Annotated in this window: 102 protein-coding genes (1 of these 102 running past the window's edge); 58 read left to right on the top strand and 44 right to left on the bottom strand. The window is 72.8% G+C overall.

Annotated elements, in window-relative coordinates:
• The 3 genes in view from hpaE to AB0I67_RS29395 are tightly spaced (each overlapping or abutting the next) and all read right to left on the bottom strand, a layout consistent with a single transcriptional unit that may run on beyond the window.
• Positions 1 to 467, bottom strand: the 5' end (the start) of a protein-coding gene (gene hpaE, locus AB0I67_RS29405) for a 5-carboxymethyl-2-hydroxymuconate semialdehyde dehydrogenase (RefSeq protein WP_357929745.1). It extends 997 nt beyond the left edge of the window; only the first 467 of its 1,464 coding nucleotides appear in the window; its start codon is at positions 465 to 467; the stop codon falls past the left edge of the window.
• Positions 464 to 1,378 carry a 4-hydroxy-tetrahydrodipicolinate synthase gene (dapA, locus tag AB0I67_RS29400; RefSeq protein ID WP_357929742.1) on the bottom strand — a complete coding sequence of 305 codons (915 nt, stop codon included), beginning with the start codon at positions 1,376 to 1,378 and terminating at the stop codon, positions 464 to 466. The genes hpaE and dapA overlap by 4 nt, the downstream gene beginning before the upstream one ends.
• Entirely contained in the window at positions 1,375 to 2,778 is a 1,404-nt protein-coding gene (locus tag AB0I67_RS29395) for a fumarylacetoacetate hydrolase family protein (protein WP_357929739.1), read from the bottom strand. The genes dapA and AB0I67_RS29395 overlap by 4 nt, the downstream gene beginning before the upstream one ends.
• A 149-nt stretch (positions 2,779 to 2,927) precedes the next feature.
• On the opposite strand from AB0I67_RS29395, the gene hpaD reads away from it, so the two are divergent.
• Genes hpaD through AB0I67_RS29380 form a run of 3 tightly spaced genes read left to right on the top strand, consistent with a single transcriptional unit; the run spans position 2,928 to position 5,122 of the window.
• The gene (gene hpaD / locus AB0I67_RS29390; RefSeq protein ID WP_357929737.1) at positions 2,928 to 3,776 is read left to right on the top strand and encodes a 3,4-dihydroxyphenylacetate 2,3-dioxygenase; all 849 of its coding nucleotides are present in this window, start codon (positions 2,928 to 2,930) and stop codon (positions 3,774 to 3,776) included.
• Between the two features lie 18 nt (positions 3,777 to 3,794).
• Positions 3,795 to 4,454, top strand: coding sequence for an alpha/beta fold hydrolase (locus tag AB0I67_RS29385; protein ID WP_357929734.1), 660 nt, complete (start codon positions 3,795 to 3,797; stop codon positions 4,452 to 4,454).
• Positions 4,455 to 4,456: 2 nt separating this feature from the next.
• Positions 4,457 to 5,122 carry a GntR family transcriptional regulator gene (locus AB0I67_RS29380; protein WP_357929732.1) on the top strand — a complete coding sequence of 222 codons (666 nt, stop codon included), beginning with the start codon at positions 4,457 to 4,459 and terminating at the stop codon, positions 5,120 to 5,122.
• Between the two features lie 74 nt (positions 5,123 to 5,196).
• Here AB0I67_RS29380 and AB0I67_RS29375 read toward each other — a convergent pair whose 3' ends face one another.
• The 3 genes from AB0I67_RS29375 to AB0I67_RS29365 are packed head-to-tail and all read right to left on the bottom strand — an operon-like array spanning position 5,197 to position 8,407.
• Positions 5,197 to 5,880 (bottom strand): SDR family NAD(P)-dependent oxidoreductase, encoded by a 684-nt coding sequence (locus tag AB0I67_RS29375; RefSeq protein WP_357929729.1) that lies wholly within the window; start codon positions 5,878 to 5,880, stop codon positions 5,197 to 5,199.
• On the bottom strand, positions 5,877 to 6,833 hold the full coding sequence (locus AB0I67_RS29370; RefSeq protein ID WP_357929726.1) for a methyltransferase: 957 nt from the start codon (positions 6,831 to 6,833) through the stop codon (positions 5,877 to 5,879). The genes AB0I67_RS29375 and AB0I67_RS29370 overlap by 4 nt, the downstream gene beginning before the upstream one ends.
• A 59-nt stretch (positions 6,834 to 6,892) precedes the next feature.
• The gene (locus AB0I67_RS29365) at positions 6,893 to 8,407 is read right to left on the bottom strand and encodes an amidohydrolase family protein (RefSeq protein WP_357929724.1); all 1,515 of its coding nucleotides are present in this window, start codon (positions 8,405 to 8,407) and stop codon (positions 6,893 to 6,895) included.
• Positions 8,408 to 8,496: 89 nt separating this feature from the next.
• Here AB0I67_RS29365 and AB0I67_RS29360 point away from each other — a divergent pair, with 89 nt between their 5' ends.
• The 9 genes from AB0I67_RS29360 to AB0I67_RS29320 all read left to right on the top strand — a co-directional run bounded on the left by AB0I67_RS29360 (position 8,497) and on the right by AB0I67_RS29320 (position 18,778).
• A complete protein-coding gene (locus tag AB0I67_RS29360) occupies positions 8,497 to 9,432 on the top strand; it encodes an alpha/beta hydrolase (RefSeq protein WP_357929721.1) in 936 nt (311 codons plus the stop codon).
• A complete protein-coding gene (locus tag AB0I67_RS29355) occupies positions 9,432 to 10,139 on the top strand; it encodes an ABC transporter ATP-binding protein (protein WP_357929719.1) in 708 nt (235 codons plus the stop codon). Before AB0I67_RS29360 ends, AB0I67_RS29355 begins: the two co-directional genes overlap by 1 nt.
• On the top strand, positions 10,136 to 11,962 hold the full coding sequence (locus AB0I67_RS29350) for an ATP-binding cassette domain-containing protein (RefSeq protein ID WP_357929717.1): 1,827 nt from the start codon (positions 10,136 to 10,138) through the stop codon (positions 11,960 to 11,962). The genes AB0I67_RS29355 and AB0I67_RS29350 overlap by 4 nt, the downstream gene beginning before the upstream one ends.
• The gene (locus tag AB0I67_RS29345; protein ID WP_357929716.1) at positions 11,959 to 13,098 is read left to right on the top strand and encodes an ABC transporter substrate-binding protein; all 1,140 of its coding nucleotides are present in this window, start codon (positions 11,959 to 11,961) and stop codon (positions 13,096 to 13,098) included. The genes AB0I67_RS29350 and AB0I67_RS29345 overlap by 4 nt, the downstream gene beginning before the upstream one ends.
• A gap of 1 nt (position 13,099) precedes the next feature.
• The gene (locus AB0I67_RS29340) at positions 13,100 to 13,963 is read left to right on the top strand and encodes a branched-chain amino acid ABC transporter permease (protein ID WP_357929713.1); all 864 of its coding nucleotides are present in this window, start codon (positions 13,100 to 13,102) and stop codon (positions 13,961 to 13,963) included.
• Positions 13,960 to 15,153 carry a zinc-binding dehydrogenase gene (locus AB0I67_RS29335; RefSeq protein ID WP_357929710.1) on the top strand — a complete coding sequence of 398 codons (1,194 nt, stop codon included), beginning with the start codon at positions 13,960 to 13,962 and terminating at the stop codon, positions 15,151 to 15,153. The genes AB0I67_RS29340 and AB0I67_RS29335 overlap by 4 nt, the downstream gene beginning before the upstream one ends.
• 11 nt (positions 15,154 to 15,164) lie before the next feature.
• Positions 15,165 to 16,124, top strand: coding sequence for an aldo/keto reductase (locus AB0I67_RS29330; protein WP_357929707.1), 960 nt, complete (start codon positions 15,165 to 15,167; stop codon positions 16,122 to 16,124).
• A gap of 114 nt (positions 16,125 to 16,238) precedes the next feature.
• On the top strand, positions 16,239 to 17,117 hold the full coding sequence (locus AB0I67_RS29325; RefSeq protein WP_357929705.1) for a sulfotransferase: 879 nt from the start codon (positions 16,239 to 16,241) through the stop codon (positions 17,115 to 17,117).
• Between the two features lie 2 nt (positions 17,118 to 17,119).
• Complete coding sequence (locus AB0I67_RS29320; RefSeq protein ID WP_357929702.1) at positions 17,120 to 18,778, top strand: arylsulfatase; 1,659 nt, start codon at positions 17,120 to 17,122, stop codon at positions 18,776 to 18,778.
• A 42-nt stretch (positions 18,779 to 18,820) separates the two neighbouring features.
• On the opposite strand, the gene AB0I67_RS29315 is transcribed toward AB0I67_RS29320, so the two are convergent.
• The 5 genes from AB0I67_RS29315 to AB0I67_RS29295 all read right to left on the bottom strand — a co-directional run bounded on the left by AB0I67_RS29315 (position 18,821) and on the right by AB0I67_RS29295 (position 25,936).
• On the bottom strand, positions 18,821 to 19,444 hold the full coding sequence (locus AB0I67_RS29315) for a hypothetical protein (RefSeq protein ID WP_357929700.1): 624 nt from the start codon (positions 19,442 to 19,444) through the stop codon (positions 18,821 to 18,823).
• A gap of 79 nt (positions 19,445 to 19,523) precedes the next feature.
• Positions 19,524 to 21,212: an aspartate-alanine antiporter gene (gene aspT / locus AB0I67_RS29310; RefSeq protein WP_357929697.1), complete on the bottom strand. Its 1,689-nt coding sequence runs from the start codon at positions 21,210 to 21,212 to the stop codon at positions 19,524 to 19,526.
• Complete coding sequence (locus tag AB0I67_RS29305) at positions 21,209 to 22,816, bottom strand: bifunctional aspartate transaminase/aspartate 4-decarboxylase (RefSeq protein WP_357929695.1); 1,608 nt, start codon at positions 22,814 to 22,816, stop codon at positions 21,209 to 21,211. The genes aspT and AB0I67_RS29305 overlap by 4 nt, the downstream gene beginning before the upstream one ends.
• 11 nt (positions 22,817 to 22,827) lie before the next feature.
• Positions 22,828 to 24,510, bottom strand: a complete 1,683-nt coding sequence (locus AB0I67_RS29300) for a hypothetical protein (protein WP_357929692.1) — start codon at positions 24,508 to 24,510, stop codon at positions 22,828 to 22,830.
• Between the two features lie 37 nt (positions 24,511 to 24,547).
• On the bottom strand, positions 24,548 to 25,936 hold the full coding sequence (locus tag AB0I67_RS29295; RefSeq protein WP_357929690.1) for a threonine/serine exporter family protein: 1,389 nt from the start codon (positions 25,934 to 25,936) through the stop codon (positions 24,548 to 24,550).
• A gap of 133 nt (positions 25,937 to 26,069) precedes the next feature.
• Here AB0I67_RS29295 and AB0I67_RS29290 point away from each other — a divergent pair, with 133 nt between their 5' ends.
• Together AB0I67_RS29290 and AB0I67_RS29285 are read left to right on the top strand one after the other, a co-directional pair.
• Positions 26,070 to 28,565: an ATP-dependent Clp protease ATP-binding subunit gene (locus AB0I67_RS29290; RefSeq protein WP_357929688.1), complete on the top strand. Its 2,496-nt coding sequence runs from the start codon at positions 26,070 to 26,072 to the stop codon at positions 28,563 to 28,565.
• Complete coding sequence (locus tag AB0I67_RS29285; protein WP_357929685.1) at positions 28,562 to 29,521, top strand: magnesium and cobalt transport protein CorA; 960 nt, start codon at positions 28,562 to 28,564, stop codon at positions 29,519 to 29,521. Before AB0I67_RS29290 ends, AB0I67_RS29285 begins: the two co-directional genes overlap by 4 nt.
• 71 nt (positions 29,522 to 29,592) lie before the next feature.
• Here the strand turns inward: AB0I67_RS29285 and AB0I67_RS29280 are convergent, their stop codons facing one another.
• A complete protein-coding gene (locus AB0I67_RS29280; protein WP_357929682.1) occupies positions 29,593 to 30,324 on the bottom strand; it encodes a ZIP family metal transporter in 732 nt (243 codons plus the stop codon).
• Positions 30,325 to 30,414: 90 nt separating this feature from the next.
• Here AB0I67_RS29280 and AB0I67_RS29275 point away from each other — a divergent pair, with 90 nt between their 5' ends.
• From AB0I67_RS29275 to AB0I67_RS29260, 4 genes are all read left to right on the top strand, one after another.
• Positions 30,415 to 31,287: a 3-methyladenine DNA glycosylase gene (locus AB0I67_RS29275; protein ID WP_357929679.1), complete on the top strand. Its 873-nt coding sequence runs from the start codon at positions 30,415 to 30,417 to the stop codon at positions 31,285 to 31,287.
• Positions 31,288 to 31,487: 200 nt separating this feature from the next.
• Entirely contained in the window at positions 31,488 to 32,120 is a 633-nt protein-coding gene (locus AB0I67_RS29270; protein WP_357929676.1) for a GPP34 family phosphoprotein, read from the top strand.
• Between the two features lie 77 nt (positions 32,121 to 32,197).
• Positions 32,198 to 33,673 (top strand): APC family permease, encoded by a 1,476-nt coding sequence (locus tag AB0I67_RS29265; RefSeq protein WP_357929673.1) that lies wholly within the window; start codon positions 32,198 to 32,200, stop codon positions 33,671 to 33,673.
• Complete coding sequence (locus tag AB0I67_RS29260) at positions 33,670 to 34,242, top strand: GNAT family N-acetyltransferase (RefSeq protein ID WP_357929670.1); 573 nt, start codon at positions 33,670 to 33,672, stop codon at positions 34,240 to 34,242. Before AB0I67_RS29265 ends, AB0I67_RS29260 begins: the two co-directional genes overlap by 4 nt.
• Here AB0I67_RS29260 and AB0I67_RS29255 read toward each other — a convergent pair.
• Positions 34,239 to 35,891 carry a cation acetate symporter gene (locus AB0I67_RS29255; protein WP_357929667.1) on the bottom strand — a complete coding sequence of 551 codons (1,653 nt, stop codon included), beginning with the start codon at positions 35,889 to 35,891 and terminating at the stop codon, positions 34,239 to 34,241. The two genes, AB0I67_RS29260 and AB0I67_RS29255, sit on opposite strands and share 4 nt — an antisense overlap.
• Positions 35,888 to 36,325: a DUF485 domain-containing protein gene (locus tag AB0I67_RS29250; RefSeq protein WP_357929664.1), complete on the bottom strand. Its 438-nt coding sequence runs from the start codon at positions 36,323 to 36,325 to the stop codon at positions 35,888 to 35,890. Before AB0I67_RS29250 ends, AB0I67_RS29255 begins: the two co-directional genes overlap by 4 nt.
• Positions 36,326 to 36,460: 135 nt before the next feature.
• Here AB0I67_RS29250 and AB0I67_RS29245 point away from each other — a divergent pair, with 135 nt between their 5' ends.
• Positions 36,461 to 36,667, top strand: coding sequence for a copper ion binding protein (locus AB0I67_RS29245; RefSeq protein WP_357929661.1), 207 nt, complete (start codon positions 36,461 to 36,463; stop codon positions 36,665 to 36,667).
• On the opposite strand, the gene AB0I67_RS29240 is transcribed toward AB0I67_RS29245, so the two are convergent.
• From AB0I67_RS29240 to AB0I67_RS29225, 4 genes are all read right to left on the bottom strand, one after another.
• Positions 36,649 to 37,572 (bottom strand): DUF1838 family protein, encoded by a 924-nt coding sequence (locus AB0I67_RS29240; RefSeq protein WP_357929658.1) that lies wholly within the window; start codon positions 37,570 to 37,572, stop codon positions 36,649 to 36,651. The genes AB0I67_RS29245 and AB0I67_RS29240 overlap by 19 nt on opposite strands.
• A 112-nt stretch (positions 37,573 to 37,684) precedes the next feature.
• Positions 37,685 to 38,206, bottom strand: a complete 522-nt coding sequence (locus AB0I67_RS29235; RefSeq protein WP_357929655.1) for a GNAT family N-acetyltransferase — start codon at positions 38,204 to 38,206, stop codon at positions 37,685 to 37,687.
• A 60-nt stretch (positions 38,207 to 38,266) separates the two neighbouring features.
• Complete coding sequence (locus AB0I67_RS29230; RefSeq protein ID WP_357929652.1) at positions 38,267 to 39,496, bottom strand: hypothetical protein; 1,230 nt, start codon at positions 39,494 to 39,496, stop codon at positions 38,267 to 38,269.
• A complete protein-coding gene (locus AB0I67_RS29225; protein WP_357929649.1) occupies positions 39,481 to 40,542 on the bottom strand; it encodes a hypothetical protein in 1,062 nt (353 codons plus the stop codon). Before AB0I67_RS29225 ends, AB0I67_RS29230 begins: the two co-directional genes overlap by 16 nt.
• Before the next feature lie 480 nt (positions 40,543 to 41,022).
• Between AB0I67_RS29225 and AB0I67_RS29220 the strand changes: the two genes are divergently transcribed.
• Entirely contained in the window at positions 41,023 to 41,160 is a 138-nt protein-coding gene (locus AB0I67_RS29220) for a hypothetical protein (protein WP_357929646.1), read from the top strand.
• A 54-nt stretch (positions 41,161 to 41,214) separates the two neighbouring features.
• On the opposite strand, the gene AB0I67_RS29215 is transcribed toward AB0I67_RS29220, so the two are convergent.
• Positions 41,215 to 42,180, bottom strand: coding sequence for a hypothetical protein (locus AB0I67_RS29215; RefSeq protein ID WP_357929644.1), 966 nt, complete (start codon positions 42,178 to 42,180; stop codon positions 41,215 to 41,217).
• Positions 42,181 to 42,459: 279 nt separating this feature from the next.
• Between AB0I67_RS29215 and AB0I67_RS29210 the strand changes: the two genes are divergently transcribed.
• Positions 42,460 to 42,978, top strand: a complete 519-nt coding sequence (locus AB0I67_RS29210) for a methyltransferase domain-containing protein (protein WP_357929642.1) — start codon at positions 42,460 to 42,462, stop codon at positions 42,976 to 42,978.
• 68 nt (positions 42,979 to 43,046) lie between these two features.
• Here AB0I67_RS29210 and AB0I67_RS29205 read toward each other — a convergent pair whose 3' ends face one another.
• The 4 genes from AB0I67_RS29205 to AB0I67_RS29190 form a co-directional block, all read right to left on the bottom strand.
• Positions 43,047 to 44,807 (bottom strand): DUF885 domain-containing protein, encoded by a 1,761-nt coding sequence (locus AB0I67_RS29205; RefSeq protein WP_357929639.1) that lies wholly within the window; start codon positions 44,805 to 44,807, stop codon positions 43,047 to 43,049.
• 42 nt (positions 44,808 to 44,849) lie between these two features.
• Positions 44,850 to 45,800, bottom strand: coding sequence for an adenylate/guanylate cyclase domain-containing protein (locus AB0I67_RS29200; protein WP_357929636.1), 951 nt, complete (start codon positions 45,798 to 45,800; stop codon positions 44,850 to 44,852).
• Positions 45,801 to 45,874: 74 nt separating this feature from the next.
• Entirely contained in the window at positions 45,875 to 46,417 is a 543-nt protein-coding gene (locus AB0I67_RS29195; RefSeq protein ID WP_357929634.1) for a GNAT family N-acetyltransferase, read from the bottom strand.
• 9 nt (positions 46,418 to 46,426) lie between these two features.
• Positions 46,427 to 46,798, bottom strand: a complete 372-nt coding sequence (locus AB0I67_RS29190) for an STAS domain-containing protein (protein WP_357929631.1) — start codon at positions 46,796 to 46,798, stop codon at positions 46,427 to 46,429.
• A 177-nt stretch (positions 46,799 to 46,975) separates the two neighbouring features.
• Between AB0I67_RS29190 and AB0I67_RS29185 the strand changes: the two genes are divergently transcribed.
• On the top strand, positions 46,976 to 47,728 hold the full coding sequence (locus tag AB0I67_RS29185; protein ID WP_357929929.1) for a GAF and ANTAR domain-containing protein: 753 nt from the start codon (positions 46,976 to 46,978) through the stop codon (positions 47,726 to 47,728).
• Between the two features lie 61 nt (positions 47,729 to 47,789).
• Here the strand turns inward: AB0I67_RS29185 and AB0I67_RS29180 are convergent, their stop codons facing one another.
• The gene (locus AB0I67_RS29180) at positions 47,790 to 49,322 is read right to left on the bottom strand and encodes a D-aminoacylase (RefSeq protein WP_357929628.1); all 1,533 of its coding nucleotides are present in this window, start codon (positions 49,320 to 49,322) and stop codon (positions 47,790 to 47,792) included.
• Positions 49,323 to 49,439: 117 nt separating this feature from the next.
• On the opposite strand from AB0I67_RS29180, the gene AB0I67_RS29175 reads away from it, so the two are divergent.
• The 8 genes from AB0I67_RS29175 (at position 49,440) to AB0I67_RS29140 (ending at position 57,169) form a co-directional block, all read left to right on the top strand.
• On the top strand, positions 49,440 to 50,720 hold the full coding sequence (locus AB0I67_RS29175) for a serine hydrolase domain-containing protein (protein ID WP_357929625.1): 1,281 nt from the start codon (positions 49,440 to 49,442) through the stop codon (positions 50,718 to 50,720).
• Positions 50,717 to 51,478 carry a GNAT family N-acetyltransferase gene (locus AB0I67_RS29170; protein WP_357929622.1) on the top strand — a complete coding sequence of 254 codons (762 nt, stop codon included), beginning with the start codon at positions 50,717 to 50,719 and terminating at the stop codon, positions 51,476 to 51,478. The genes AB0I67_RS29175 and AB0I67_RS29170 overlap by 4 nt, the downstream gene beginning before the upstream one ends.
• Before the next feature lie 288 nt (positions 51,479 to 51,766).
• Positions 51,767 to 51,829 (top strand): hypothetical protein, encoded by a 63-nt coding sequence (locus AB0I67_RS29165; RefSeq protein ID WP_357929926.1) that lies wholly within the window; start codon positions 51,767 to 51,769, stop codon positions 51,827 to 51,829.
• An 86-nt stretch (positions 51,830 to 51,915) separates the two neighbouring features.
• Positions 51,916 to 52,206: an ABC transporter ATP-binding protein gene (locus tag AB0I67_RS29160; RefSeq protein ID WP_357929619.1), complete on the top strand. Its 291-nt coding sequence runs from the start codon at positions 51,916 to 51,918 to the stop codon at positions 52,204 to 52,206.
• 157 nt (positions 52,207 to 52,363) lie between these two features.
• Positions 52,364 to 53,608 (top strand): sugar ABC transporter substrate-binding protein, encoded by a 1,245-nt coding sequence (locus AB0I67_RS29155; RefSeq protein ID WP_357929617.1) that lies wholly within the window; start codon positions 52,364 to 52,366, stop codon positions 53,606 to 53,608.
• Positions 53,609 to 53,612: 4 nt separating this feature from the next.
• A complete protein-coding gene (locus AB0I67_RS29150; RefSeq protein ID WP_357929615.1) occupies positions 53,613 to 54,566 on the top strand; it encodes a sugar ABC transporter permease in 954 nt (317 codons plus the stop codon).
• Complete coding sequence (locus AB0I67_RS29145; RefSeq protein ID WP_357929613.1) at positions 54,559 to 55,377, top strand: carbohydrate ABC transporter permease; 819 nt, start codon at positions 54,559 to 54,561, stop codon at positions 55,375 to 55,377. The genes AB0I67_RS29150 and AB0I67_RS29145 overlap by 8 nt, the downstream gene beginning before the upstream one ends.
• Positions 55,378 to 55,408: 31 nt before the next feature.
• Positions 55,409 to 57,169: a bifunctional metallophosphatase/5'-nucleotidase gene (locus AB0I67_RS29140; RefSeq protein WP_357929610.1), complete on the top strand. Its 1,761-nt coding sequence runs from the start codon at positions 55,409 to 55,411 to the stop codon at positions 57,167 to 57,169.
• A gap of 27 nt (positions 57,170 to 57,196) precedes the next feature.
• Here AB0I67_RS29140 and AB0I67_RS29135 read toward each other — a convergent pair whose 3' ends face one another.
• Positions 57,197 to 57,562, bottom strand: a complete 366-nt coding sequence (locus AB0I67_RS29135; protein ID WP_357929608.1) for a nuclear transport factor 2 family protein — start codon at positions 57,560 to 57,562, stop codon at positions 57,197 to 57,199.
• A 47-nt stretch (positions 57,563 to 57,609) separates the two neighbouring features.
• Here AB0I67_RS29135 and AB0I67_RS29130 point away from each other — a divergent pair, with 47 nt between their 5' ends.
• Positions 57,610 to 58,302, top strand: coding sequence for a sugar phosphate isomerase/epimerase (locus AB0I67_RS29130; RefSeq protein ID WP_357929605.1), 693 nt, complete (start codon positions 57,610 to 57,612; stop codon positions 58,300 to 58,302).
• Positions 58,299 to 59,396: a Gfo/Idh/MocA family oxidoreductase gene (locus AB0I67_RS29125; protein ID WP_357929602.1), complete on the top strand. Its 1,098-nt coding sequence runs from the start codon at positions 58,299 to 58,301 to the stop codon at positions 59,394 to 59,396. The genes AB0I67_RS29130 and AB0I67_RS29125 overlap by 4 nt, the downstream gene beginning before the upstream one ends.
• A 3-nt stretch (positions 59,397 to 59,399) precedes the next feature.
• Here the strand turns inward: AB0I67_RS29125 and AB0I67_RS29120 are convergent, their stop codons facing one another.
• Complete coding sequence (locus tag AB0I67_RS29120) at positions 59,400 to 60,509, bottom strand: alpha/beta fold hydrolase (protein WP_357929600.1); 1,110 nt, start codon at positions 60,507 to 60,509, stop codon at positions 59,400 to 59,402.
• Between the two features lie 118 nt (positions 60,510 to 60,627).
• Between AB0I67_RS29120 and AB0I67_RS29115 the strand changes: the two genes are divergently transcribed.
• The gene (locus AB0I67_RS29115; protein WP_357929597.1) at positions 60,628 to 61,596 is read left to right on the top strand and encodes an acetylxylan esterase; all 969 of its coding nucleotides are present in this window, start codon (positions 60,628 to 60,630) and stop codon (positions 61,594 to 61,596) included.
• A 59-nt stretch (positions 61,597 to 61,655) separates the two neighbouring features.
• Here the strand turns inward: AB0I67_RS29115 and AB0I67_RS29110 are convergent, their stop codons facing one another.
• Positions 61,656 to 61,937, bottom strand: coding sequence for a Fe-S cluster assembly protein HesB (locus tag AB0I67_RS29110; RefSeq protein ID WP_357929596.1), 282 nt, complete (start codon positions 61,935 to 61,937; stop codon positions 61,656 to 61,658).
• A gap of 152 nt (positions 61,938 to 62,089) precedes the next feature.
• Positions 62,090 to 62,752 carry an AIM24 family protein gene (locus tag AB0I67_RS29105; protein WP_357929593.1) on the bottom strand — a complete coding sequence of 221 codons (663 nt, stop codon included), beginning with the start codon at positions 62,750 to 62,752 and terminating at the stop codon, positions 62,090 to 62,092.
• Positions 62,753 to 62,947: 195 nt separating this feature from the next.
• Between AB0I67_RS29105 and pgi the strand changes: the two genes are divergently transcribed.
• Positions 62,948 to 64,576, top strand: coding sequence for a glucose-6-phosphate isomerase (pgi, locus tag AB0I67_RS29100; RefSeq protein WP_357929590.1), 1,629 nt, complete (start codon positions 62,948 to 62,950; stop codon positions 64,574 to 64,576).
• A 52-nt stretch (positions 64,577 to 64,628) separates the two neighbouring features.
• Positions 64,629 to 66,716: an alpha-galactosidase gene (locus tag AB0I67_RS29095; protein ID WP_357929587.1), complete on the top strand. Its 2,088-nt coding sequence runs from the start codon at positions 64,629 to 64,631 to the stop codon at positions 66,714 to 66,716.
• Here the strand turns inward: AB0I67_RS29095 and AB0I67_RS29090 are convergent.
• Positions 66,713 to 67,258: a helix-turn-helix domain-containing protein gene (locus AB0I67_RS29090; protein WP_357929584.1), complete on the bottom strand. Its 546-nt coding sequence runs from the start codon at positions 67,256 to 67,258 to the stop codon at positions 66,713 to 66,715. The two genes, AB0I67_RS29095 and AB0I67_RS29090, sit on opposite strands and share 4 nt — an antisense overlap.
• Positions 67,259 to 67,347: 89 nt before the next feature.
• Between AB0I67_RS29090 and AB0I67_RS29085 the strand changes: the two genes are divergently transcribed.
• Complete coding sequence (locus AB0I67_RS29085) at positions 67,348 to 68,148, top strand: NAD(P)H-binding protein (protein ID WP_357929581.1); 801 nt, start codon at positions 67,348 to 67,350, stop codon at positions 68,146 to 68,148.
• A 48-nt stretch (positions 68,149 to 68,196) separates the two neighbouring features.
• Complete coding sequence (locus AB0I67_RS29080) at positions 68,197 to 68,532, top strand: spore germination protein GerW family protein (RefSeq protein WP_357929578.1); 336 nt, start codon at positions 68,197 to 68,199, stop codon at positions 68,530 to 68,532.
• A 96-nt stretch (positions 68,533 to 68,628) separates the two neighbouring features.
• Here AB0I67_RS29080 and AB0I67_RS29075 read toward each other — a convergent pair whose 3' ends face one another.
• Positions 68,629 to 69,321, bottom strand: a complete 693-nt coding sequence (locus AB0I67_RS29075; protein ID WP_357929576.1) for a hypothetical protein — start codon at positions 69,319 to 69,321, stop codon at positions 68,629 to 68,631.
• 220 nt (positions 69,322 to 69,541) lie between these two features.
• Between AB0I67_RS29075 and AB0I67_RS29070 the strand changes: the two genes are divergently transcribed.
• The 12 genes from AB0I67_RS29070 (at position 69,542) to AB0I67_RS29015 (ending at position 90,611) form a co-directional block, all read left to right on the top strand.
• The gene (locus tag AB0I67_RS29070; RefSeq protein WP_357929573.1) at positions 69,542 to 71,983 is read left to right on the top strand and encodes a hypothetical protein; all 2,442 of its coding nucleotides are present in this window, start codon (positions 69,542 to 69,544) and stop codon (positions 71,981 to 71,983) included.
• 455 nt (positions 71,984 to 72,438) lie between these two features.
• The gene (locus tag AB0I67_RS29065; RefSeq protein WP_357929571.1) at positions 72,439 to 75,975 is read left to right on the top strand and encodes a phosphodiester glycosidase family protein; all 3,537 of its coding nucleotides are present in this window, start codon (positions 72,439 to 72,441) and stop codon (positions 75,973 to 75,975) included.
• 194 nt (positions 75,976 to 76,169) lie between these two features.
• A complete protein-coding gene (locus AB0I67_RS29060; protein WP_357929569.1) occupies positions 76,170 to 78,614 on the top strand; it encodes a protein kinase in 2,445 nt (814 codons plus the stop codon).
• A gap of 85 nt (positions 78,615 to 78,699) precedes the next feature.
• The gene (locus AB0I67_RS29055; RefSeq protein WP_357929568.1) at positions 78,700 to 80,580 is read left to right on the top strand and encodes a S9 family peptidase; all 1,881 of its coding nucleotides are present in this window, start codon (positions 78,700 to 78,702) and stop codon (positions 80,578 to 80,580) included.
• Positions 80,556 to 81,863, top strand: a complete 1,308-nt coding sequence (locus AB0I67_RS29050; protein ID WP_357929565.1) for a serine hydrolase domain-containing protein — start codon at positions 80,556 to 80,558, stop codon at positions 81,861 to 81,863. The genes AB0I67_RS29055 and AB0I67_RS29050 overlap by 25 nt, the downstream gene beginning before the upstream one ends.
• A complete protein-coding gene (locus AB0I67_RS29045) occupies positions 81,860 to 83,176 on the top strand; it encodes a serine hydrolase domain-containing protein (RefSeq protein ID WP_357929562.1) in 1,317 nt (438 codons plus the stop codon). Before AB0I67_RS29050 ends, AB0I67_RS29045 begins: the two co-directional genes overlap by 4 nt.
• A complete protein-coding gene (locus AB0I67_RS29040) occupies positions 83,169 to 83,972 on the top strand; it encodes a serine hydrolase (protein ID WP_357929560.1) in 804 nt (267 codons plus the stop codon). The genes AB0I67_RS29045 and AB0I67_RS29040 overlap by 8 nt, the downstream gene beginning before the upstream one ends.
• 4 nt (positions 83,973 to 83,976) lie before the next feature.
• Positions 83,977 to 85,536 (top strand): helix-turn-helix domain-containing protein, encoded by a 1,560-nt coding sequence (locus AB0I67_RS29035; RefSeq protein WP_357929557.1) that lies wholly within the window; start codon positions 83,977 to 83,979, stop codon positions 85,534 to 85,536.
• A gap of 118 nt (positions 85,537 to 85,654) precedes the next feature.
• Positions 85,655 to 87,181, top strand: a complete 1,527-nt coding sequence (locus tag AB0I67_RS29030; protein ID WP_357929554.1) for an ABC transporter substrate-binding protein — start codon at positions 85,655 to 85,657, stop codon at positions 87,179 to 87,181.
• Positions 87,182 to 88,195 carry an ABC transporter permease gene (locus AB0I67_RS29025; RefSeq protein ID WP_357929551.1) on the top strand — a complete coding sequence of 338 codons (1,014 nt, stop codon included), beginning with the start codon at positions 87,182 to 87,184 and terminating at the stop codon, positions 88,193 to 88,195. It abuts the gene before it with no gap.
• Positions 88,195 to 89,925 (top strand): dipeptide/oligopeptide/nickel ABC transporter permease/ATP-binding protein, encoded by a 1,731-nt coding sequence (locus AB0I67_RS29020; protein ID WP_357929549.1) that lies wholly within the window; start codon positions 88,195 to 88,197, stop codon positions 89,923 to 89,925. The genes AB0I67_RS29025 and AB0I67_RS29020 overlap by 1 nt, the downstream gene beginning before the upstream one ends.
• Positions 89,925 to 90,611 carry an ATP-binding cassette domain-containing protein gene (locus AB0I67_RS29015; protein WP_357929546.1) on the top strand — a complete coding sequence of 229 codons (687 nt, stop codon included), beginning with the start codon at positions 89,925 to 89,927 and terminating at the stop codon, positions 90,609 to 90,611. Before AB0I67_RS29020 ends, AB0I67_RS29015 begins: the two co-directional genes overlap by 1 nt.
• Here the strand turns inward: AB0I67_RS29015 and AB0I67_RS29010 are convergent.
• Positions 90,566 to 91,315 (bottom strand): GNAT family N-acetyltransferase, encoded by a 750-nt coding sequence (locus AB0I67_RS29010; protein ID WP_357929543.1) that lies wholly within the window; start codon positions 91,313 to 91,315, stop codon positions 90,566 to 90,568. The two genes, AB0I67_RS29015 and AB0I67_RS29010, sit on opposite strands and share 46 nt — an antisense overlap.
• Before the next feature lie 156 nt (positions 91,316 to 91,471).
• Entirely contained in the window at positions 91,472 to 92,572 is a 1,101-nt protein-coding gene (gene menC / locus AB0I67_RS29005; protein ID WP_357929540.1) for an o-succinylbenzoate synthase, read from the bottom strand.
• 163 nt (positions 92,573 to 92,735) lie between these two features.
• Between menC and AB0I67_RS29000 the strand changes: the two genes are divergently transcribed.
• Positions 92,736 to 93,755, top strand: coding sequence for an endonuclease/exonuclease/phosphatase family protein (locus AB0I67_RS29000; protein WP_357929537.1), 1,020 nt, complete (start codon positions 92,736 to 92,738; stop codon positions 93,753 to 93,755).
• 58 nt (positions 93,756 to 93,813) lie between these two features.
• Positions 93,814 to 94,869, top strand: a complete 1,056-nt coding sequence (locus AB0I67_RS28995) for an FAD-dependent oxidoreductase (protein WP_357929534.1) — start codon at positions 93,814 to 93,816, stop codon at positions 94,867 to 94,869.
• 19 nt (positions 94,870 to 94,888) lie between these two features.
• Here AB0I67_RS28995 and AB0I67_RS28990 read toward each other — a convergent pair whose 3' ends face one another.
• A complete protein-coding gene (locus AB0I67_RS28990) occupies positions 94,889 to 95,437 on the bottom strand; it encodes a DUF4396 domain-containing protein (RefSeq protein WP_357929532.1) in 549 nt (182 codons plus the stop codon).
• A gap of 184 nt (positions 95,438 to 95,621) precedes the next feature.
• Here AB0I67_RS28990 and AB0I67_RS28985 point away from each other — a divergent pair, with 184 nt between their 5' ends.
• From AB0I67_RS28985 to AB0I67_RS28975, 3 genes are all read left to right on the top strand, one after another.
• A complete protein-coding gene (locus AB0I67_RS28985; RefSeq protein ID WP_357929529.1) occupies positions 95,622 to 96,593 on the top strand; it encodes a hypothetical protein in 972 nt (323 codons plus the stop codon).
• Positions 96,594 to 96,667: 74 nt separating this feature from the next.
• Positions 96,668 to 98,929 (top strand): serine/threonine-protein kinase, encoded by a 2,262-nt coding sequence (locus AB0I67_RS28980; RefSeq protein ID WP_357929526.1) that lies wholly within the window; start codon positions 96,668 to 96,670, stop codon positions 98,927 to 98,929.
• Between the two features lie 34 nt (positions 98,930 to 98,963).
• A complete protein-coding gene (locus AB0I67_RS28975; protein WP_357929523.1) occupies positions 98,964 to 99,857 on the top strand; it encodes a pirin family protein in 894 nt (297 codons plus the stop codon).
• Positions 99,858 to 99,912: 55 nt separating this feature from the next.
• Here AB0I67_RS28975 and AB0I67_RS28970 read toward each other — a convergent pair whose 3' ends face one another.
• The 9 genes from AB0I67_RS28970 to AB0I67_RS28930 all read right to left on the bottom strand — a co-directional run bounded on the left by AB0I67_RS28970 (position 99,913) and on the right by AB0I67_RS28930 (position 108,244).
• Positions 99,913 to 101,034, bottom strand: coding sequence for an MBL fold metallo-hydrolase (locus AB0I67_RS28970; protein WP_357929521.1), 1,122 nt, complete (start codon positions 101,032 to 101,034; stop codon positions 99,913 to 99,915).
• Between the two features lie 118 nt (positions 101,035 to 101,152).
• Entirely contained in the window at positions 101,153 to 101,905 is a 753-nt protein-coding gene (locus tag AB0I67_RS28965) for a DUF3152 domain-containing protein (protein WP_357929518.1), read from the bottom strand.
• A gap of 54 nt (positions 101,906 to 101,959) precedes the next feature.
• Entirely contained in the window at positions 101,960 to 103,387 is a 1,428-nt protein-coding gene (locus tag AB0I67_RS28960; protein ID WP_357929516.1) for an MFS transporter, read from the bottom strand.
• Positions 103,384 to 104,184, bottom strand: coding sequence for a glycerophosphodiester phosphodiesterase (locus AB0I67_RS28955; protein ID WP_357929514.1), 801 nt, complete (start codon positions 104,182 to 104,184; stop codon positions 103,384 to 103,386). Before AB0I67_RS28955 ends, AB0I67_RS28960 begins: the two co-directional genes overlap by 4 nt.
• 35 nt (positions 104,185 to 104,219) lie before the next feature.
• Positions 104,220 to 104,759: a TrmH family RNA methyltransferase gene (locus AB0I67_RS28950; RefSeq protein ID WP_357929511.1), complete on the bottom strand. Its 540-nt coding sequence runs from the start codon at positions 104,757 to 104,759 to the stop codon at positions 104,220 to 104,222.
• On the bottom strand, positions 104,756 to 105,361 hold the full coding sequence (locus AB0I67_RS28945) for a methyltransferase (protein ID WP_357929508.1): 606 nt from the start codon (positions 105,359 to 105,361) through the stop codon (positions 104,756 to 104,758). Before AB0I67_RS28945 ends, AB0I67_RS28950 begins: the two co-directional genes overlap by 4 nt.
• 11 nt (positions 105,362 to 105,372) lie before the next feature.
• A complete protein-coding gene (locus AB0I67_RS28940; protein ID WP_357929505.1) occupies positions 105,373 to 106,320 on the bottom strand; it encodes a VWA domain-containing protein in 948 nt (315 codons plus the stop codon).
• A complete protein-coding gene (locus tag AB0I67_RS28935; protein WP_357929502.1) occupies positions 106,317 to 107,258 on the bottom strand; it encodes a DUF58 domain-containing protein in 942 nt (313 codons plus the stop codon). Before AB0I67_RS28935 ends, AB0I67_RS28940 begins: the two co-directional genes overlap by 4 nt.
• On the bottom strand, positions 107,255 to 108,244 hold the full coding sequence (locus AB0I67_RS28930) for an AAA family ATPase (protein WP_357929499.1): 990 nt from the start codon (positions 108,242 to 108,244) through the stop codon (positions 107,255 to 107,257). Before AB0I67_RS28930 ends, AB0I67_RS28935 begins: the two co-directional genes overlap by 4 nt.
• Positions 108,245 to 108,302: 58 nt before the next feature.
• On the opposite strand from AB0I67_RS28930, the gene AB0I67_RS28925 reads away from it, so the two are divergent.
• Positions 108,303 to 109,052, top strand: coding sequence for a hypothetical protein (locus tag AB0I67_RS28925; RefSeq protein WP_357929496.1), 750 nt, complete (start codon positions 108,303 to 108,305; stop codon positions 109,050 to 109,052).
• Between the two features lie 61 nt (positions 109,053 to 109,113).
• A complete protein-coding gene (locus tag AB0I67_RS28920; RefSeq protein ID WP_357929494.1) occupies positions 109,114 to 109,986 on the top strand; it encodes a DUF2268 domain-containing putative Zn-dependent protease in 873 nt (290 codons plus the stop codon).
• 5 nt (positions 109,987 to 109,991) lie between these two features.
• Here AB0I67_RS28920 and AB0I67_RS28915 read toward each other — a convergent pair whose 3' ends face one another.
• Together AB0I67_RS28915 and AB0I67_RS28910 are read right to left on the bottom strand one after the other, a co-directional pair.
• Positions 109,992 to 110,627 carry a response regulator transcription factor gene (locus AB0I67_RS28915; RefSeq protein WP_357929491.1) on the bottom strand — a complete coding sequence of 212 codons (636 nt, stop codon included), beginning with the start codon at positions 110,625 to 110,627 and terminating at the stop codon, positions 109,992 to 109,994.
• On the bottom strand, positions 110,624 to 111,847 hold the full coding sequence (locus AB0I67_RS28910; RefSeq protein WP_357929488.1) for a histidine kinase: 1,224 nt from the start codon (positions 111,845 to 111,847) through the stop codon (positions 110,624 to 110,626). The genes AB0I67_RS28915 and AB0I67_RS28910 overlap by 4 nt, the downstream gene beginning before the upstream one ends.
• A 134-nt stretch (positions 111,848 to 111,981) precedes the next feature.
• Here AB0I67_RS28910 and AB0I67_RS28905 point away from each other — a divergent pair, with 134 nt between their 5' ends.
• Positions 111,982 to 112,569: an ATP-dependent Clp protease proteolytic subunit gene (locus tag AB0I67_RS28905; protein WP_357929485.1), complete on the top strand. Its 588-nt coding sequence runs from the start codon at positions 111,982 to 111,984 to the stop codon at positions 112,567 to 112,569.
• Entirely contained in the window at positions 112,566 to 113,189 is a 624-nt protein-coding gene (locus tag AB0I67_RS28900; protein WP_357929482.1) for an ATP-dependent Clp protease proteolytic subunit, read from the top strand. The genes AB0I67_RS28905 and AB0I67_RS28900 overlap by 4 nt, the downstream gene beginning before the upstream one ends.
• Positions 113,190 to 113,249 lie beyond the last annotated feature (60 nt).

The raw sequence follows: 113,249 nt of genomic DNA, 5'->3' as shown, positions 1-113,249 counted from the left end.
GTGGCGAGCATGAACGGGGTGTTCCAGGGCGTGATCAGCCCGGCGACGCCGATCGGCTTGCGGATGACGTAGTTGAGCTGGTTCGAGGTCTGGTAGGTGGCGTCGCCCAGGGTGGTGATCAGGTCGGCGAAGTAGCGGAAGTTGTGCGCGGCGCGGCGGGCCTGGCCGCGCGCCTGGGTGATGGGCAGGCCGGTGTCGGCGCACTCCACCGCGGCGATCTCCTCGTCGCGCGCCTCGATCACCGCGGCGATCGAGCGCAGCACCTCGGCCCGCTGCTCGTGGCCGGTGCGGGGCCACGGGCCGTGGGTGAAGGCCTTCAGCGCGGCGGCGACCGCGGCGTCCACGTCGTCGCGGTCGCCCGCGCAGACGGTGTGGCCGGGCCGGTTGGTGGTCGGGCTGAGCGTGGTGAAGGTGGCGCCGGACACGCTCGGCACGTGCCTGCCGTCGATGTAGTGCTCCAGATTCACCGGATGATCTCCTTGCCCTGGGCCAGCAGAACGTCGATCCTCGCCATGCCCGCCTCGGTGGGGGTGATCAGCGGGGGCCGTACGCACCCCGAGGCGATCCGGCCCCACCGCGCCAGCACGTGCTTGGCGGGGGCCGGGTTGGTCTCCACGAACAGCAGGTCGGCGATCGGGTGCAGCGCGTAGTGCAGCTCCAGTGCCCGCTCGCGGTCGCCCTGCACGTAGGCGGTGTACATCTCCGCCACCGCCGCGGGCGCCAGGTTGGCCGCCGCGCTCACGAACCCCACCCCGCCGATCGCCAGCAGCGGCAGGCACAGCAGCTCGATCCCCGACCACATCAGGAAGTCGCGCCCGCACTCGTGCAGGACCCGGGAGAAGTGCTCGAAGTCCTTGGTCGTCTCCTTGATGCCCACGATGTTCGGGTGCGTACGGCGCAGCCGCCCGACCGTCTCCGGCGCGATGTCCACCGCGGTGCGCGAGGGCACGTTGTAGACCACGATCGGCAGCCCGGGGAACTCCCCGGCGACCGCCGAGTACCACCGGAACAGCGCCTCCTGCGACGGCCGCGCGTAGTAGGGCGTGATGACCAGGACCGCGTCGGCGCCCAGCCGTTCGGCCGCCTCGGTCAGCGCCAGCGTCTCGTCCAGGCGGGCCGAGCCCGTGCCCGGCACGAACGGCACGCGGCCGGCCACCTCGGCGGCCACCACCCGCATCGCCGCCACCCGCTCCTCGGTGCTCTGCGCGCCCGGCTCCCCGGTCGAGCCGCCGGTGGAGATGCCGTGCGAGCCCTGCTCGATCTGCCAGCCGACCAGGGCGCGCAGGGACTCCTCGTCCAGGGCGCCGTCGGCGGTGAAGGGCGTCACCAGGGGGGCGATGGAGCCCCTGATCGCCGCGGGATCGGATCGGAACCTCACCGCTCGCCTCCTTCGTCGCTCCTGCTTCGTTCGTACTCCTGCCGCCAGCGCGGCCCCAGCGGGTAGAGGCCCTCGATCGAGGCGCCCTCGGCCACCCGGTCGAGGATGAACCGCTCCTCGCGCTCCTGCTCCACCGCCGCGGCGGCGACCCGCTCGGCCAGGGCGCGCGGGATCACCACCACGCCCTCGGCGTCGCCGGCCAGCACGTCGCCCGGCAGCACCAGCACGCCGCCGCAGGTCACCGGGAGCTGCGAGTCCATGGGCACGTGCCGCCTGCCCAGCACGGCCGCGTGCGGGGCGCCGTAGTAGACCGGCAGGTCGAGCGTCGCGAACGACGGGCTGTCGCGCAGCCCGCCGTCCGTGACCACCCCGGCCGCGCCCCTGCGCAGCGCGCGCAGGGCCAGGATGTCCCCCAGCGTCCCGGCGCCCAGGTCACCGCGCGCCTCGATGACCAGGATCTCGCCGGGACGCAGCTCTTCGACGGTGCGTTTCTGCGCGTTCATGCCGCCGCCGCGCTCGGCCGCCACGTCCTCGCGCAGCGCGACGTAGCGCAGGGTCCTGGCCACGCCGGCCATGCGCAGGCCGGGCCGCGCCGGGCGGACGCCCTCGACGAAGTGGTGCTCGACGCCGTGCTTGCGGAGCTGCGCGGAGAGCGTGGCGGTGGAGACGGAGGTCAGGGCCTTCGCCAGCGCCTCGGGCAGGACCGGGCCGGGCGGGCGCGAGCCGTACGCGGCGGATCTGACCGTCTCGTCCACCCGGGGCTGCACCCCCAGATCCGGTACGGCAGGCCCCTCGGTCACCGGCGTGCGCAGCCGCCCGGAGGAGTCGAGCTCCACCTCCACCACGTCCCCCGGCGCGGCCACCGAGGCTCCGGCGGGGGTGCCGGCGAGGATGATGTCGCCGGGTTCGAGGGTCATGAAGCGCGACAGGTCGGCGATGAGCAGGTCGACCGGGAAGAGCAGCTCGTCGATCGAGGCCTCCTGCACCAGCTCGCCGTTGAGGTAGGTGCGCAGCCACCGCACCGACGGCACCAGGGCGGGCCCGATCGGGGTGAACCCGTCGTGGCCCTTGGCCCGCAGGTTGGAGCCCTGGTCGGCGTGGCGGAAGTCGTAGAGGCCGAAGTCGTTGGCGGCGGCGTAGCCCGCGACGCAGTCCAAGGCCTCGGCCCGGGAGACACGGTGGGCGCGGCGGCCGAGGACGACGGCGATCTCGCCCTCGAACCCGAGCAGGCTGGTGCCGGCCGGCCGCACGACGGGCCTTCCCGACCACGACAGCGAGGAGGGAGGCTTCAGGAAGTAGGAGGGGTGTTCGGGCCGGCGGCCCCGCTCCAGGGCCCTGCTCCGGAAGTTGAGGTGCGTCGCGATGATCTTCCCGGGGGACAGTCCCAGCGGGTGGTCCATGCCGCCTCCGTCGATGGTACACGGGAAAGTATGGACGACAATATCGCAAATCGTACATGATTTGTCCAAGAGGCGGACTCCGCAGCAGAGAGGAGCTGGTGCACGATGACCGGCTTAACCACATATGACCTGGGCCAAGGGGGCGCGTGATGGGAGAGCTCGTCCTCGCCGCCAAGATCACCCACGTGCCGTCCATCTGGCTGTCCATCCAGCCAGGCAAGCACTTCGGCATCCGCCGCCCGGCGGAACTGGCGCTCGCCGAGGTGGGCCACCGCGCCCGCGAACGCGGCGCCGACACCTTCCTGATCGCCGACACGCACTGGATGAACAGCATCGGCTTCCACCTCAACGGCAAGGCCCGCCACCGCGACTCCTACGCCAGCCACGAGCTGCCGCACTTCATCCACGACCTGGCCTACGACTACCCCGGCGACCCCGAGCTCGCCGAGCTGATCCGCCAGGAGATCTCCGCCGGCGGCCAGAAGGCCATGGTCCACACCTACGCCGACCTCGGCCTGGAGTACGCCACGCTGGTGCCGATGCACTTCATGAACGAGGACTCGGCGCTGCGGGTGCTGCCGATCGGCTGCAACATCTACTCCTCCATCGAGGAGAACCGCCGGGTCGGCGAGGCGCTGGCGCGGGCGGTCAAGCGCTCCGACCGCCGGGTCGCCTTCCTGGCCAGCGGCTCGCTCTCGCACGCCTTCCCGGCCAACGAGGTGGCCGAGACCCTGCTCAACGAGGTCAGCAGCGACTTCAACCGCAAGGTCGACCTGGCCGTGCTGGACATGTGGACCGAGGGCCGCATCGCCGACTTCCTCGACATGCTCCCCGACTACAACCTGCGCTGCTCCGGCGAGGGGGCCATGGCCGACACCGCCATGCTCTTCGGCATGCTGGGCTGGCGCGGCTACCGCGGCCGTGGCGAGCAGTTGTGTCCGTACTTCGGCTCGACCGGGACCGGCCAGGTGGTCGTGGACTTCCCGGTGGGCGACTGAGATAAGATACAAAATCGTATGGGACTTTATTCGCGACGCTTCGGCACCCCCGGCGGCCGGGCCGTCCTGCTGGTCCACGGCTTCGCCTCCGACGGCTGGCGCGACTGGGTGGCCACCGGCACCGCCCGCGACCTGGCCCTGCGCGGCTTCGACGTGACCGTGCCCGACCTGCGCGGGCACGGCGAGAGCCCGCCCTTCGACGACGCCGCTCAGGCCCACGCCCCGGCCCAGGCCGCCGAGCTGCTCGGCCTGATGGAGGGGGAGTTCGACGTCGTCGGCTACTCCCTCGGCGCGCGGCTGGCGTGGGAGCTGCCCGTGCTGGCCCCCGAGCGGGTCGGCCGGGTGATCCTCGGCGGCCTCGCGCCGGTCGAGCCGTTCGCCACCGTCGACCCCGACCAGATCGGCCGGGACGGCGACGACCCGCTCACCTCGATGATCCCGCCCGAGCTGGCGACCTGCGTGCGGGGGCTGCGCGAGACCCCGTTCGAGCCGGCCGGCTGGGCCGGCGCCACGCCGCCGGTGCTGGTGGCCGGGGCCGACGACGTGATGACGTGGGGGATCGAGCGTATCGTCGAGCTAGCCGGGGGCGCCCGGCTGGTGCGGGTGCCCGGCGGACACGCCGAGGCGCTCACCGGCGCGGAGTTTCGCGCCGCGATCGTGGAGGTCCTGGAAAGGTGAGCATGGGGGCGAGGAAGAAACCCGTCGAGGGGTCCAAGGCGGAGCTCAGCTACGAGCTGCTGCGCTCGCGCATCCTCGACGGCACCTACGGGCCCGGCTACCGCCTGGTGATGGACCAGCTCGCCCGGGAGACCGGGGTGAGCACGATCCCGCTGCGCGAGGCGGTACGGCGGCTGCAGTCCGACGGGCTGGTCGAGGTGGTGCGCAACATCGGGGCGCGGGTCGCGGTCTTCGACTCCGTCCAGGTGGAGCACACGCTCAACGTGCTGGCCCGGCTGGAGGGCTACGCCACGGCCATCTGCGCGCCGCGGATGAGCCCGGCGCAGGTCCAGGTCTCCCGCGAGATCAACGAGCGGATGAAGGAGGCGCTGGAGGAGTTCGACCCCACCGCCTTCACCGCCCTCAACCGGGAGTTCCACTTCTCCCTCTACCGGCACTGCCCGGACGAGCACCTCAACGCGCTGCTGGAGTCGGAGTGGGCGCGGCTCGACCACATGCGCCGCTCCACCTTCACCTACGTGCCCGGCCGGGCCCGCAGGTCGGTGGAGGAGCACGACCACCTGCTCGGGCTGATCGAGGCCAAGGCGGACGCGGCCGAGATCGAGGACGCGGCCCGGGCGCACAAGATCGCCACCGCCGCCGCGCTGCACCGCGCCACCGCGCACTGACCCGCCGGCCGTCATCGCGCCGAGCCCCGGTACCGGGTTGCCGGGGCTCGGCGTGGGCTGAGGGGGGGCCGGGCTCAGGTGAGGAGCTGGCCGCCGTCGACGGGCACGACCGTCCCGGTGAGGTGCCGGGCCGCGGGCGAGGCCAGGAAGAGCACCAGCGGCGTGACGTCGTCCGTCGTCGCGATCCGCCGCAGCGGGATGCGGGACTCCCAGGCCGCCCTGGCCACCGGGTCGGCCATCAGCCCGGCGGTGAGCGGGGTGTGCACCGGGCCGGGCGCGACCCCGTTGACGCGGATGCCGTGCGGGGCCAGTTCGAGCGCCGCGGTGCGGGTGAGCGCGTCCAGCCCGGCCTTGGTGGCCTCGTAGTGCCCGAGCCCGGCCGTGGGCTGGCGGGCGCCGATCGAGCTCACCGTGACGATGGCGCCTGCCGTACCGGCGGCGATCATGCGGCGGGCGGCGGCCTGCAGCACGATGAAGGCGCCGCGCAGGTTGACCGCGACCGCGTGGTCGAAGACTTCCAGCGGCAGGTCGGTGAGCGGCCCGCCGCCGCCGACCACGCCGGCGTTGCTGACCAGCACGTCCAGCGGCCCCGCGGCGTCCAGGGCGCGCGCCACCGAACCGGGGTCGGTGACGTCCATGGGCAGGCCGCCGGGCGGCGGGGTCAGGTCGCCGACCACGACCTCGTCGCCCTGCGCGGCGAAGGCCTCGGCGACGGCCCGGCCGATGCCGCTCGCGCCGCCGGTGACCAGGACCCTCATCGGGCCTCAGCCACCAGCACGCGCGGGCAGCCGGGCAGGGCGAGCAGCTCGACCGGCCGCCAGCCCGCCTCGCCCACCCACTCGCGCACCTCCGCCAGCGGGTAGACGGTGGTGCCGTCGATCACCAGGTACTCGCCGGCGTGCAGGGCGTCGAGGGCGCGCTGGCGGGGCTCGTCGTCGAGGAAGAAGTCGAGCACCAGCAGCCGGGCGTCCGGCGTGGCCGCCTCGCGGGCCCGGCGCAGGATGGCCCGGTTGTCGGCCGGCGTGTACCGGTGCACGACGTGTTCGAGCAGGACCAGGTCGAAACCGCCGGGCACCGGCCCGGCCGGCACGTCGCCCTCGACGACCGCCGCGCGCCCCTCCATCCCCGCCTCGGCCAGGCTCTTGCCGACGTGCGGGAAGGTGGTGACGAAGGCGCCGCTCAGCCCGGGGGCGGCGCGCAGCGCCTCGATGAGGAAGGCGCCGGACAGCCCGCCGTAGTCGAGCAGCCGGCGGTGCCGGGTGAAGTCGTAGCACGCGGCCAGCGCCCGGGCGTGCAGCGCGTTGTAGGTCATGACGCCGGTCATGAAGGTGTCCATGCGCCCGCCCCCCAGGTCGAGCGGGACCGGCTCGGCCGTGGTCATGCTGTCGTGGTAGCCGAGCCAGTGCGGATAGCTGATGTCCTCCAGGAAGGCCAGGAAGGGCCGCAGGTCCACGTCCTGGCCGCCGGCCAGGTGCCGCTCGGCGGCCGGGGCGTTGCGGTAGCGGCCGTCCTGGCGCTCCAGCAGGCCCAGGCTGTTCATCGCGTCGGCCAGCACGCGGGCGGAGCGTTCGGGCAGGCCGGTGCGCCCGGCCAGCTCCGCCGCCGTCGCCGGGCCCTCGGCCAGGGCGGCGAACAGGCCCGCGCGGGAGGCGGAGAAGAGCTGCTTGGCGGCCATGTAGCCGGTCGCGATGGCGAGGATCTCGTCGGGCATGGGGGTCCCTTCGCCGGGAAAATATGGGGGATAATATACGATCCAGCGATGAGGGAAGGCTAGGCCTCGTAGACGATCTTCCCGCCGAGGACGGTCATCTCGATCGGCGCCTGCGGCAGCTCGGCGACGGGCAGGTGCCGCAGGTCCGCGCCCACCACGCACAGGTCGGCCACCTTGCCGGACTCCAGCGTGCCCTTCCAGTTCTCCGCGCCGTCCTGCCAGGCGGGCGTCGCGGTGTAGGCGCGCAGCGCCTGCGCGAGGGTCAGCCGCTGGGCGGGCGCGCCGTCCAGGGTGCGCAGCACGGCGGCGGCCACCCCGCGCCGCCAGTCCGGGCTCAGCACCGGCGCGTCCGAGCTCAGGCAGAGCGGCACGCCCGCCTCCATCGCGTCCCGCACCGGCCAGGCGTGCCGCGCCGCCTCCTCGCCGAGCGCATCGCGGATCAGGTGCGTGGTGGCGGGCGGCAGGCCCGGCTGGGTGTTCAGCCCGATGCCCGCCGCGGCCATCCGCTCCAGCGTCCCGGGGTGCAGCACGTCGCCGTGGATGAGGTAGTGCCGCTCGTCCTCGCCCTTCGGGCGCGCCAGCGCCTCGACGATGGTCCGGGTGGCGCGGCTGCCGGTGGCGTGCAGGGCGACCTGGTGCCCGGCCTCGCGCGCGGCCTCGATCATCGCCAGCAGCGCGCCGGCCCCGCCCTCGGTGAGCGGGCGGCCGTGGGTACCGTCGGGGTAGGGCTCGTCGGTCCAGGAGGTGCGCATGGGCGGGATGCCGTCGGCGAAGATCTTCACGCCGTTCACCCGAAACCACTCGGGCACGTCGGCCGGCGGCTCGAACGAGCGCAGCCCCTCCAGGAAGCCCGGCAGCGAGCTGGGCCCGTCGAGCTCGCCGAACAGCAGCAGCGCGGTCACCCGCATCTGCGCGCGGCCCTCGGCGGCCAGGGCCGCGTACTCGGCCAGCACGCCCGCGCCGAAGCAGCCGTCGTCGGCCTCGCCGGGACCGAGGCCGGGCTCGGTGTAGCTGGTGATCCCGAGCGGGATCAGCACGTCCCAGGCGCGCAGGATGGCCGCGCGGCGGCGGAAGGGGCTGTCCAGCCGCCGGTCCACCGGGCCGGGCGGGTCGAACGGGTCGGGGGAGGGCGGCTCCTCGGGCATGATCACGTGCGCCCGGGTGGGCGGCCGGCCGGCCGGGACCACCAGACCTCGATCGGCGGGCGCGTGCTGCGGGGCCCCGTGCCGGTGCCCGTGGCCGTTGCCGGACCCCGCGGCCGGGCGGGCGCCGGTGATGCCGGGGCTGCCCAGCGCGGCCAGGCTGTCGATCAGCAGGTTCGGCCAGCGCTCGCCGAGCCAGGCGGCGTGCAGGTGGGAGTCGTTGATGCCCGGCAGCACGGTGGAGCCGCGTAACTGCACCACCCGCGTCGAGGGGGCGATCAGGGGCTGGACGTCGGCGACCTCGCCCACTCGCAGCACCCGCCCGCCGCCGATCGCGATGGCCTCGCCGACCCGGTCGGCCCGATCCATCGTGTAGACCGGCCCTCCGGTCAGCACCAGCCCGGCCACACCCTCCGCACCCGCCGATTTCATGACCGCTCCACTCTGGACACGCTTCTTCCCACGCGCATAACGTACATGGAATCCGATAGGATTTCGCACCCGAACGGGCGGAGGTCCCCATGCCGCTGCACCCCGACGCGCAACGCATCATCGACAACGTCCCGCCGGCCGCCGACGGCCCGCCCCCGGACGTCGCCACGATGCGCGCGGAGTTCGCCAAGGCGTGGAGCGCTCCCGCCGACCTGCCGCCGGTCGCCTCGGTGCGCGACACCGCCTTCGCCGGGCCGGGGGGCGAGGTGCCGGTGCGGGTGTACACGCCCGAGGGCGAGGGGCCCTTCCCGGCCTTCCTGTGGTTCCACGGCGGTGGCTGGACGATCGGCTCGGTCGAGGAGAACGACTTCGCCTGCCGTACCGTCTGCCGGGAGGCCGAGGCGGTGGTGATCAGCGTCGCCTACCGGCTCGCGCCCGAGGACCCCTTCCCGGCCGCCGCCGAGGACTGCTACGCCGCCCTGCTGTGGGCGCACGGCTCCGCCGCCGCCCTCGGCGTCGATCCGGTACGGCTGGCCGCCGGCGGCGAGAGCGCGGGCGGCAACCTCGCGGCGGTCGTGGCGCTGCTGACCCGCGACCGGGGCGGGCCGCGACTGGCCCGGCAGGTGCTGGTCTCGCCGGTGCTGGGGCATCCCGATGACGGCCGGGCCTCCTATCGACAGTTCGCTGACGGATATTTTCTGTCGAAAGCAAGCATGGACTGGTTTTTCACCACGTACCCGCGAAACGCCAAGGATCTGGAGAATCCCTACCTCCTCCCGTTACGCGCCACCGACCTGTCCGGCCTGGCGCCCGCGCTCATCCTGGGCGCGGAGTACGACGTGCTGCGCGACGAGGGCGAGGACTACGCCGCCGCGCTGGCCGCCGCCGGGGTGGAGGTCGAGCTGGTCCGGCTCGACGGGCTGATCCACGGGTTCTTCGGCCTGCTGGCCACCGAGCTGGGCGGCGCCCGCGAGGCGCACACCCGCACCGTCGCCAGCCTGCGCGCCGCCTTCGGGACCGCCTGATGGACGCCCCGGCCCCGGAGAACGGCCTGCGGGTGCGCGAGCTGAGCGTGAGCCGGGGCGAGACCGGCATCGTGCACGAGGTCAGCCTGGCGGCGCCGCCCGGCTCGGTCACCGTGCTGCTGGGCGCGAACGGCGCGGGCAAGACCACCCTGCTCGACGGCATCGCCGGCCTGGCCCGCGCCGGCGCGGGGGAGATCGAGCTGGACGGCCGGCGGCTGACCGGCCTGCCCACCCACCGCCGCGCCGCCGCCGGCCTGGGCTACGCCGAGCAGGCCCGCACCGTCTTCCGCCGGCTCACCCTGGAGCAGAACCTGCTGGTCGCCGGGGAGGACGTGGCCGGGGCCTACCGGCTGTTCCCCGAGCTCGAAGCGCGCCGCCACCTGCCGGCCGGCAACTTGTCCGGCGGTGAGCAGCAGATGCTCGTGCTCGGCCGCGCGCTCATCGCCCGGCCGAAGGCGCTGCTCGTCGACGAGCTCTCCCTGGGGCTGGCGCCGCTGGTGGTGCGCCGGCTGATGAACGCCGTCGGGGAACTGGCCGCGCAGGGGCTGGCCGTGCTGCTGGTCGAGCAGTTCGCCGCGCTGGCCCTGCGCCTCGGGGAGCGGGCCTACGTGCTGCGCAAGGGGCGGGTCGTGTTCGACGGGCGCTGCGCGGACCTGCGGCCCGAGCTGCTGCACGACCACTACTTCGGCACCCGGGAGGCGTCGTGAGCGGCAGCCGGACCGGGACGCCGCCCGCCGAGGCCGCCCCGGCGGGGGTGCCGCCGGGCCGGGCGGCCGGGTTGCTGGGGGCAGGGGTGCTGCGGGCCTGGGGGCCGGGGCTGGGGCTGGCCGTGGCCGCCTGCGTGTTGCTGCCGGCCGTACTGCCCGCGTACTGGATCTATCTGGCCGTCGCGGCCATGGTCGGCGCGGTGCTGATGCAGAGCTACGGCGTCATCGTCGGCCGGGCCGGGATGATGTCGCTCTGCCAGCTGTCGTTCGCCGCCATCGGCGCCTGGGTCGTGCTGCGGCTCAACCTCGCCGACGCGCCCGGCGGGTTCCTGCTGTGGCTGCCGCTCGGCGGGCTGGCCGCGGTCCCGGTCGGGGTGGCCATCGGGCTGCCCGCGCTGCGCATCCGCGGGGTCAACCTGGCCGTCGTCACGCTCGGCTTCGCGGTCTCGACCGACATCGTGCTCAACGCCTCGCAGTTCCCCGGGACCGCCGAGCTCAAGGCGCTGGCCCGGCCCGCGCTCTTCCGCTCCGACGGCGCCTACTTCGTGCTCACCGTGCTGGTCTTCGTCCTGCTGGCGATCGGCCTGGCCGCGGTCAACCGGACCCGGGTCGGGCGCTCGTGGCTGGAGGTGCGCCACTCCGAGCGGGCCGCGGCGGCGCACGGGATCTCGGTGACCCGCAGCAAGCTGACCGCCTTCGCGATCAGCGCGTTCGTCGCCGGGATCGGGGGCGGGCTGATGTCCGGCCAGCTCGGCCTCGTCGTGTCTGGAAATTTCGCGATGATGCAGTCGCTGGCGCTGTTCGCGGTCGCCGTGCTCATCGGCCCGCACAACCCCGAGGGGGCCATCGCCGGAGGCGTGTTCGGCGCGCTCATGGCCACCCTCCTCGACCGCCTCCACCTGCCCCAGGACCTCGGCGGCATCCTCTTCGGCGCCACCGCCGTGCTGGCCCTGCGCAGCGGGATGAGCCAGACCGACCTGGTCCGCCTGCGCCGCCGCGAACGCGCCGCCCGCCCCCTCCTGGAAGCCGCCTCCCCGACGACCCCGCCCACTGGCCCGCCCACCGACCCATCGCCAAGCCCTGCCCCTGCCTCGCCGCCGGTGGCCGGAGCCCCCCTCCTGGAGGTGCGCGGCCTCGGGGTGCGGTTCGGGGAGGTCGTGGCCCTGGACCAGGTCGATCTCACCGTCCCCGCCGGTACGGTGACCGGCCTGATCGGCCCCAACGGAGCCGGCAAGTCCACCCTGATCGGCGCGGTCACCGGCTTCCTGCCCGGCTACGCCGGCACGGTGACGCTGGACGGCGAGCCCCTCGACCGGCTGACCCCGAGCGCGCGGGCCCGCCGCGGTCTGCGGCGCACCTTCCAGACCACGGCCATCGCCCCCGAGCTCACCCAGCACGAGTACCTGGACATCGTCGCCGGCCGCGCCCTGCCCGAGCGGGAGGCCGAGCAGATCCTGGCCTTCTTCGGCTGCCCGCCCGCCGCCGTCCCGGTGCACATCCTCGACGCCGGCACCCGGCGCCTGCTCGACGTGGCCGCCGCGATCGCCGCCCGCCCGGCGGTGGCGCTGCTGGACGAGCCGGGCGCGGGCCAGTCGGCCGCCGAGTCGCTCGACCTCGGCCGGAAGCTGGCCCGGGTGCCCGAGCGCTTCGGCGTCTCGGTGCTGCTCGTGGAGCACGACATGGACCTGGTGCGCGCGGCCTGCGCGACCGTCACGGTCCTGGACCACGGCCTCGTGATCGCCACGGGGCCCACGGACGACGTCCTGGCGGATCCGGGGGTCCGCGCGGCATACCTCGGCACAGTCGTGGAGGAAACCCTGTGAAACGCGCGCTCCTAGCCCTCGTCCTGCTGGCCTCCGGCGCGGTCGCCTGCTCGGCCGACGACGGCACCGGCCCGATCAAGGTCGGCTCGATCAACGGCATCACCGGCCTGTTCCAGTCGCCGGAGGTGCCGCAGGCGGTCAAGGCGGTCTTCGAGGAGGTCAACGCGGCCGGCGGCATCCAGGGCCGCAAGCTCGAACTGCTCAGCCGCGACGACGCCATGAACCCGCAGCGCTCGACCGAGGCCGCCCGCGAGCTGATCGACTCCGAGGGCGTGGTCGCCCTGGTCGGCTCCTCCAGCGCGGTGGACTGCGGCCTCAACCGCGCCACCTACAGCCAGGCGGGCATCGTCTCAATCCCCGCGGTCGGCGTGGACCCGGCCTGCTTCACCAGCCCGAACATCGCCCCGGTCAACCCCGGCCCGTTCAAGCTGCTGACCGCGATGCTCTACTACGCCTCAGAGACGCTCAAGCACGACAAGGTCTGCCTGGCCTTCACCGTCCTGCCGGGCAGCGGCGGCGGCATCGACGCGGCGATCAAGGAGTGGAGCGACCTCACCGGCAAGCAGCTCACCGTCAAGGACACCTCGGTCGGCCAGGGCGACCCCACGCCCTACCTGGTCCGGCTGAAGTCGGCCGGGTGCCGGGCGGTCATCTACAACGCCCAGGTCGGCCCCTGGTTCGCCCAGGCCAAGACGCAGGGCATGGAGCAGGTCGACTTCATCCTCATGGCCAACGCCTACACCGACGCCAACGCCGCGCTCATCCCGCCCGGCATGCGCGCCCAGGCCGGCACCGAGTGGCAGCCGTACACCGACGAGACGCTGCCCGGCAACGACCGCTGGGCCAGGATCGTCACCACGCACAAGATCCAGAAGACCGCCTTCAGCCAGGGCGGCGTGATGGCCGCGGACGTCTTCGTCCACGTGCTCAAGACGATCAAGGGACCGATCACCCGCGAGTCGGTCACCCAGGCCTTCAAGAGCATGCAGCCCATCCGCTACCCGATGGTCGGCACCCCCTGGGTCTTCGGCCCCGGCGACAAGCACAACCCCATCGAGGGCAGCCGCTTCGTCCGCGCCGAGAACGGCAAGTGGGTCGTGCTGCCAGAAGGCTTCATCGTGCCCGGGAGGAGCTGAGGTGCTCGAATCGGTGGTCGCCGGGCTGACCAGCGGCGGCGTCTACGCGCTGCTCGGCCTCTGCGTGGTGCTGACCCACCGGCTGGTTTCGGTGGTCAACTTCGCCATGGCGGCGGTCGGCGCGATGGGCGCGTTCGTCATGGTCACCCTCACCGACGCCGGGCTGAGCACCTGGCTCGCGCTCCCGGCCGGGGTCGCCGCGGGCGGGCTGCTGTCCGGCCTGCTCGGGGCGGGCCTGGTGCGCTGGTTCGGCGACCACGGACCGGCGGCCAAGGCGGCGGTCACCGTCGCGGTCTTCGTCGGGCTCATGGCGGTGGGGCTGCGGCTGTTCGGCAACCTCACCTCCGGCGCGCGGCGCTTCCCCGAGGCCTTCAACGCGCCCGCCTTCACCGTCGGCGACGTGGTCGTGCCACAGGCGGTGCTGGTCTCCCTGGCCTTCGCGGTGCTCATCACCCTCGCGGTGACCTGGCTGCTGCGCCGTACCAGAGTGGGGTTGCGGCTCCAGGCGATCTCCGAGCGGCCGGGCACCGCCGAGGTGGTCGGCATCCCCGCGCCCCGGCTGGCGCTCGCCGTCTGGGTGGCGGTGGGGGCGCTGTCCTCGCTGGTCATCGTGATGGTCGCGCCCCGGCTCGGCGGCGACTTCTCCACGCTGGCCAACCTGGTCACCACCGCGCTGGCGGTGGCCATGGTCGGCGCCTTCCACAGCCTCTGGCTGACCCTCGCCGGCGGGGTGCTGCTCGGCTGCCTCGAAGGGGTGGCCGCGGCGCTGGAGCCGGTGCAGCAGTACCGCGGAGTGCTGCCCTTCCTGGTGATGGTGGCCCTGCTGTGGTGGCGCAGCAGGCACGACGTGTGGGAGGCCGCGTGAGGGCCGCAGTGCTGCGCGAGTACGGCAAGCCGCTCGTGCTGGAGGAGGTGCCGGTGCCCGAGCGGTGCGAGCCGGGGGCGGCGCTGGTCCGGGTCACCTGCGCCACGCTCTGCGCGACCGACGCGCACCTGTGGCAGGGCGTCATGCCGGTGGCGCTGCCGCTGGTGCTCGGGCACGAGATGGTCGGCACCGTGGTCGAGGCGGGGGAGGGCACCCGCGACGCGCTCGGCCGGCCGGTGCGGGAGGGCGATCGGATCGGCTGGTCGGAGTCGGTGTGCGGGCACTGCCACGGCTGCTCGGTCCTGCGCGACCCGGTGGCCTGCGCGAGCCGGGGCTACGGGTTCCTGCAGCGGGCCGACGTGTGGCCCTACGCCACCGGCGGGCTGGCGGAGTACGTGTACGTGGTGCCCGGCGCGGCCAAGCTGCTCCTGCCGGACGACCTGCCCGACACCTGGGCCGCCGCGGCCGGCTGCGCGGTCAAGACCGTCGTGCACGCCTTCGACCGGGCCGGCGGGGTGCGGCCGGGCTCGACCGTCGCGGTGCAGGGCGCGGGCGCGCTCGGCCTGGTCGCCACCGCCCTCGCCGCGGCCTCCGGCGCCACGGTCGTCACCATCGGCGCCCCGGACGCGCGGCTGGACCTCGCCCGCCGCTTCGGCGCCCACCACACCGTCACCCTGGACGGCAACCTCGACTCCACGACCCCGCTCGGCTCCAAAGCCCCGGCCGGCTCCGCTGCCACCGTGGACGGCGCGGCGGCCCCCTCAACCGACCGGCTCGGCTCCGCTGCGGGGGAAAGGGTGCCGGGCCAGGGTGCGGAGGCGAGGGTCGCGGCCGTGCTGGAGGCCACCGGCGGGCGCGGCGCCGACCTCGTGCTCGACCTGGCCGGCGCCCCGGGCGTCGGCGCGGAGGCGGTGCGGATGGCCGCCTGGGGCGGCACGTTCGTGGTCGTCGGCACCACCAGCCCCGCCCCCGAGCCGCTGCCGCTCGGCCTGGTCATGGGCAAGCAGCTCACTCTGCGCGGCTCGCTCAACGGCGACATCGCCGACTACCACCGCGCCCTGGACCTCCTGCGCCGCACCCCCGCCCCCTGGGACGCGCTGTTCAGCCCGCCCACCGGCCTGGAGGGGGCGAGCGACGCGCTGGCCGCCCTGCACCGCCTCGACGCGATCAAACCCGTGATCCACCCCTGAGGAGAGCCCCCTTGATCCCCAAGCGCAGGCTAGGCGCCCACGGCCCCGAGGTCTCGGTGCTGTCGCTCGGCTCCTGGCACACCTACGACCGCATGGACTTCGCCGAGGCCGTCACCATGCTCCGCCGCGCCACCGACCTCGGCGTCACCCTCTTCGACGTCGCCGTGTACGGCATGCCCGGCCACCCCCCGGTCTTCACCGACGTGCTCTTCTCCGCCATGGTCAGAGCCGCCGGCCTGGACAGGAGCGACTACCAGCTCTCGGCCAAGCTCTGGCTGGAGGGCTGGCCGCAGCGCCCCATGCGCGCCCAGCTCGAACACGCCTTGTTCCGCGCCGGGGTCGAGCACGCCGACACCGCCGTGCTCGGCGACATCAGAGCCGACACCAGAGGCGAGACCGACCTGCGCGCCCTGGCCCGCGAGCTGGCCGAGCTGGAGGCCGACGGCCTGCTCGGCTGCTGGGGCGTCAACAACTGGTCGGCCCGCGACATCCTGGAGATCCAGGCGCACGCCCGCGAGGCCGGCTCGCCCGGGCCGCAGCTCGCCCAGCTCAAGTACAGCCTGGCCCGGCGCAGCATCCCCGAGGGCGACCCGTTCGCCGCCGTCTACGCCGCCGGGGTCTCGCTCCAGGCCAGCGACGTGATGGAGGGCGGCATCCTCGCCGGCGGGTCCGGCACCACCCGGCAGATCGGCAAGGACCCCGGCGGGGTGCGCGAGCACATCGTCAAGGCCGCGGGCGGCGTCTCCGACGTGGCCGCGGGGCTCGGCTGCACCGCCGCCCAGCTCTGCATCGCCTACTGCCTCACCCACCCGGCGCTGGCCACCGTGCTGTTCGGTGTCAGCAGCATCGCCCAGCTCGAGGAGAACGTGGGCGCGCTGGAGGTGCTGGAGCGCGTCGGCGCCGAGCGGCTGCGCGGGCTGCTGGAGCCGTACTGGGCCGACCGGGACGTGGTGGACCCGTCCGGCCCCTGAGGCCCGGTGCGGCGGGTGGCCCCGGCCGGTGACGTCCGGCGATCTTCCCGCCGCCCGCTGGTTTACAGCACGGGTTCACCCTCGGTTCACCGGCTCGCTCTACGTTGACCGGTCATGAGCTGGAGGTACCGGGCCAACGCCACCCTCGAAGGGCTGACGGGCTACACGCTGACGCGGTCACGCCCCGCGCCGACCCCGCCGCCGCCCCCGCCCCCGCCGCCCCCGCGGCTGGGCGGGGACCTGCTGCGCCCGCCCGTGGACCCGGCGCACGACCGGCTGCTGCGCGCGCCGGTCTTCCTGCTGTCGTCGGTGCGCTCCGGCTCCACGCTGCTGCGCGTCATGCTCAACAGCCACTCCCAGGTGCACTCGCCGATCGAGACCCACTTCCGCCGCGCCGCCGTGGACCTCACCACCGACCCGGTACGGCAGGCGATGGGCCTGCTCGGCCACGTGCACAACGACCTCGAACACCTGCTGTGGGACCGCATCCTGCACCGCGAGCTGAGCCGCAGCGGCAAGCCGGTGCTGGTGGAGAAGACGCCCAGCAACGTCTTCGCCTGGCGGCGCATCGCCACCTGCTGGCCCGACGCCCGCTTCGTCTTCCTGCTGCGCCACCCGCTGTCCATCGCCCAGTCCTGGCACGAGGCCGACCCCGACAAACGCCCCATGGACGAGGCCGTGCGCCGCACGCACCACTACATGACGCACCTGGAGGAGGCCCGCGCCCACCTGCCCGGCCCGACCGTGCGCTACGAGGACCTCGTCGCCGCCCCCGAGGCCGAGCTGCGCCGCCTGTGCGACTTCCTCGGCGTCGCGTGGGAGCCGGGCATGCTCACCTACGGCGACAAGGAGCACGGCGGCTTCGTCAAGGGCATCGGCGACTGGCGCGACAAGATCCGGCAGGGCACCGTCGTCCAGCCGCGCCCGCTGCCCGATCCGGCCGAGGTGCCGGAACAGCTCGCGAAGATCTGCGAGCTCTGGGACTATCGCTGACGATGAACCACCCGTCACGGCGCGCCCTGGTCGGCGGCGCGCTGGCCAGCCTCGCGCTGCCCTCCGTCGCCTCCGCCCAGCCCGCCCGCGCGGCCACCGGCCCCGGCGGCACCGTGCCCTCCCCGCCCTCGTTGCCCGCCCGGCCCAACTTCGTCGTCGTGCTCGCCGACGACCTGGGCTGGGGCGAGCTCGGCTGCCAGGGCCAGCGGCTGATCCACACGCCCAACCTCGACCGGCTGGCGGCCGAGGGGGTGCGGTTCGAGGCGGCCTACTCCGGCGCCCCGCTCTGCGCGCCCTCCCGCAGCGCGCTGCTCACCGGCCTGCACGCCGGGCACGGCACCGTCCGGGAGAACCCCGAGGGCGGCACCCAGCACTCGCTGACCGAGGCCGACCTGACCTTCGCCGAGCTGCTCCAGCTCGCCGGCTACCGCACCGCGTGCATCGGCAAGTGGGGGTTCGGGCCCGAGACGCCCGGCCAGCCCTCGCACCCCAACCGGCGCGGCTTCGGCTCCTTCCTCGGCTACATCGAGCACCGCCACGCCCACCAGTACTACCCGTCCTACCTGTGGGACAACGGCGACCGGCTCGACCTCGACGGCACCGTCTACGCGCCCGACCTGTTCCTGGAGCGGGCGGTGGAGTTCGTGCGCGACCCGGCGGAGCGGCCCTTCCTGCTGTACTTCGCCAGCACGCTGCCGCACTCGCCCAGCGTCGTCGCCGGTGGCGCGGGACGCTACCAGGACGAGCCGTGGAGCGGCCCGAACCGGCGGCACGCCGCGCAGGTCAGCCGGCTCGACGCCGACGTGGCCACTCTGGTGCGCGCCCTGGTCGACAGCGGCCGGGCCGACCGCACCGTGGTGCTGTTCACCAGCGACAACGGCCCGCACAGCGAGAAGGGCGTGACGCCGGAGCTGTTCCGCGGCAGCGGCCCGTTCCGCGGCGACAAGCGCGACCTGTACGAGGGCGGCATCCGCGTGCCGTTCCTCGTCTGGTCGCCCGGCCTGCCCGCCCGGGTGGAGAGCACGCCGGTCGCCTCGTGGGACGTGCTGCCCACGCTCGCCGACCTCGCCGGCGTGCCCGTCCCCGCCCGGCTGGACGGCCGCTCCCTGGCCGGCCTGCTGCGCGGCGGGCCGCCGCCCGAGCGGGGCTACTTCGTCTGGAACCGGCCGCGCAAGATCCAGGCCATCCGGCGCGGGCGGTGGAAGGTCATCCGCTTCGCCCCCGGCATCGCCGGCGCCGGGCCCGGCGGGCGGGTCGAGCTGTACGACCTCGACGCCGACCAGGGCGAGCGCACCGACCTGTCGGCCCGCTGGCCGGCTTTCACCCGCGCCATGCTCGGCGAGCTCGACCGCGCCATCGGGCCCGACCCGCGCCTGCCGTACGGCCTGCGCATCGACGGCGACGGCGAGCGGCTCACCGTCACCCTGCACAACGGGTCGGCGGTCACCTGGCACGAGGTGCGCCTGGAGCTTGAGCCGCCGCAGGGCGAGCGCGTGCGCGGACCCGAGGTCGCCGGCGTCCCCCCGGGCGCCGCCTGGAGCGCCGACTTCCCGCCGGTGACCGGCGGCCGGGTCTGGGCCACCTTCCGCGCCCAGGGCCGCCGCCACACCTTCCGCCGCAGGATCCGCCTCCCCTCACCGGAACGCCGCGCCCAGCGGTGACCCAGCGCTCAGGGTGACCCGGCGCTCAGGGTGACCCGGCGCTCAGGGTGACCCGGTGGCCGGCGGCTTGGGGGCGGGCGCGAAGGCCACTTCCGAGCCCTCGCCGCCCTCGGCCGGCGCCCGGTACGTCACGGCGTAGGCGGTCCGCCGGAACGAGCCCCGCGCGGCCTTGGCCCCCATCGGAGGGATCTGCCGGTCCAGGCCCAGGTCGTACCACGCGTGCTTCGAGTCCTGCTGCACACAGTGGCGCTCCTGGACCCGCACGCGCGTCGCCTTGCGCACGCAGACCTCGACGACGCTCGCCGGGCGGAGCACCAGCTCGGTCTCGCCGTCGCCGCCCTCGGGCGGCGCCCGGTAGAAGGCGGGTTTGGCGTCGGACGGCTCCCGCAGCACGCCGGTGGCGGCCTTCCGGCCGACGGCTGGGACGGGCCGGCCCGTGGCGACGAAGCTCCAGGCGTGCCCGGGCCGCTCGTCGTCGCACCGCTGATCCGGGGCCCTGACCAAGGCAGGCACGGTGACGCAGAGCTCGACGTAGGCGGTGGTGGGCGGGCCGTCGTCGGGGCCGGGCAGCGGGCCCTCGCGCAGAGGTTCTGCGCACCCGGCGAGCGGCAGGACCGGCACCAGGGTCAGCAAGGAAAGGGCGAGGCGGGTTCGGGTCGGTGGCACCGAGAGGTCCTCCGCGATGGGCGACGGGCCGTCGACCCTATCCCCGGCGGCCCCGGTGCGGCGGGGCCGTTCGGAGGGGTCAGCCGATGGCGTTGGCCATGGCGACCACGATCGGGCCCAGCAGCGGCAGCACCACGTTCGAGAGGGCGTACACGATGGTGTACGACATCAGCGGCGTGGTGTTGCCGGCCTGCGACTGCACGGCGGTGATGGCCGGGGTGGAGCACTGCTGGCCGGCGACCGCGCCGAGGGCCAGCGGGGCGGGCAGCTTCATCACCTTGAAGGCCACCAGGAGCGAGATCGTGGCCGGGATGAGGGTGATGAGCACGCCGGTGACCGGCAGCGCGAAGCCGAACTTCTGGATCAGCGCCACCGCCGCCGGCCCCGACGACAGGCCGACCGCGCAGATGAAGGTGGACAGGCCGAGGTCCTTGATGACCGAGGCCGCCGCCGAGTCGTACTGCCCGATGGTCGGGTGCTTGGCCCGCAGCCAGCCGAAGAACAGGCCGGACAGCAGGCAGCCGCCGCCGGTGCCGAGCGAGAGCGGGATGTCGCCCAGCGGGATGGTGATCTTGCCGATCAGCATGCCGAGGATGATGCCGAGCGCGATGAAGATGAAGTCGGCCTTCACCGCGGTGTCGATCCGGAAGCCGGTCGCCTTGACGAAGGCCGAGACGTCCTTCTTGGTGCCGGTGACGCGGGCCACGTCGCCGGTGTTGATCACGGTGCCCGGCTGGATCGGCAGGCCCGACTCCATCCGGGTCAGGCCGGTCAGGTAGGCGCCGCTCTGCTGCTCGACGGCCTGCTTGCGCAGATCGGCGACGGTGGCGCCGTTGAGCGCCTTGTTGGTCAGGAAGACCTGCGCGACGTCGAGCTCGATGGCGTCGGTGCCCGGGTCGGCCACCTCGGGCCCGACCACCTGGTCGGCGTGGACCAGGTCCTCGCGCAGGCCGAACAGGACCACGACGTCGTCGTGCGAGAGCCTGGTGTCCGGGCCGACGTCGAGGGTCTCGTCGCCCCGCCGTACGCGCTCGACCGTGGCCCGCCCGCCCAGGGCGGCCTCGACCTGCGCGACGGTCTGCCCGGCGGCGGCCGAGACGCGCTGGGCGCGGCCGACGACCGCCGGCATGACGGTGACCGCGTCCTCGTCGACGTGGCCCTTGCTGAGCTGACGCCACAGCTTGACCGCCTCGTCGCGGATGCTGAAGCGGCCGATCGCCGGGGCGATCTGGCTGGTCAGCAGGACAATGGTGATCAGGCCGCAGATGTAGGAGATGGAGTAGGCGGTGCCGACGTTGGCCTGCAGGGCCTGGATCTGCCCGGGCGGCAGCGAGAGCTTGGCGATGGCGTCGGTGGCCGTGCCGACCACGGCCGACTCGGTGGCGCCGCCGGCCATGAGGCCCGCCGCGGTCCCGGCGTCCAGGTGCAGGACGGCGGTGGCGACGGCGGTGACGCCCAGCACCGCCACCACCTCGATCAGGGTGAACCAGCCGTAGCGCAGGCTGCGGCGGTTGAGGCTGGCGAAGAACGACGGCCCGCTCAGGTAGCCCAGGGTGAAGATGAACAACGCGAAGGCGATGTTCTTGACCTGGTCGTTGAGGGTGATGCCGCCGATCATGCCGACGAGGATGGCCACGATCAGGGTGCCGGCGATGCCGCCGAGCGACAGGCCCTTCACCTTCACCTTGCCGATGGCGTAGCCGAGCGCCAGGCAGATGAACAGCGCCATCTCCGGCGTGCCCTGGAGCAACTCCTTGAACCAGGTCATGACCGGTCGAACTCCCGCTTGTACTCGTCGACCACTTCCTTCAGCCACGTCCCGATCTGGGCGTAGTCGTCCTGGGCGAGGTTGGCCAGGCTGACCCGCACGCTCCACTGCGGGCCGTCGAAGCCGCCGCCGTTGAGCAGCACGACCGAGCCCTTCTCGGCGAGGCGGAAGACCGGGTCGACCGGCTCGAAGTTCTGCTGCAGCCAGGCGGCGAACTCGGTGCCGTAGGTGCGCTGGACGAAGTTGAGGATGTCCAGCTCGATGTAGTAGCGGGCGGCCAGCGGGTCGTCCGGGATGGCCAGGCCCATGCCCTCGCCGAGGGCGGCGACGCGGCGGGCGATGACCGACTGGCAGGTGCGCTTGTAGTCGTTGCCGGAGTCCAGGAGCGCGGCCAGCGCGAACAGCGTCATCTGCAGTTGCTGCGGCGTGGACAGGCCCGCGGTGTGGTTGAGCGCCACGTCGCGCGAGTCGGCGACCAGCCGGTCCACGAACTTGATCGTCGACGGTTCGAGGGCGATGGTGTCGTAGCGGTCGCGCAGCCGGTCCTGGTCCGCCTTGGAGAGCTGGGCGATCTTCTCGTCGAAGATGTTGTCCTGGTTGACCGCGACGACGCCGAGCCGCCAGCCGGTGCAGCCGAAGTACTTGCTGAAGGAGTAGACGCCGATGGTGTTGCGCGGCGCGGTCGACATCAGCGAGCGGAAGCCGTCGACGAAGGTGCCGTAGACGTCGTCGGTGATGATCGTCAGGCCCGGGTTGGAGGTCTCGATGATCCGCGCGATGTGGTCGAGCGACTCCTGGGCCAGCATCACCGACGGCGGGTTGGACGGGTTGACCAGGAACAGCGCCTTCACCGACGGGTCGGCCAGCTTGTCCAGCTCGCTCTGCGAGTACTGCCAGGTGTGCAGGCCGCCCTCCGACATCCGGTCGGCCTGGAGCTCCACCGTCTTGAAGGAGAAGCGCTCCAGGCGCGGGATCTCCAGGTACGGGGTGAAGATCGGGGTCATGATGGCGATCGTGTCCTCCTTGCGGAGGATGCCGTTGACCTGGAGGCTGTCGAAGACGTAGCACATGGCCGCCGTCCCGCCCTCGGTCGCGAACAGGTCGTACGGCCTGGCCGGCCGGTGGCCCGCGCACATCTCCTGCACCAGGTAGGCGTGGACGACCGCCTCGGCGTGCTTGAGCATGCGGTCCGGCTCGGGGTAGTGGTCGCCGATCACCGCGTCGGCCATCTCCCACACGAACTCGTCGGCCTCGAAGCCGAGCTCGCGCGTGCCGTACTCCACCGAGCGGCGTAGCAGCCCCGCGCCGGGCCGGTCGGGGCCGGCGTCGAGGAAGGCGGTCAGCCGCCCGGCGATGCCGTCCTTGGCCGGCATGCCGCCCAGCAGCTCGAACTCCGACCAGGTGCGCCGCGACTCGGTCAGGGCGAAGGCGCCCATGAGGAAGAAGGCCTCGCGGGGCTCGGTGGCGATCCAGTTCGGGTTGCCCCGCCCCGCGTTGAGCATCGCGTGCGCGGACTTCGAGTCGCCGGCGAGCTCGATGAGCTCGTTCTTGAGCTCGAAGGGGCTGAGCGCTTCCCACTTCCGCTCGGTCGCGCGGTCGGCCATGGTGGTTCCCCCTAGGACAGCAGGGCGACGATGATCGTCCCCCAGATGGTGAGCAGTGTGTTGCCGATGGCGTAGGGCACGGTGTAGCCGAGCACCGGCACCTGGCTCTTGGCCGCGTCGGTGACGGCGCCGATGGAGGCGGTGGTGGTGAAGGTGCCGGCGGTGACCCCGAGGTTGATCGGGGCCGGCCACCGGTAGATCAGCTTGCCGAGCGCCAGGGTCACGACCATCGGCACGAGCGTGACCACCAGCCCGGCCAGCAGCAGACCGAAGCCCTCCTGCTTGAGCCCGGCGATGAAGTTGGGCCCGGCGGTGATGCCGACGATGCCGACGAACATGCACAGCCCGCCGGTGTTCATCAGCCATTCGGCCGCGGCCGGGAAGCGGCCGTGCGCGGGGTGCTTGGCGTGCAGCCAGCCGAAGATGAGGCCCATGATGAGCGCGCCGCCGCTGGTGGTGAGCCCGATGTCGGCCCCGGCGACGGCGATGGTCGGGATGCCGATCAGGCCGCCGAGGAAGATGCCCAGGCCGACGAAGGAGAAGTCGGTCTCGTCGCTGCTGCGCAGCGCCTGGCCGATCTTCGGCACGGCCCGCTCGACCAGTTCGCGGGCGCCCTGGATGGTGACGGTGTCGCCGACGTGCAGCGGGCTGTGCCGCCCGACCGGCATCTCGATCCCGGAGCGCACGATCTTGGTGATGAACAGCCCGCGTGCGCCCGGATGGGTGGCCAGCTTCTCCGGGGTGAGGTCGGCCACCACCTTCTTGGTGAGCACCACCGGGAGCGTCTCGATGTCGTAGTCGAGCAGTTCGGGGTCGTCCACCTCGACGCCGTCGGCGTTCATCGCGCCGTGGATCAGGTCGGCGTGGCTGGCGGTGACGGTGACCACGTCACCGGCGCGCAGCACGGTGCCGGCGTCGGTGTAGGCCATGGTGTCGCCGCGGCGGTAGCGGTACAGGAAGATGCGGTGCCCGAGCGAGGCGGCGCGCTCCTCGAAGGCGCCGACCGCCGAGCCGTCGAGCTCGGAGCCGGCGCTGATCCGGTAGGTGCGCCGCTCCAGGCGGCGGTAGGCGACGGCCAGGTCGGGGTCCTCGGAGGTGCCGAGCTCGCGCTCCAGCTTCCTGGAGTCCTCGACCAGGCTCTTGGAGCCGAGCAGCCGCCAGGCGAGCTGGGACAGGAAGTAGGCGGCGGCGGCCGTGCCGAACAGGTAGCAGACGGCGTAGCCGACCGGGATCTGGTTGACGTAGGTCTGCTTCAGGTTGGCCGGGATCGTCGCCGAGGCGTTGATCGCGTCGGTGGCGACGCCGATCACGGCCGACTGGGTCAGCCCGCCGGCCAGCAGCCCCGATCCCCAGCCGGGCCCGTAGCCCATCAGCACGGCCATGCCCCAGGCCACCAGCAGGCCGGCCACGCAGCCCACCACCGAGACGATGACCTGCGGAATGCCGCTCTTCTTGAGCCCGGCGAAGAACTGCGGCCCGACCTTGAACCCGAGCGCGAACAGGAAGCCGATGAAGGCCACCGTCTTGACCAGGTCGGGGATCTTGATGTCGAGCTGGCCGATCAGCACGCCGGCCAGCAGCGTGCCGGTCACCGAGCCCAGGACGATGCCCTTGACGCCGAGGCGGCCGATGAAGAAGCCAAGGGCCATGGTCAGGAAGATCGCGATCTCGGCGTGCTGCCGGAGGGCGTCCACCAGCCACGACCACATACGTCCCCCCGAGCGGCGTGTGTCAGGGGGAAATGACGGATGTGGTCGTTCCCGCACCTTGATCAGGTGAAACGTCGGAGACCCTGATCCGGCGGCGCGGCAGCAGGCTGGCGCCGACCATGATGCCGAGCGTGATCGCCACCATGGTGAGCAGCGTCTGGACCAGGTCGTCCAGGCCGGAGGCGCCCTGGCCGGAGACCAGCTCGCTCACCCCGGTCAGCCCCACCGAGCCGGGCACCAGCATCCAGAACGAGGGCAGGAAGAGCACCTGGGCGGGCGTGTCGGTGCGGCGCTCGACCAGCGCGGCGAGCAGCGGGATGACCGCCCCGGCCGCGAACGCGCCGACCATCGGCCCCGCCCAGCCGGTGCCGGCGAGCTGGGCCAGCCGCTCGGCCAGCAGGCAGACCAGCACCCACGGCAGCACTCGGGCACGGGCCGAGTAGAAGATCTGGAATCCCGCGCCCAGCAGCACCACCCCTGCCCACGGCGCCCAGCCGCCCAGCGCGCCGTCGGCCGCGATGCCCGGCGGCAGCCCGGTCCGGTCGGCCAGGGTGATCCCGGCCAGGATGCCGAAGGCCAGCAGCAGGAGCACGTTGACCCCGCCGGCCAGCCGGGCCATGCCGGACAGGGTGGCGCCGTGCGCCAGTTCGATGGTGCCCATGGTGAGCAGGCTGCCGGGCAGGAAGGCGATCAGCGGCGGGATGAGCAGCTCGCCGGGGCTCATGTGCAGCAGCGGCTCGGCCCAGCGCAGCGCCACGAAGGTGACCGCGGTGGCCGCCACCACCGGCATCGCGGTGGCCAGCACCGGGAAGCGGGCGCCCAGCAGGCGCAGCACGCCCACGCCCAGGCCGAGCAGCGCCCAGCCGAGCACCGCCTTGGACGTCGGGTGCTGCAGCAGCCCGAGGCCGACGGTCAGGATCGCGTAGCCCAGCACCGAGCCGGCGGGGCTGATCCGCCGGGGCATCCGGTGGATCTCCCGCAGCTCGGCGCGGGCCCGCTCGATCGGCATCGTACGGCCGCGCAGCCGCGTGACCAGCCCGTACAGCTCCTGCACCTGGTCGAGGCGGAGCTGGTCGCCGGCGACGGGCCGGAAGTCCATGACGCCCGCGTCGCCCTCGCCCACCCGGACGAACAGCCCCGTCGGCACCACGAAGCAGGCGCAGCGCACGCCGTAGCGGGCGGCGACGTCGCTCAGCGTCCCCTCCACCGCCGAGGTCTGCTCGCCGGCCCGCAGCAGCGCGTCGCCCAGCTCGCACAGGAAGCCGGCCAGCCGCCGGTTCCAGTCGGCCTGGGTGCTGGCGCCGGGCACCTCGATCACCTGGTCGCGCGCGTACCGGCCGGCCGTACCGTTGCGGAGAACGCGGGCCAGAGCGGCGGCCCGCGCGGCGGCGCGGCCCGCCAGCTTCCGCATCCCCGCCATGATCGCGCCCGCCACACCCCGCTCACTATCCGCGGCCGAGCCCCGGCAAGCCCGCCGGAGGGTCATGGAGTGATTTGCCGAGTTGTTGGTGTTGCAAAGAAGCGCCCCAGGAAACCCGACCATCATGACATCGCCCTTTGAGTCCTTCTTCGGCCGCGATCCGTTCCGGGGATTCGACACCTTCTTCGGCGGGGGCCGGGAGTCCTGGCCGCCGGCCCGGCCCAGCGTGCAGCGGGTCGACATCGGCCGCATGCTCACCGAACCGGCCCGCGAGCTGCTCCGCCGAGGGGTCGAGCTGGCCGCCGCGCGCGGCGCGGCCGACCTGGACTCCCTGGACCTGCTGCAGGCCGCGACCGGCGACCCGGTGACCCGCGCGCTGCTGATGAACGCCGGCGCCGACCCCGAGCGCCTCGACCAGGCCATCCAGCAGGTGCTGCCCAAGGGCCCCGAGGGCGAGGAGCCCACCACGGTCAGCCCGGCGGTGAAGAAGGCCTTCCTGGACGCGATGCGCATCTCGCGCGCCCTCGGCTCCTCCGGCATCGGCCCCGACCACCTGCTGCTGGCGCTGGCCGCCAACCCCGACTCGCCCGCCGCGCGGGTGCTGGACGCGGCCGGCGTCTCGCCGAACGAGCTGGAGGAGACGATCGTGGCCACCGGCCCCGAGAGCGTCGCCACCGCGAAGAGGAAGACCGACACCCCGACCCTCGACGAGTACAGCCGCGACCTGACCGAGGAGGCCCGCGAAGGCCGGCTGGACCCGGTGATCGGCCGCGAGGACGAGATCGAGCAGTGCGTCGAGGTGCTCTCGCGCCGGCGCAAGAACAACCCCGTGCTGATCGGCGAGCCAGGCGTGGGCAAGACCGCCATCGTCGAGGGCATCGCCCAGCGCGTGGTCAACGGCAGCGTGCCCGACACCCTCAAGGACCGCCGGGTGGTCACCCTCGACCTCAGCGGCCTGGTCGCCGGGTCGAAGTACCGCGGCGAGTTCGAGGAACGCATGAAGAAGGTGATCGACGAGGTCACCGCGCACAGCGGCGAGCTGATCGTCTTCATCGACGAGGTGCACACCATCATCGGGGCCGGCTCGGCCGAGGGCGGCATGGACGCGGGCAACATGCTCAAGCCCGCCCTGGCCCGCGGCGAGCTGCACGTCATCGCCGCCACCACGCTGGACGAGTACCGCAAGAACATCGAGAAGGACGCCGCGCTGGAGCGCCGCTTCCAGCCCATCCTGGTCCCGGAGCCGTCGCCGGAGGACACCGTCGGCATCCTCAACGGCCTGCGCGACCGCTACGAGGCGCACCACCAGGTGAAGATCGCCGAGGACGCGATCACCGCCGCGGTCAACCTGTCCGACCGCTACATCAACGACCGTTTCCTGCCGGACAAGGCGATCGACCTGATCGACCAGACCTCCGCCCGGGTACGGCTGCGCGCCATGACGCCCGGCGAGGACGTGCGCGAGCTGGAGGCGCGGCTGGAGGGCCTGCGCCGCGACAAGGACCAGGCGGTCAAGAGCGAGGACTTCGACCGCGCCAAGGAGCTGACCGCCGAGATCGACCGGCTGCGCCCCGAGCTGGAGGGCGCCCGCCGCGGCCGCGACGACACCCCGACGGTGGTCGCCCAGGACGTGGCCGAGGTGGTCTCGCGGCTGACCGGCATCCCCGCCAGCCAGCTCACCGAGGAGGAGCGCAGCCGGCTGCTCAAGCTGGAGGAGCACCTGCACGAGCGGGTGATCGGCCAGGACGACGCGGTCACCGCCGTCTCCGAGGCGGTCCGGCGCTCGCGGGCGGGCCTGTCCGACCCCAACCGGCCGATCGGCAGCTTCATGTTCCTGGGCCCGACCGGCGTCGGCAAGACCGAGCTGGCCCGCGCCCTGGCCGACGCGCTGTTCGGCAGCGAGAAGGACATGATCCGCATCGACATGTCCGAGTACCAGGACAAGTACTCCGTCAGCCGGCTCGTCGGCGCCCCGCCCGGCTACGTGGGCTACGAGGAGGCCGGCCAGCTCACCGAGGCCGTCCGCCGCCGCCCGCACAGCATCGTGCTGTTCGACGAGGTGGAGAAGGCCCACCCGGACATCATGAACATCCTGCTGCAGATGCTGGACGACGGCCGGCTGACCGACGGCCAGGGCCGCACGGTGGACTTCACCAACAGCATCGTGATCATGACCAGCAACCTGGGGTCCAACCTCATCCTCATGCACAACGGCGATCCCGCCGAGCTGCGCGACCAGCTCATGGAGCTGCTGCAGTCGCAGCTCCGGCCCGAGCTGATCAACCGGATCGACGAGATCATCGTCTTCAACCGGCTGGACAAGGAGGAGATCCGCCAGATCACCACCCTCCTGCTGGGCAGGACCGAGCGGCGGCTGGCCGCCCAGGACATCACCCTGACCGTCTCCGACGCGGCCAAGGACTGGCTGGCCGAGAAGGGCTACAAGCCCGAGTTCGGGGCCCGGCCGCTGCGCCGTACCATCCAGCGCGAGCTGGACAACCGGCTGTCGTCCATGGTCATCAACGGCGAGTTGTCGCCGGGCGACCGGGTGAGCGCCGACGCCGCCGAGTCCGGGCTGACCCTGACGGTCGACGGCAGGGGCGAGCGCCGGGAGGGATGAGCGTCCGCTCCTGGCTGTGCACCGGCGACGGGCTGAGCGAGCTCGACCGCGCCCCGGGCGACCTGCCCGGGGTGCTGGCCGGGCTCACCGGCTCCGCCTACCTGTGGGTCGAGCTCGGCGACCCCTCGGCCGAGGAGCTCCGCACCCTGGGCGAGCACCTCGGGCTGCCCGGCATCGTGCTGCAGGACGCCGGCCACCACCACCAGCGGCCCAAGTCCGACACCGTCGAGGACCTGCGGGTCTGGGTGCTCAAGACGCTCTGGTACCTGGAGCCCACCTCGCAGATCGAGACCGGCGACCTGGCCGTGGTGCTGGGCCGCAACCTGCTGGTCACGGTACGGCACGGCCGGGGCGACCCGGTGCCGCAGGCGCGCGCCCGGCTGACCGGCGGCGGCAAGCTGCTCGGCCGCGGCCCGCTCGGCGCGGTCTACGCCCTGGTGAGCGTGCTGGTCGACGACTACCTGTCGGCCGCGGCCGAGGTGGCCAAGGACGTCACCGAGCTGGAACGCGACCTGTTCGCCGGTCCCCGGATCGACGCGGTGAAGCCGCTCTACTCGCTCCGGCGCGAGATCCTGGAGTTCAGGGACGCCATCGCGCCCATGGAGCCGGTCGCCGACGACTTCCTCGACCAGCGCAGCCCCGACGCCTACCTGCGCGAGCTGGCCCGGCACGTGCGCCGGGCCGCCCAGTCGGTCCGCTCCAGCGAGGAGCTGATCGGCTCGCTGCTCAACGCCCATCTGGGGCAGATCAGCATGTGGCAGAACGAGGACATGCGCAAGATCTCCGGCTGGGCGGCGATCATCGCCGCGCCCACCCTGCTGGCCGGGATCTACGGCATGAACTTCGACGACATGCCCGAGCTGCACTGGCGCTTCGGCTACCCCGCGGTGCTGCTGGTGATGGCGCTGACCTGCTGGCTGCTGTACCGGGCCTTCCGCCGCAACGGCTGGCTCTAGGCAGCCGGCCAGTGGCTCAGGCCGGTGGCTCAGGTCGGCTGGTGGCTCAGGCCGGCCAGTGGCTCAGGCCGCTAGTGGCTCAGGCCGACCACCAGCCACATGAACGCCGCGCCCGCCACCGTCGCGGCCATCGTCAGCCGCGAGGACCGCACCGCGTGCGCCTGCGGCAGGATGTCGGCCGTGGCCAGGTAGAGCAGGAAGCCCCCGAAGTACCCCAGGTAGAGGCCGATCAGCTCGGGCGGCACCCGCAGCAGGGTGCCCGCGACCGCGCCGGCCACCGGGGCCGCCGCGTCGGCCAGGAGCAGCGCGACCGCCCGGCGGCGGGCGTTGCCGTACAGGGTGGTGACGGTGAAGGTGTTGAAGCCGTCCGCGAAGTCGTGCGCGATGACCGCGATGGCCACCGAGACGCCGAGCGCCGTGCCCGCCTGGAAGCCGAGCCCGATGCCGAGGCCGTCGAGGAAGCTGTGCGCGACCAGCCCCGAGGCGGTCAGCAAGCCCACGGATTCGAGCCCGTGGTGGTGTTGCCCGAAGCTCTCCTCCTGGCCGCGGTGCAGCGCGAGCGCCTTCTCGATCAGGTGCAGCGTCAGGAACCCGCCGACCGCCATGAGCATCGCCGCGGGCACGCCGAACACCTCCTGGCCCGACTGCTCCAGCGCCTCGGGCAGCAGGTCGAAGAAGACCACGCCGAGCATCAGCCCGGCGGCCAGCCCCAGCACCACCTGCCGCCGCTCGCCGATGCGCGCCGCGACCAGCCCGCCCAGCAGGGTCGAGCAGAACGCCAGCAGGGCAACCAGGACCGCCATGCGCCCACCCTGCCGGGATCGGACCCCGCCGGAGCCGGTTGCCACGCGATCTTTGCGCAGGTGTGGGCGAACCGTTCCTACCATGGTGCGGTGAGAAAGCTTGACCGGCAGGAGTGGCAGGAGCGGGCCGAGGCGCACGGCCGGCGGGTGGACGCCTGGCTCGAAGGGCATCTGCGCCGCCGCCAGAGCGGGCAGCCGCATCCGGTGGAGGACTTCCTGTTCACCTACTACGGCCACCGCCCGGCGCGGCTGCGCCGCTGGCACCCGGGCGCCGGCGTGCTGCTGGAGGGCGCCCGCGACTTCGGGCCGGAGTACCTCGACACCCCCGAGGGCGCCCTGCTCGACGCCGACCGGCTGTTGGAGCGGCGCGGGGCGCTGCTCGACTTCACCGTCGCCCTGCTGTCGGCCACCGCGTCCCGCCCGGCCCACCTGGCCTGCTTCGGGCTGCACGAGTGGGCCATGGTCTACAGGACCCGGGAGGTACGGCACGCCGCCCAGCCCCTGCGCCTGGCGCCGGAGGAGATCGACGAGGTCGTCGAGCGGCGCGGCGTGCGGTGCAGCCACTTCGACGCCTTCCGCTTCTTCACCGAGCCCGCCCGGCCGCTCAACGCGCTGCAGCCGAGCCGCGAGCGCCAGCTCGACCTCGAACAGCCCGGCTGCCTGCACGCCAACATGGATCTGTACAAATGGGCCTACAAACTCTCGCCGCTGGTGCCGAGCGAGCTGGTGGCCGACTGTTTCGAGCTGGCGCGGGAGATCCGCGAAGTGGACATGCGGGCCAGTCCCTACGATTTGCGGGCACTGGGCTACCGGCCGATCCCGATCGAGAGCGCCGAAGGGCGCACCGAGTATGCGGCGGCACAACGCGGCTTTTCCGAACGGGCTTCGGTATTGCGTGAGCGGCTGCTGGTCGCGTGCCGTTCGTTGCGGAAGTCTCCCAGCGCCGAAATGGTACAACCGTAAACTCTTTCTGTCGGAAGAATCGGCCCGGAGAATCGGCCCGATAAATCAGGACAAAGGCGGATTTAACAGGTAATAGGAATCGTGGGGCTAGCCGGGCCTCTGGGACTCTGATAAACATTTCGCGCTGCCTGCGGGGGCAGGTCACTGGGCATGTCCACCGAACGGCCGTCGGTTTGCGGCTGTCTGCAAGGAGCGCGCGGTTGCTGGCCGATGAACTTTTCCTGATCGCCTGGGACACCACGAGCTCGGGCAAACCCCGCCTCCACGTCCAAGGGGTGGCGCTCGGCCTGGCCGGAGCCCTCCTGGCCGAACTCGTCCTGCACAGCCGGGTCGCCGTGCAGGGCGCCACCATCCGGGTCGCCGACCGGCGCCCGGTGGGGGAGACGGTCGCCGACGCCGTCCTGGCCGACATGGCCGGCTCCCCGCAGCACACCGACGTCCGCACCTGGCTCGCCTACCTCGCCCAGCGCTCCATCACCGACGTGGCGGGCCGCATGATCGCCGCGGGCCGGCTCGAACGCGAGGCGCCCCGGCTGATCAAGCGCAAGGTGAGCCGCTACTACGCCCCCGACTTCGGCCAGGCCATGTGGCCGCGCACCCGGCTCAACATGGCCCTGGTGCGCTGGCAGCCGCTCGCCGCCGAGGACATGGCCCTGGCCGTCCTGGTCGACTCCTGCGGCATGACCGACGTCGTGGTCGACGACCCCGCCGAACGCAAGATCGCCCGGCGCTACCTCACCACCGTGCTGGCCGCCCTGCCCCAGCCGCTCGCCGACCTCGGCCGGCACGTCAGCGCCGCGGTCGGCGACGCCGTCCTGACCTACCGCTCCTGAACCTCCCGCTCCTGAACCCTCCCGCTCCTCCGTCGCTTCTGACGAACCCCCCAACCAAAGCCTCAGAAAGGACAGCGATGCTCACCCGTGAATCCGGCAAGCAGCCGGACCGGATCGCCGGCGCCCTCGCGGCCAACCGGTTAGGCGCGCCCTCGGTCGTCTTCTTCGTCATGTCCGCCGCGGCCCCGCTCACCGTGGTCGGCGGCGTCGTTCCCTCCGCCATCGCCGGAACCGGCATCATCGGCCTGCCCATCGCCTTCATCGCCGTCGGACTCGTCCTCGCCCTGTTCTCCGTGGGCTACGTGGCCATGGCCCGCCACATGGCCAACGCCGGCGCCTTCTACACCTACATCTCCCACGGCCTCGGCCGCCCGGCCGGTGTCGCCGCGGCCTGGCTCGCCATGGTCGCCTACAACGGCCTGGCCGTCGGCGCCTTCTTCATGCTCGGCGTCCAGGCCTCCGGGCTGCTGGAAAGCTGGATCGGGCTGCAGATCCCCTGGGGGGTCATCGCCCTGCTGGCCTGGCTGCTCGTCGCGGTCCTCGGCGTGCTGCGCGTCGACGTCAACGGAAAGCTGCTGGCCGTCCTGCTGACCGCCGAGGTCGCCGTCATCCTGCTGTTCAACCTGGGCGACCTGCTCAACCCCTCCGCCGAGGGCCTGACCTTCGCGGCCGCCTCGCCCAGCCTGCTGTTCTCCGAGGGCGCCGCCGCGCTCATCGTCATCGGCACGCTCGGCTTCGTCGGCTTCGAGTCCGCGGTGGTCTTCTCCGAGGAGAGCCGCGAGCCCCGCCGTACCGTGCCGCTGGCCACCTACTCCTCGATCGCCATCATCGCCGTGCTCTACGCGCTGTCCACCTGGGCGCTGTCGGTCGCGACCGGCCCCGGCAACCTGGTCAAGTTCGCCACCGACAACTCCGCCGAAACCGTCTTCGTGCTGGCCGGAGCCCAGTTCGGCAGCGTCGTCGTGGACATCGCCAAGGTGCTGTTCATCACCAGCCTCCTGGCCGCCTCCATCTCCTTCCACAACACCATCGCCCGCTACCTGTTCGCCCTCGGCCGCGAGCGCATCCTGCCCGCCGCCTTCGGCCGTACCAGCGTGCGCACCGGCGCCCCCCAGGCGGGCTCGCTGGCCCAGAGCGGGGTGGCGCTGCTCATCATCCTCGCCGTCATGTTCTTCCAGGGCGACCCGATCGTCGCCTTCTTCGTCGGCGGCGCCACCGGTGGCGCGGGCGTGCTCGTCCTGCTCTTCGCCACCGCCGTCGCCATCGTGCTGTTCTTCCTGCGCGACCACCGCGGCGAGGGCGTCGGCCACCGCCTCGTCGCGCCCGTCTCCGCCGCGATCATCCTCGGCGTCATGGCCTACGTGGGCATCACCAGCTTCGACGTGATCCTCGGTCTCGGGCCGGACCACCCCATGGTGACCGTCGTGCCCATCGTCTACGCGGGCGTCGTCGTCCTCGGCGTGGTGTGGGCGCTCGTCCTGCGCTCCACCAACCCGCAGGTGTACGCCCAGATCGGCCTGGGCGCCAAGGCCGGGACGGAGGCGGTCCGTTGACGGCCGTCCGCCGCGCCGCCCCAGAAGAGGCCGGCTGGGTCTCCGAGCTGGTCGCCACCGCCTTCCAGCCGCTCAAGGCGGTCAATTACCTGCTGCCCGACCCCGCGGGACGCCAGGAGATCATGGCGGCCAACTTCCGCATCCTCGTCGAGCACGCGATGCTCCACGGTCACGTGGACGTCCTCGACGAGGGCCCGGCCGTGGCCGTCTGGTTCCACAACGACCGCGAGGTGCCCGACCCGCCCGACTACGACGTACGGCAGGCCGCCGCGGTCGGCGACAACGTCGAGCGCTTCCGCGTCCTGGACGAGCTGTTCGGCAAGAACCACCCGCACGAGCCGCACCACCACCTGGCCTTCCTCGCCGTGCACCCGGAGAGCCAGGGCCGCGGGCTGGGCAGCCGCCTGATGGAGCACCACCACGCCGAACTCGGCGGCCTGCCCGCCTACCTGGAGGCCAGCAGCCCGTCCAGCCGCGCCCTGTACCTGCGGCACGGCTACGAGCCGCGCGAGACCTTCGCGCTGCCCGACGGCACCCTGTTCTGGCCCATGTGGCGGCCCGGCGCCTAGTCCTGGCGCGGCGTGTGCGCTCCCGTTCCGGTGAGGGAGCGCACCGACAGGTCGTCGTACCGCTCCTGGTCGGCCTTCTCGGTGCTGAGCACCGTGCCGAGCCAGGCGCACAGGAAGCCGAACGGGATGGAGACCAGGCCCGGGTTCTCCATCGGGAAGACGTGGAAGTCGACCCCGGCGGGCAGCAGCGACAGGCTGCCGCCCGTCACGGGGTCGACCTTCCCCGACACCACCGGGGAGAGCAGCACCAGCAGCAGCGAACCCCCCAGCCCGCCGTAGATGCCCGACACCACCCCGGTGGAGTTGAAGCGCTTCCAGAACAGCGACAGCACGATCGCCGGCAGGTTGGCCGAAGCCGCCATGGCGAAGGCGAGCGCCACCAGGAAGGCGACGTTCTGGTTGCGCGCGACGACCGCCAGCACCACGGCCAGCAGCCCGATCGCGAACGCGGACAGCCGCGCGACGGCGACCTCCTGCGACTCCCGCGGCCGGCCGAACATCAGCACGTGCCCGAAGTAGTCGTGCGCCAGCGAGGTCGAGGAGGCCATCACCAGGCCCGAGACCACCGCCAGGATGGTCGCGAAGGCGACGGCGCCGATGAAGGCCAGCAGCAGGTCGCCGCCGACCGGCCCGGCCACCGCCTCGCCCAGCACCTGCGCCAGTTGCAGCGCCGCGGTGTTGCCGCTGGGGTCCTCGGCGATGATGCGCTCCGGGCTGACCAGCGCGGTCGCCCCGAAACCGAGCGCGAGCGTCATCAGGTAGAAGACGCCCACCAGGCCGATCGCCCAGTTGACCGAGGTGCGCGCGGCGCGGGCGTCGGGCACGGTGAAGAAGCGGCTGACGATGTGCGGCAGGCCCGCCGTCCCCAGCACCAGGGCCAGGGCCAGGCTGATGAAGTCGAGCTTGTTGATCAGCGTGCCGACCGGGTCGCCCGGGACGGTCCGGCCGAAGCGGTTGCCCGGGTCGAGGAAGCCGGTCCTGCCGCTGGCCTCCTGCGCGGCGCCGAGCAGCGCGCTGATGTTGAAGCCGAAGCGGCCCAGCACCAGCGCGGTCAGCACGACCGTGCCGGCCATCAGCAGGACCGCCTTGATGATCTGCACCCAGGTGGTGCCCTTCATGCCGCCGAAGCTGACGTAGAAGATCATCATCGCGCCCACCACCACGATGGTGACGGCCTTCGCCGTACCGCCCTCCAGGCCGAGCAGGAGGGAGACCAGCGCGCCCGCGCCGACCATCTGGGCCAGCAGGTAGAACACGCTCACCGTCACCGTCGAGATCACGGCCGCGGTCCTGACCCGCGGCTGCCGCCGTACCCGGTGGCTCAGCACGTCGGCCATGGTGAAGCGGCCGGCGTTGCGCATCAGCTCCACCAGCAGCAGCGTCAGCAGCCACGCCACCAGGAAGCCGATCGAGTACAGGAAGCCGTCGTAGCCCGACAGCGCGATGATGCCCGCGATGCCCAGGAACGAGGCGGCCGACATGTAGTCGCCGGCCAGCGCCAGGCCGTTCTGCGGGCCGGAGAAGGCCCGGCCGCCGGCGTAGAAGTCGTCCTTGCCCCGCGTGTTGGCCCGCGCCCAGAACGTCACGGCCAGGGTGATCAGGATGAAGACCACGAAGAGCCCGAAGGTCAGCAACCGCCCGCCGGTCATCGCGTCTCCCCGTAGGACCTGCGGTGCCGCGCGCCCCGCGCCGCCGGACCGGCCCGCTCCGGTGTCCAGGTCTCGATCCGGCGGCGCTCGGCCATGATCTGCTCGATGCTGTCCAGCTCGGCGCGCTGCCGCTCGGCCTCCTCGCGCAACTGCTGCGAGAGCGGGTCCAGCATCCGCCGCGCGTAGCGCGTGTAACGCCAGGCCAGGAAGAAGGTCGAGACGAACTGCAGGATGCCCAGGAGCATCGCGATGTTGATGTTGCCGATGGCCGGGCGCGCCATGAAGTCCCGGGCGAAGGCCGACAGGATGATGTAGAGGAAGTACCAGCCGAGGAAGGAGACGACGACGCTCACGGCCAGCCTCCGGAACCTCGTCCGCAGCAGCCTGAACCGTCGATCCTGCGCTAAACCGGCATAACTGTGCCGCCCTCCCACGGACCCTCCCCTGATCACGCTATGTGGCGATGCAACTCCAAAAAGATACGGGTTCCGGGGCGTTCAATTCCGGGGAATTGGGAAAATCCACGCCCCGCGCGAAGGGGATACCGGGCAGGGGTACAGTAGGGGCCCATGAGCACTGCTACCTACACCGTCAAGGGCATGACCTGCGGACACTGCGTCTCCTCGGTCAAGGAGGAGGTCGGCGAGGTCGCCGGCGTCACCTCGGTCGACGTCGACCTCGAGAGCGGGCGCCTCACCGTGGAGAGCGCCGCCCCCGTCGCCGAGGAGGCCGTGCGCGCCGCGGTCGAGGAAGCCGGCTACGAACTGGTCTCCTGACCCGGCTGCGGCCTTCCATTCTCCTCGCACCACTTCGCCCAGGTGAGCTCACCCGCGCCGAGCTGCTTGGCCCAGAACGACGTCCACGAGGTCTGGTTGGGCCCCGGCGCCTCCGGGCTGCTCAGATAGAGCGGCCCGGCCTCCTCCCGCAGCCACGGCTCCACCTCCTCGACCGAGTCGAGGCTCCAGCTCCGCGCGTGGTAGACCAGGTGCCCGCCCTCGGTCTCCCGCTCGCGCAGCCCCATGAACGGTGCCCACGGCCCGCTGCGGGTCCAGCTGTTCTTCACCCGCATCGCCCCGTACGGCAGGCCTTCCGCCCGCTGCCGCGCCTCCTCGGCGCTCACGTAGAAGTCGAACATCTCCATCGTGGTGTAGATGCCGCCGGCCAGCCCGAAGTCGTCGCCGACCGTGCCCAGCAGGTCGGTCCGGGGCGGGATGTCCATGCTCCACACCCACTCGCCGTGGATCTCCCGGCACGGGAAGCCGCGGAAGCCGGGCCCCACCGGGAACGGCCCGAGGTTGACCGCGTCGTTGTTGATCGGCACCACCGGGTAGATCCGCCCGTCGAGCGGGTTGGCCCACTCGCGCAGCACCCGGGCCGGGTCGGCGGGGTCGGTGTAGCAGGCGAACTCCCGGGTCAGCACGTGCAGCCGGTCGGTGCCCGGCTCGCGGAACAACCGGCGGACGTTGTAGCCCTCCAGCCCGAACAGCTTCTGCCCGTGCCGCAGTGCCGGCGCCAGCGCGTCCGCCGGGACGTGCGCGTAGACCGAGCCGGAGATGCGGTACACCATGTCCTGCCCGTCCGGCCGGCCCATGGCCTGCAGGAACGCCCTGGCCTTGACGTCGGTGACCTGCTCGTACAGCGGGCCGGGGGCGGTGGGGTTCTCGGGGGAGTCGTCAGTCATGCCTAGCATGATCGCCGCTCGGGGTTGCTGGGCAAAGCAGATTCGCCGCGCGCCTTCCCGGTCTCTGCCGGCTCCCTCAGAGCGACCCTTCGGCCGACCGGGGCGGCTCCCCTCAGAGCGCCCCTTCGACCGACCGGGGCGGCAGATCCTTGATCAGCACCCGGCACAGGTCCGGCTCCCTGAGCAGCCGCCCCTGCTCGTCCCAGCTCTCCCGATGCGTCCGCACCGGCTCCCAGCGCCACGCCCGATAGCCCAGCCGCTGGTAGAAGTGGTGCACCCGGTGGTCCTGCGGGCTGACGCCCAGCGCCACCCGCCCGCAGCGCCGCCGTACCACCTCTTCGGCGGCCAGCACCAGCCGCGTGCCGATGCCCCGCCCCCGATGCCGCGGCGCCACCTCCAGATGCACCAGCAGCGGCACCCCGGCCAGCCCGTCCCGCAGTTCGGGCTCCTCGGCCTCGGCCAGCCACACGTACACGTCCCCGACCGGGGTGAACCGGTCCAGTGCCACGAGCAGCACCCCGTGCCCGTCGCGCTGGCGCGCGAGCTGCGTGGCGAAGTAGTGCTCCTGTCCCAGTGCGTCGACCAGAGAGGGAAGATCGTCCTCCTCGGCCTCGGCGATGCGGACGTGACGCATGACACCTACCTTGGGCAGGCCCGCCCCGAGGTCACAAGTTCAGCGGCGAAGTCTGTCAAGTCACACCAAGGCAGGCTCGTGCGCTTTGGCAGGGTTTGACGGCACTTGCGGGATTTGGTGGCCTATGGAGTGATACAGGGGTTTTTGCGGCAGGGGAGCGGTGAAGAGGCGGCTGACCGCGAGGTGCATGGTCCGTTTCCGGCTCAGCCCCGCCGGGATCGGTGCCAGGTGCTTGAGGAAGCGGGCCCACCGCTGCCGGTCGGCCTCCCACGCCTGCAGGTAGGTCACGCAGAGGTCCGGGGCGATGAGCTCCAGGCGGCCTCGCGACGCCTTGAGCGCCTCCTCCATCCGCGCCTGCTCCGGGGTCGACGGGTAGCGGGCGCGCAGCCGCGCGAGCAGGTCGTCCAGGAACCTGCGGCGCAGCCCGAGGAACATCCTCCAGTGCGCCTCGTCGGCCTCGGTGATCGGCTTGTTCTCGTCGAGCAGCCAGAACAGCCCCTCGGCCAGCACGTCCCCGAGCTCCTCGCCGCGGGCGCGCTGCGGCGTGCGGAAGGGGTCGTAGGGGTCCTGGAGCACCTTCCCGGTGACCGCGAGCTGCTGCAGGCCCTTGCCGTCCAGCAGGTAGAACCAGTCCTCGTTGTAGATGTCGGGGAAGAACGAGACGGTGCGCGTGGTCTCGACGGCCATCGCCCCGCCTCCCACGAAGGAGTCCTGCCGCCCGCCCAGCAGCCGGTTGGCGTGGCAGACCACCGAGTTGTCGGGGAAGCCGCCGACGCTCAGCCCCGCCGCGCTGTAGACGTCCAGCAGGCCGGCGGCCCGGCGCAGGTCGTCGGGTGCGCCGATCTTGATGTCGTCGTCCAGGAAGACCAGGCGCTTCCAGCCGAGCAGCCGGGCCAGCAGCAGCGCGAGGTTGCGCTTGGCGGAGGTGTCGGAATGGCGCTGGAACCGGCCTCCGGCGGTGCGGGCGAGCAGCCGCGAGGTGGCGAAGGACGGGAGGTTGAGCAGCCGCTGGTCCGGGACGTCGATCGCGATGATCTCCGGGGCGCTGTCGCGGTAGTACCAGTGCGCGAGAGCCGCGCTGGTATATCGGCCGCTGCACAGCAGCACCAGCGGGCAGCCCAGCTCGCCGGCGACCTCCACGGCGTGCCGCAGCGACAGGGGGTTGCGGACGGTCGGGACGACGATGGCGTCGACCCGGGCCGTGCCCACGGGTGCGTCCAGCGCCAGCAGCAGGTGGCGGTGGCTTCCGTGGTGCAGCGGGGTGGCGTCGGAGGTCATGGTGTGTGCCATTCGAACAGGCGAGAGGACTCGATGGTCCAGTCCGGGGTGATGGCCTCGCCCTGAACGAAGGTCACGCGGGTGAGGATGGCGAATTCGGTGCAGCCGGCGTAGCGCTCGCGGATGTAGGCGGAGTTGCGCTCCCGGAACTCGGCGTCGGTGAGCGTGCGGACCGCGCCCCAGGTGCCTCTGCCGTACATGCCGTTCGCGATGGTCAGGGTGCGTTCCTTGTTGAGCGGGTTCGGCCCCCGGTAGAAGAGCGCGACGTCCTCCACCAGCGCGTCGCCGGCCGTTCTGGGATGGTGGCGCTCGCCGTCCGCCTCGAAGTACGGCCCCTGCGGCCCGTCCCAGTCGTTGACCTGCCGGATGGGCAGCTTGATCCGGGTCAGCGCGTCGGTGGTGGTCTGGTTCCAGTCCACGCCGCCGAGCAGCACCAGGTGGTGGGCCAGCAGGTCGGCGGTGAGCATGGTGTGGGTGCACCGCGTCACGTGGCTGGCCGGGTTGGCCGCCCGGATGTGGCCGTGCAGCTCGAACATCGCGTCGAGGTCGGCGTAGCGGTAGGACTCCACGTAGTGCGGGCTGGTGGGGGAGCTGTACTCCGCGACCGGCCGCAGGTCGGCGGGCATCTCGGCGGTGACGATGGTGATCGGCTTGCCGTCGGTGAACACCCAGGGGTCGGCTCCCGGGAACGGCGCCTCCGAGGCCGCGTGCGCCTGCCGCTGGGCCTCCGGGCGCAGCCCGAGCAGGTGCTTGCGCAGCCGCTCCATCTCCGCCCGCTCGCCGGAGGTCAGCTCCCGGTCGTCGAGAACCCGCAGGCTGTCGCCGTTGAACGAGCGGTCCGTGCAGAAGATCCGGGCGTAGTCCTCGAGCCTCCGCACGGGCGGGACCGACGTGCTCCGCGGCGACTCCCACATCGACACGCTGGAGGAACGCACGTCGAGCGCCTTCGCCAGCACGTCCTGCTTGATCCTCTTGCCCGGCCAGTGCTCGGTGCGCAGCCGACGGAGTTCGTGGGCCAGCTCGCGCTTGACCATGACGCCCGCACCTCCGAACTTCAAAGTTCCATTTGAAACTCGCTGATGTTCACTCAACTCTTTGAAGAAGCACCAGGTCGTCAGCCCGGAGGAAGTGCCGGTGAACGCACGATCGGGATTTCCTGCGAGCCGTGGTGGTTAGCCTACCCCCGCACGGGAATGCCTCGATCTGAAATCAGGTGTGATTTTTGGAAATTCCAGAATTTCAATCGGGGTTAAAATGAACTCTGTAGCGAACGGCACGGCGGCGGCGCGATCGCCTCCAGGCGAGGCAGGGGCACGACGCGAGCAGACACCCCACCGCGCTGCGGCACTCAGGGCAATCCGGAGACGGATGAGGCCGCGGCCGGACTCCATCGGCGCGTCACAACCTTCAGGAGTCGCATGCTTAACATAGCGTCCGTTCTGCAACTTCGCACCGTCCTCGTCATGACGGAGGAGTTGTCCGCGGCCCATACGGACAAAGTGGGATTTCTAGCATTAATAGCCGCATTCTTTATCTGGGTGACGCTCGCGTCCCTCCGGAGCCTGACCCGGACCGTCGCCACGTTGCTGAAGACCGCTCTGGTCCTTCTCGCCGTCTCCGCGTTCTGCGTCGCGGCGCTGCTCACGATCTCCCTGGCGATGGCCGGACTGCGGTGACGAGTGCCGAGATGGGCGCAACGCCGCGCCCATCTCCAGCGGCCTGTTCCCGGGTCAGCCGGGCCACTCGTGCAGGCGGAACTCCGGGCGGGTCCAGTCGGGCGTGAGCGTCCGGTTGTCCTCCACCAGCACCCGCGACAGCAGCCCGAACGCCGGCTGCCCGGCGAAACGCTCGGCGAGGAAACGGGCGTTGCCCTGCCGCCGCGACGGATCGGTCAGCGCGCGCACGATCCCGAAGGTGCCCCGGCCGTAGATGCCCGCGCAGATCGTCAGCGTCCGATCCGGGCTGTAGGGATTGGGCCCGCGGTAGAAGCACGCCACGTCCTCCAGGAGCACGCTGCCCTCCTCGATCAGGACGGGATGGTGCCGGCCCGCGCCCGGGACCTCGTAGTACGGGCCCTCCTCGGTCGCCCGGCTCGACTCCAGCGTGACCGGCATCGGCATCCTGCGCAGCACCTTGCGCGTCTCGTCGTTGAAGTCGGGCCCGCCGAGCAGGACCAGATGCGAGGCGTAGTCGTCCGAGGCGAGGTGCCCCGAACGCCGGTAGTTCACCGTCGAGCCGGGATTGTGCTCCCGGATGTGGCCGTACAGCTCGACCAGCGAGTCGGGGTCGGCCCAGGAGTAGAGGTCGGTGTAGTCGGGATCGTCCGGGTCGGTGTACGGCATGCGTTCGCGGAGCTTGGCCGATAGCCCGCCGCAGACGATGGTCACAGCTCCACCGTCGGCGAACTCCCACGGGTCGACCGCCGCGGCGGCCCGCGGCCCGGAGGCGCTCCGCTGCCCGGTGGCGGCGCGGTGCAGCTCCAGCAGTTCCCGCTCCAGCTCGCCGTACCGCCTGGCCTCCTCGGGGGTGAGGTCGGCGGGAGGGATGGGGCGGATCACCCGCCCCTGCACGGAGCGCGGGGTGGCGAAGATCGCGGCGTAGGTGCGGAGATGACCAGCGGGCGGGACGGCGGGATTGCTGACCGACTCCCAGACCGAGATGCTCGCCGGGCTCAGCCCGAGGGCTTCGCCGAGCATCGGCTGCGTGACCTTGCTGCCGGGCCAGGTCCTGCGGGTGGCGCTGGTCCTCCTCGCAGGGTCCGCCTTCTGCGTGGCGGCGCTCGTCATGGTCTATCTGGCGATGGCCGGGCTCAGGTGAGGTGAGGCAGGCACCTCTGGGCCGGGGCAAGCGGCTGGGAGGTGCCCGCACTCGTCAGGGCCGTCGGCGCGTCATAACCGGGGCCACGCTAGCCACTGTAGACCTCGCCGGCGACGGTTTCACAGGTCCCTGGGCGGCGGGTGTGTTAGAGGTGGTCCATGGCGATTCCGGAGCGGTTGCGGTGGGCGGTGGAGTGCCTGGAGGTGGGGCCGGGGGAGCGGGTCCTGGAGGTCGGGTGCGGGGGCGGGGTGGCGGTGGAGCTGATCCTGGAGCGGCTGGGGGACGGGGTGGTCGTGGGGGTGGATCGGTCGGGGACCCAGGTGGAGCGGGCTCGGCGGCGGGTGCGGGATGCGCGGGCTCGGTTCGTGGTCGCGGAGGTGGCAGAGCTGGCGGGGGAGCTCGGGGATGAGGGGGAGGCAGGGGGTGGGGGGTGGTTCGACAAGGCGTTGGCGGTGAACGTGAATCTGTTCTGGACGCGGTCGCCGGCGCGGGAGATAGCGGTGTTGCGGAAGGTGCTGCGGCCGGGTGGGCGGCTGGTGGTGGTGTACGAGACGCCGGGCGGGCCGTCGGCCGCCGTGGAGCGGGCGATGGGGGCGGTGGCGGAGGAGGGGTGGGCGGTCACCCCCCTGCGGTCGGGGGACCTGGCCGGGTTCCGGGCGACCGCGCCCCTCGGCTGACGGAGGCGCTCGGCCCTCGGGGCACCCGGAGGAGTGGGGCGGGTGACCCGAGGGACCGGGAGAATGGGTCAGGCGGTGGTGATCCAGTCGGTGATGATCTCTTCGAGGGTGGCCAGGGGGACCGAGCCGCTGGAGAGCACCTTGTCGTGGAAGACGCGGATGTCGAAGCGCTCGCCCAGCGCGTCCTCGGCGCGGCGGCGGAGGTCCTGGAGGCGCAGGCGGCCGACCATGTACGCCAGGGCCTGGCCGGGCCAGGCGATGTAGCGGTCGACCTCGTTGTCGATGTTCACCTGGGACAGCGCGCTGTTGTCCAGCATGAACCGCACCGCCTGGGAGCGGGACCAGCCGAAGTGGTGCATGCCGGTGTCGACGACCAGGCGGCAGGCCCGCCAGGCGTCGAAGGAGAGCATGCCGAGCCGCTGCAGGTCACCGCTGTAGAGGCCCATCTCGTCGCTGAGCCGCTCGGTGTACAGGCCCCAGCCCTCGCCGTAGGCGGTGAAGTGGCCGAAGCGCCGGAAGTCGGGCAGGCCGTCGAGGGTCTGGCCGATGGCGAGCTGGAGGTGGTGGCCGGGGACGGACTCGTGGAAGGCCAGCGCCTCGTACTCGTACCGCGCCCGCGAGGCGGGGTCGTAGGTGTTGATCCAGTGGATGCCGGGCCGCGAGCCGTCGGCGATGGGCGGGGAGTAGTAGGCCAGCACGGAGTCCTCGGCCGCCACCTCAGGGATGGGCCGGACCTCGCAGGGGGCGATGGCGTAGGGCAGGAACCAGTCGCCGAGCGCGGCCTGGGCGCGGTCGAGGGCCTCGGTGGCGCTGGCGATGATCTGCTCGGCGGTCTCGAAGCGGAGAGAGGTGTCCTCGCGCAGGGCGGCCATGACGGCGTCGGGGTCGGTGAGGCCCAGGGCGCGCCCGCCGACCTCGGCGAACTCCTCGCGGAGGGCGGCGATGACGTCGAGGCCGATCCGGTGGATCTCCTCGGGGGTCAGGTCGGTGGTGGTGTGCTGGCGGGCGGCGGCCAGGTAGGCCTCGCGGCCGCCGGGGACGTGGCAGATGCCGACGTGGTCGTCGTCGCGGGCGACGGGGAGGAACTCCTCGGCGAAGGCGGTCCGCCAGCGGAGCAGGGCCGGCCGGACGATCTCGGCGACGATGCGCTGCCCCTCGGCCCGCGGATCGGCCGGCAACACGGCAGCCCCGCGGGCGGCCCCGTCACCGGTTCCCGAGGCGCCCCGGTCAAGACCCCCCGCGGCGCCCCCGTCGAGGGCTTCCGCGGAGGCGGGGAGCGGGGCGAGGAGGGGGTCGGCGCTGGGGTCGCCGGCCAGGTACTCGTCGAGCTGGGCGATGGCCTGGCGCAGCCCGCGCGCGGTCTGGTGGCGGCCCTCGCGGCCGGCCTGGCGGTAGCGCTCCAGCCACGCGTCGAAATACCCGCCAAGCCCCTCCAGCCGGGTGAGGTAGTCGGCGACCCGCTCGGGCGTGGGCAGCGGGGTGGCGGGCAGCAGGCTGAGCACCCCGGTCTGCACGGCGGCGATGCCGGCCGTGACGCCGACCTCGCCGGCCGCGCCGGCCAGTTCGGCGAGCTCGGTCTCGACGAGGGTGACGAGCATGGAGCGGGTGATCCGGTCCTGCCCCTCCAGTCGGGCGGGGTCGAGGGCGGCCAGGTCGAGCGCGGTCTCCTCCAGGGCGGCGGCCCGCATGCGGTCGCCGTCACGGCTGGGGTCGCCGACCAGGGCGTCGTAGCCGGGGATGCCGAAGCTCGTCGCGGTGAAGGGGTCGGCGGTCATCTTCTGCTGGAAGTAACGTGCCGCGATCTTGGCCAGGTCCTCGTTGACCGACATGCAAGCTCCTGCTGGTTTGGGCGGTTTGTACCAGCTCTCACCCTACGATCTCTGGATCGCGCTGGGGACGAGCTCGCCGAGCCCCCGCACGGTGAGCTTGCTGACCGGCCGGACCTGGAAGGCCACGTCGTCGGCCAGCTCGGCGGCCAGGGCGGGATCGGCCAGCACGGTGCCCGGGTTGGCCAGCGCGGTCAGCCGGCTGGCGAGGTTCACCGTGGTGCCGAAGACGTCGCCCATCCGCCCGATGACCGGCCCGACCGCCAGCCCCACCCGCAGCTCGGGCATGAGCCGCACCCGCTGGTGCGCCTCGACCAGCCGCAGGCCCACCTCGGCGGCGTCGTGCGAGCGGTCGGCGACGAACAGCACCGAGTCGCCCAGTGTCTTGACCACCCGCCCGCCGTACAGGGTGACGACGTCCTGGGAGCGGCTCTCGAAGCGTTCGACGAGCTGGGCCAGCTCGCTCTCGGTGAGCTGGCGGCTGAGGCGGGTGAAGCCCACCAGGTCGGCGAAGCCGACGGCCAGCCGTACGGCATGCGTGTCCTGGTCGGCGAGGCGGCCGGCGGAGGCGGCCAGGTTGCGCCGCCAGGTGTAAGTCATCAGCCGTTCGAGGTCGGGCACGACCCGGGCGGCGCGCTTGCGCCAGGCGGCCGGCCGCTCGTGCAGCGGTACCCCGGCCTGGTCGAGGGTCTCGGCGCCGAGCTCGGCCTGCGACTCGGCCAGCCGCGCGGTGGCCCGGCCGAGCGAGCGGGCCAGCAGCAGCACGTGCTCCTCGTCGTAGACGCCCTCGCTGACCAGGGACAGCAGAGTCCGGAGCGCGCTGACGTCGGAGTCGGTGAACTCGACCGCGTCGTCGGCCACGTTGGCGAAGCCCAGGGCACGCCAGAAGCGCCGGGCCCGGTAGACCGGGACCCCGGCCATCTCGGCGACCTGGTGACTGGTGTAGCGCCGGGTCTCGCCCAGAAACGCCTCAGCGAGGCGATCCTCTGCTGCCATGCGTGACCTGCCCGTTTCCTCGCGGTAGCGGGCACGATAACACCCGCGGGGTCCCGTTCCATACCCCGGGCGTCTCAGCCTGTGGGACGCCAGTCGGCGCGCAGCGCCTCGTACTCCACGTCGCCCTCCTCGGCGCCGTCGAGCACCTCCGGCCAGCCCGCGTCGAAGGTGCGGACGTAGCGCAGCCCGGCCTTCTCCATCACCCGCCGCGAGGCGGTGTGGGCGGCCATGCCCTCGGCGTAGACGCGTTCGGCGCCGAGCTCGCCGAAGGCCAGCGCGACCAGGGCGATCGCCCCCTCGGTGGCGTAGCCGCGGCCCCAGGCCGAGCGGCGCAGCCGGTAGCCGAGCTCGGCGTGGCCGGGCGGGTCCTCCTCGCGCGGGCGCAGGTGGAACCAGCCCAGGAAGCCGCCGCCGGCCCGTTCCTCGGCCGCCCAGAAGCCGTACTCGCCCGGCCGCATGAACCAGCGCAGTTCCCGCTCGACCTCCTCGCGGGAGACCGGCCGCTTGCTGATGTGGCGCATGACCTCGGGGTCGTTGTCGAGCGCGAAGAGCTCGTCGGCGTCGCCGGCGGCGAAGGGGCGCAGGAGCATCCGCGCGGTCTCCACGGTGCGTGGCATGGGCCCAGGCTAGCCCCGCGGGCCGCCGTCCGGGCGGACCGTTCGGTCACGGTACGGCGTGGCCCCCACGATGCGCAGTTCGGGGGCCAGGCCGATGAGCTGGAGCAGGTGCAGGGCGATCGGCTTGGGGCGCAGCACGGTGAGCCGGCCGCCGCGCTCCTCCAGCCGGTCGAGCGCCTCGGCGATGACGCGGGCTCCGGCGCAGTCGAGGAAGCCGACCCCGGTCAGGTCGAGGTCGAGATCGAGGTCCGGCTCGGGGTGCTCGGCGAGGACGGTGTCGAGGCGTTCGCGCAAGGCGGGGGCGGAGACCAGGTCGAGCTCGCCTTCCAGGGCCAGCACGAGGCGGCCGGGCAGACGACGCAGGGTGATCAGGAGGGGCATGAAGCGAAACCTCGCCAGGGCAGCGCGGACCGACCGGGGCTGCGCCTCCGAACCGACCGGCTACTGCTGCGGAAGTCTAGGCGAGGGGGGTCACGGACGCGCGGCTTTCCGAACGTATGCATCAACCGCTGTCTTTAGGTAAGGAGACCGTTACCCGAACATGAGGAGGTTGTCTTGATGACCGGCCTGGAGCGGTCCGAGGAGAACGGGCGTCTGGCCGAGGCACTGCACGAGCTGACCGCGGTGCTCCTGAACACGATCAGTACAGAACAGGCGCTGCGTCAGATCGCGGACATCGCCTCGCGTTGCATGCCGACCCACCCCATGGTCGGCTTCACCCTGGGCCAGGACGGCGGCCGGTTGACCGCCGCCTCCAGCGACTCGCGCGTGGAGTCGCTGGACCGGATGCAGGCCGAGTCAGGCGACGGCCCGTGCCGGGAGGCCATGCGCACCGGGCGGGTGGTCTGCTCCAACGACCTGGCCGCCGAGCACCGCTGGGGTGAGCTGCCCAACCGCTTTCTGGAACGCGACATTCTAAGCGTCTGCTCGCACCCGCTGGCCGCGGGCGAGCAGGTCCTGGGCGCGCTAAACCTCTACTCCGAGCAGCGTGACGGCTTCACCGACGCGGTCCAGGCCGCGGCCGAGCTGACCGCCCAGCACACCGCGATACTGCTCCAGGCCACCCTGCGGGCCTCGGAGCAGGCGGAGCTGGTGGCGCAGCTCCGGCACGCGCTGGCCAGCCGGGCGGTGATCGACCAGGCGATCGGCATCCTGATGGCCCGCCGCCGGTGCGACGCCGGGCAGGTCATGGCCTGGCTGCGGGCCGCCTCGCAGCGCAGCAACCGTAAGCTGCACGACCTGGCGACCGAGATCGTCCGCTCGGCCACCGGGCACGACCCGCGCCCGCCCGCCTTCGACGAGCCGATCTGATCCCGCCGGCTCGCCGCACGGGGGTGGGCGAGCCGGGAGTCCGACGAGGAGACCGGTACCGCTAACGCCGCGGGCGCAGCACGCGCCCGCGGCGTTCGCCGGTGAACTCGCCGGACTCCACCACCGGATGGCCTTCCAGCAGCACGTGCACGATGCCGGTGGGCCGCAGCGACGGCTCGGTGTAGGTGCCGGGATGGCCGATGGTGGCCGGGTCGAAGACGCACACGTCGGCCACCGCGCCCGCGCCGAGCCAGCCGCGGCCGTGCAGCCCGAACTGGGCGGCGGTCAGCGAGGTCGCCTTCCGCACCGCCTCCGCCCAGGAGACGACGCCGCGCTCGCGCACGTAGGCGCCGAAGAAGCGCGGGAAGCAGCCCCAGGTGCGCGGGTGCTCCAGCCCGGTGGGCGGCCCGTTGTCGGAGCCGATGCCGATCAGCGGGTCGGCCATGATCTCCTGGACGTCCGGCTCGGCCATCATCTCGATCACCATGGTCGCCGCCGGGTCGGCCGCCACCAGCTCGCACAGCGCCTCCCACGGGTCGCCGCCGGCCGGTGTGAGGGCGGCCAGCGTCCGGCCGACGACGCCGGGGCGGGTGTGGGTGATCACGGTGACCTTGTCCGGGTCGGCGTCCCGCCAGAGCCCGGTGCCGCTGCCCGTGCCGGCGGTGAGCTCGCGCAGCCGGGCGCGTTCGGCGGCGGAGGCGAGCCGCTCGGGCAGCGCGCCGCCCTCCAGCGCGACCGGCGGCAGCAGCGCGGCCAGCACGGTCGAGCCGGCCAGGTAGGGGTACTGGTCGCCGAGCACGTCGAGCCCTTCGGCCCGGGCCGCGCGCAGCTTGCCGAGGAGCATCCCGGCCTGCCCGTGGTTGGCCCGCCCGCCGACCTTGCAGTGCGAGACCTGCAGCCGCACCCTGGCCCGCCGCGCCACCTCGATCGCCTCGTCCAAGGCCTCGGCCAGCCGCGCGCCCTCGTCGCGCATGTGCGTGGTGTACGGCAGGCCGTACCGCCGGGCGACGCCGGCGAGGGCGACCAGCTCGTCGGTGCCGCCGTAGGAGCCCGGCGGGTAGATCAGCCCGCTGGACAGCCCGCAGGCTCCCGCGGCGAACGCCTCCTCGGCCAGCTCCAGCATCCGGGCGTGCTGCTCCGGGGTGAGGGCGGGGGAGAAGCCGGCCACCGCGCCGCGCAGCGTGGAGTGGCCGACCAGGGTGGCGACGTGGTTGGTCGGCCCGGCCGTGGCGACGGCCTCCAGGTAGCCGGCGAAGCTCCACTCCGGCACCCGCTCGCCGGTCAGCTCGGCCAGCGCGGGCGCGTGCGGGGCGTAGGAGAAGCCGCAGTTGCCGTTGATCTCGGTGGTGACGCCCTGCAGCAGCTTGAAGGGCTGCGGGTCCGGCATGAGCGGCACGAGGTCGGAGTGGGCGTGCGGGTCGACGAAGCCGGGGGCGACGATCAGGCCGGAGACGTCGAGCACGCGCCGGGCGGGCCCGGCCGCGCCCGGCGTGACGGCGGTGATCCGGCCGCCGGAGATCGCGACGTCGGCCACGACCTCGGGGGAGCCCAGGCCGTCGTGGACGGTCCCGCCACGGAGGAGGAGATCATGCATGACAGCACTCAACACCCGATGAATCGGCAAATCTTGTCGTCAGACACCTAACAAGGCGGGGCGCGTTGGTCGAGTCGGACGAAGAGGGACGGCCCCGGGCCCGCCTAGCGTGCCAGCATGACGAAGCTGCTGGCAGAGCTGTGCTCGGAGTTCCGGGTGCCGGGCGCCTCCCTGGCCTACTGGCACGACGGTGAGATCCATCAGGAGGCCGCCGGGGTCCTGAACCTCGCCACCGGGGTCGAGGTCACCCCCGGCTCGATCTTCCAGATCGGCTCGATCACCAAGGTGTGGACGACCGCCCAGATCATGCTCCTGATCGAGCAGGGCCGGCTCACCCTCGACACCCCGGTGGCCCGCCTGCTGGACGGGCTCTGCCCGGGCGTGGCCGTACGCCACCTGCTGACCCACACCTGCGGCGTGGACGGCGACTTCTTCCACGACACCGGGCGCGGCGACGACTGCCTGGCGCGTTACGCCGAGGCGGTGCGCGAGCTCGCGCCCGCCCACCCGGCCGGTGCCGCGCACTCCTACTCCAACGCCGGGTTCGTGCTGGCCGGCCGGATCGTCGAGGTGCTCACCGGGCAGGTGTGGGACGACGCGCTCCGCTCGATGCTCATCGAGCCGCTCGGCCTGACGCACACCTGGACGCTGCCCGAGGACGTGATCCGCTTCCGCGCCGCCACCGGCCACCTCGGCGAGCCCGGCGAGCCGCAGCGACCCACGCCGACCTGGGGCATCATGCGCTCGATCGGCCCCGCCGGGCTGATCTGCGCCACCGCCGCCGACGTGGTGCGCTTCGGGCGCTCCTTCCTCGACTCGCCGCTGTTGTCGGCTGCGAGCGTCGAGGCGATGGCCACGCCGCAGGTCGAGCTGCCCTACGGCAGCTTCGGCTCGCACTGGGGCCTGGGCTGGATCCTCGACGAGTGGGACGGCGTCCCGGTGTGGTCGCACGGCGGCAACACCATCGGCCAGTCCGCGATGCTGTGGGTGCTGCCCGGCAGCGGCGTCACCGTCGCGGCGCTGGCCAACGGGGGCGACACCGCCGGGCTGTTCCGCGCGCTGGCCGCCCGGCTCTTCCCCGAACTGACCGGCGTCAGCCCCCGCCCGCTGCCGCAGCCGCCCGCCGACCCGCCCGCCTGGAGCGGCGAGCACGACGGCGTCCACGAGCGCACCAGCGCCCGCATCACCGTCACCCCGGGCCGCCTGCGGTACGAGAACACCGGCAGCTTCGCCGACCTCGACGAGCCCATGCACTACACGCTCGTCCCGGTCGGCGAGGGGCGCTACCTCGCCCGGCGCGACGGCGAGGAGCTGTGGAGCGGCGTGGTCTGCACCACCTTCCCGGACGGCTCGCCGTACCTCTACTTCGGCGGCCGCGCCACCCCCAAGACGAGATGACCGAGACCCTCGTGGTCGGCGAGCTGACCGCGGTCGCCGACCACCACGACGCCGCCGAGCTGATCACCCGCATCTGGGGCGCCCGGCTGCTCGAAGCCGGTCTCATCCGCACCATCGCGCACGTCGGCGGCTACGTCGCCGGCGCGCGGGTGGGCGGGGAACTGGCCGGCATCTCGATCGGCTTCTTCGCCGGCGACGGCCACCTGCACTCGCACATCACCGGCGTGCTGCCCGGCGCCAGGGGCGGCGTCGGCCAGGCGCTCAAGCGGCACCAGCGCGAGTGGGCGCGGGCGCGCGGCGTGCGGGCCATCTCCTGGACCTTCGACCCGCTGGTCACCCGCAACGCCTACCTCAACGTGCACCGGCTGGGCGCGCGGGTCGCCGCCTACCTGCCCGACTTCTACGGCACCATGGCCGACGCGATCAACGCCGGCGACTCCAGCGACCGGCTGTACGCGGTGTGGGAGCTCGACCGGGCGCCGCGCCCGCGCCCGGACGTCTCGGCCGCCACCGTCCTGGTCGGCCGGGACGGCCCCGCCCCGGCCCGTACGGCTGCCGCCCCCGGCGAGCACGACCTGCTGGCCGTGGCCATGCCCGAGGACATTTTGGCGCTGCGCGCCGCCGACCCGGCCACCGCCCGACGCTGGCGCTCGGCGGTGCGGGAGGCCCTGCTGGGCGCGGCGGCCTGCGGGCACGAGATCGTCGACGTGACCAGAGATGGGTGGTATGTCCTAAGCCGTGAGCGCCAGCGTGAGTAGCCTGTCCCGGATCCTCGACGTCGTGGCCTCGCCGGGCAGCCTGCACACCGAGATCTCCTCGGTCCAGACCTACGACCCGCCCGGCGGCCGGTGACTTCGTTGCCGCCGCCCGGCTGCTCGGCGTCGGCGCCTCGGTCCTGCTGATCTCGCACGACCTGGCCGTGGTCGCCCAGCTGTGCGAGCGCGTGCTGGCCATGTACGCCGGGGTGATCGTCGAGGACCTGCCGGTCGCGCGGCTGACCGAGAGGCCACACCACCCCTACACCCGTCGGAGACGTCACCGGGCTGGTGGGCGAGTCGGGCTGCGGCAAGACCACGCTGGCCCGGGGACTGTCGGGCTGGCGCCGCTGAGCGCCGGGTGGATCCTGCCCGCGCACCGGCGAGCCGTCCAGCTCGTCTTCCAGGACCCCTAATCCTCGCTCGACCCCCGGCTGAGCATGGGCGCGGCCGTGGCCGCCGCCGACGAGATCACCTCCTCGCTGGACGTCTCGGTGCAGGGCATGGTGCTCAACCTGGTGCGTGAGCTGCAGCGTGAGCTCGGGCTGACCATGCTGTTCATCTCGCACGACCTCGCCGTGGTGCGTTACGTCAGCGACGCGGTGGCGGTGATGAACGCCGGCTGGATCGTGGAGCACGGCGAGGTCGAGACGGTGCTCGGCGCGCCGCGCGACCCCTACACCCGTACGCTGCTGGAATCGGTGCTCAGGCTCGCCCAGGCGTGGTGGTAGCTGGCCGTTTAATGGTGGACTTCACTCTATTGGGTCGGATCTACGGGCGATGCGCGGACGGTATCCCTCTTGACCTCGTCGCTGCTGTGCTGAATATTTGTGGACTCCAGCATAAAGAGGTAGGCGAACGCCCGCCGAACCCCCTGAAGGAAGAACCATGCGTTTACGCCTGCCCGTCGCCGGGCTCGTCGGCCTCTCCCTCGCCGTCGCCGCCTGCGGTGGCGGAGCCTCGACCGGCTCCAGCTCCGGAGAGGTCACCATCACCTTCGCCATCTGGGAGAAGAACGACCAGGCCGGCAGCACCAACCTGATCAACGCCTTCCAGAAGGCCAACCCCGGCATCAAGGTCAAGCTGGAGATCACCCCCTGGGACCAGTACTGGACCAAGCTCCAGACCGCCGCGACCGGCGGCGCGGCCCCGGACGTGTTCTGGATGAACAGCCTCAACATGAAGCTGTACGCCAAGGGCGGGATCATCAAGCCGCTGGACGAGAAGCCGGTCGAGGGACTGCCCGCCTCGGTCGTCGACTCCTACCGCTACGAGGGCAAGCTCTACGGCGTGCCGTTCAGCGTCGGCTTCCCGGTGCTCTGGTACAACAAGAAGCTCTTCGACGCCGCCGGCGTGGCCCACCCGAACGTCGACTGGACCTGGGACGACGTCAAGGCCGCCGCCAAGAAGCTGACCAAGCCCGAGGACAGGCAGTACGGGATCATGGCCCCGATGTGGGACCAGGTCGGCTTCTACAACACGATCTACCAGGCCGGCGGGCACGTCATCTCCGAGGACGGCAAGAAGTCCGGCTTCGCCGAGCCCGGCTCCATCCAGGGTCTGGAGTTCTGGACCGGGCTGATCCGGGACAAGGTGGCCCCGCCCGCCGAGGTCTACGCCGACACCGACGGCATCCAGCTCTTCCAGAGCGGCAAGTACGCCATGCAGTACGGCGGCATGTGGTTCGCGCCGATCTACGCCGGCAACACCGACATCAAGGACGCCGTCGACGCCGCGCCGCTGCCCAAGGGCCCGGCCAAGGGCGGCGTGATCATGCTCGGCATGTCGACCGCCGTCTCGGCCAAGGGCCGGCACCAGGCCGAGGCCGAGAAGTTCTCCTCCTTCCTCGCCTCGCCCGAGGCCCAGAAGATCATGAGCAGCACCCCCGGCAGCTCGCTGTCCCTGCGCGAGGGCACCCAGGACGCCTGGTTCAAGAACTACCCCTACCGGCTGAAGGAGGCCTACGACGCCTCCATCCCGCACGGCGTGCCGTACCCCGTCTCGGTGAACACCGCCAAGTGGCAGGACGCGCAGAAGACGCTGCTCACCGAGGCGTGGGCGGGCAAGCGGCCGGTGGCGGAGGTGGCGAGGGACCTCGCCGCCCAGATGGACGAGATCCTGGCCAAGGAGTAGGCGGATGGTCTCGACCGAGACGGCGGCCGCGCCCGGCACGGCCGCCGCCACCGGCCCGCCACCCCGGGCCACGGGGCGGCGGCGCCCGCCGGGCGAGTGGCTGTGGGGCTACCTGATGATCGCCCCGATGGCCTTCGGCCTGGTGGTGTTCTTCCTGTGGCCCATCGTCCAGACGCTCTACCTGAGCTTCACCGAGTCGGGCGTGTTCGGCGGCTCCACCTGGGTGGGCCTGGCCAACTTCGCAGGCCTGGCCGGCGACGAGAAGATGCTCGGCGCGCTGGGCAACACGGGGCTGTACGCGGCGCTGGTGCTGGCCGGGGTGCCGCTGGCCATCGTGGTGGCCGCGCTGCTGAACGTGCGCTGGCTGCGCGGGCTCGGCTTCTACCGCACGCTGTACTTCCTGCCGGTGGTCACCATGCCCGCGGCGGTCGGCCTGACCTGGCGCTATCTGTTCAACGGCGACTTCGGGCTGATCAACCACCTGCTGGGCGAGCTCGGCATCGACGGGCCGTACTGGGTCGGCGACCCGGACACCGCCGTCTACGCGGTGGCCATCGTCGGCGTGTGGACCTCGCTCGGCTACAACGCCGTGCTCTTCCTGGCCGGGCTGCAGGGCATCCCACGCCACTACTACGAGGCGGCCGAGATCGACGGGGCCGGGCGGCTGCGGCAGTTCTTCAGCATCACGCTGCCGCTGCTCACCCCGACGACCTTCTTCGTCACCGTGATCACGGTGATCAACGCGTTGCAGGTCTTCGACCTGGTCTACCTGATGGTGGAGCCGGAGAGCCCGGCCCTGGCCGGCAGCCGCACGATCGTCTACCTCTTCTACGAGCAGGGCTTCGTGCAGCACTCGCGCGGCTACGCCGCCGCCATCGCCGTGGTGCTGCTCGGGCTGATCCTCGTGCTCACCGCCGTCCAGTTCAGGCTGCAGAAGAGGTGGGTGCACTATGGGTAACCGGCGCGGCGTCTGGCGGGTGCACGCGATCCTGCTGACCGGGGCGCTGCTGATGTTCGCGCCGTTCGTCTGGCAGGTCGTCGTCTCGCTGCAGACGCTGACCGAGTCGCTGCGCACCCCGCCCACCTTCACGCCCTCGTGGCAGTGGTCCAACTACGCCGACGCCTTCCGCACGGTGCCGCTGGGCCGGCAGTTCCTCAACACCGTCCTGGTCACCGTCGCGGTCACCGCCGGGCAACTGCTCTTCTGCTCGCTGGCCGCCTTCGCCTTCGCCCGGCTGCGCTTCCCCGGCCGCGACGCCCTGTTCATGGTCTTCCTGGCCGTGCTGATGGTGCCGAGCGAGCTGTTCCTGCTGCCGCGCTACGAGATCATGCAGGGGCTCGGCTGGCTCGACAGCCTCCAGGCGCTCATCGCGCCGGGCGTGTTCGGGGCCTTCGGCGTCTTCCTGCTGCGGCAGTTCTTCCTCACCCTGCCCGGCGAGCTGGACGAGGCGGCCCGCCTGGACGGCGCCAACCCCTTCCAGATCTTCTGGCACGTCATGCTGCCCCTGATCCGGCCCGGCCTGCTCGCCCTCGGCCTGCTGACCGTGCTCTGGTCGTGGAGCAGCCTGCTGTGGCCGCTGGTGGTCAACACCGACCCGGAGATGATGACGCTCTCGGCCGGGCTCGCCTCCCTGCGCGGGCAGTTCCAGACCGACTTCCCCGTGCTCTTCGCCGGATCGGCGGTCGCCTCGCTGCCGATCATCGTGCTCTTCGTCGTCATGCAACGCCAGCTCATCGCCGGTATCGCCTTCACCGGCTCCAAGGGCTGAAACCCCCTCTCCCTCCTTAGGAGCTTCACGCGTGCGTTCCTTCCGCAGCAGGATCGCCGTCGTCGCGGCTGCCGGGCTGGTCGTGCTGACCGGCCCGGCGACCGCGGCGGTCGCGGCCCGACCCGGCCCCGTCGACGTGCAGGTGCTGACCCTCAGCGACCTGCACGGCTACCTGACCCCGCAGCACAACGCCACCGACGGCACCATCAAGGACCCCACCGGCAAGGTGCTGGTGGTGGGCGGCGCGCCGTACATCGCCACCCATCTCGAACGGCTGCGCGCCGGGCGGGACCACACCCTCACGCTGGCCGCCGGCGACTTCTTCAGCGGCTGGCCGACCGAGGTGGCCTACCACGCCGACGAGCCGACGATCGAGTTCATGAACAAGATCAAGGTGGATGTGGCGGCGGTCGGCAACCACGAGCTCGACCGGTCGCTGGAGTTCCTGCGCGACCACATGGGCAAGGGCAAGTGCTTCGGCGAGATCGGTGTCGACAGCTGCTTCACCGACTCCGACGGGCAGCCGTTCCGCGGCGCGGACTTTCCCTTCTCCACCGCCAACATCGTCAGGAAGGGCCAGGAGCGGCCCGTCCTGCCGCCGTACGTGATCAAGCGCTTCGGCCGGGTCGCGGTCGGCGTCATCAACCTGACCACGGTCACCACCGTCGAGGGCTCCACCTCCTACCAGCCTGGCCTCGACAACCTGCCGCTGGTCGAGACGGCCGGCAAGTACGCCGCCGAGCTCAAGCGGCGCGGCGTCGAGGCCATCGTGGCCAACGTGCACGAGGGCGGCTACGCCGGGCCGGAGTTCGACGGCTGCGCCAACCTGACCGGCCCGATCGCCGACTTCGCCGCCCGGGCCACCCCGGACATCGACGCGATCGTCACCGGACACTGGCACTGGGGCTTCAACTGCGCCCTGCCCGACCCGGCCGGCGACCTGCGTCCGGTCGTCGAGCCGGCCAACCACGGGCGGCTGATCAACGAGCTCAACCTCAAGATCGACCCGCGGACCCGTGACGTCATCCGTTCCGCGACCACCTCGGCCAACCACGCCGTCACCCGCGACGTCCCGCCCGACCCCGACATGACCGAGCTCGTCGAGTACTGGCTAGCCAAGGGCGCCGAGTCCTACGCCCGGCCGGTCGGCGCGCTCACCGGCGACGTGACCCGGGTGCGGGACGCCGACGGCGAGAGCACGCTGGGCAACCTCGCCGCCGACGTCGCCCACGCCGACTCCCACCGCACGCCCGGCGGCGCCGCCGACCTCGCCATGGTGGCGGTCGCGCCGGTCAAGGGCTCCAACTCGCTGCGCGCCGACCTGAAGTTCGCCAAGGGCGCCAACCCGGCCGACGCCGACGGGACCGTGCTGTTCGGCGAGGCCTGGGCCGCCTGGGGGTACGCCAACCCCGTGCTCACCGTCTCGGTGACCGGCGCCCAGATCGAGCAGGCTCTGGAGCAGCAGTGGCAGACCCAGCCCAACGGCACCGTGCGCTTCGCCCCGCTGGCGGTCTCCGGGAACGTGCGCTTCTCCTACGACCTGTCCAAGCCGGTGGGCGACCGGGTGCTGCCCGCCGACGTGCTCATCGGCGGCGTCCCGCTCGACCCGACCCGCGGCTACCGGCTGGCCGCGCTGGCCTACACGCTGATCGGCGCGGACGGCTACACCGCCTTCGCCGGCTTCACCGACGCGGTGCGCGGCAGTCGTGACTACGAGGCCTTCCGCGACTACCTGGCCCGTGGCCCGCTCACGCCCCCGGCCCTGGACCGCGCGATCGCCAAGCAGCTCTGACCGCGGCACGACCCGCCCGGGGCGGCCTCACGCCGTCCCGGGCTCCGGGGTGCCCTGGTGGTAGTACAGGAGCCAGCGCCCCTCCCGCAGCCGCCAGATCGAGCTGCGCCGCGCGCGGAAGCCGCCGGACTCGGTCCGGTAGCTGACCAGGATCACACCGGGCGCCACCACCCGCCCGGCCACCTCGTGGGGGACCGTGCGCGGTCCCTGTCCGGCGGCCGGTCCCATCAGGGTCATGATCGACTCTCGGTCCCAGGTGCGGCCGGAGGCGCCCACCTCGGTGAACTCCGGGTCGAGCAGGGCCGCCACCTGGTCGGGCCGCGCGCGGACCGCCGGGTCGAGCAGGCGCAGCTCCCCGTCGACGGCCGTTCGGATCGCTTCCTCGTCGGTCATCCCCGTAGTCTTCCATGATCGGCTTGGTGTCCGTAAAGTCCTGGTTTATGTACGGAGTGCAGCTCTACACCCTTCGCGACCAGCCATCCCTCTCCGACACCCTGCACCGCCTGGCCGCCCTCGGCTACACGGCGGTCGAACCCTACGACCTGCTCACCGATCCGGCCGCGCTGCGCGCGCTGCTGGAGGAGACCGGGCTGGCCGTGCGCTCGGCGCACGCGCCCCTGCTGGGCGAACGCCGCGAGGAGGTGGCCGCCGCCGCCAAGCTGATCGGGCTGGACACCCTGGTGATCCCGTTCATCTCGCCCGAGGAGTTCACCGGCGACGTGCGCGGCAGCGCCGCCCGGGTGAACGAGGCCGCCGCCTGGGCGGCCGGGCACGGGCTGCGGGTGGGCTACCACAACCACTTCTGGGAGATCCCCGCCTTCGAGGAGTTCCTGGCCGCCCTCGACCCCGAGGTGTTCCTGGAGATCGACGTCTACTGGGCGGCGGTCGGCGGCGCGCAGGTGCCCGAGCTGCTGCGCGAGCTGGGGGAGCGGGTGCGCTTCCTGCACGTCAAGGACGGTCCCGGCACGGTCGAGGAGCCCATGACCGCGGTCGGCGACGGCACACTGCCCATCCCCGACATCCTCGCCGCCGCGCCGCACGCCATGCGCGTCGTCGAGCTCGACCGCTTCGACGGCGACATGTGGCAGCCCGTCGCCCGCTCGCTGGCCTACCTGCGGGAGGTGGAGGCTTGACCGGCGTCGCCGTGGTGGGCTGCGGCACGATCAGCCACGCCTACCTGCGCAACCTCACCGCCTTCCCGGACATCGAGGTGATCGGCTGCGCCGACCTCGACGTCGAGCGCGCGACCGAGGTCGCCGCGCAGTACGGCGTGCCGTACGCCGGGGAGCCGGCCGAGATCATCGCCCGCCCCGAGGTCTCCATCGTCGTCAACCTCACCGTCCCGGCCGCGCACGTCGAGGTCTCCCTGGCCGCGATCCGGGCCGGCAAGCACGTCTACGTGGAGAAGCCGCTGGCCCTCGACGCCGAGGCCGGGCGCGCGCTGCTGGCCGAGGCGGACGCAGCCGGGCTGCGGGTGGGCTGCGCGCCCGACACCTTCCTCGGCGCGGGCCTGCAGACCGCCCAGCGGGCCGTCGCCGACGGCCTGATCGGCACGCCCGGCTCGGCGATCACCCTGCTGCAGGGACCCGGCCCGGAGTCCTGGCACCCCAGCCCGCAGTTCCTCTACCAGCGCGGGGCCGGGCCGCTGTTCGACATGGGGCCCTACTACCTCACCGCGCTCGCCGTGCTCTTCGGCCCGGTCACCCGGGTGGCCGCCAACGGCTCACGCGCCCACACCCGGCGCACCATCGGCTCCGGGCCGCTGGCCGGGACCGGCTTCGACGTCGAGGTGCTGACCCACGTCAGCGCCCTGCTGGAGTTCGCCTCCGGGGCCACCGCCACCTCGGTCTTCAGCTTCGACTCGCCGCTGCCCCGGCACGGCTTCGTGGAGATCACCGGCACGGAGGCGACGCTGGCCGCGCCCGATCCCAACACCTTCACCGGTCCGGTACGGCTGCGCCGTACCGGGTCGGGCGACTGGGCCGAGCTGCCGGTCGGCGGGAGCACGGCGGGACGCGGCACCGGCGTGGCCGAGATGGCGCGGGCCCTCGCGGCCGGCGTGCCGCACCGGGCCTCGGGCGAGCTGGCCCTGCACGTCCTGGACGTGATGACGGCCATCCTGCGTTCGGCGGAGAGCGCCGAGTTCGTGCCGGTGACCTCGGGCTTCGCGCCCGTGCCGCCGCTGCCGGACGGCTGGGACCCGGCAGTGGCCCTCCCGGGCGCCTGACGCTCAGCCGGCCAGGAACTCGTTGACCGCCTTCAGGTACGGCTCGCGCCGGTCGCGGTAGACGTGGTGCCCGGCTCCGGGCACCTCCACCCGGCGGGCCGAGGCGAAGCGGCCCAGCGGCGGCGCGGGGTCGCACGCGCCCCGGATCACGAGCGTCGGGACGGCCGGCTCGGCGCGCAGGAGTGGGGCCGGCCGCCGCGACAGGGCGGCCAGACCGCCGGCCCCGCGCGGCCGGTACGGCGAGGCGCCCGGGCAGGACAGGGCGGGCGCGACCAGCGCGTTGCGGGCGTCGAGGCGGGCGTCGAGCTCGGCGTCGGAGGCGAAGGCCCTGGCGGCGGCCGGATCGACCTGCGCGAGCGTGTCGATGGCCAGCGAGCGCGGATGCAGGAGGGAGAGGGCCAGGCGGCGGCTCTGCGTGGTGTCGAGCCCGGCGAAGCGCACCGCGGAGGCGGCCGGGGTGGGGGAGGATAGGACCAGCTTCGCCACCCGGTCCGGGAAGGCCGTGGCGTAGGCGGTGGCGACCTCCGCCCCGGCCGAGTGCCCGAGCACGATCATCCGCTCGGCCCCGATCGCCTGCCGTACCGCCTCCAGGTCGGCCACGTCGCGCGCGGCGGTGTAGCCCGACGGGTCGGCCAGCCGGGCCGAGCGGCCGGTGCCGAGCCGGTCGTAGAGGTAGACGGTCCGGTCGGCCAGCCCGGCGAAGACGGCGGCGTCGCCGCCGAGGTCGGGCACGCCTTGCACCACGACGACCGGCTCGGGACGGGCCTGGCCGCGCGGCGCCAGCCGTACGTAGGCCAGTTCGGAGCCGGTGGGCAGCGACCAGGTGGCCTGGCCGGGCACGGGACGCAACGCCCCCGGCAGCGGGGGAGGGGTGAGCACGGCCGCCGAGACCTGACAGACGGCCAGCCCCGCCGTACCGAGCACGAGCGCGCCGCGCACCCAGCGCCAGAGCGGCCGGGCGGGGCGCGGCACGCACAACAGCAGCCCCAGCAGCAGGATCGCGCCGAAGACGGCCAGCCCGGCGAGGATGAAGACCGACGGGTCGCCGGTGAAGGAGGTGGCGCCGGCGAGCATGAACAGGCCGAGGACCGGGGCGAGCGCCAGAACCGTCACTCCGGACACCCCGCGTATCACCCGTCTAGTGAGGGGCCGCACAAAACGAAGCTATCGCCTTTCTGATGAAATATCGGGACAGATAGCTCTATGGATCTTCACCCGGAGGAAACCCCCCATGCCTCTGTTCGATCTCCCGATCGAGAAGCTGCGCGAGTACCGGCCCGAGCGTGACGAGCCCGCCGACTTCGCCGAGTTCTGGTCCGCCACCCTGGCCGAGGCGGCTCAGCACGACACGGCGGCCGAGTTCACGCCCTACGACCTGCCGCTGGCCCTGGTGGAGATCTTCGACTTCTCCTTCGCCGGATGGGGCGGCGACCGGATCAGCGGCTGGTTCGTGGTGCCGCGCGGGGCGCACGGGCCGCTGCCGTGCGTCGTGCAGTACATCGGCTACGGCGGCGGGCGCGGTTTCGCGCACGACCACACCTTCTGGCCGAGCGCCGGCTACGCCTACCTGATCATGGACACCCGGGGCCAGGGCGGCTCCAACTACGACCGGCCGGGCGCCACCGCCGACCCGTACGGCACCGGCAACTCGCACGCCCCCGGCATGATGACCCGCGGCATCCTCGACCCGCGCGAGTACTACTACCGCCGCGTCTACACCGACGCCGTGCGTGCGGTGGACGTGGCCAGGGCGCACCCGCTCGTCGACCCGGACCGGATCATCGTCACCGGCGTCAGCCAGGGCGGCGGCATCGCCCAGGCCGTGGCCGGGCTCCGCTCCGACGTGCGGGCGGCGATGGTGGACGTGCCCTACCTGACGCACTTCCGCCGCGCGGTCGAGATCACCGGGCGGGACCCCTACCAGGAGATCGTGCGCTTCCTGGCGACCAACCGCGACAGCGAGGAGCGGGTGTTCCGCACGCTGTCCTACTTCGACGGGGTCAACTTCGCCGCCCGGGCCCAGGCCGCGGCGCTGTACTCGGTCGCGCTGATGGACGACATCTGCCCGCCCTCGACGGTGTTCGCCGCCTACAACCACTGGGCCGGGGACAAGGAGATCGCCGTCTACCCGTGGAACAACCACGAGGGCGGCGGCGGGTTCCAGCGGCTGGAGCAGGTCCGCTTCCTGGCCAAGCTCTGACGGGTTCCGGAACGCCGGACGCCCTCGTGGAAGCTCCACGAGGGCGTCCGCGCGCCGGTCTATCTCTCGGTGACGGTGAACGCGACGCCGCCCTGCGGGTGCGCTCCGGCGTCCAGGGCCTTGTCGTCCAGCACCGCGGCGGCGGTCTCGTCCAGGTAGACGCGGGCGCCCTCGGCCTCGACCACCTCGTCGGCGGGCTCGGGGCCGGCGGCGACCGACAGCACCAGCGTGGCGGCGTCCGGCCCGTCGGCGGAGATGCGGATGCCGTTGCGACCGGGCTCCGGAGCGCCGGCGGTGATGTCGCGGATCGCCTGGGCGGCGCCGGGTGTCAGGGTGAGCACGACGGCTCCTCCTCACTTGTCGGGTTCTCGACCCGGCTGGCCCTGCCCTCGATCGAGCCCGCTAACCCGAAGGTGGGGAAGGGTCCACTGGGCGGGCTCCTGCTCGCCCAGTGGGCCCCGGTCCGTGCGGGGGACGGGGTGGCTGCCCGCGGTCAGGCCGCGGTGGGGACGGGCGGGCCCTCGCTGGCCTGGACCAGGACGAACCCGTGGCCCTGGAAGGCGAGCTGCATGGCCTCACCGCTGCCGCGCCCGATGAGCGCCCCGGCCTTGAAGGTCCGGTTGACGCCCACGTTCAGCCCGGCGCTCCAGCAGACGGCCGACTGCCCGTCGGCGAAGGTGGGGGCCTGGCCGGCGTCGAGCATGACCGGGGTGCCGTGCGCGGTGACGGCCACCCAGCCGGTGCCGTTGATCGTGGTGTTGAACAGGCCGCCGGCCGCCACGCCCGCGCCCTGGACCCGGTTGATGTCCCAGCCGAGCTGCGGTTCGAAGGCGAGCAGGTTGCGGCCGTTGACGGTGAGTCCCTCGTTCTCCAGGTAGAACAGGTGGATGTCGTCGGCGTTCTGGGCCAGGTAGAGCTGGCCCTGGCCGCGCACCCGCATGAGCGGCAGGCCCTCCCCGGTCATGACCTTCTTGAAGAGCTTGCCCATGCCGCCGGAGCCTTCGTAGTCGAAGCTCATCTGGCCCTGGAAGGCGACCATCGACCCCTGCCGGGCCAGGACTTCCGGCAGGGTGACCCGGAGCATCTTGGTGTTCTGCAGGGCGAAGCCGGGCGGCGCGTGCTGCGCCTCGAGGTTGCCGAAGAAGGAACTACGCATACCAGGCCAACGTCATCCGAGGTCTCCTCGTTCCCGCATGGTGATATGTCATAGTTTATCCCTTTATGTCGAGATGACTCGGCGGCGGGCCTCGCCGTACCGGCCCCTGCTCACCCGCCGGCCCCGGAAGGCGTGGAAGAGTAACGACAGCCCGCCTGTTGGGTAGGGCGCTGAAGGGAACATCTGGAGGAAACCGTGGCCGATATCACGCACAGCCCCGAATGGGCGGCACTGGGCAAGCATTACGAGGAGATGTCCGGAAAGACGTTGCGCGAGTTGTTCGACGCCGACCCCGAGCGGGCCGCACGGCTGAGCGTGGTCGCGGGCGAGCTCTTCCTCGACTACTCCAAGCAGCGTGTCACCGCCGAGACGATGCGGCTCCTGCTGTCCCTGGCCGAGCGGGCCGGCCTGCGCGAGCGCATCGAGGCCATGTTCACCGGCGAGCACATCAACGTCAGCGAGGACCGCGCCGTGCTGCACACCGCGCTGCGGCTGCCGCGCGAGGCCGAGCTGACCGTGGACGGCCAGGACGTGACCGGTGACGTGCACGCCGTGCTGGACAAGATGACCGGCTTCGCCCAGCGGGTGCGCGGGCAGGAGTGGCTGGGCCAGACCGGCCGGCCGATCGAGACCGTGGTCAACATCGGCATCGGCGGGTCCGACCTCGGACCGGCCATGGCCTACGAGGCGTTGCGCGACTACGTGGACGCCGGCATCACCGCCCGGTTCGTCTCGAACGTGGACCCGGCCGACATCCTGGGCGTGCTGCGCGACCTGGACCCGGCCTCGACGCTCTTCGTGATCAGCTCGAAGACCTTCACCACGCTGGAGACGCTGACCAACGCGCGCGTCGCCCGCGACTGGCTGGTCGCCGCCCTCGGGGAGGAGGCGGTGGCCAAGCACTTCGTGGCGGTCTCGACGAACGCGGAGAAGGTGGCCGAGTTCGGCATCGACACCGCCAACATGTTCGGCTTCTGGGACTGGGTCGGCGGGCGCTACTCCTACGACGGCGCGATCGGCCTGTCGCTGATGATCACCGTGGGTCCGGCGCGCTTCCGCGAGATGCTGGCCGGCTTCCACGCCATGGACCAGCACTTCCGCACCGCGCCGTTCGCCGAGAACATGCCGGTGATCATGGGGCTGCTGGGCATCTGGTACGCCGACTTCTTCGGCTCGGAGACCAGGGCCGTCCTGCCCTACAGCCAGCGGCTGCACCGCTTCCCCGCCTACCTGCAGCAGCTCACCATGGAGTCCAACGGCAAGTCGGTGCGCGCCGACGGCACCCCGGTCGGTGTCGAGACCGGCGAGATCTTCTGGGGCGAGCCGGGCACCAACGGCCAGCACGCCTTCTACCAGCTCCTGCACCAGGGCACCCGGCTGGTGCCGGCCGACTTCATCGGCTTCGCCCAGCCGTTCGAGGACCGCGAGGGCATGCACGACATCCTGACCGCCAACCTGCTCGCGCAGACCACCGCGCTGGCCTTCGGCAAGACCGCCGAGGAGATCGCCGCCGAGGGCACCCCGGCCGAGATCGTGCCGCACAAGGTGATGCCGGGCAACCGTCCCACCTCGACCATCCTGGCCCCCAAGCTCACCCCGGGCACGCTGGGCCAGCTCGTGGCGCTGTACGAGCACATCGTCTTCGTCGAGGGCACCGTGTGGGGCGTCGACTCCTTCGACCAGTGGGGCGTCGAGCTGGGCAAGAAGATGGCGCTCGCGCTGGAGCCCGCGCTCACCGCCGAGCAGCCCGCGACCGACTACCCCGACGCCTCGACCGCGCAGCTCGTCAAGCGCTACCGGGAACTGCGGGGCCGCGCGGTCTGACCCGGTCCGGCGGGAAATCATGGGGGGACAACCGCTTCGCGAAAGGACCCCCATGCCCGTCGTAGCCGTCGAAGGCCGTCCCCGCACCTGGGCCGCGCACACCCCCTCCTCCACCTACGTCCTGTCGGCGGAGGAGGACGGGCGCGTCGTGCAGTGGTACTGGGGGCCGCGCCTGCCCGCCGCCGCCGTGGCCGAGGTGGCCGGGGACCGGGTGAGCGGGCGCTTCGCCTCCGGCTTCCGGCCCGATGACGACCTGGTCGAGCTGCTGCCCGTGGACGGCGGGCGGCGCTGGGGCGTGCCCAGCCTCCAGGCCGTCTACGAGGGCGGCGTGCGCTCGGTCGAGCTGACCTTCGACTCCGCCGAGCTCACCGCCGGCCGGCTCGACCTGGTCCTGCTCGACCCGGAGTACGGCTTGCGCGTGGTGTTGCACCTGCGGGTGCACGACGACAGCGACGTCATCGAGCGGTGGGTCACCGCCACCGCCACGACGGGTCCGGTCCGGCTGCTGCGCCTCGACTCCGGCTCCTGGCCCGTCCCAGAGAGCGCCGACCCGGTCTACCTCGGCGTCGCCGGAGACTGGGCGCTGGAGACCCAGCCGCACCGCGGGCCGTTGCCGGTGGGCGAGACCACCTTCACCAGCCGCACCGGCACCACCTCCCACACCGCCAACCCGTGGATCATGATCGGTGACGCGGGCGAGGAGCACGGCCGGGTGTACGGCGTGGCCCTGGCGTGGAGCGGCTCCTGGCGGCTGACCGCGCAACGCCGCGCCGAGGGCGAGGTCGCGGTCACCGCCGGGTTCGGCCACGACGGCCTCGCCTGGGACCTGGCCCCCGGCGAGTCCCTGGAGACGCCGCCCGCGCTCGGCCTGGTGACCGACGGCGGGTACGGCGCCGCAGGCCGGGCCTGGCACGACTACGCGCGACGGCACGTGCTGCCGCACCCGCGGGAGGTCCGCCCGGTGCTGTACAACTCCTGGGAGGCCACCTGGTTCGACGTCACCGAGGACGGCCAGCTCGACCTCGCCCGCCGGGCCGCCGAACTCGGCGTCGAGCTGTTCGTGGTGGACGACGGCTGGTTCGGCGGGCGCGTGGACGACCGGCGCGGCCTGGGCGACTGGTGGCCCAACCCCGAGCGCTTCCCCGACGGCATGGGCCGCCTGTTCGACGAGGTGCGCAAGCTCGGCATGCGGGCCGGGCTCTGGGTCGAGCCCGAGATGGTCAACCCCGACAGCGACCTGTACCGCGCCCACCCCGACTGGGTGCTGCACTGGCCGGGCCGCCGCCGCGACACCGCGCGCAACCAGCTCGTGCTCAACTACGCCCGGCCCGAGGTGCGGGAGTGGGCGCTCGGCTGGCTCGACCGGCTGGCCGGGGACTACCGGCTCGACTACTTCAAGTGGGACATGAACCGCAGCTTCACCCAGGCGGGGCCGGACGACCTGCTGTGGATCGAGCACACCCGGGGCGTCTACGCGATCATGGACGAGCTGGGGGCCCGGCACCCGGGGCTGCGCATCGAGTCGTGCTCCGGGGGCGGGGGGCGGATCGACTTCGGGATGCTGCGCCGTACCGACGTGGTGTGGACCTCGGACAACACCGACGCGCTCGAGCGGCAGCGCATCCAGCAGGGATACTCCCACCTCTACCCGGCGGGCGCGATGTCCTGCTGGGTGACCGACAGCCCGAACCCGATCACCGGGCGGCGGGTGCCGCTGCGCTACCGCTTCCACGTCGCCATGGCCGGGGCGCTCGGCGTCGGCGGCAACCTGGGGGAGTGGAGCGCCGGGGAGCTGGCCGAGGCGGCGGCGCACATCGCGGCCTACAAGGAGATCCGGCCGGTCGTGCAGCACGGGCGGCTGTACCGCCTGGGCGGGCGGCCCGGGGCCGAGCGCTCGGCCGTGCAGTACGTGCACGAGGACCGGGTGGTCGTGCTGGCCTACAACCCGTTCACGGATCGCCGCCAGGCGCCCTGGCGGCTCCGGCTCGCCGGGCTGGAGCCGGAGGCGCGCTACCGCGACGGGGACGGGCGGGTCTGGCACGGGACCACGCTGATGGAGCACGGGCTGGCCGTGCCCTCGTGGTGGGCCAGCGGCGACGACTACCGCAGCGACCTGGTCGTGCTCACCCGCGAGCCCTAGCCGGGCCTTCGGGACTCCAGGCCGTCGAGCATGAGCTCCAGGTAGCGGCCGGGGTCGGGCACCTCGGGGTGGCAGGTGAAGACCTTCAGCAGGGTCATGATCTCGGTGCTCCCGGCGTCCGGCCGCAGCCTGCCCTCGGCGTGCGCGCGGGCCACCAGGCGCGCCACGGCCCGGCCGTACTCCTCGCGCATGCGCACGAACTCCGGCCGGGCCGCCAGCGCCTCCTCCGGCACCTCGGCGAGGGCTCCGGCCAGCGCTCCGCGGCCCGGATCGGCCACCCACGCCACGAACGCGCGCAGCGCCGCCCACGCGTCCGGCTCGCGCTCAGCCCGGGCCAGGCGCTCGGTCACGTGCCGGACGTAGTGCTCGCCCACCGCGGCCAGCAGCTCGCCGCGGTCGGGGAAGCGCCGGTAGAGCGTGCCGACGCCGACCCCGGCGCGGCGGGCAATCAACGCCATCGGGGCCTGGTCGCCGTGCTCGGCCAGGACCTCGGCGGCGGCTTCGACGATCTTGCCCAGGTTCTTCTGCGCGTCCGCGCGCATCGGAGGCTCCCGCTGTAAGTGGACGATCCTGTTCCGGTTAGTGTAGCGTCCAGTAACCGGAATTTGATCGTCCGCTTAAGGGGTTGGGCATGATCTTCGTGACGGGTGCCACGGGCACGATCGGGCGCGCGCTGCTGGCCGAGCTGGGATCGGAGGCGGTCGCGGTGGTCCGCCAGTCTGGCCGGGCCTCCGCTTCGGTGGTGGCCGATTTCGACCGGCCCGAGAGCTTCGCGGGGTTGTTCTCGCCCGGCGACCGGCTCTTCCTCAACAGCTCGCTGTGGCCGGGCTTCGTCGCCGGGCACCAGGCAGTCATCGACCTCGCCGCCGAGGCCGGCGTGGCGCAGATCGTCACGGTGTCGGTCCGGGGCGCGGCCCCCGGCCAGCCGCTCGGCGGCGGCCTGCACGGACTCGTCGACCAGCACCTGCGGGCCTCCGGAGTGCCGTGGGCGATCCTGCAGCCGACCGGGTTCATGCAGAACTTCGCGGCCGACCTCGACGGCGACGGCGTCTTCCACGGCTCGTACGGCGAGGCGCGGATGAACTACATCGACGCCCGCGACATCGCCTCCTGCGCCCGGGCCCTGCTCACCCGGCCGGTCGGGGCCTCCGGCGACCACGTGCTGACCGGGCCGGAGAGCCGGACCCACGCCGAGTTCGCGGCCGTCCTGAGCGCCGCCACCGGGCGGCCGATCCGCTACGCCGACCTGCCCGTGCCCGAGATGGGCGCCAGACTGGCCGCGCAGGGCCTGCCGTACGTGCTGGCGGAGTACATGGCCTCCTTCGCCGACGACCGCTGGGCCCCGCTCACCGGCACGGTCAAGGACCTCACCGGCCGCGAGCCCCGCACCCTGGCCGCCTACGCCGAGGAATTCCTCACACCCGTGCCATGACCGCTGGGTTACTGGCCGACCGGCACGGGTGGATGTCACATTGGTGGCATGAACATCATGGAGCTTCTCGACCAGACCACGGACGCGGCCACCGTCGGCCGCGTCTTCGGTCAACCCGTCACCCACGACGACGTCACGATCATTCCGGTCGCCAGGGTCGCCCAGGCGGGAGGCGGAGGCACCGGCAAGGGGTCGATCGACGAACCCGGCGGCGGTGGCGGCTACGCGGTCGCCGCCAAACCGGCCGGCGTCTACGTCATCAAGGACGGCGAGGTGCACTGGAAGCCGGCGGTCGACGTCAACCGCATCGTCGTGGGCGGCCAGCTCGTGGGGGTGGTTCTGCTGCTCACCATCCGCGCCATCTTCCGCAAGCGCCGCCGCTAGCCCCAGACCACGGGCAGCTCCTAGGGGCCTGCGATCCACCTGTGGATCGCAGGCCCTCCCTTGTTCTCAGGACCCTTGTTTTCCGGGGCCCTGCCCCTACGCGCCCTCCGCCAGTACGGCCTGCCCCTTGGGGGCCTCTCTCATGGCGACCTGCTCGGTGGCCGCCGGCTCCTCCGGCAAGAGCGCCCGGCAGTCGGCGATCGCCCCCGCCAGCAACTCCCGCAAGATCGTGTCCGGATCGCTCACACAAGCCTGCGCGATCCCCACGACAGCCAGCTGCACCGCGTTCGGCGCCGCATACCGCCGGAACCCCCGCTCGGTGATCCGGGCCGACCGGCTGAACTTCCGCGCCTGCCGAGCCGCCACGGGCACCTGCTCCATCGCCCGCGCACTCTGCTCGCTCAGCCCGGCCGCCCGCCCGTCCAGCCGAGCCAGGATCTCCTCGCAGGCCAGCACCGAGACCGCCAGCGCGAGCTGCCGTTCCGCCGCCGCCACCGGCAGCGCGGTGGTCGCGCACCTCAGCGCGATCGTCGCGTCGATCCGCAGATCGTCCCCGGTCAGCCCGATGATCGAGGGAACCAGCCGGACCAGCTCACCGCGCCGGGCGTCGGTGGTGTTGTCGTTGACCAGCCTGGCCAGCGCGGCCAGGAGCGGATGGGTGCAGGCCGGGTGGTCGCTCCACCGCTCTCCGGCCAGGTAGGAGGCCAGCTCCATGAAGCAGGCGCCACGCTTGGGGTTGCGGTGCCTGCCCTTGGAGAGGACCGGCATGGGGTCGAGGTGAATGTCCACGGGTGCTCCACTGCTCCGTGCGATCCCTTTCCTCCCAGTTTGCGGCTTGTACGGCACGCACACCAGAGGCCGGGGCCCGGACGGTCCGGGGCTTGGCGCCTTTCCCCTTCCCTCAAGGCCAAGCGGTTATCCACAGGACACCCATCCGCCCTTGCCGCCCCCGCGTTTCGTGCTACCTTTCCCAGGCGTTTGCCGGGGCCGAGCTCGCATGGGGGCCGTAGTGAGATGGGCTTTTGTACTGCTGGTGCTCTTCGTCGCCTGGACCGCGACCCCAGCCACCGCCACCACCCTCGCGGCCCCCGCAGCTCGAACCAGCCCTAACGGCCTTCAGGCCGCCGGGGCCGTCCCGCGCGTGGCCCTGATCGGCGTGCCCGGCCTCCACTGGACCGACCTCGACGCCACCGCCACCCCCAACCTGTGGCGCCTGGCCGGCGAGAGCGGCTTCGGCTCCCTCTCCGTCAAGGCCGTCGGCACCACCACCTGCCCCTACGACGCCTGGCTGACCGTCTCGGCCGGCCGTCGCGCCGCCTCGGGCGGCTGGTGCGGCCTGCCTCCCGAGCCCACCCGCTCGGGCGACTCCGCCTCCGTACCGGGCTTCGCCACCCTGCTCCAGTCCGGCGAGGGCGTCCACGCCGGCACCCTCGGCGACGCCCTCCACCAGGCCGGCCACTGCACCACCGCCGTAGGCCGGGGCGCCGCCCTGGCCCTGGCCGACAAGTCCGGCAGGGTCGACCACTACGCCGACTCGCCCGCCGCCCTCACCGACTGGTCCAAGTGCCAGGTCACCGCGATCGACGTCGACGAGCTGATCGCCCCGTACCTTCCCGCCGGCGTCCTCACCAAGGAAGCCGAGCTGCTGGCCCCTGCCGCCCGCCAGGCCGCCGTCCGCGCCGCCGACGCCGAGGTCGGCGCGGCCCTCGCCAAGCTCCCGCCGGACACCCGCATCCTCCTGGCCGGCCTGGGCGACCACGGCGGCGTCCCCCACCTGCGGGTCGCTCTCCTCAAGGCTCCGGGCGCCAAGGGCACCTACCTCGGCACCACCTCGACCCGCCGCCCCGACATCGTGATCATCCCGGACATCACCGCCAGCCTCCTGACCGCTCTGGGCGCGCCCATCCCGCCCCAGGTCGTCGGCGTCCCCTGGCCCGCCGGCTCCACCACCCTCGCCCCACCCCCCGGCACCCCCCTCAGGTCGCAGCCGAACCCCACCCCAGCCGCCTCCGCCCCCGCAGGGGACGGCACGGCGCCGACCGGGACAACCACTGGCCCGCCTTCCACGGGCGAACCCGCCGGGAGTGCACCGGCTGGGAGCGCACCGGCTGGAGGCTCGGGCGAAACGGCTGGAGGCTCGGGTCAAACGGCTGCGGGTGCGACGGCTGCGGGCGAGGACGCGACCGGCGGGTTGGTGACCGTCGCGGAGGCCAAGGACCACCTGGCCCGCGCCGACCTGACCGGCACCACGGTCCGGGGCCTGACCGGCCACTTCTTCACCGGCTTCGCCGTCCTCCAGGTCGCCTTCTACCTCATCACCTTCCTCCTCCTCTCCAAGCGCCGCCGCGCCACCGGCATCGCGACCGCGGGCCTGGGCCTGGCCTCGATCCCCGTCTCCACGTACCTGGTCAACCTCCTGCCGTGGGCCCACGCCGGCCAGCCCGGCGTGGCCCTGATCGGCGGCGTGGTCGCCATCGCCGCGGTGATCCTCCTGGCGGCCATGTCCGGCCCCTGGCGCCGCCACCCCCTCGGCCCACCCGCCGTGGTGGCCGGCGTCACCGGCGCGGTACTGCTGGCCGACCTGCTCACCGGCACGACGATGCAGTTCAACAGCCTCATGGGCTACACCGCCGTCGTCGGCGGCCGCTACTACGGCCTGGCGAACATCCCGTTCGCCCTCCTGGCCACCGCCGTCCTCATGGTCACCGCGGTCGCCGCCGACGGCCTCGTCCGGACCGGCCGCAAACGCGTGGCCGTCGCCCTGGTCACCGCGCTGGGCGTCATCGCCATGCTCCTGGCCGGCTGGCCCGGCGTCGGCAGCGACTTCGGCGGCGTCATCGCCTTCGTCCCCGGCATCGCCGTCACCGCGCTCCTGGTCGCCGGCAAGCGGGTCTCGGTGATCAGGCTCGGCCTCTTCTGCATCCTCGGCGGCGTCACCGTCAGTGCGATCGCCGTCCTCGACCACCTGCGCCCGCCCGCCTCCCAGACGCACCTCGGCCGCTTCGTCGGCCAGGTCATCGACGGCACCTTCTGGCCGCTCATCGGCCGCAAGCTCGGCGCCATGCTGCACACGCTGCTCTCACCGAACCTCATGCCGATCGTCATCGCCGGCCTGGCCTTCCTGATCTTCGCCGTCATGCGCCCCGGCAAGGTCAGCGCCGGTGCCGTCCCCGAGGCCTTCACCCGTGCCCCCATGCTGCGTGCCGGCCTCATCGGTGCCCTCGTCAGTGGGGGCGTCGGGATGCTCGTCAACGACTCCGGCACCGCCGTCCTGTCGATGGCCGTCGCGCTTGCCGTACCTCTGGTCCTTTACGCCGGGGTTCGCAGCATGTCGACCTCCTCCGGCTCGGTTCTGGAGGAGCCCAGCGGCGCCGAGCTGACCGCTTCGGCCGCCCTCCTCACCCCCGACGCCCCGACCCCGACCGGCGGCGGATCGGTCCCCTCACCCTGACCACACCGGACCCCGCAGAACCAGCCGTCTGGCAGCTTTTGGACCGTAGGCCAGCCACCTAGCGGGGTCTTCGACTGTGGCCCCGCCCCGACACCTGACCGCCCGGGCACTTGCCTGTCCCGCCGCCCCTCCCTTGGGGGAGCGGGCGGCCGGGTCTGGTGGAGGGGTGGCGGGCCTGGGGGTTGGTGGGGTGCGGGTGAGGCGGCCGCGGGCGGGCGACGGGAAAGGCGGCGGCGGCCAGAACAGGGAGTGGCGGTGATCGGGCGCGGCGCCGAGGGATGGGGCGGCGGCTGGGGGACGGGTGGCGCGGCGACAGGCGTGGGTGCGAGAACGGGGATGGGACGGACGCCGGAACGGAATCGGACGGACGCCGGAAACGCGGACGGGGATGAAATTTTCTTTTAGTCCACCCGTAGGTCTTGAAACTTGTAACCACGGCAAGATTGAGTTCGGTCGTGCAGACCCTCAACATCGCACTAGCCGCGACCCTTCTCCTGGGTCAACCCCCCGTTGAGGACGGCCCGCCGGCCTCCTCCTATGAAGCGCCGTCCACCCTGCTGGCCGCTCCGGTCACGCAGCGGCTGGAGACGGCGAGCCGGACCCGGCCGGTGGCGCCGGGCGTGACGCTGACCTCGTTCGACCGGTACGACGCCGCGGGATGGCTCCGCGCGGACGCGCTGTCGGCGGATCTGGGGAAGGCGAGCGCGGGCTACCTGTTCTCGGGCGAGGTCTCCAAGACCGAGCCGCTGTCCGGTCCGGCGGGCCGGGCCAAGGCGGTCGCCGCGGTCAACGGCGACTTCTTCGACATCAACCAGTCCGGCGCCGCCCAGGGCATCGGGGTGAAGGACGGCGAGCTCGTCCAGTCACCGGTCCAGGGCTGGGACAAGGCCGTGGCGATCAGCCCGGAGGGCGTCGGCAGTGTGATCACTGCGGCGTTCGAGGGGAGCGCGGCGGTGGCGGGCGGGGCGACGATCCCGCTGACGCAGTTCAACCAGCGCATCCAGTCCGGCGGCGTGGGCGTGTTCACGCCGCTGTGGGGCTCGTACGCGCGCACGCGCACCGTGGAGGGCGCGGCGAAGGTGACCGAGGTGGAGCTGCGCGACGGCGCGGTGACCGCGGTACGGCAGGCGGCCGGGAGCGGTCCGGTCGTCGCGGGGACCACGATCCTGCTCGGGCGGGAGGCCGGGGCGGACGCGCTGGCCGGGCTGAAGGTCGGCGACCGGATTGAGGTGAAATATCAGCCTAAGCCGGGTGGTATCCGGACTGCGGTCGGCGGCAGCCACGTCCTGGTGAAGGACGGGGCGGTCCAGCCGATCACCGACCCGGCGGCGCACCCCCGCACCGCCGTGGGCTTCTCGGCCGACGGCCGCACGATGCACCTGCTGACCGTGGACGGCCGGCAGGCCGACAGCCGCGGCGTGACGCTGAGCGAGCTGGCCCAGATGATGGTCGAGCTGGGCGCGCACAACGCGCTCAACCTCGACGGCGGCGGCTCCTCGACGCTGCTGGCGCGCGAGCCAGGCGCGGCGTCGGTTCAGGTGGAGAACAGCCCGTCGGACGGCGGCGAGCGGCACGTGCCCAACGGGCTGGCGCTGTACGCGCCCGAGGGCAGCGGCAAGCTGAAGGGCTTCTGGCTGGAGACCGCGAGCGACCCGGCCAAGGCGCCCGGTGTCGGGCCGGTCGCCGGTGGGCGGCCGGAGCGGGTGTTCCCCGGCCTGACCCGGAAGCTCACCGCGGCCGGATTCGACGAGACCTACGGCCCGGCGGCCGGAGAGCCGAAGTGGCGGGCCAACCCCGCGGTGCACGGCCTGGTCGGCAGGGACGGCGTCTTCCGGGCACTGGTGCCCGGCCAGACCAAGGTGACGGCGTGGCGCGGGGAGGCGAAGGGCGAGATCGACCTGACGGTGCTGCAGCCGCTGGCCCGGCTCGGCGCGACCACCGACCGCCTCAGCCTCACCGTCCCCGCCGCCGCTGCCTCCACCGCCTCCCAGGCGGCGGCAGCCCCCCAGACGTCCGCCACTCCCCAGACGCCGGCCGGCCCGGAGACCTCGGCGGACGCCGGCCAGCAGCCGTCCGTTACCCCGGACCAACCCGCGCAGGACAACACCGCGAAGCCCGCGGCCGACGGGCAGAGCGCCGATGTGGCTCAGGCGGCGGCGAGCGGGCGGTTCGGGGTGGTGGGGTACGACCGGAACGGCAACTCCGCCCCCATCGAGCCCGCCGACGTGCAGCTCGACTACGACAAGACGCTGTTCGAGGTGACCCCCGCCGAGCACGGCGCGTTCGCGGTGACCGCGAAGCAGCCGACCGGCGCCGGCCTGATCACCGCGAAGGTGGGCCGGGCGAGCGTGGCGGTCCCGGTGACGGTCGGTTCGGTGGAGGCCAAGGTGGCCGACTTCGAGAACGCCGCCTCCTGGACGTTCGCCGCCGCCCGGGCGACCGGCTCGTTGTCGGCGGCCCCCGGCCAGAGCGGCACCGCGCTGAAGCTGGCCTACGACTTCACCCAGTCGACCGCGACGCGCGCCGCCTACGCCAGCCCGCCGCAGCAGATCGTGGTGGACGGCCAGCCGCAGGGCTTCGGCCTGTGGATCCACGGCAACGGCAAGGGCGAGTGGCCGAGCCTGGAGTTCTACGACGCGCTGGGCCAGTCGCAGATCCTGCGCGGCCCGTACGTGACGTGGACCGGCTGGAAGTTCGTGGAGTTCACCGTCCCGCCGGGCGTGAACTACCCGATGCGGCTCCGCCGCTTCTACGTCGCCGAGACGCGCCCCGACGCCAAGTACGCGAGCGAGATCCTGATCGACGGCCTGGTGGCCAAGGTGCCGCCGCCCGTGGAGATCCCCGCCGCGCCGAAGGTGGCCGACCCGGTGATCCGGCCGGAGGTGGCCAAGGCCGAGTGGCGCTTCGCCGTCATGTCGGACGCCCAGTTCGTCGCCCGCCAGCCGGACAGCGACATCGTCAAGAACGCCCGCCGTACCCTGCAGGAGATCAAGACCGCGCGCCCCGACTTCCTGCTGATCAACGGCGACCTGGTGGACGAGGCCTCGCCGGAGGACTTCGCGCTGGCCAAGCGGATCCTGGACGAGGAGCTGAAGGGCGAGCTGCCCTACCACTACATCCCGGGCAACCACGAGGTCATGGGCGGCAAGATCGACAACTTCCGCGCTGTGTTCGGGGCGACGTCGAAGTCGTTCGACCACAAGGGCACCCGGTTCGTCACCCTCGACACCTCGCGGCTGAACCTGCGCGGCGGCGGCTTCGACCAGGTCGCGGCGCTGCGCGAGCGGCTCGACGAGGCGGCGAAGAACCCGCGGGTCGGCTCGGTCGTGGTGCTGTTCCACGTGCCGCCGCGCGACCCCACGGCGGGCAAGGGCAGCCAGCTCGGCGACCGGAAGGAGGCCGCGCTGGTCGAGGGCTGGCTGGCCGACTTCCAGCGCACCACCGGCAAGGGCGCGGCCTTCATCGGCGCGCACGTCGGCACCTTCCACGCCTCCCGGGTGGACGCCGTGCCGTACCTGATCAACGGCAACTCGGGCAAGAACCCGGCGACGGCCGCCGACGACGGCGGCTTCACCGGCTGGTCGCTGTGGGGCGTGGACCCGGTCAGCGAGCAGGAGGCGGCGCACGTGCGGCGCAACTGGTTCGTGGACGCGCCCACCTGGATCGGCGCGCAGGTGCGCCCGCACGTCGACGAGCTGACGCTGACCGCGCCGGCCTCGGTGACGGTGGGCACGCCCGGCAAGGTGAGCGCGTCGCTGGTCCAGGGCACGCGCACCGTCCCGGTCGCCTACCCGGTCTCGGCGCGGTGGGCGGGCTCCCCGGCGCTGCACATCGGCACGCGAGCCGGCCTCAAGCCGTGGCACACCGCCTGGCTCGACCCGGCGACCGGCGCGCTCACCGCGCTGCGCGAGGGCCAGGTGATCGTCTCGGTGACCGTCAACGGCGTGACCCGCGAGGCCACCGTGGCCCTGGCCGCCAAGGCCGCCGCCTGACCTGACCAGCCTGCCCTGGTGGCCCGTCTCCGCCCGCGGAGGCGGGCCACCAGGCTTTGGCGCAGGTACGGCAAGCCGCCACAAGACCCGGCCAGGATCGGCCAAGGGCGCCCGGATAACGATTGGCGCACGTCGGCGGGTCCCCCGCGAGGGTGACGCGCATCCTCGCCCGATGGATCAACAATAATCTACCTATGTCATTAGCGTCTGACCTCCGACCGGATGATCCACAGCGAATCGGGGCATATGAGCTGCGCGGTCGCCTGGGCCAGGGTGGTCAAGGCGTCGTCTATCTCGGTGAGGCCCCCGACGGCGAACTCGTCGCGCTGAAGTGGCTGCATCCCCATCTCACCGATGACGCGGTCGCCGCCGAGCGATTCGCCCGCGAGGTCTCGGTGGCCCAGCGGGTGGCCCCGTTCTGCACGGCCAAGGTGGTCGCCACCGGCGTGCACAACGACCGGCCGTACATCGCCAGCGAGTTCGTGGAGGGCCGCTCGCTCGCCCAGGTGGTGCGCGAGGAGGGCCCGCGCAGCGGGTCGGCCCTGCAGCGGCTGGCCATCGGCACCGCGACCGCGCTGGCCGCGATCCACCAGGCCGGCATCGTGCACCGCGACTTCAGCCCGGCCAACGTGCTGCTGGCCTCCGACGGCCCGCGCGTGATCGACTTCGGCATCGCCAGGGCGCTGGAGGGCGGCCCGACGATCACCTCGACGCCGATGGGCACGCCGGCGTTCATGGCGCCGGAGCAGATCATGGGCTCGCAGGTGACCCCGGCGGCGGACATGTTCTCCTGGGCGAGCACGATCGCGTTCGCCTCGGCGGGCACCGCGCCGTTCTACGCCGAGTCGGTGCCCGCGGTGATCAACCGGGTGCTGAACGCGCAGCCGGACCTGTCGACCATCGACGGGGACCTGCGCGACCTGGTGGCGGCCTGCCTGTCCAAGGACCCGGCGCACCGGCCCACCGCCCAGCAGGTGATCATGCGCTTGCTGCACAACCCCGGGGCGTCGCTGCCCGAGGGGGCGGCGGCGGGCGGCATGGCCGTGCCTGGCGTGCAGGCGCAGAGCTGGGCCACCCCGGCGGGGCCCGGCGGGCCGTTCCAGCCGTCGGGACCGGTCCCGCCGCCCGGAGCGCACCAGCCGAGCGGCCCCTACGCCCCCCACCAGCAGAACGGCCCCCACCAGCAGGGCGGGCCGATGCAGCCGAGCGGCCCCCACCACCCCGGCGGCCCCTACCAGCAGCCCCACCACCCCCAGCCCCACCACCCGCAGCCGCACCAACCGCAGCCGAGCGGCCCGCACCAGCAGGTGCCGCCGCCCGGCCAGCCGTACCCCGGAGGCCCGCAGTACCCGAACGGCCACCCGTCCACCCCGCCGTACGAGCACGGCCAGCCGTCCTTCGCGAGCGGCCAGCAGGGCTTCCCGGGCCACCAGCAGTTCCAGAGCGGCCCGGTGCCGCAGCCGCAGTACCTCGGCCAGCAGCCCTGGTCGCAGCAGCAACAACAGCACACCGTGCCCGCGCAGCCGAAGAAGAAGACCGGCCTGCTGCTCGCCGCGGTCGCGGCGGTCCTGGCGCTGATCGCGACCGTGGTCGTGATCGTGGTGGTCAACACCGGCGGCAAGACCGGGACGACCCCGGTGGCGGGCGAGTCCAACCAGCCGCCCACCCCGGACAAGACGCCCGAGAAGTCCCCGGAGCAGACGCCGGCCACCTCCCCGCCGCCGTCCCCCACCGCCACGCCGATCGCCACCGAGGGGCTGAAGAGCACCACCCTGCCGGACGCCAAGGCCCGGCTCATCAGCCACGACAGCGACCCGATCACCCTGCTCGGCTTCTCCTACAAGAAGACCAAGGACGCCGACTGGGTCGACTACGCCAAGAACGGCACCGGCTACCGCGGCTACCCGAACTACCTGGCCGCCCGCGTGTCGCCGGACGGCGCCTACACCGCGCTGCGCACCAAGAACTACACCGGCGACAAGTACGACACCATCCAGGTGGTGAACAAGGCGACCGGCAAGACCACGCAGGTCAAGACGGTGAAGCAGCCGATGGAGGCCTACATCGAGACCTGGTCGCACGACAGCACCAGGATCCTGCTCAACGTCGGCAAGCACGTCAGCGGCGACTGGCAGTCCAGCGGCTTCGGCATCATCGACGTCCGCGACCTCGACGCCACCTTCCGCGCGCGCCTGATCAAGGGCGTGGACAAGGAGACCAACTTCGGCTTCGACCACCGCCAGCAGGGCGTCGTCGGCCTCACCAACACCAAGGCCAAGCAGAAGGTGGTCTTCTACAGCGCCACCGGCCAGCAGGCCAAGGCCGTGCCGAACGTCGGCGAGGGCGAGGCCGAGACGCTCTTCTCGCCGTCGGGGGCCAAGTTCGTCACCGACTGCCCGGACGCCTCCAACAACGACCACTGCGTCTACGACACCGCCAGCGGCCAGGAGCACAAACGCTTCGCCTCGCCCTGCACCTTCCAGACCGGCTGGTTCGACGAGGAGCACCTGACCTGCTGGACCGACACCGACTTCCGGGTGATCGACTTCGAGGGCAACCTGGTGCGCAAGCTGGCGACCTTCCCCAAAGCCGTGGGGGAGCGGCTCATCCTGTACTACGGCCCGCGCGTCCCGGCGTGAGCATGGGGCTGCGGCACCAACGAGCCCGTCCGCGTTCGTGCCGCAGCCCGAAGATCCCGGCCCGGAACCGTCCTACGGTTCCGGCATGCGCCGCCTCACCCTGGACGACCTCTACCGTCTCGCGACGCCGTCCGATCCCCGGATCGACCCCGCGGGCACGGCTGTCGCCTACACCCTGACCACTTCCGACCGGGACGGCGACGCCACCATCGCCGAGATCTGGCTGGCCGCGCCCGGGGCCGAGCCCCGGCGCCTGGCCACCGGCAGCGCCCCGCGCTGGTCGCCCGACGGCTCCACCCTGGCCTTCCTCAAGCCGGTCGACGGCACCCCGCAGCTCCACCTGCTGCCCATGTCCGGCGGCGAGCCGCGGGTGCTCACCGAGGCCAAGCTCGGCGCGGGCGCGGCCGTCTGGTCGCCGGACGGCGCCCGCATCGCCTACAGCGGCCCGGCCGGCGAGCTCGACCCGAACGCGCCCGTCGTCGCCGACCGCCTCGACCACAAGGCCGACGGCGCCGGCCTGCTGCGCGGGCTGACCTCGCAGGTGTTCGTGGTCGAGGTGGCCTCCGGGGAGAGCCGCCGGCTCACCTCAGGCGCCTTCCACGCCGGCGAGCCCTCCTGGTCCCCGGCGGGCGACCACCTGGTCTTCGCCGCCGACATCGAGAAGGCGGCCGACCCGGCGCCCGGGCGGCCCGGCACCGACGGCGACCTGAGCGTGCGCGGCGCGATCCACCGCGTCGGCCTCGACGGCGGCGAGCCCGAGCGGCTCACCGGCCCCGAGCTCATCGCCACGGCCGCGTGGTACCTCGGCGAGCGCCTGATCGTCGCGGGCTTCCGTGAGCACCCGTCCGGGCACACCCGCCTGTTCGAGCTCACCGGCGGCGAGACCGTCGAGATCGAGACCGGCCTGGACCGCAACGTCATGACCGGCGCCCCCGGCTACCCCGGCGCGACGCCGGCGCTGCTCGGCGAGGACCTGCTGTTCTGCGTGCGCGACCGCGGCTACACCCACCTCGTCCGGCTGCCCGCGGGCTCGGCGAGCGCCGAGCCGCTGGAGGCCGGTGGCCAGGTGGTCGCCGGGGTCAGCGTCGCCGCCGGCCGCGTCGCCCACGTGGCGGCCACGCCGTACAGCCAGGGGGAGGTCTTCCTCGACGGCGAGCAGCTCACCGCCTACGCTCCGGCGGACGTGGCGCTGTTCGAGGCGACCGCGCGCCGCTTCACCGCGCCGGACGGCACCGAGGTCGAGGGCTTCGTGCTGCGCGACCCCGAGCTGAGCGGGCCCGGCCCGCTCCTGCTCGACATCCACGGCGGCCCGCACAACGCCTGGGCCCCCGTCTTCGACGGGGTCCACCTCTACCACCAGGTGCTCGCCGCCGCCGGCTGGACCGTGCTCACCCTCAACCCGCGCGCCAGCGACGGGTACGGCGAAGCCTTCTACACCGCCGCGCTGGGCGCCTGGGGCCTGGCCGACACCGGCGACTTCCTCAGCCCCCTCGACGAGCTCGTCGCCGAGGGCGTGGCCGACCCCGACCGGCTGGCGGTGACCGGCTACAGCTACGGCGGCTACATGAGCTGCTGGCTGAGCACCCAGACCGACCGCTTCCGCGCCGTCATCCCCGGCGGCTGCGTCAGCGACCTGACCAGCATGAGCGGCACCTCCGACGCCGGCCTCCTGCTCAAGCGGCACGAACTGCGCGAGGAGCTGGTCAAGACCTCGCCGCTCACCTACGTCTCCCGGGTGCGCACGCCGACGCTGATCCTGCACGGCCAGAACGACGACCGCTGCCCGGTCGGCCAGGCCGAGCAGTGGTTCGCCGCGCTGCGCGAGCGGGAGGTGCCGGTCCGGCTGGTCCGCTATCCGGGCGGCTCCCACCTGTTCATCCTGAACGGACGCCCGTCCCACCGCTTTGACTACAACGAGAGGATCGTGCAGTGGCTGCAGCAATGGGTCATCGACTCGCAGAGCTGATCGAGCAGTACGAGGTCCCGGGCGCCGCCCTGGCCTACTGGCACCGCGGCGAGCTGCACGAGTTCGCCGCGGGGGTGCTCAACCGTGACACCGGGGTCGAGGTGACGACCGACTCGCTCTTCCAGATCGGCTCGGTCACCAAGGTCTGGACCGCGACCCAGCTCATGATCCTGGCCGAGCAGGGCCGGCTCACCCTGGACACCCCGGTGATCGAGCTGCTGCCGGAGTTCAAGGTGGCCGACCCCGAGGTGACCCGGCAAGTGACCGTACGGCACCTGCTGAGCCACACCTCCGGCATCGACGGCGACCTGTTCCTCGACACCGGCCGCGGCGACGACTGCGTGGAGCGCTACCTGGAGGCCTGCGCCACCCTGGCGCAGAACCACCCGCTCGGCGCCACCCAGTCCTACTGCAACTCCGGCTTCATCATCGCCGGCCGCATCGTCGAGCGGCTCACCGGCCAGGTCTGGGACCAGGCGCTGCGCGAGCAGATCCTGGACCCGCTCGGCCTGACCCACACCTGGACGCTGCCGGAGGACGTCATCCGCTTCCGCGCCGCCACCGGGCACGTGGAGGGCGGCGCCACCACGCCGGTGTGGGGCCTGATGCGCTCGTGCGGCCCGGCCGGCCTGATCAACGCCCGTCCGGCGGACGTGGTCGCCTTCGGCCGCTCCCACCTGGAGGGCAGGCTGCTGAAGGACCCGGCGTTGATGTGGGAGCCGCAGGTGGCCATCCCCGACCCGCACGCGCTGGGCAGCCATTGGGGCGTCGGCTGGATCCTCGACGAGTGGAGCGGCCACAAGGTCGTCTCGCACGGCGGCAACACCATCGGCCAGCACGCCATGCTCTGGGTGGTGCCCGACACCGGCACCGTCGTCGCGGTCTCCGCCAACGGCGGGCACAGCGGCGCCTTCACCCACGCGGTGGCGACCGAGCTGTTCGCCGAGCTCGACGGCCTGGTCGTGCGGCCGAGGCTGGCCCCGCCCGCCGAGCCGGTGCGGATCGACCCGGCCCGCTACACCGGCGTCTACGAGCGGGTCGGCGCCCGCATCACCATCACCGACGGCGGCGGCGAGCTGACGCTGCGCATGGAGGCGACCGGCGCGCTGGCCGCCCTCCAGGAGCCGCAGGAGCTCGCGCTCGTCCCGGTCGACGACGTCACCTTCGTGGCCCGCCGCCCCGGCGACCCGGACTGGCTGTCGGCCGTCTTCTACGAGCTGCCCGACGGCTCGCCGTACCTGCACCTCGGTGTGCGCGCCACCCCCAAGAAGGAGTCAGCGTGAGCCTGCAGCTCCGCCTCAACGAGGCCCTGGACAAGCACGGCACCCCCGGCGCGGGCATCGCGGTCTGGTCCGGCGGCAAGCTGACCGAGGCCGCCGCGGGCGTGCTCAACCGCCGCACCGGCGTGCTGGCCACTCCCGACAGCGTCTTCCAGGTCGGCTCCACCACCAAGGTCTGGACCGCCGCCCTGGTCCTGCAACTGGTCGAGGACGGCCTGGTCGACCTGGACGAGCCGGTGCGCGCCTACCTGCCGGACTTCCCGGTCGAGGGCCCGATCACCGTGCGGCACCTGCTGTCGCACAGCGGCGGCTTCGACGGCGACCTGTTCGAGGACACCGGCCGCGGCGACGACTGCCTCGAGAAGTTCGTGGCCTTCCTCAAGGACGCCGGGCAGGTGCACGAGCCGGGCGAGCTGTTCTCCTACTGCAACGCCGGCTACGTCGTGCTCGGCGCGCTGGTGGCCAGGCTGCGCGGCACCACCTGGGAGCAGGCGTTGCGCGACCGCCTGCTGACCCCGCTGGGCGCCACGCAGTCCGCGCTGTTCGGCGAGGAGGCCGTGCTCTTCCGCGCCTCGGCCGGGCACATCGGCCCGGGGCAGGAGGTCTACCCGCGCTGGCAGATGCCGCGCTCCAACGCGCCGGCCGGCTCGACCATGTGCCTGGCGCCGCGCGAGCTGGTGCGCTTCGGCCGGATGTTCCTGGCCGGCGGCCTGGCCGAGGACGGCACCCGCGTGCTGTCGGAGGCGTCGGTCGCGGCGATGCGCGAGGTCCAGATCGCCGTGCCGGGCGTCTCCGGCCTGCTGGCCGACCGCTGGGGCCTCGGGTTCGAGCTGTTCTCCTGGGGCGCCTTCGGCCACGACGGCGGCACCCCGGGGCAGAGCACCTTCTGGCGGGTGGTTCCGGGCAGCGACTTCGTGATCGCGATGAGCGCCAACGGCGAGGGCTTCCTGGGCCTGCTGGCCGACCTCGCGCTGCCGATCATCCGCGAGGAGACCGGCCTGGACGTGCCCGACTTCCCGGTCCCCGGCGAGCCGGGCGCGGACTTCGACCCGGCCGTCTACACCGGCCGCTACGCCGGCCCGCAGCTCGCCTACGAGGTCGCCGGCGCCGACGGCGGGCTGCGGCTCACCCTGCTGCCCGGCGAGTTCATGGCCGGCATGGGCGCCACCGAGACCACCAAGCTCTACGTGCACCACTCCGGCGACTCCTTCATCTCGGCCGAGGCGGAGGACGGGCAGCACGACACCGTCACCTTCGTGGTGCGGGACGGCCGCGCCGCCTACCTGCACAACGGGAGGGCGCTGCCCCGTGTATGAGATCTTCGTCCACGCCCGGGACGTCGACGGCGTCGCCGAGGTGGGCCAGGGCGCCGACGACCCGGTCGTGCTGGCCTCGGTCTTCAAGATCCCGATCGTGCTGGAGTACGCCCGCCAGGCGGCGCTCGGCCAGATCGAGCGCACCGAGCGGCTGACCGTGGGCGAGCGGGACAAGGACGGCGGCATCGGCACCTCCGGCTGCGCCGACGACGTCTCGCTCACCCTGCGCGACCTGGCCCACTTCATGATGACCATGAGCGACAACGCCGCCACCGACGTGCTCCTGCGCCGCGTCGGCTGCGACAACGTCAACGCCACGCTCAAGGAGCTGGGCCTGACCCGCACGCACCTCATCGGGGGCTGCGCCGAGCTGTTCGCGCAGATCGAGCACCCCCTGGAGGAGCTGACCGACGAGATCATCCGCGACCTGCCGGTCCGTGACCCCCTGCGGACCACGGCCAGTACGCCGCGGGAGATCACCGAGCTGCTGGCGCGCATCTGGCGGGACGAGGCCGGCCCGCCCGAGGCGTGCGCCGAGGTGCGCCAGATCATGGGCCGCCAGATCTGGCCGCACCGCCTGGCCGCGGGCTTCCCGGACGAGGTCAAGGTGTCCGGCAAGACCGGCACGCTCTGGGGCGTGCGCAACGAGGCCGGCGTCGTGGAGTACCCCGACGGCAGGCGCTACGCCGTCGCGGTCTTCCTCCGCTCGCCGCGCTTCGGGCTGCGCGATCCGGAGGCCGACGCCGCCATCGGCCGGGCCGGCCGCGACGCCGTGGACCGGTTGCGTGTACTTTGACCAGGTGAACGAACGGCCACGTGCCAGTCTGCGCAGGCTCCTGGAGGACCTGGGCAGTACCGTGCTGGACGTGGCCGTCCCACCGGCCGACCTCGACACCGAGGTCACCGGCGTGCACATCTTCGACCCGCACGACGAGCTCCACCTGCCGCCCGGCACGCTGCTGCTGGCCGTCGGCGTCCGCAGCGCGCAGGAGCTGCTCGACCTGCTGGAGCGCTCCACTGGCGCGGTCGCGCTGGTCGTCAAGCACCCGGTCGCCGACTCCGAGGCGGTACGGCAGGCCGCGGCCGCCACCGGCACCGGCGTGCTCGGCCTGTCGCGGGCCGCCTCCTGGTCGCAGGTCTCGGCGCTGCTGCGCTCCCTGCTGGCCGAGGGCGAACTCGACGACGACCCCCAAGGAGACCTGTTCTCCCTGGCCAACGCGGTCTGCGCGCTGCTGGACGCGCCGGTCACCATCGAGGACCGCTCGGCCCGGGTCCTGGCCTTCTCCGCCCGCCAGGAGGAGGCCGACGCCGGCCGCATCGCCACCGTGCTCGGCCGTCAGGTGCCCGAGATGTACCAGCGCATGCTGGTCGAGCGCGGCCTGTTCAAGGAGCTCTACCAGAGCCGCGGGCCGATCTACATGGAGCTCGAGGGCGACAGCATGAACCGGGTGGCGATAGCCGTACGGTCGGGGGACGAGATCCTGGGCTCGATCTGGGCGGCGGTGCACGAGCCGCTCACCGAGCAGCGCCAGCGCGCCCTCACCGACGCCGCCAAGATCGTCGCCCTGCAGTTGCTGCGCGAGCGCGCCGGGGCGGGCAGCCAGCGCCGGCTCCGCGCCGACCTGCTCTCCACCGTCCTGGAGGGCGGCGCCGAGGCCGCCGAGGCCGCCGGCCGGCTGGGCATCGCCACCGAGCGGTTGTGCGTGCTGGCCGCCCAGCTCGCCGAGCCCGAGACCGACCCGGCCAAGAGCGAGAGCGACCGCCAGCGCTTCTGCGACGCGCTGGCCCTGCACGTCGGCTCCATCCATCCACGGGCCGCCGCCGCGGCGCTCGGGCCGGTCGCCTACGCCGTGCTGCCCACCCACACCGACGAGCGCGCCCTGCAGGTGGCTGAGAGCTTCCTGGCCAGCGTCGGCCCCCGCTACGCGGCCAACGTCGGCGTGGGCCGGGTGGTGGCCAGCCTGCCCGAGGTGGCCCGCTCGCGTGCCGACGCCGACCGGGCCCTGCGCGTCCTGCGCACCAGGGGTACGGCGGGGCAGGCCGCCGGCTACGCCCAGGTGCACGTCGAGGCCCTGCTGCTGCAGGTGGCCGACACCGTGGCCGCCGAGGAGCAGATCCCGACCGGCCCCTACCAGCGGCTGCAGGCCTACGACGCCGAGCACGGCAGCCAGCTCCTGGCCACGCTGCGCGCCTACCTGGACAACTTCGGCGACGTGGCCGCGGCCTCGGCCGAGGTGATGGTCCACGCCAACACCTTCCGCTACCGGCTCAAGCGGCTGTCGGAGATCGGCGGGTTCGACCTGGCCGATCCCGAGGCCCGCTTCGCCCTGATGCTGCAGATGCGCATCTTCCGGCGTTAGCGCTCTTCGGGCATCCGCACGAGCGGGCCCGCGCATTTCGTCACCGGGCACGAAGCCCCGGCGGGGGCCGAGGGACGAATGTGGGGCGCATCACCCCTTGCCCTTCCTGGAGCGCCCCATGAGAAAGACTGCGGCGGCCGCCGCGCTGGCCCTGCTGGCCGCCGGGTGCGGCGGCGGAGCCGGCGAGGCCGGCCCGGCCACGCTCACCATCGCCGTCGGCGCCGACCCCGGCCTGCTCGACCCCGCCACCGCCGTGCTCGGTGCCACCAACTCGGTGCTCTCGCTCGCCTACGAGACCCTGGTGCGCACCTCGCCCGACGGCAAGATCATTCCCGGCCTCGCCGAGAAATGGGAGGTCAAGCCGGACGCGGTCGCCTTCACCCTGCGCCAGGGCGTCAAGTGCTCGGACGGCTCCACGCTCACCCCGGCCGAGGTCGCGGCCAACATCAACTACCTGACCGACCCGGCCAACAAGTCGCCCCTGCTGGGCGTGCTGGCGCCGGTCGGGATGAAGGCGGCCGCCGACGCCGCCACCGTCACCGTCAGCACGCCGGAGCCCTTCAGCTTCATCCTGGAGAGCACCCGGCTGCTGTTCATCGTCTGCGGCAAGGGCCTGCAGGACCGCTCCCTGCTGGCCAAGGCCACCTACGGCACCAGCCCGTACGAGCTGAAGGAGGTCGCCCCCAGCGACCACTACACCTTCGCCAAGCGCCAGGGGTCGGCCGCCGAGCTGCCCGACCAGGTGGTGCTCAAGGTGGTGCCCAACGAGCAGACCGCGGCCAACCTGCTGATGTCCGGCGACGTCAACGCCGCCACCTTCTTCGGCCCCGACCGCCAGCGCGTGCAGGCGGCACCCGGGGTGGACAAGCAGGAGGAGAACGTCAGCAACGGCCAGTACTTCTACCACCAGGGCAAGGACCGGCCGACCAACGACGTGGCGGTCCGCAAGGCGCTCACCCAGGCGCTCGACCTGGCCGAGCTGGGCCGCGTCTCCAGCGGCGGGACCGGCAAGCCGGTGACCGGGCTGGTCCCGGGCGTGCCGCCCTGCATCGGCGACTCGGTGAGCGGCCACGTGCCCGGCCTCGACCCGGCCGCCGCGTCCGCCGGGCTCGACGCCGCCGGCTGGACCGCCGGCGCCGACGGCATCCGCGCCAAGGACGGCAAGAAGCTGAGCCTGCGCCTGCTCTACACCACCACCCGCGGCCCAGGCGTCCAGGCCGCCGCCGAGTACCTGGCCGCCGCCTGGAAGAAGATCGGCGTCGAGGTCAAGCTCAACGGCGTCATCGACACCAAGCTCGCCGAGTCGCTCAACGTCACCCAGGACTGGGACGTGGTCTGGCTGCCGATCGGCGTCACCCTGCCCAGCCAGCTCGTCGGCTTCCTGTCCGGACCCGCCGCGCCCAAGGGCGCCAACTTCGCCCACCTGGCCAACGAGCGCTACACCGAGCTGGTCGCCAAGGCCGCCACCACCCCCGGCGCCGAGGGCTGCAAGCTGTGGCTGGAGGCCGAGTCGGCCCTGATCGCCAACTCCGACCTGGTCCCGGTCTCCACCATCACCGTCCTCAACGCCACCAAGGGCGCCAAGGCCGCCCAGCAGGCCGGGCTCTTCGACCCCTACTCCTTCCGCGTCGAGGGGAGCAACTGAGTGGCGAGCCCCGTGATCGTTCCCCCGGCCGCGCCTAAGGCGGCCCGCGCGACGCGCGGGGCCGCCCGGCGGGCCGGGGGCCGGCGGCTGCTCCGCCACCTGCTGCGGCTGCTCATCTCGCTGGCGGTCCTGCTGGTCGCCTCCTTCGCCATGCTGCACCTCATCCCCGGCGACCCGGTGCGGGCCGCGCTCGGGCCCGCCGCGCCGGTGGAGCTCGTCGAGGCCCGCCGCGCCGCGCTCGGCCTGGACCGGCCCTGGCTGGAGCAGCTGGCCGCCTACGCCGGCAACGCGCTGACCGGCGAGTTCGGGACCTCCTTCATCTCCGGCCAGCCGGTCGGCGAGGTCATCGCCGCCCGCCTGCCCAGCACGCTGACCCTCGCCCTGCTGGCCACCGCCCTGTCCCTCGTGGTCGCGGTCCCGCTCGGCATGTGGGCGGCCATCCGCACCGAGAACGGCCGCAACCGCGGCACCGACACCGCCTTCGGCGCCCTCACCGGCAGCGCGGTGGCCGTGCCGGAGTTCCTGTACTCCATCGGCCTGGTCTCGCTGTTCTCCATCGCCCTCGGCTGGCTGCCGCCGGCCGGCAAGTCGGGCCCGGAGTCCTACATCCTGCCGGTCCTGGCGCTGGCCATCGGCCCCGCCGCGATGATCGCCCGGCTGGCCCGTGCGCAGACCGCGCGCGAGCTGTCGGCCGACTACGTACGGCTGGCGCGGGCCAAACGGCTGCCGGCACTGCGCCTGCACCTGCGGCACGTGCTGCCCAACACGCTGACCGCCACCCTCACCACCGGCGGCCTGCTGCTCACCGCGCTCATCGCCGGCAGCGTGCTGGTCGAGTACGTCTTCGCCTGGCCCGGCCTCGGGGCCCGGATCGTCGAGTCGATCACGCTCAAGGACTACCCGGTGGCGCAGGGCGTGATCCTCGTGTACGGCGTGGCCGTCCTGGTCGTCAACTTCCTGGTCGACTTCCTGATCGCGCTGCTGGACCCGACCTCGACCCTCAAGGAGAGCTGATGCGCAACCGATCCGGGCTCGCCGGCCTGGTGATCGTCGCGGCGCTGGCGGTGCTCGCGGTCGTCGGCCCGCTGGTGTGGGGCGCCGAGGCCGAGCGCATGGACTCCACGGCCATCCTGCAGGGCGCCTCGGCCGCGCATCCGCTCGGCACCGACAACCTCGGCCGCGACATCCTCGCCCGCGTCCTGGTCGCCGGGCAGTTCTCGCTCGCGCTGGCGCTGGCCGCCACGCTGATCGGCGCGGTGGTGGGCACCGTGCTCGGCGCCCTGCCCGCGGTGCTGCCCCGGCGCGGCGCCCGGCTGGTCACCGGCACGGTCAACGCCTTGGTGGCCTTCCCCGGCCTGCTGCTGGCCATGTTCGTCGCGGTGGTCACCGGGCTCGGCGCCAAGGGCGCGGTCCTGGGCATCGGCGCCGCCGTCGCGCCCGGCTTCGCCCGGCTCACCCAGACCCTGGCCGCCTCGGTCGCCGGCGCCGACTACGTCAGCGCCGCCCGCATGCTCGGCGTGCCGCGCCACCGCATCCTGGTCCGGCACGTGCTGCCCAACATCGCCGAGCCGCTCATCCTCAACCTGAGCCAGGCCATGGGCGCCAGCCTGCTGGCGCTGTCGGGCATGTCCTTCCTCGGGCTCGGCGTGCAGCCGCCCGACTTCGACTGGGGCCGGCTGCTCTTCGACGGCTTCCCGCGCATCTACGTCTCCCCGGAGGTGGCCCTCGGGCCGGCGGTCTTCATCGCGCTGGCCGGCATCGGGTTCAACCTGATCGGCGACGCGCTGGTCAAGGCCGCGCGGCGGGCCGCCGTCCTGGCGCCGGAGAAGGTGGCCGCGCCGCCCGCGGCCGAGCAGGAGCGCGACCCGCACGCGGTGCTGGAGGTGCGTGACCTGACGGTCACCTTCCCCGGCGGCGTGACGCCGGTGCGCGGGCTGTCGCTGGCCGTCGCGCCCGGTGAGATCGTCGGCCTGGTCGGCGAGTCCGGCAGCGGCAAGAGCCTGACCGCCGCCGCCATCGGCGGGCTGGTGCCCTACCCGGGCGTGGTCACCTCCGCGCGGCTCGACCTGGACGGCGAACTGGCCATGGTCTTCCAGGAGGCGGCGCTCAACCCCGCGCTCAAGGTGGGCGGGCAGCTCGCCGAGGTGGCCACCGTGCACCAGGGCGCCACCCGCGCCGAGGCGTGGGCCAAGGCGGTGGACCGGCTGGGCCACGTCCGGCTGCCCGACCCGGCCCGCAACGCCCGCCAGCACCCGCACGAGCTGTCGGGCGGCATGCGCCAGCGCGCGGTGATCGCCATGGGCCTGATGGGCCGGCCGCGACTGATCATCGCCGACGAGCCGACCACCGCCCTCGACGTCACCGTGCAACGCCAGATCCTCAAGCTGCTGCGCGAGGTGGTCGAGGAGACCGGCGCCGCGGTGCTGTTCATCTCGCACGACATCGCCGTGGTCGGCGAGCTGTGCGACCGGGTGGTGGTCATGTACGCCGGGCGCGTGGTCGAGCAGCTCCCCGCCGACCAGCTCAAGGCCGCCCGCCACCCCTACACGCGGGCGCTGATCGACTCGCTGCCGGACATGTCGACCGACCGGTCGCGGCCCCTGGCCAGCATCCCCGGCCGCCAGCCCGCCCCCGAGGCGGTCGGCGACGGGTGCGCCTTCGCGCCCCGCTGCCCGCTGGCCACCGCCCGCTGCCAAGCCGAGCGGCCGCCGCTCGTGGACGACGTCGCCTGCTGGGAGGCCTGATGCGCATCGAGAACCTGACCGTCCGCTACGGCGCGTTCACCGCGGTGGACGACGTCACCCTGGAGATCCCGCCGGGCGCCATCGTGGGCCTGGTGGGGGAGTCGGGCTCGGGCAAGTCGACGCTGGCCCGCGCGGTCAGCGGGCTCGTCCCGCACACCGGACGCATCAGCGACGGGCGGCGGGTGCAGATGGTCTTCCAGAACCCCTACGCCTCGCTCGACCCGCGCATGACGATCGGGCAGTCGGTGGCAGAGGCGCTGCTGCGCCTGCCCGCCCGCGAGCGCGGGGCCGAGGTGGAGCGGCTGCTGGACCTGGTCGCCCTGCCCGCCAAGGTGATGGGCAGCTACCCGCGCGAGCTGTCCGGCGGGCAGCGCCAGCGGGTGGCGATCGCCCGCGCGCTCGGCGCCGAGCCCGAGCTCCTGGTCGCCGACGAGATCACCAGCGCCCTGGACGTCTCCGTGCAGGGCGCGGTGCTCAACCTGGTGCGGGAGCTGCGGGCGGAGCTGGGACTGTCGATCCTGTTCATCTCGCACAACCTGGCCGTGGTGCGCTACGTCTGCGACACCATCGCGGTCATGCACGGCGGCCGCGTGGTGGAGGAGGGCCCGGCGGAGCGGCTGACCACCGAGCCCGCTCACGACTACACGCGCGCGCTGCTGGCCGCGGTGCCCCGCCTGACCACGTAGTAGCGCCGGTCGCGGAAGCCGACCACCTCGCCGCCGCCCTCCAGCAGCCCGCCGAGCACCTCGCGCACGGCCAGCCGCCAGGCCCGGGCCGCGGCGAGGTCGGTGCGGCGCAACCCCTCCACGTCCTGCGGCACCGCGACCAGCACGGTCGGGGCCTCGGAGCCGGTGACGCGCCCCTCGGTGTCGAGCAGCACCTCGGCCGGCTCCGCCGAGCAGGCCGGCGGGTCGATCAGCTCCCACACGGTCAGCAACCGGTCGGAGTCGTCGCCCTGGTTGATCGAGTCGCCCATCACCCCGTAGAAGCCCGGCAGGTACTGCACCGGCCGGGCGCCCAGCTTGGCCAGGTTGAAGTGGGCGTTGCGGCACACCAGCGGGTCGTAGGTCCACGAGATGCGCTCCAGGCCCCGCTCCAGCGCCCAGGCCTTCTGGTGCAGCTTGAGCGCGTGACCGACGCCGTGCCCGGCCCTGGCCCCGGTGATGTGCGAGTGCAGCGCCCGCCCCTCGGCCAGGAAGCCGACCGACGCGCCGACGAGCACGTCCCCGTCGAACGCCCCGGCCACGTAACCCCCCGCGTGCGACAGCGCCTTCATGAGGTCGGGGGTCACCGGCCGGTTGTCCTGCTCGAAATGCCAGATGTCATCAAACAGCTCGCAGGCCCGGACAAAGTCCTTGATATCCCGCAACTCACGTACGTTATCCGTCACAGGGCGACGGTATGACAGGGCGCCCCGCCGTCGATTCGTGCCGCTTCACCAAGTGCCCGGCCCCTCTTCGTGTCCCGGCCTAGGACCTCCGGCCTCCGGCCCTGGACAACAGCGACGGCCCCCGGAACGCGTCCGGAGGCCGTACGGCAGGCAGGATCAGAGGGAGATCCACTCGGTGGCGGTCGTGACCTCCTCCAGGATGTCCGGGATCGGCTCCACGCCCAGGCCCGGCCCCTTCGGCACGCTCAGGTGCCCGTGGTCCAGCTCGAACGGCTCGGTGATGTCGGTGGCGTAGTAGCGCCGCGAACCGGAGGTGTCACCCGGCAGCGTGAAGCCGGGCAGCGCCGCCAGCGCCACGTTGGCCGCCCGGCCCAGGCCGGTCTCCAGCATGCCGCCGCACCACACCGCCATGCCGTTGGCCCGGCACAGGTCGTGGATGCGCCGCGCCTCCAGGTAGCCGCCGATCCGGCCCGGCTTGATGTTGATGATCGAGCAGGCGCCCAGCGCGATCGCCGCCGCGGCGTGCTCGGCCGACTCGATCGACTCGTCCAGGCAGATCGGGGTGCGCAACTGCTTGGCGAGCTGGGCGTGCTGGACCATGTCGTCGTTGGCCAGCGGCTGCTCGATCAGCAGCAGCCCGAAGTCGTCCAGCTTGGCGAGCTGGCGGGCGTCCACCAGCGTGTAGGCGGCGTTGGCGTCGACCTGGAGCAGCACCTCGTCGCCGAAGCGCTCGCGCACCGCGCGCACCGGCTCCACGTCCCAGCCCGGCTCGATCTTCAGCTTGATCCGCACGTAGCCCTCGGCCAGGTAGCCGTCCACGGCGTCCAGGAGCTGCGGGACGGTGTCCATGATGCCGACCGAGACGCCGCACGGCACCTCGTCCCTGGCCGCGCCCAGGAACTGGCCGAACGACTCGCCGGCCGCGCGGAGCTGGGCGTCCAGCACCGCGGTCTCCAGCGCCGCCTTGGCCATCCGGTGCCCCTTGATCGGCTCGACCGCCCGGCCGACCGACTGCGCGTCCACGTCCGCCGGCAGCGCCGGGATCAGGAACCGCTTGATCACCTCGGCGGCGCCGTCCACGTACTCGGAGGAGTAGAGCGGCTCCGACATGGCCACGCACTCGCCCCACCCCTCGGCCTCGGGCGTCACCACCCGCACCAGCAGGACGTCCCGGGACGTCTCGGTGCCGAAGGACGTCCGGAACGGCGCCACCAGCGGCATCGCGATCCGCCGCAGCTCAACCCCAGTGATCTTCACGCTCTACTCCAGGTCTCGCACTCTTGATTTTCTGCTTCCCAGGGGCGGGCTTCGCATACCCCCTCTGGACCCTAAGAGGAGCCCATAGCCTCCGGATTCGTGCAACACGACGAAAAAAGATGTTCTTCACGGGATTCTCAGGTTGGTCGGCCACGCTGGAACGGTGCATGACACGGAGACCACCACCACGCCCGGCCGCACCTCCGGCGGGCCCGCGGAGCCGGGAACTCCGCCGCGTCGGCGCCGCAGACGCTGGCTGAGCTGGACCGTCGCGGTACTGCTGGCCCTATGGGCGGTGCTGCGGGTGTTCGGGCTGGAGACCGGGAGCTTCCTAACGCAGCTCATGACGCTCACGCCGTACGCGGTCGCGGCCGGCGGGCTGACGGCGCTGCTGCTGGCCGTACGGCGGTCGTGGAAACAGGCCGCGCTCGCGCTGGCCGCGGCGCTCGCGCTCGCCGCGACCGTCGTCCCGCGCACCGTCGCCGGCGGCGAGGCAGCGGCGGGCGGCCAGGAGCTGCGGGTGCTGGCGATCAACATGTTCGGCCGGGCCGACGCCTCGGCGATCGTCGAGCTGGTGCGCCGCCACCGGCCGCACGTGCTGAGCGCCCTTGAGCTGACTCCGGCCCAGGTCGAGCGCCTGGACGCGGCCGGGCTCGGCACGCTGATGCCGCACCGGGTGCTCGAACCCGAGTTCAGCGCCTCCGGCAGCGGCCTGTACGCCACGCTGCCGCTGACCAAGCTGGACGGGCTGTTCACGCCGATCGGCCACCACATGCCCGCCGCCGCGCTCACCCTGCCGGGCGGCGCGCGCGTCGAGGTGGTCGCCGTGCACCCCAACCCGCCGCTGGGCCGGATGACCGCCGAGTGGAACGCCTCCCTGGATGCGCTGCCGCCGGCCGCCGGCGACGACCGGATCCGGGTGCTGGCCGGGGACTTCAACGCCAGCCTCGACCACCGCGCCTTCCGCGACCTGCTCGGGCGCGGCTACCTGGACGCGGCCGAGCAGGCCGGCAAGGGCCTGGTGCCGACCTGGCCGAACGCGCGGCGGGTGCCGCCGATCATCACCATCGACCACGTGCTGGCCGACCGGCGGGCCTCGGTGGCCGGCGTGGAGATCCTGGACGTGCCCGGCACCGACCACCGCGGCGTCTACGCCGACCTGCGCCTGCCCGCCACCGGCTGACCGCCCGGGAAGAGCGCGGGCCCGCCGGCGGTTTCCCTTCGGTGGAAGGGAGTCCGAGGTGCGGGAGATCGACGCCGTCGTCATCGGCGCCGGGCAGGCGGGCCTGTCCAGCGCCTACCACCTGCGGCGGCTGGGGGTGCCCGCCGTCGTGCTGGACGCGGCCGACGGACCGGGCGGCGCGTGGCGGCACCGCTCGCCCTCGCTCACCATGGACAAGGTGCACGGCGTCTTCGACCTGCCCGGCCTGCGCCGCGAACCGCGGGACGACGGGCTGCTGCCGGCCTCTGTCGTGGTGCCCGGCTACTACGCTGGCTACGAACGCGACACCGGCCTGGAGGTCGTGCGGCCGGTCACCGTCGCCTCGGTCAGCCGCGACGGCGGGCTGCTGGCCGTACGGTCGGACGCGGGGGAGTGGCTCGCCCGCGCGGTGGTCAACGCGACCGGCACCTGGACCCGCCCCTACTGGCCCTACTATCCGGGCGCGCCCGGCTTCGCCGGCCGGCAGCTCCACTACGCCGCCTACCGGGGCCCGGCCGAGTTCGCCGGCCGCCGCGTCGTCGTGGTCGGCGGCGGGGCCTCGGCGATGCACGTGCTGTCCGAGCTGGCCGAGGTCGCCGCCGGCACGCTCTGGGTCACCCGCCGCCCGCCGGTCTGGCGCGGCGACGACTTCGGGGAGGAGGCCCGTCGCGAGGCGGTCGCCCTGGTCGAGGCCCGCGTCCGGGCCGGGCTGCCGCCGCAGAGCGTCGTCAGCGTCACCGGCCTCGGCTCCACTCCCGTCGTGCGCGAGGCGATGGCCCGCGGCGCGCTCGAGCGGCAGCCCATGTTCTCCCGCATCCTGCCGTACGGCGTGGCCTGGCCGGACGGGCGTACGGCGGAGGCGGACGTGATCGTCTGGGCGACCGGCTTCCGCTCGGCGCTCGACCACCTCGCCCCCCTGCGCCTGCGCGAGCCCGGCGGCGGCATCCGGCTGGACGGCACGCAGGTCGTGCGCGAGCCGCGGGTGCAGCTCGTCGGCTACGGCCCCTCGGCCAGCACCGTCGGCGCCAACCGCGCCGGGCGGGAGGCCGCCTCCCGGGTGCGGCGGCTGCTCGCGGCCGAGACGCAGGCCGCCTGATCCCGCCCTCCGGCGGGGCTCAGTGGTGGTAGGCGTGGACGACGGCGTGGCCCTTGCCCTTGCCGATGATCCACTTGTTGATCGGCCAGGTCACCAGGAAGGCGACCAGGAACGCGAACGCCAGCGCGCCCCAGAACAGCCCCGAGGCCAGCCCGGCGTCCATCGCGCCCGGCACGACCAGCATGATGCCGTTGTCGACGATCTCCATGATCATGATCGACACGGTGTCGGCGGCCAGCGCCACCTTGAGCGCCTGGCCGAAGGTCAGGCCCGCCTTCAGGACGCCGCGCATGGTCAGCGCGTAACCGAACACGAACGCCAGGGCCACCGCCAGGATGATCGTGGGCAGGTTGCCCCAGCCCAGGGCGGTGCCGATCACCATGCCGAGCACCTCGCCGATGGCGCAACCGGTCAGGCAGTGCAACGTCGCCGAGGCGGCCGTCTTCCACGTCGTCGGCGCCGGCCCATGCCCGCCGTGCGCCCCATGTCCTGCGTGCTCACCGTGCCCGGTGTGGGCGGGCTGGTGGTGGGCGGGCTGGTGGTGGGCGTGGTGATCGTGCTCGGCCATGACGACTCGCTCTCAGTTCTACAATCAGGCAAACGTCCGCCAATGTACCCTATACCCCTAGAGGGTGTCGGTCGGGCAGTCGAGACCCAGGCTCGAAGTCCTGGCGTTACCCGCCCAAGCCTGGCGCTAACATCGTCCATCGGACAGAGGGCCGCGAGCCCTGCCGAACGGGCGAAGGAGAAGCGTGACGGTTGGGTTCCTCCGAGCCGTCCTCGCGGCCGTGGCCGCACTCGTTTTGGTGGCGGTGCCCGCCCACGCCGACCCGAAGCCGTCGCTCAAGCAGTTGCGGCGCGAGCTGAAGGACCTGCGCAAGGAGTCCGACAAGCTCATCGCCGACTACTACCAGGCCCGGATCGCCCTGGAGAAGGTCGAGAAGGTCGACAGCGAGGCCCGCGGCCGGCTCGACGAAGCCCAAGGGGTGCTCGACGTCCAGTCCGAGCGGCTGCGCCGGATGGCGGTCGGCCAGTACGTCAACGGCGGCAACGAGCACACCCTCGCGATGCTGTCCGGGGGTGTGGACCCCGAGAGCACCCTGCGCCGCCAGACGCTCACCCAGTACCTGCTGGAGGAGGAGGCCGGCCGGGTGGCCGGGTTCGCCGCCGTGCGCGACCGGCACGCCCGGGCGCTGGCCGAGGCCGAGGAGTCGGCCGAGCGGCTGCGTACCTCGATGAAGGACCTCGACAAGCGCCGCAAGCGGGCCGAGAAGACCATCGAGCGCATCCGCGACAAGATCGACCTCGCGCACGACGCCCCGGGCTTCCGCCGCTCCGACGGCACCTGGGTGCCCGAACTGCCCGGCGGGGCCGATCACATCACCCCGCGCATGCGCCTGGTCAAGGACCTGCTCATCGAGCGGTTCGGGTCGGGCAAGGGCGTCGGCTGCTACCGCTCCTTCAACGACGGCGGCGAGCACCCGCTCGGCCGGGCCTGCGACTTCATGCTCAGCACCGGCGGCGCGATGCCGAGCCCGGCCGAGGTGAAGCGGGGGCACGAGATCTCCGCCTGGGTGGTCAAGAACGCCAAGCGGCTCGGGATCATGTACGTGATCTACCGCCAGCGCATCTGGCACGTCCGCACCGGAAGCTGGCGCTTCATGAGCAACCGGGGCGGGACGACGGCCAACCACTACGACCATCCCCACATCTCGGTCTACTGACCCGGCCGACAGGCCGCTCGGCCGGCTGGCCGCGGCGGCAAGCCGGGTGCAAGGCCGGCAGGCATAATCCAGGCATGCCGTCCTTCACGCCCCTCAGGCCGGAAGACCCCACCCACCTCGGCGGGCACGAACTGCGCGGCCGCCTCGGCGAGGGCGGGCAGGGGGTGGTCTACCTGGGCGACGGCGAGCACGGCCGGTTCGTCGCGATCAAGTGGCTGCGGCCGCACCTGGCGGGGGACCGGGTGGCCGCCGAGCGCTTCGTGCGCGAGGCCTCGCTCGCGCAGCGGGTGGCGCCCTTCTGCACCGCGCGCTGCCTGGCCACCGGCGTCCAGGACGGGCGGCCGTACATCGTCAGCGAGTTCGTGGACGGCTCGACCCTGCACCAGGTGGTGGCCGAGGAGGGGCCGCGCTCGGGGGTGGCGCTGCACCGGCTGGCCATCGGGACCGTGACCGCGCTGGCCGCCATCCACCAGGCGGGGATCGTGCACCGCGACTTCAGCCCGGCCAACGTGCTGCTGGCCGCCGAAGGGCCGCGGGTGATCGACTTCGGGATCGCGCGGGCGCTGGACATGACCTCGATCACCTCCGCGCCGGTCGGGACGCCGTGGTACGTCTCACCCGAGCAGATCACGGGGCACCCGGTGTCGCCGGCGGCGGACCTGTTCGCCTGGGGTGCCACCATGGTCTACGCCGCCCGTGGCCGGCCGCCCTTCGGTGGGGAGTCGGTCCCGGCCGTGATCCACCAGGTACTGCAGGCGCCTCCCGACCTGGCCGGCCTGGACGGGCCGTTGCGTGACCTGGTCGCGGCCTGCCTGTCCAAGGACCCGTCCCGCCGGCCGACCGCCGAGCAGGCCATCATGGCCCTCGTCGGCCAGCCGGTCCCCCTCCACGAAGCCGCCTCCGCCGCCACTCCCGACCACCCGCCGCCACCCGGTTCACCGCTCACTCACCCGCAGTCCGCCGCTCACCCGTCACCCGGTACGGCGCCGCAGTCCGATCCCGGTCTCCATGGCGGCCGGCCGTTCGTGCCGGCGCAGCAGGCGTGGCACCACCCCGGCGGGCCGGTTCCCCCGCCACCGACCTGGAGCGGGCACCCGCAGCCGGGCCTCCCTCAGTCGGGCCCGATCCGGCCGGGCTCCTTCGGCTCGGGCTCCCCACACCCCGGCCCCCCTCACCCGAGCTCGCCGCACCCCAGTCCGGCTCCGCCGTACCAGCGGGTGGGCGGGCGGCGGGGGCCGGTGGTGGCCGGGGCGGCGGCGGCGCTGGCGGTGGTGGTGACCCTGGTGACGGTGATCGTGGTGATGACCGCCAAAGACCCCGTGACCCGCCAGACGGCCAGCCCCGGCCCCGGCCAGACGGCCGAAGGCCAGACCGCCGGGCAGACCCCCGGCCAGACTGCCGGTCAAAGCCCCGGCGCGACCCAGCCCGCGCAGCCGGTCGCCACGGCGGGCCTGTCCCAGGTGAAGCTGCCCGGCACAGGCGTGACCCTGTTCGAGCACCCCTCCGACCCGTCGATCCTGACCGCCTACACGGTCGTCGACCCCGCCACCAAGTCCCCCACCTTCTACCCCCGCCAGTCCCTGACCGGCGCCTTCGCCCCCAAGACCGGCTACTGGCAGACCCTCCTGTCCCCGGACGGCAAGCACGAGGTGGCCAGGCCCAAGCGCTACACCGACTCCGGCCGCGACAGCGTCGAGCTCACCGACAAGGCCACCGGCGCCACCCGCGTGGTGGAGACGGTGAAGTACCCGCTGCTGGCCTACGTCGAGCAGTGGTCGCGCGACAGCACCCGCGTCCTGCTGAACGTCGGCAAGGAGGCCGGCGAGGGCTACCAGTCGACGGGCTTCGCCATCGTCGAGGTGAGCACCGGCAGGGTGAACGTGGTCACCCTGCGGGAGAGCTCGCTGCGCGACGTCGCCTTCGGTTTCGACGACCAGGACCGCGGCGTCGTGGTCATGGGCCGCTCGCCGCAGCAGGCGCTGCGCTTCTTCGACACCTCCGGCCGGCGGGTGCGCCGCGTGCCGAACGTCGGCTCGGCCCCGGCGGGCCTGCTGTTCTCCCCGTCCGGCCGGCAGTTCCAGACCACCTGCCCAGGGCTCCTCAACGGCGACCACTGCGTGTACGACACCGCGAGCGGCCAGGAGACGCGGCGCTTCGAGTCGGCGTGCACGGGCGACTCGTGGTGGTTCGACGAGGCGCATCTGTCGTGCTGGATGCAGGATGACGACGGCAGCTCGCAGATCGTGGTGATCGGCTTCACCGGCGCCAAGGTGCGGGTCCTGGCCGAGGTGCCCAAGGCCGACGCCGGCTCGGCTTTCTACTACACCCTCCGCTGAGGGCCGGCGGCGGCGCGGGCCTTAGGCTCGGGGCGTGAGCAACGTGGACCCGAATCCGCAGGAGCTGCGCTGCGCTGCCGAGGCCGAGCCCGGCTGGCCCGTGGAGCGGCTGTCCGGCCACCAGGTGGCGCTGGGCGGCCCCCGCGCCATGAACGTCACCCGCATCCTGCCCGGCCGGGGCCGCCGCATGATCGGCGCGTGGTGCTTCCTCGACACCTACGGGCCCGAGGTCGCCACGATGCGGGTGCCGCCGCACCCGCACACCGGGCTGCAGACGGTGACCTGGCTGGTGGAGGGGGAGGTGCTGCACCGCGACAGCGTGGGCAGCCTGCGGACGGTACGGCCGGGCCGGCTCAACCTGATGACCGCCGGGCGCGGCATCTCGCACTCGGAGGAGTCGCCGCGGACCACCCTGCACGGCGTGCAACTGTGGGTGGCCCTGCCGGAGGAGCACCGGCACGTCGCCCCGCACTTCGAGCACCACGCCGAGCTGCCTGAACGGGACGGCATCCGGGTGATCATGGGCTCGCTGGCCGGGCTGCGTTCGCCGGCGACCACCTACACGCCGCTGGTGTGCGCCGAGCTGACCGTGGACGGCGAGCTGGAGGTGCCGCTGGATCCGGGCTTCGAGCACGGCGTGCTGTGGCTGAGCGGGGACATGACCACGCTGGACTACCTCGGCCCGGGCCGGGACCGGGTGCGGCTCGACGGGCACGGGCGGGTCCTTCTGATCGGCGGGGAGCCGTTCGCGGAGGAGCTGGTCATGTGGTGGAACTTCGTGGGCCGCAGCCACGAGGAGATCCTCGCCTTCCGCAAGGAGTGGAGCGAGGGGAGCGGCTTCGGCGAGGTGGCCGGCTTCGACGGCGATCCGTTGCCGGCGCCGCCGATGCCCACCATCCGCCTCAAGCCCCGCGGCCGCGTCCGCTGACCCGCCGGGCGCAAGCTGCCCTCGGGGACGGCTTGCCCCACCAAGCGTCGACCGGTCAGGACAGCTTGCGCCACCAGAAGTCGACCGTCGGCGCCGAATCCACCACCACGCCCTCGCCGGGCCGCGGCACCACGATCGGCACGTCGCGTCCGGCCGCCTCGCGCCACAGCCGCTCCACCGGCTCGGCCCACGGGTGCAGGGCGAGGGTGAAGGTCGCCCAGTGCACCGGCAGCAGCAGCTCGCCGCCCAGGTCGAGGTGGGCGTTGACCGCCTCCTCCGGGTTCATGTGGATGTCCGGCCAGGCGGGGCTGTAGGCGCCGATCGGCATCAGCGTCAGGTCGAACGGCCCGTGCGCCGAGCCGATGCCCTTGTAGCCGGAGAAGTAGCCGGAGTCACCGGCGTAGAAGACCCGCCGCCGCTGCCCGGCGACCACCCACGACCCCCACAGCGTGTCGTTGCGCCGCAGCGAGCGTCCGGAGAAGTGCCGCGCGGCGGTCGAGACGAAGCGCAGCCCGGCGACCTGCGCCTCCTCCTCCCAGTCCAGCTCGATGATCCGGTACAGCGGCACGCCCCAGCGCTCCAGGTGCGCGCCGATGCCGAGCGGCACCAGGAAGGGCGCGCTCTGCGTGCGGGTGAGGGACATGACGGTGGCCATGTCCAGGTGGTCGTAGTGGTCGTGCGAGATGACGATCGCGTCCACCTTGGGCAGCGCGGCCAGCTCGACCGGCAGCGCGTGGTGCCGCCTCGGCCCGGCGAGCTGGGAGAAGGAGACGCGCCTGCTCCACACCGGGTCGAACAGCACCCGGCGGCCCTCGATCTCCACCAGCGTGGAGGCGTGGCCGTACCAGACCACCGACAGCCCGTCGGGCGCCGGTTCGGGCAGCGAGGGCACCAGGACGGGCACCATGCCGGAGGGCCGCCGCGTGTCACGGTCGCGGGCCAGCTCGCGCAGCAGGCCGGGCGACGGGACGCCGACGGTGGTCGGCTCCGGCATCGGGTTGTGGAAGGCCCCGTCCTTGAACTGCGGCGAGCGCTGGATCCGCGTCGCCCGGTCGGGCCCCGACTCCAGGGGCCGCACGCCCAGCTCGGCGGGGATGCGCCGCAGCGCCCAGCCCGCCGCCGCCAGCGCCGCTCCGCCCGCGATCACCTTCGCCGCCCGCTTCAAGCCACCAGCCATCTCGCCCCCACAGCCCGGATGTTCCACGATCTATCTGCTCAACCGCCGAGTCCACCATCAGTGTTCCCGGTTCGGTTGATATATCGCGATATGTTTTAGACCTCCTTTGCCCGGCGTCCTAGCCCGGGTGCGGCCACGGGTTGGGGCGGCAGCCGTACAGGGACTTGGTCTGCTGGAGCATCACCGGCGCGCGCCGGCCGCGGCCGGGGCAGGAACGGTGGCCGTGTCCGAGACCGTGCCCGACCTCGTGGCTGATCACGTACTGCCGGTAGGCCGGCAGGCTGCTGTAGTGCGGCACGCCCCGGGCCCAGCGCAGCGCGTTGATGACCGAGCGGCCGTCGCGCCAGCAGGACAGCTCGCCGCCGGTGCGCAGCGGCAGGCACAGCCGGTCGGTCAGCGCGGGGCTGGTCAGCGCGACGCGCAGCCGTACCGGGCCGTGGTCCACGCGCCGGAAGCGGCCCCAGCCGCGCGGGTCGTTCAGCGTGCGGTGCACCTGCTCGGCGAAGGCGGCGGCGGTGAACGGCAGACCGCGCTCGACCTCCACCAGGTAGCGGGTCACCGTCCCGCCGCCGGCCGGCGGCGCGTCCTGGCCGGGCGCGACGCGGTAGCGGCCCGAGGCCGAGTACGGCACGCGCACCGGCCGCTCCGGCTCGCTTACCGAGCGGTTCGTCCCAGGCCGGGCACCATCGGCCGGGCGGGCGACGGGCCGGGCGGCATCGGCCGGGCGGGCTCCGGCGTCCGGCGGGGCGTCAGGAACGGCCGGCCGTCGGTCGGAGGGCGAGGCGGCGCACCCGGCCGCCAGCACGGTGGCCGCCAGCACGGTGGCCGCCAGCACGGTGGCCGCCAGGACGGCGGGCCAGGACGACGGCACGGCTTCCCCCTGAACGCGGACGCTGGGGGAAGCCAGACGATCGTACCCGGCCGGTCAGATCCGTTCGGGGACCTCGTTGCCCGCCGCGCGGATCGCCCTGGGCAGGTTGATCCGCCACAGCATCAGTCCGCCGATGATGAAGAAGAACACCAGCGACAGGATGGCGATGCGGTAGCTGTTGGTCAGGTTGACCGCCAGCGCCACCGTCCACGAGCCCAGCAGCGTCGAGCCCTTGTCGCTGATCTCGTAGAGGCTGTAGTACTCCGCCTCCTTGCCGCGCGGGATGACGTAGGAGAACAGCGAGCGCGACAGCGCCTGGGTGCCGCCCATCACGATGGCGATGGCGAAGCCCATGGCGAAGAAGGCGGTCGCCGAGCCGCGCGGCAGGAAGTAGGCGACCGCGACCACGATCGTCCAGGCCACCAGCGCGAACAGCACGACCTGCTTGGCGCCGTAGGTGCGGGCCAGCCGGCCCAGCAGCAGGGCGCCGAAGAAGGCCACGAGCTGCACCATGAGGATGGCGCTGATCTGGACCGTCTGGCCGAGCCCGAGTTCCTTGCTGGCGTAGGTGGCCGAGAAGGAGATGACGGTCTGCACGCCGTCGTTGTAGATCAGGTAGGCGACCAGGAACCCCAGCGTCAGCGGGTAGTACCGCAGCTCGCGGATGGTGCGCGCGAGCTGGCGGAAGCTGCCGGCGACGGCCTGCCCGGCGGTCTCGGAGCCGCGCGGGCGGGCGTGCCGGTTGCGCAGCCGCAGCAGCGGGATGATCGTGAAGCCGCCCCACCACACGCCCGCCGAGGCCAGCGCGAGCCGGACCGCGTCGCCCTTGGAGATGCCGAGCGACTCGTGCCCGAGGAAGATCGCCAGGTTGATGGCCAGGAGCAGGAAGCCGCCCAGGTAGCCGAAGCCCCATCCGCGCGCGGAGACCTTGTCGCGCTCGTCGGGGGTGGAGATCTCCGGCAGGAAGGAGTTGTAGATGACGAAGGCGCAGGCGAAGGAGACGCTGGCCAGGATGTAGAGGAAGCCGCCGAGCAGGTAGCGGCCGTCGGCGACGAACCACATGCCGAGCGTGGCGGCGGCGCCGAGGTAGGCGAAGAAGCCCATGAGCTGCTTCTTGCGCCCGGTGTGGTCGGCCAGCGCGCCGGCCATCAGCATGAGCAGCACCTGGATCACGGCGGCGATGCCGACCACGAACGGGTAGAACGCGCCAGGCCGCATGTCCATCCAGAGCACGTCCACGTAGCCGAGGCCGGGGTTGTCGGCGGCCAGCTCGTCGAAGGTGTCGACCGAGCAGGCCTGCCCGGCGAAGTCCTTGGCGCAGGCCACGCCGGTGGCGATCTCGGTGAGGTAGGGGCCGAGGAAGACGGTCAGGACGGTGGTGGGGAAGGCCGAGTTGGCCCAGTCGTAGAAGTACCAGCCACGTTGCTCGCGTCGGCGGGCAGCGGGGGAGTCGTCGAAGACCTTGGGGGGTGAGGAGGTCATGCGGCTTTCCCGTCTTGGGGCCACAGGCCGCGCCGGTCGAGCACGCTGCGCAGGCCGGTGAGGTTGTCGGTCATGATGCCATCCACGCCCAGGTCGAGCAGGTGCTCCATCCGGGCTTGGTCGTTGATCGTCCACACGTGCACCTGCATGCCGAGGGCGTGCGCGGTGCGGACGAGGGCGCGGGTGGTGACCCGCAGGCCGCGAAAGCCCATCGGGATCTGCGCGCAGGGGATGCCCGCCCGGTGCAGCCGGGCGAACAGCCGGCCGTAGCCGGAGGTCGCCGCGGCGGCGCGCAGGGTGGCGACGCCGCGCGGGCCGAGGGTGGAGCAGACCTCGCGGCCCATCGCGGCGCGGGCCTTGGCCAGGCGCTCGTCGGAGAAGGAGGTCAGGCAGACGCGCTCGTAGGCGTTGGTCCTGCGCACGGCCTGGGCCAGGGGCAGGATCGCGCCGGCCTCCTTGACGTCGATGTTGAAGCGCGCGTCGGGGAAGCTGCCGATGAGGTCTTCCATCAGGGGGATCTCGTGGCCGTCGCCGATGCGCGCCTGCCGTACCGCCGACCAGGGCAGGTCGGCGATGCGGCCGCGCCGGTCGGTGACCCGGTCGAGGGTGTGGTCGTGGAAGGCCAGCAGCACCCCGTCGGCGGTGGCGTGCGCGTCGGTCTCCAGGTAGGTGTAGCCCAGGGAGACCGCCCGTTCGAAGGCCGCGACGGTGTTCTCGGCTCCCTCCAGCGCGCCGCCGCGGTGGGCGAAGGCGAGGGGTCCGCTGTGGTCGAGGAAGGCGAAGCGACGGCTGAGCACGACGTGAGTATGCCTCTCGTACGGCGAATTTTGGGTTACAGGTCGGCGAGATCCTGCCATTCCTGGCGGCGGGCCTCGGCCAGGGCGATGGCGGCGGCGACCGAGACGTTGAAGGAGCCCACGCGGCCGACCTGGGGGATGTAGATCTCGCCGTCGGCCGCCTCCAGCAGGGCGGGGGAGCAGCCGTGGTCCTCGCTGCCGACCACGAGGCAGACGTCGCGGGCCAGGTCGGCCTTGAACAGCGGCTTGGCGTCGGAGGTCAGCTCCACCGCCAGCACGGTGTAGCCGTCGTCCTTGGCTTCCTGTACGGCCTGCGCCGCGGTGAGCCCGTCCTTCCAGGCGACCAGGCGGTCGGTGCCGAGCGCGGTCTTGCCCGCCTTGGGGTTGGTCGGCGGGGTGGTGTTGCCGGCCAGCCAGATGCGGTCGACGCCGAAGGCGGCGGCGCTGCGGAAGATGGCGCCGACGTTGAACGGCCCGGTGACCGATTCGACGATCATCGCCAGGCGGTTGCCGGTGGCGCGGCGCCAGGTGCGGTTGAGGCGCTTGACGTCGGTCGGGCGAAGCTGCTTTCTCATCGGATCACCTTGAGGATGCGGTAGGCGGCTCGGGAGGTGTGGCGGCTGGCCTGCCAGCCCTGCTCGGCCAGCCAGCGCTGCAGGGAGTCGGAGCCGAGGTGTTTCTGGACGACCAGGTAGGCGGCGCCGTCGTCGGTCAGGCGGGACAGCCAGCGGGTGAGCATCTCGTGCAGCGCCGCCTTGCCGATCCTGATCGCCGGGTTGGACCAGATGGCGCGGAAGCGCACCTCGTCCGGGACGTCGTCGACATGCGTCGATCTTACTTTGTAAAGGCGGGCGGCTCGCGCGTTGCGCTCGGTGAGCTCCAGGCTCCTGCGGTTCACGTCGACCGCCCAGACGGTCGCCTCCGGCGCCCGCGAGGCCATCGTCAGCGCGATCGGGCCGTAGCCGCAGCCGAGGTCGAGCAGGTCGCCCTCCTGCGGTGGCCGCGGCACGCTCTCCAGCAGGATCCGGGTGCCCAGGTCGATGCGTTCGGGGGAGAAGACGCCCCGGTCGGTCTCGAGCCTCAGGTGCAGGTCGGGCAGCACGAGATCGACCGATCCCGGCCTGCTCGCCGCGGCCGGCCGCTCCTCGAAATAGTGGGCCCCGGAATTAGGTGTCACGTGGGAAAACGTTACGGGATGCGCGAGCCCAGCAAGACCGCCGCACCCGCCACCAGCACCCCGGCCAGGATCGCGGCCACGATGAACCACTGGCTGATCTCCTGGTTGACCAGCTTGTAGCCGAGCGAGGTGCCGATCTGCTCGTAGACCTCGCGGAGCTGGGTGTCGGACTCGGCGCTGTAGGCCCGGCCGGAGGTGCCGTCCGACAGCGACTGCAGGGTGGCCTTGTTCACCGGGACGTTCACCGGGCGGCCCTCGATCGCGACGGTGCCCTCCTGCGTGCCGTAGGCGATGGTCGAGACCGGCACGCGCGACTGGGTGGCGGCGTCGATGGCCTCGTTGACCGCCCGGCCCGAGGTGTTGTCGCCGTCCGACAGCAGCACGATCGCGGCCGGCGGCGGGTCGGTGGCGGCGCGCTGGTCGAAGGAGCGGATGGAGTCGAGGGAGTTGAAGACCGCCTCGCCGATCGCGGTGCCGGGCCGGGTGGTCAGGTTGCCGATGGCGGTGGCCACGGCCTGATGGTCGGTGGTGGGGGAGACCACCACGTTGGCCGAGCGCGCGAAGGAGACCAGGCCGACGTTGAAGCGGTCGGGCAGGTCGAGCGCGAACTGCTGGGCGGCGCGCTTGGCGGCGGTGATGCGGTTGGGCGTGACGTCGTCGGCCTCCATGGACAGCGACACGTCCAGGGCCACGATGATCGTCGCGCGGTCGCGCGGGACGCGCACCTGGTCGGCCGGACGCGCCGCGCCGACCACGAGCAGGCTCATCATCACCAGGAACAGCGCCGGCGCCACGTGCCGCCGCCAGCCGGGCGTGCGGGGCATGACCAGCGACAGCAGCGCCAGGTTGGTGAAGCGCACGGTGTAGCGGCGGCGCAGCCACATCGAGGCAACGTAGCCGGCCAGCACCAGGGCCACGAGGGCGAACAGCCACAGCCAGCCGGGCGCCAGGAAGGTCATGGGCGGCCTCCCGGCCGGGCGCGCACGTGCGCCATCCGGCGTTGCCTCAGGGTGAACTGGGCGATGTCGTGCACCCAGTCCCGGTCGGTGCGCAGCACGAGGTGCGCCGCCCCGGCCCGGCGCAGCGCCCGCCGGGTGCCCTCCCGCTGGAGGGCCGCGGCTTCCGCGTATGCCTGCCGTACTTTGGGAGAAAGGTGCACTTCGCGTACTTTCCCGCTCTCGGCGTCCCTGAACGCGACCCGCCCCACGTCGGGCAGCTCCAGCTCGCGCGGGTCGATCACCTCCACCGCCAGCACCTGGTGCCGGGCGGCCAGCCGGCGCATCGGCCGCTCCCAGGGCCGCTCCAGGTCCGGGTCGAGGGAGGGCTCGGCGTCCAGGAAGTCGCTGACCACCACGCGCAGCCCCCGCCGCGGGCGGGTGGCCGCCAGCACGTCCAGGCCCTCGGCCAGGTCGGGGGCATCCGGTACGGCCCGCCCGCGCGGCGCCTCCAGCAGCGAGTGCAGCAGCCCGTAGAGCGCGGGCCGGCCGGTCCGGGCCGGCATGCGGTGGATGTACTCGTCGTGCAGCACGAGGACCCCGAACCGGTCGCCGATCCGGCTGGCCAGGAAGCCGATCGCGCCGATGGCCGAGACCACCAGGTCGCGCTTGTCGGTCTCGGCGGTGCCGAAGTCCATGCTGGCCGACAGGTCGGCCAGCGCCCACGTCTCCAGCTCGCGGTCGGCGACCAGGTCACGCACGTGCGGCACGGTCGTGCGCGCGGTGACCGCCCAGTCCATCCGCCGCACGTCGTCCTCGCCCGGCACGTACAGCCGGCTGTCGCCCGCCTCGCTGCCCGGGCCGGGCAGCAGGCCCTGGTGCTGGCCGTGCATCAGGCCGTCCAGCCGCCGGGTGATGGTCAGCTCCAGCCGCCGCAGCGCCACCTCGGCCCGGTTGCTCATCGCTGCTGGTTCCAGACCACGAGCGGCGGTGGTACGGCATGCAGGATCTGCCGCACCACCTGGTCGGGATCGACGCCGTCGGCCAGGGCGTCGAAGGTCAGCATGAGCCGGTGCCCCATCACGTCCACGGCCACGTCGCGCACGTCGTCGGGCAGCAGGTAGTCGCGCCCGCGCAGCAACGCCAGCGCCCGCCCGGCCGAGACCAGGCCGAGGGTGGCGCGCGGGCTGACGCCGATCTCGATGGTGTCGGCCAGCTCGGCCATGCCGTAGTCGCCGGGGACGCGGGTGGCCATCACCAGCCGCACCACGTAGTCGGCCACGAGCTGGTGCACCGAGACCTGCTCGGCCTGCTGCTGCAGCGCCAGCAGTCGTTCGGGGTCGAGCACCCGCTCGGGTACCGGCGGGCTGACGCTCATCCGCTGCAGGATCTCCAGTTCCTCGTGCGCGCTGGGATGCGGTACCCGCACCCGGAACAGGAAGCGGTCGCGCTGCACCTCGGGCAGCGGGTAGACGCCCTCGGACTCGATCGGGTTCTGGGTGGCCAGCACGATGAACGGCTTCGGCAGCGGGTGGGTGACCCCGGCGAGCGTCACCTGCCGCTCGGCCATCACCTCCAGCAGCGCCGACTGCACCTTGGCCGGGGCCCGGTTGATCTCGTCGGCGAGCAGGAAGTTGACGAAGACCGGCCCCAGCTCGACGTCGAACTGCTCGCTGGAGGGGTGGTAGACGCGGGTGCCGACGATGTCGCTCGGCACCAGGTCGGGGGTGAACTGGATGCGGGCGAAGGTGCCGCCGACCACCGTCGCCAGGGTCGAGGCGGCCAGCGTCTTGGCCACGCCGGGCACGCCCTCCAGCAGGCAGTGCCCCCGGGCCAGCAGCGCCACCGCGAGCCGCTCCACCATGTGCTCCTGGCCGACGATGACCCGCTTGACCTCGTCGAGGGCGTGGCGGATGTCGGCGACGGTCAGATCTTCGGCGACGCTCATTCCACCAATCTTCCCCGGAAAATGCACTGATCCACGCTTCGTGGGGAAGATTGCTGCTGTGACCATCAAAGGGGCGTTTCCCCTGCAGTACGGTGACCCGCCGCGGCTGGGCCCGTACTGGATCCAGGCGCGCCTGCACACCGCGCCCGCCGGGTTCGTCTACCTGGGGCAGGGGCCGGACGGGCGGGTCGTGTCGATCGCGCTGTTGACGCGCGGGGCGGCGCTCGACGGGGCGGCGCGTGACCGCTTCGTGAGCGCGGTACGCGAGCGGGTCCCGGCCGGGGGAGCGGCGCCTGGGGCACCTGGGGGAGCGGCGACAGGGCTCCCTCCGGTCGTGGAGTCCGACCTCGGGGCCGCGCCCTGGGTGGCCACGCCGTACGTGCCGGGGCGGCCGGGGGCCGAGCGCTTCCTGGAGCCGGTCATGGTCGGCGGGATGCTGCTCGGCGAGGCCCACGGCCCTGACTACGTGCCCTACTGGCTGACCGACCGCGCACCCGCCGCCCCCGGCCCGCCGCCCGGCCGCAGGCCGCCCACCGAGACGCGGCGCCGGGTGCTGATCGCGCTGGCGGTGCTCATCGTCATGCTGCTGCTCGGGGTGCTGGTCGGGCTGCTGCTCCTGCGCAACGACCAGGAGAGCGCGCCGCCGCGCCGGCCGCTGCCGCCGACCATGTTCGAGCCGACGCCGCCGCCCACGCCGGAGAGCCCGCAGCCCCAGCCGGAGCCCACGCCCAGCCCGTCGCAGAGCCGTACCGGACCGCAGTCGCCGGGGCCGACCGACGGCGGGGACGGCGAAGGCGAACCGATCTGACGCCGCGGGACGGATTTATCGGCTTGAGCCTCACGTAACGGCAGGTTCTACCGTCGGCGTCATGAAGCTACATGTGCACGACACCCTCACCACGATGGCCGCCCTCCTGGAGCGCCCGCTGGAGGAACGGCCCGGCCTGCTGCGCGAGATGCTCGCCCCGATGGCCGGCGCGCTCCCCCCGGGCGACCCGGTCGAGCTGGTCCAGCAGGGCGGCGGCCTCCGCGTCGACGCCGACGACCCGCGCTACGCCGAGGCGGTCCGCGACCTGGCCGCCGCCGGGCTCCTGGAGCAGATCGAGGAACGGCTCCACGCCGCACTCGCCCACCTGCGGCGCGAGGTCCCGGACCTCGTCGCCCCCGACGACCTGCAGGTCATGTTCGTCCTCGGCAACCCGGACGACGAGTACCTGATGCGCACCACCGGCGGCTACTACGGCATGGGCGGGGCGCCCGGGTGGCTGTACCTGCTGGCCTGGCCGACCGAGGACAACATCGGGCGGATCGCGCACTGCGCGGTGCACGAGTTCCACCACCAGGTGCGCTACCGCAACGTCGAGTGGAACCCGGTGACGGTGACCGTGGGGGAGCACGTGGTCGCCGAGGGGCTGGCCGAGGCGTTCGTCCGGGAGCTGTCGGGGGAGGCGGCGATGGGGCCGTGGTCGGGGATGGTGACCGGCGCCGAGTTCGACCGGGCGCGGGAGCTGATCATGGCCGACATCGGGCTGCAGGGGATGCGGCACACGCCCGGGTACGTGCTCGGCGACTCGGCCGCGGTGCGCTTCGGCGGCCAGGCGCGGGGCATCCCGGACATGGCCGGGTACGCGGTGGGCCTGGACCTCGTCGACCGCTTCCTGGCCGCCACCGGCCTGTCGGCGGCCCGGGCGACCGTCCTGCCCGGCTCCGAGATCATCAGCCGCGCCGACGCGGCCCGCTGAGGTGTCTATCCCGGGCTGACGAAGCCCGACTCGTAGGCGGCGATGACCGCCTGGGTGCGGTCGCGGGCGCCGAGCTTGGCCAGGACGTTGCCGACGTGCGTCTTGACCGTCTCGGGCCCCACCACCAGCTCGGCGGCGATCTCCCCGTTGGACAGCCCGCGCGTCATCAGCCGCAGCACCTCCCCCTCCCGCTCGGTCAGCCGCTCCAGAGGTGTGGCCGATCGGGTACGGCCGGCCGCCAGCCGCCGGATGGCGGCCGGGAACAGCAACGACTCGCCCGCCGCCACCAGCCGGATCGCCTGCAGCAGGTCGTCCGGCCGGGTCCGCTTGAGCAGGAACCCGTCGGCCCCCGCCCGCAACGCGTCGTAGACGTAGTCGTCGTTCTCGAAGGTGGTCACCACCAGCACCTTGGGCGGCTCGTCCATCGCGGCCAGCCGGGCGGTGGCCTGGATGCCGTCCAGGCCGGGCATCCGCACGTCCATGAGCACCACGTCGGGCCGTTCGCGGCGCACGATCGGCAGCACCTGCGCGCCGTCGGCCGCCTCGCCGACGACCCGCAGGTCGGGCTCGGCGTCGATGATGATCCGCAGGCCGGCGCGGATCAGGTCCTCGTCGTCGGCGAGCACGACTGTGAGCGTCATGGCGTAGACCGTAGTGGCAGCCGGGCGTGCACCCGCCACCCGCCCTCCACCGGCCCGGCGCTCAGCTCGCCGCGCAGCAGCGCCACCCGCTCCCGCATCCCCTCCAGTCCCCGTCCCCCGGCGCCGTTCCGCGCCCGGCCGTGCTCGCCGGCGTCGTTGTGCACCTGCAGGTCGAGCACCCCGTCGCGCACGACGGCGGCCAGCCGTACCGGGCCTCCGGAGCCGTGCTTGATCGCGTTGGTCAGCGACTCCTGCACGATCCGGTAGGCCTCCCGCGACTGCACCGCCGGCACCTGCGACAGATCGCCCACCTCGGCCGTCACCGGCGCGCCCGTGCCGCGCACCAGCCGGTCGAGGTCGGCCAGCGACGGCTGCGGCCCGTGCCCCGGCGACCCGGCCGGCTGGGCCGCCCGCCCGCGCGAGTCGGCCCGCAGGATGCCGAGCACCTCGTCCAGGTCGGCCAGCGCGGTCCGCGCCGTCTCCTCGATCGCCGACAACGCCGTGCGCGCGGTCGCCGGATCACGCTCCAGCACCCGCCCGGCCGCCGCGGCCTGCAGGGTCACCACGCTCAGCGCGTGCCCCACCGAGTCGTGCAGCTCGGCGGCCAGGCGGTTGCGCTCGGCCAGCGCCCTGGCCTGCTCCTCCGCCTCCCGCAGCCGGTCGGCCGCCGACGGCCCGAGCAGCGCCCGCGCCCCGCGCACCAGCACCGCGCCCCCGGCCATCACCACCCCGGCCAGAACCGCCAGCGCCGCCAGACCGGCCAGCGGCAGCCACGCCAGGTGCCAGCCCGGCTCCAGCGCCATGCCCGCCAGGTCCCACGGGTCGCCGGTGAAGGGCACCACGAACGTCCACACCACCAGCGGCAGCAGGGCCAGCGTGCAGCCGCTCACCACGCCGCCGACGCCCAGGTGCAGCACGAACCAGGCGGCGGTGCGCCAGCGGTCGGCCCGGCTCTGCGGGCCGCTCCGGCGTACGTCGACCTCAAGCAGGGCCTGCGCGGCCGGCGCGGCGAGGGTCCGCACCGGCAGCACCAGGCCGCTGGCCCAGACCACGGGCAACGCGGCCAGGAAGATCAGCGGCTGGACGGCGAACAGCGGGCTGCCCGGCTGCCCGATGCCGTACAGGACCGTGACGATCTCCCCGGCCATCATGTACGGCATCAGCAGCGCCCCGCCGAAGACCAGGCAGATCCACCGCCGGGCCAGCATGCTCCATCTCACGGGCACCATGATATGTCGAGCGAAATTCACTCAGAGCGGATTATGCCTTTGGAGAAATGCGCGCACAGCGAAAGAATCTGGATTTTCAAATGGCCGGGGTTATGGTCGCAATAGTGCGAAGAAAGGACGCGAGAATGCCTGAGACCCCGTCCGCCTGGTCGGAGACGCTGGCCCAGCGGCTGCTGAAGGAGCGCATCGTCGTGCTCGGCCAAGAGGTCGACGACGACATTTGCAACAAGCTGTGCGGCGAGTTGCTATTGCTGGCCGCAGCCGACCCCGATCGGGATATCACCCTTTACATCAATTCACCCGGCGGCGCGGTGCACGCCGGGATGGCGCTGTTCGACATGATGCAGTTCATCCCGTGCGACGTCGCCACCGTCGCGATGGGATTCGCCGCCTCGATGGGGCAGTTCCTGCTGTCGGCCGGCACCCCGGGCAAGCGCTACGCGCTGCCGCACGCCCGGATCGTCATGCACCAGCCGCTCGGCGGCATCCGCGGCACCGCCAGCGACATCCAGATCCAGGCCGAGAGCCTGCTCTACACCAAGCGCCTGATGGCCGAGCTGATCGCCGAGCACACCGGCCAGCCGCTGGCCCGCATCCAGGAGGACTCCGACCGCGACCGCTGGTTCACCGCGCAGGAGGCCAAGGAGTACGGCTTCGTCGACCACGTGGTGCGCAACGCCAAGGACATCACGAGCGGGGTGACGCCGGCATGAGCGGACGCTACGTGCTGCCCTCCTTCACCGAGCGCACCTCCTACGGCGTCAAGGAGAGCACGCCGTACACCAAGCTGTTCGAGGACCGGGTGATCTTCCTCGGCACGCCGATCGACGAGACCTCCGCCAACGACGTGATGGCGCAGTTGCTCACGCTGGAGTCGATCGACCCCGACGCGGACGTGCACCTGTACATCAACTCGCCCGGCGGCGAGTTCACCGCGATGACCGCCATCTACGACACGATGCAGTTCATCCGGCCGGAGGTGAACACCGTCTGCATCGGCCAGGCCGCCTCGGCCGCCGCCGTGCTCCTGGCGGCGGGCACGCCCGGCAAGCGGGCCGCGCTGCCGCACGCCCGGGTGCTCCTGCACGAGCCGCGCACGGAAGGGGCCCGCGGGCAGGGCAGCGACATGGAGCTGGCCGCCCGGGAGATCCTGCGCATGCGCGACCAGCAGGAGGAGCTGCTGTCGCGGCACACCGGGGTGGCCCCGGCGCTGATCCGTGCGGACATCTCCCGCGACCGGATCTTCACCGCCGAGCAGGCCCGCTCCTACGGGCTCATCGACGACGTGTACGCCAGCCGCAAACGCGTCCTCACCCACGCCGGCGCCGCCTGACCACGCGCCGCTTCCCGGCCGCCCGGCGGCGTCCGTCCGGCCCACCGGCCGGGCGGACGC

It is taken from the genome of Nonomuraea sp. NPDC050310 (assembly GCF_040655795.1).
In the GTDB taxonomy this organism is placed as follows: Bacteria; Actinomycetota; Actinomycetes; order Streptosporangiales; family Streptosporangiaceae; genus Nonomuraea.
Note: the sequence above shows the minus strand (reverse complement) of the source record. Positions and strands in the feature narration are given on the sequence as shown.

What these genes read in the sequence shown, in the direction of transcription:
- AB0I67_RS29395 (WP_357929739.1), bottom strand. Translation starts at nt 2,778, where the DNA reads ATGGACCACCCGCTGGGACTGTCCCCCGGGAAGATCATCGCGACGCAC.
- hpaD (WP_357929737.1), top strand. Translation starts at nt 2,928, where the DNA reads ATGGGAGAGCTCGTCCTCGCCGCCAAGATCACCCACGTGCCGTCCATC.
- AB0I67_RS29385 (WP_357929734.1), top strand. Translation starts at nt 3,795, where the DNA reads ATGGGACTTTATTCGCGACGCTTCGGCACCCCCGGCGGCCGGGCCGTC.
- AB0I67_RS29380 (WP_357929732.1), top strand. Translation starts at nt 4,457, where the DNA reads ATGGGGGCGAGGAAGAAACCCGTCGAGGGGTCCAAGGCGGAGCTCAGC.
- AB0I67_RS29375 (WP_357929729.1), bottom strand. Translation starts at nt 5,880, where the DNA reads ATGAGGGTCCTGGTCACCGGCGGCGCGAGCGGCATCGGCCGGGCCGTC.
- AB0I67_RS29370 (WP_357929726.1), bottom strand. Translation starts at nt 6,833, where the DNA reads ATGCCCGACGAGATCCTCGCCATCGCGACCGGCTACATGGCCGCCAAG.
- AB0I67_RS29365 (WP_357929724.1), bottom strand. Translation starts at nt 8,407, where the DNA reads ATGAAATCGGCGGGTGCGGAGGGTGTGGCCGGGCTGGTGCTGACCGGA.
- AB0I67_RS29360 (WP_357929721.1), top strand. Translation starts at nt 8,497, where the DNA reads ATGCCGCTGCACCCCGACGCGCAACGCATCATCGACAACGTCCCGCCG.
- AB0I67_RS29355 (WP_357929719.1), top strand. Translation starts at nt 9,432, where the DNA reads ATGGACGCCCCGGCCCCGGAGAACGGCCTGCGGGTGCGCGAGCTGAGC.
- AB0I67_RS29325 (WP_357929705.1), top strand. Translation starts at nt 16,239, where the DNA reads ATGAGCTGGAGGTACCGGGCCAACGCCACCCTCGAAGGGCTGACGGGC.
- AB0I67_RS29320 (WP_357929702.1), top strand. Translation starts at nt 17,120, where the DNA reads ATGAACCACCCGTCACGGCGCGCCCTGGTCGGCGGCGCGCTGGCCAGC.
- aspT (WP_357929697.1), bottom strand. Translation starts at nt 21,212, where the DNA reads ATGACCTGGTTCAAGGAGTTGCTCCAGGGCACGCCGGAGATGGCGCTG.
- AB0I67_RS29305 (WP_357929695.1), bottom strand. Translation starts at nt 22,816, where the DNA reads ATGGCCGACCGCGCGACCGAGCGGAAGTGGGAAGCGCTCAGCCCCTTC.
- AB0I67_RS29295 (WP_357929690.1), bottom strand. Translation starts at nt 25,936, where the DNA reads ATGCGGAAGCTGGCGGGCCGCGCCGCCGCGCGGGCCGCCGCTCTGGCC.
- AB0I67_RS29290 (WP_357929688.1), top strand. Translation starts at nt 26,070, where the DNA reads ATGACATCGCCCTTTGAGTCCTTCTTCGGCCGCGATCCGTTCCGGGGA.
- AB0I67_RS29285 (WP_357929685.1), top strand. Translation starts at nt 28,562, where the DNA reads ATGAGCGTCCGCTCCTGGCTGTGCACCGGCGACGGGCTGAGCGAGCTC.
- AB0I67_RS29280 (WP_357929682.1), bottom strand. Translation starts at nt 30,324, where the DNA reads ATGGCGGTCCTGGTTGCCCTGCTGGCGTTCTGCTCGACCCTGCTGGGC.
- AB0I67_RS29265 (WP_357929673.1), top strand. Translation starts at nt 32,198, where the DNA reads ATGCTCACCCGTGAATCCGGCAAGCAGCCGGACCGGATCGCCGGCGCC.
- AB0I67_RS29255 (WP_357929667.1), bottom strand. Translation starts at nt 35,891, where the DNA reads ATGACCGGCGGGCGGTTGCTGACCTTCGGGCTCTTCGTGGTCTTCATC.
- AB0I67_RS29245 (WP_357929661.1), top strand. Translation starts at nt 36,461, where the DNA reads ATGAGCACTGCTACCTACACCGTCAAGGGCATGACCTGCGGACACTGC.
- AB0I67_RS29240 (WP_357929658.1), bottom strand. Translation starts at nt 37,572, where the DNA reads ATGACTGACGACTCCCCCGAGAACCCCACCGCCCCCGGCCCGCTGTAC.
- AB0I67_RS29235 (WP_357929655.1), bottom strand. Translation starts at nt 38,206, where the DNA reads ATGCGTCACGTCCGCATCGCCGAGGCCGAGGAGGACGATCTTCCCTCT.
- AB0I67_RS29230 (WP_357929652.1), bottom strand. Translation starts at nt 39,496, where the DNA reads ATGGCACACACCATGACCTCCGACGCCACCCCGCTGCACCACGGAAGC.
- AB0I67_RS29215 (WP_357929644.1), bottom strand. Translation starts at nt 42,180, where the DNA reads ATGCTCGGCGAAGCCCTCGGGCTGAGCCCGGCGAGCATCTCGGTCTGG.
- AB0I67_RS29210 (WP_357929642.1), top strand. Translation starts at nt 42,460, where the DNA reads ATGGCGATTCCGGAGCGGTTGCGGTGGGCGGTGGAGTGCCTGGAGGTG.
- AB0I67_RS29205 (WP_357929639.1), bottom strand. Translation starts at nt 44,807, where the DNA reads ATGTCGGTCAACGAGGACCTGGCCAAGATCGCGGCACGTTACTTCCAG.
- AB0I67_RS29200 (WP_357929636.1), bottom strand. Translation starts at nt 45,800, where the DNA reads ATGGCAGCAGAGGATCGCCTCGCTGAGGCGTTTCTGGGCGAGACCCGG.
- AB0I67_RS29195 (WP_357929634.1), bottom strand. Translation starts at nt 46,417, where the DNA reads ATGCCACGCACCGTGGAGACCGCGCGGATGCTCCTGCGCCCCTTCGCC.
- AB0I67_RS29190 (WP_357929631.1), bottom strand. Translation starts at nt 46,798, where the DNA reads ATGCCCCTCCTGATCACCCTGCGTCGTCTGCCCGGCCGCCTCGTGCTG.
- AB0I67_RS29185 (WP_357929929.1), top strand. Translation starts at nt 46,976, where the DNA reads ATGACCGGCCTGGAGCGGTCCGAGGAGAACGGGCGTCTGGCCGAGGCA.
- AB0I67_RS29180 (WP_357929628.1), bottom strand. Translation starts at nt 49,322, where the DNA reads ATGCATGATCTCCTCCTCCGTGGCGGGACCGTCCACGACGGCCTGGGC.
- AB0I67_RS29175 (WP_357929625.1), top strand. Translation starts at nt 49,440, where the DNA reads ATGACGAAGCTGCTGGCAGAGCTGTGCTCGGAGTTCCGGGTGCCGGGC.
- AB0I67_RS29170 (WP_357929622.1), top strand. Translation starts at nt 50,717, where the DNA reads ATGACCGAGACCCTCGTGGTCGGCGAGCTGACCGCGGTCGCCGACCAC.
- AB0I67_RS29160 (WP_357929619.1), top strand. Translation starts at nt 51,916, where the DNA reads ATGGGCGCGGCCGTGGCCGCCGCCGACGAGATCACCTCCTCGCTGGAC.
- AB0I67_RS29155 (WP_357929617.1), top strand. Translation starts at nt 52,364, where the DNA reads ATGCGTTTACGCCTGCCCGTCGCCGGGCTCGTCGGCCTCTCCCTCGCC.
- AB0I67_RS29150 (WP_357929615.1), top strand. Translation starts at nt 53,613, where the DNA reads ATGGTCTCGACCGAGACGGCGGCCGCGCCCGGCACGGCCGCCGCCACC.
- AB0I67_RS29145 (WP_357929613.1), top strand. Translation starts at nt 54,559, where the DNA reads ATGGGTAACCGGCGCGGCGTCTGGCGGGTGCACGCGATCCTGCTGACC.
- AB0I67_RS29135 (WP_357929608.1), bottom strand. Translation starts at nt 57,562, where the DNA reads ATGACCGACGAGGAAGCGATCCGAACGGCCGTCGACGGGGAGCTGCGC.
- AB0I67_RS29130 (WP_357929605.1), top strand. Translation starts at nt 57,610, where the DNA reads ATGTACGGAGTGCAGCTCTACACCCTTCGCGACCAGCCATCCCTCTCC.
- AB0I67_RS29115 (WP_357929597.1), top strand. Translation starts at nt 60,628, where the DNA reads ATGCCTCTGTTCGATCTCCCGATCGAGAAGCTGCGCGAGTACCGGCCC.
- AB0I67_RS29105 (WP_357929593.1), bottom strand. Translation starts at nt 62,752, where the DNA reads ATGCGTAGTTCCTTCTTCGGCAACCTCGAGGCGCAGCACGCGCCGCCC.
- AB0I67_RS29095 (WP_357929587.1), top strand. Translation starts at nt 64,629, where the DNA reads ATGCCCGTCGTAGCCGTCGAAGGCCGTCCCCGCACCTGGGCCGCGCAC.
- AB0I67_RS29090 (WP_357929584.1), bottom strand. Translation starts at nt 67,258, where the DNA reads ATGCGCGCGGACGCGCAGAAGAACCTGGGCAAGATCGTCGAAGCCGCC.
- AB0I67_RS29085 (WP_357929581.1), top strand. Translation starts at nt 67,348, where the DNA reads ATGATCTTCGTGACGGGTGCCACGGGCACGATCGGGCGCGCGCTGCTG.
- AB0I67_RS29080 (WP_357929578.1), top strand. Translation starts at nt 68,197, where the DNA reads ATGAACATCATGGAGCTTCTCGACCAGACCACGGACGCGGCCACCGTC.
- AB0I67_RS29060 (WP_357929569.1), top strand. Translation starts at nt 76,170, where the DNA reads ATGTCATTAGCGTCTGACCTCCGACCGGATGATCCACAGCGAATCGGG.
- AB0I67_RS29055 (WP_357929568.1), top strand. Translation starts at nt 78,700, where the DNA reads ATGCGCCGCCTCACCCTGGACGACCTCTACCGTCTCGCGACGCCGTCC.
- AB0I67_RS29050 (WP_357929565.1), top strand. Translation starts at nt 80,556, where the DNA reads ATGGGTCATCGACTCGCAGAGCTGATCGAGCAGTACGAGGTCCCGGGC.
- AB0I67_RS29030 (WP_357929554.1), top strand. Translation starts at nt 85,655, where the DNA reads ATGAGAAAGACTGCGGCGGCCGCCGCGCTGGCCCTGCTGGCCGCCGGG.
- AB0I67_RS29020 (WP_357929549.1), top strand. Translation starts at nt 88,195, where the DNA reads ATGCGCAACCGATCCGGGCTCGCCGGCCTGGTGATCGTCGCGGCGCTG.
- AB0I67_RS29015 (WP_357929546.1), top strand. Translation starts at nt 89,925, where the DNA reads ATGCGCATCGAGAACCTGACCGTCCGCTACGGCGCGTTCACCGCGGTG.
- AB0I67_RS28990 (WP_357929532.1), bottom strand. Translation starts at nt 95,437, where the DNA reads ATGGCCGAGCACGATCACCACGCCCACCACCAGCCCGCCCACCACCAG.
- AB0I67_RS28980 (WP_357929526.1), top strand. Translation starts at nt 96,668, where the DNA reads ATGCCGTCCTTCACGCCCCTCAGGCCGGAAGACCCCACCCACCTCGGC.
- AB0I67_RS28970 (WP_357929521.1), bottom strand. Translation starts at nt 101,034, where the DNA reads ATGGCTGGTGGCTTGAAGCGGGCGGCGAAGGTGATCGCGGGCGGAGCG.
- AB0I67_RS28960 (WP_357929516.1), bottom strand. Translation starts at nt 103,387, where the DNA reads ATGACCTCCTCACCCCCCAAGGTCTTCGACGACTCCCCCGCTGCCCGC.
- AB0I67_RS28950 (WP_357929511.1), bottom strand. Translation starts at nt 104,759, where the DNA reads ATGAGAAAGCAGCTTCGCCCGACCGACGTCAAGCGCCTCAACCGCACC.
- AB0I67_RS28940 (WP_357929505.1), bottom strand. Translation starts at nt 106,320, where the DNA reads ATGACCTTCCTGGCGCCCGGCTGGCTGTGGCTGTTCGCCCTCGTGGCC.
- AB0I67_RS28935 (WP_357929502.1), bottom strand. Translation starts at nt 107,258, where the DNA reads ATGAGCAACCGGGCCGAGGTGGCGCTGCGGCGGCTGGAGCTGACCATC.
- AB0I67_RS28930 (WP_357929499.1), bottom strand. Translation starts at nt 108,244, where the DNA reads ATGAGCGTCGCCGAAGATCTGACCGTCGCCGACATCCGCCACGCCCTC.
- AB0I67_RS28920 (WP_357929494.1), top strand. Translation starts at nt 109,114, where the DNA reads ATGAAGCTACATGTGCACGACACCCTCACCACGATGGCCGCCCTCCTG.
- AB0I67_RS28915 (WP_357929491.1), bottom strand. Translation starts at nt 110,627, where the DNA reads ATGACGCTCACAGTCGTGCTCGCCGACGACGAGGACCTGATCCGCGCC.
- AB0I67_RS28905 (WP_357929485.1), top strand. Translation starts at nt 111,982, where the DNA reads ATGCCTGAGACCCCGTCCGCCTGGTCGGAGACGCTGGCCCAGCGGCTG.
- AB0I67_RS28900 (WP_357929482.1), top strand. Translation starts at nt 112,566, where the DNA reads ATGAGCGGACGCTACGTGCTGCCCTCCTTCACCGAGCGCACCTCCTAC.